Source organism: Dokdonia sp., from assembly GCF_039945015.1.
Classification (GTDB): domain Bacteria; phylum Bacteroidota; class Bacteroidia; order Flavobacteriales; family Flavobacteriaceae; genus Dokdonia.
The window spans coordinates 1-115,343 of sequence record NZ_JBDUXP010000018.1; the positions used below are offsets into that span (position 1 = coordinate 1).

General features: G+C 33.7%; 78 protein-coding genes and 1 tRNA gene (1 of these 79 running past the window's edge). 55 read left to right on the top strand and 24 right to left on the bottom strand.

Annotated elements, in window-relative coordinates; all coding sequences use genetic code 11:
* From ABJD27_RS11790 to ABJD27_RS11815, 6 genes are all read right to left on the bottom strand, one after another.
* Positions 1-4,018 (bottom strand): amino acid adenylation domain-containing protein (locus ABJD27_RS11790; protein ID WP_348202048.1); only part of this gene is annotated, 4,018 nt, incomplete at its 3' end.
* A gap of 273 nt (positions 4,019-4,291) precedes the next feature.
* Positions 4,292-10,768 (bottom strand): amino acid adenylation domain-containing protein, encoded by a 6,477-nt coding sequence (locus ABJD27_RS11795; protein WP_348162387.1) that lies wholly within the window; start codon positions 10,766-10,768, stop codon positions 4,292-4,294.
* Positions 10,765-17,184, bottom strand: a complete 6,420-nt coding sequence (locus ABJD27_RS11800; protein WP_348162389.1) for an amino acid adenylation domain-containing protein — start codon at positions 17,182-17,184, stop codon at positions 10,765-10,767. Before ABJD27_RS11800 ends, ABJD27_RS11795 begins: the two co-directional genes overlap by 4 nt.
* A gap of 185 nt (positions 17,185-17,369) precedes the next feature.
* Positions 17,370-20,675 carry an amino acid adenylation domain-containing protein gene (locus ABJD27_RS11805; protein ID WP_348162391.1) on the bottom strand — a complete coding sequence of 1,102 codons (3,306 nt, stop codon included), beginning with the start codon at positions 20,673-20,675 and terminating at the stop codon, positions 17,370-17,372.
* Positions 20,676-20,840: 165 nt separating this feature from the next.
* A complete protein-coding gene (locus ABJD27_RS11810) occupies positions 20,841-30,167 on the bottom strand; it encodes an amino acid adenylation domain-containing protein (protein WP_348162393.1) in 9,327 nt (3,108 codons plus the stop codon).
* A complete protein-coding gene (locus ABJD27_RS11815) occupies positions 30,167-30,694 on the bottom strand; it encodes a UpxY family transcription antiterminator (protein WP_348162395.1) in 528 nt (175 codons plus the stop codon). Before ABJD27_RS11815 ends, ABJD27_RS11810 begins: the two co-directional genes overlap by 1 nt.
* 1,022 nt (positions 30,695-31,716) lie before the next feature.
* Here ABJD27_RS11815 and ABJD27_RS11820 point away from each other — a divergent pair.
* From ABJD27_RS11820 to ABJD27_RS11830, 3 genes are all read left to right on the top strand, one after another.
* A complete protein-coding gene (locus ABJD27_RS11820; protein WP_348162397.1) occupies positions 31,717-33,456 on the top strand; it encodes a helix-turn-helix domain-containing protein in 1,740 nt (579 codons plus the stop codon).
* A gap of 650 nt (positions 33,457-34,106) precedes the next feature.
* Complete coding sequence (locus ABJD27_RS11825) at positions 34,107-34,298, top strand: hypothetical protein (RefSeq protein WP_348162399.1); 192 nt, start codon at positions 34,107-34,109, stop codon at positions 34,296-34,298.
* 73 nt (positions 34,299-34,371) lie between these two features.
* Complete coding sequence (locus ABJD27_RS11830; RefSeq protein WP_348162401.1) at positions 34,372-36,531, top strand: prolyl oligopeptidase family serine peptidase; 2,160 nt, start codon at positions 34,372-34,374, stop codon at positions 36,529-36,531.
* A gap of 20 nt (positions 36,532-36,551) precedes the next feature.
* On the opposite strand, the gene ABJD27_RS11835 is transcribed toward ABJD27_RS11830, so the two are convergent.
* Complete coding sequence (locus ABJD27_RS11835; RefSeq protein ID WP_348162403.1) at positions 36,552-36,770, bottom strand: heavy-metal-associated domain-containing protein; 219 nt, start codon at positions 36,768-36,770, stop codon at positions 36,552-36,554.
* A gap of 119 nt (positions 36,771-36,889) precedes the next feature.
* On the opposite strand from ABJD27_RS11835, the gene ABJD27_RS11840 reads away from it, so the two are divergent.
* Positions 36,890-37,717: a universal stress protein gene (locus tag ABJD27_RS11840; RefSeq protein WP_348162405.1), complete on the top strand. Its 828-nt coding sequence runs from the start codon at positions 36,890-36,892 to the stop codon at positions 37,715-37,717.
* Positions 37,718-37,745: 28 nt separating this feature from the next.
* On the opposite strand, the gene ABJD27_RS11845 is transcribed toward ABJD27_RS11840, so the two are convergent.
* A complete protein-coding gene (locus ABJD27_RS11845) occupies positions 37,746-38,447 on the bottom strand; it encodes a Crp/Fnr family transcriptional regulator (RefSeq protein ID WP_348162407.1) in 702 nt (233 codons plus the stop codon).
* Between the two features lie 193 nt (positions 38,448-38,640).
* Here ABJD27_RS11845 and ABJD27_RS11850 point away from each other — a divergent pair, with 193 nt between their 5' ends.
* The 9 genes from ABJD27_RS11850 to ABJD27_RS11890 all read left to right on the top strand — a co-directional run bounded on the left by ABJD27_RS11850 (position 38,641) and on the right by ABJD27_RS11890 (position 47,702).
* Positions 38,641-41,067, top strand: a complete 2,427-nt coding sequence (locus ABJD27_RS11850; RefSeq protein ID WP_348162409.1) for a heavy metal translocating P-type ATPase metal-binding domain-containing protein — start codon at positions 38,641-38,643, stop codon at positions 41,065-41,067.
* 124 nt (positions 41,068-41,191) lie between these two features.
* On the top strand, positions 41,192-41,407 hold the full coding sequence (ccoS, locus tag ABJD27_RS11855) for a cbb3-type cytochrome oxidase assembly protein CcoS (protein WP_348162411.1): 216 nt from the start codon (positions 41,192-41,194) through the stop codon (positions 41,405-41,407).
* Between the two features lie 2 nt (positions 41,408-41,409).
* Complete coding sequence (ccoN, locus tag ABJD27_RS11860) at positions 41,410-43,614, top strand: cytochrome-c oxidase, cbb3-type subunit I (protein ID WP_348162413.1); 2,205 nt, start codon at positions 41,410-41,412, stop codon at positions 43,612-43,614.
* Positions 43,615-43,618: 4 nt separating this feature from the next.
* Positions 43,619-43,816 (top strand): CcoQ/FixQ family Cbb3-type cytochrome c oxidase assembly chaperone, encoded by a 198-nt coding sequence (locus tag ABJD27_RS11865; RefSeq protein WP_348162415.1) that lies wholly within the window; start codon positions 43,619-43,621, stop codon positions 43,814-43,816.
* Positions 43,813-44,766, top strand: a complete 954-nt coding sequence (locus tag ABJD27_RS11870; RefSeq protein ID WP_348162416.1) for a cbb3-type cytochrome c oxidase N-terminal domain-containing protein — start codon at positions 43,813-43,815, stop codon at positions 44,764-44,766. Before ABJD27_RS11865 ends, ABJD27_RS11870 begins: the two co-directional genes overlap by 4 nt.
* Positions 44,767-44,856: 90 nt before the next feature.
* Positions 44,857-46,278 carry a cytochrome c oxidase accessory protein CcoG gene (gene ccoG / locus ABJD27_RS11875; protein ID WP_348162418.1) on the top strand — a complete coding sequence of 474 codons (1,422 nt, stop codon included), beginning with the start codon at positions 44,857-44,859 and terminating at the stop codon, positions 46,276-46,278.
* Positions 46,279-46,357: 79 nt separating this feature from the next.
* Complete coding sequence (locus ABJD27_RS11880; RefSeq protein WP_348162420.1) at positions 46,358-46,804, top strand: FixH family protein; 447 nt, start codon at positions 46,358-46,360, stop codon at positions 46,802-46,804.
* Positions 46,804-47,511 carry a sulfite exporter TauE/SafE family protein gene (locus tag ABJD27_RS11885; protein ID WP_348162422.1) on the top strand — a complete coding sequence of 236 codons (708 nt, stop codon included), beginning with the start codon at positions 46,804-46,806 and terminating at the stop codon, positions 47,509-47,511. Before ABJD27_RS11880 ends, ABJD27_RS11885 begins: the two co-directional genes overlap by 1 nt.
* Before the next feature lie 29 nt (positions 47,512-47,540).
* Entirely contained in the window at positions 47,541-47,702 is a 162-nt protein-coding gene (locus tag ABJD27_RS11890) for a hypothetical protein (RefSeq protein WP_348162424.1), read from the top strand.
* Between the two features lie 82 nt (positions 47,703-47,784).
* Here ABJD27_RS11890 and hemN read toward each other — a convergent pair whose 3' ends face one another.
* Both hemN and ABJD27_RS11900 read right to left on the bottom strand, forming a co-directional pair.
* Positions 47,785-49,146, bottom strand: coding sequence for an oxygen-independent coproporphyrinogen III oxidase (gene hemN, locus ABJD27_RS11895; protein WP_348162426.1), 1,362 nt, complete (start codon positions 49,144-49,146; stop codon positions 47,785-47,787).
* 11 nt (positions 49,147-49,157) lie between these two features.
* Entirely contained in the window at positions 49,158-49,448 is a 291-nt protein-coding gene (locus ABJD27_RS11900; protein ID WP_348162428.1) for a hypothetical protein, read from the bottom strand.
* A 195-nt stretch (positions 49,449-49,643) separates the two neighbouring features.
* Between ABJD27_RS11900 and ABJD27_RS11905 the strand changes: the two genes are divergently transcribed.
* The 10 genes from ABJD27_RS11905 (at position 49,644) to argH (ending at position 59,439) form a co-directional block, all read left to right on the top strand.
* Positions 49,644-50,081: a cupin domain-containing protein gene (locus tag ABJD27_RS11905; RefSeq protein ID WP_348162430.1), complete on the top strand. Its 438-nt coding sequence runs from the start codon at positions 49,644-49,646 to the stop codon at positions 50,079-50,081.
* Positions 50,082-50,490: 409 nt separating this feature from the next.
* Positions 50,491-51,108: a GNAT family N-acetyltransferase gene (locus tag ABJD27_RS11910; RefSeq protein ID WP_348162431.1), complete on the top strand. Its 618-nt coding sequence runs from the start codon at positions 50,491-50,493 to the stop codon at positions 51,106-51,108.
* Entirely contained in the window at positions 51,105-52,301 is a 1,197-nt protein-coding gene (locus tag ABJD27_RS11915; RefSeq protein WP_348162432.1) for an argininosuccinate synthase domain-containing protein, read from the top strand. The genes ABJD27_RS11910 and ABJD27_RS11915 overlap by 4 nt, the downstream gene beginning before the upstream one ends.
* Positions 52,298-53,275: an N-acetyl-gamma-glutamyl-phosphate reductase gene (gene argC / locus ABJD27_RS11920; protein ID WP_348162434.1), complete on the top strand. Its 978-nt coding sequence runs from the start codon at positions 52,298-52,300 to the stop codon at positions 53,273-53,275. Before ABJD27_RS11915 ends, argC begins: the two co-directional genes overlap by 4 nt.
* 11 nt (positions 53,276-53,286) lie before the next feature.
* Positions 53,287-54,087, top strand: a complete 801-nt coding sequence (gene proC, locus ABJD27_RS11925; RefSeq protein ID WP_348162436.1) for a pyrroline-5-carboxylate reductase — start codon at positions 53,287-53,289, stop codon at positions 54,085-54,087.
* Positions 54,084-55,208 (top strand): aminotransferase class III-fold pyridoxal phosphate-dependent enzyme, encoded by a 1,125-nt coding sequence (locus ABJD27_RS11930; protein WP_348162438.1) that lies wholly within the window; start codon positions 54,084-54,086, stop codon positions 55,206-55,208. Before proC ends, ABJD27_RS11930 begins: the two co-directional genes overlap by 4 nt.
* A 92-nt stretch (positions 55,209-55,300) precedes the next feature.
* On the top strand, positions 55,301-56,236 hold the full coding sequence (locus ABJD27_RS11935) for an acetylornithine carbamoyltransferase (protein WP_348162440.1): 936 nt from the start codon (positions 55,301-55,303) through the stop codon (positions 56,234-56,236).
* Position 56,237: 1 nt separating this feature from the next.
* Positions 56,238-57,014: an acetylglutamate kinase gene (argB, locus tag ABJD27_RS11940; RefSeq protein WP_348162442.1), complete on the top strand. Its 777-nt coding sequence runs from the start codon at positions 56,238-56,240 to the stop codon at positions 57,012-57,014.
* Positions 57,014-58,081, top strand: coding sequence for a M20 family metallo-hydrolase (locus tag ABJD27_RS11945; protein WP_348162444.1), 1,068 nt, complete (start codon positions 57,014-57,016; stop codon positions 58,079-58,081). The genes argB and ABJD27_RS11945 overlap by 1 nt, the downstream gene beginning before the upstream one ends.
* Positions 58,082-58,155: 74 nt before the next feature.
* Complete coding sequence (gene argH, locus ABJD27_RS11950; protein WP_348162446.1) at positions 58,156-59,439, top strand: argininosuccinate lyase; 1,284 nt, start codon at positions 58,156-58,158, stop codon at positions 59,437-59,439.
* A gap of 14 nt (positions 59,440-59,453) precedes the next feature.
* Here argH and ABJD27_RS11955 read toward each other — a convergent pair whose 3' ends face one another.
* From ABJD27_RS11955 to ABJD27_RS11970, 4 genes are all read right to left on the bottom strand, one after another.
* Complete coding sequence (locus ABJD27_RS11955; protein ID WP_348162448.1) at positions 59,454-60,527, bottom strand: DUF2652 domain-containing protein; 1,074 nt, start codon at positions 60,525-60,527, stop codon at positions 59,454-59,456.
* 6 nt (positions 60,528-60,533) lie between these two features.
* Entirely contained in the window at positions 60,534-61,679 is a 1,146-nt protein-coding gene (locus ABJD27_RS11960) for a Pycsar system effector family protein (RefSeq protein WP_348162450.1), read from the bottom strand.
* Between the two features lie 272 nt (positions 61,680-61,951).
* A complete protein-coding gene (locus tag ABJD27_RS11965; RefSeq protein ID WP_348162452.1) occupies positions 61,952-63,433 on the bottom strand; it encodes a hypothetical protein in 1,482 nt (493 codons plus the stop codon).
* Between the two features lie 282 nt (positions 63,434-63,715).
* Positions 63,716-64,489, bottom strand: a complete 774-nt coding sequence (locus ABJD27_RS11970) for a DUF2272 domain-containing protein (RefSeq protein WP_348162454.1) — start codon at positions 64,487-64,489, stop codon at positions 63,716-63,718.
* A gap of 887 nt (positions 64,490-65,376) precedes the next feature.
* Between ABJD27_RS11970 and ABJD27_RS11975 the strand changes: the two genes are divergently transcribed.
* From ABJD27_RS11975 to ABJD27_RS12035, 13 genes are all read left to right on the top strand, one after another.
* The gene (locus ABJD27_RS11975) at positions 65,377-67,677 is read left to right on the top strand and encodes a chondroitinase-B domain-containing protein (RefSeq protein ID WP_348162456.1); all 2,301 of its coding nucleotides are present in this window, start codon (positions 65,377-65,379) and stop codon (positions 67,675-67,677) included.
* Between the two features lie 27 nt (positions 67,678-67,704).
* Positions 67,705-68,754 (top strand): polysaccharide lyase family 7 protein, encoded by a 1,050-nt coding sequence (locus ABJD27_RS11980; protein ID WP_348162458.1) that lies wholly within the window; start codon positions 67,705-67,707, stop codon positions 68,752-68,754.
* An 87-nt stretch (positions 68,755-68,841) separates the two neighbouring features.
* On the top strand, positions 68,842-70,116 hold the full coding sequence (locus ABJD27_RS11985) for an Nramp family divalent metal transporter (protein ID WP_348162460.1): 1,275 nt from the start codon (positions 68,842-68,844) through the stop codon (positions 70,114-70,116).
* Between the two features lie 64 nt (positions 70,117-70,180).
* Positions 70,181-71,290 carry a polysaccharide lyase family 7 protein gene (locus tag ABJD27_RS11990; protein WP_348162462.1) on the top strand — a complete coding sequence of 370 codons (1,110 nt, stop codon included), beginning with the start codon at positions 70,181-70,183 and terminating at the stop codon, positions 71,288-71,290.
* Positions 71,291-71,310: 20 nt separating this feature from the next.
* Entirely contained in the window at positions 71,311-72,081 is a 771-nt protein-coding gene (gene fabG / locus ABJD27_RS11995) for a 3-oxoacyl-ACP reductase FabG (protein WP_348162464.1), read from the top strand.
* A gap of 212 nt (positions 72,082-72,293) precedes the next feature.
* Positions 72,294-72,641, top strand: a complete 348-nt coding sequence (locus ABJD27_RS12000; protein WP_348162466.1) for a cupin domain-containing protein — start codon at positions 72,294-72,296, stop codon at positions 72,639-72,641.
* A gap of 343 nt (positions 72,642-72,984) precedes the next feature.
* On the top strand, positions 72,985-76,164 hold the full coding sequence (locus tag ABJD27_RS12005; protein WP_348162468.1) for a TonB-dependent receptor: 3,180 nt from the start codon (positions 72,985-72,987) through the stop codon (positions 76,162-76,164).
* A gap of 12 nt (positions 76,165-76,176) precedes the next feature.
* Positions 76,177-77,496, top strand: a complete 1,320-nt coding sequence (locus tag ABJD27_RS12010; RefSeq protein WP_348162470.1) for a RagB/SusD family nutrient uptake outer membrane protein — start codon at positions 76,177-76,179, stop codon at positions 77,494-77,496.
* 237 nt (positions 77,497-77,733) lie between these two features.
* A complete protein-coding gene (locus ABJD27_RS12015) occupies positions 77,734-78,435 on the top strand; it encodes a FadR/GntR family transcriptional regulator (RefSeq protein WP_348162472.1) in 702 nt (233 codons plus the stop codon).
* Between the two features lie 130 nt (positions 78,436-78,565).
* On the top strand, positions 78,566-79,849 hold the full coding sequence (locus ABJD27_RS12020) for an MFS transporter (protein WP_348162474.1): 1,284 nt from the start codon (positions 78,566-78,568) through the stop codon (positions 79,847-79,849).
* A gap of 34 nt (positions 79,850-79,883) precedes the next feature.
* Positions 79,884-80,648, top strand: a complete 765-nt coding sequence (locus ABJD27_RS12025) for an SDR family NAD(P)-dependent oxidoreductase (protein WP_348162476.1) — start codon at positions 79,884-79,886, stop codon at positions 80,646-80,648.
* A gap of 81 nt (positions 80,649-80,729) precedes the next feature.
* Positions 80,730-81,752, top strand: a complete 1,023-nt coding sequence (locus ABJD27_RS12030; protein ID WP_348162478.1) for a sugar kinase — start codon at positions 80,730-80,732, stop codon at positions 81,750-81,752.
* Positions 81,753-81,755: 3 nt separating this feature from the next.
* Positions 81,756-82,427, top strand: coding sequence for a bifunctional 4-hydroxy-2-oxoglutarate aldolase/2-dehydro-3-deoxy-phosphogluconate aldolase (locus ABJD27_RS12035; RefSeq protein WP_348162480.1), 672 nt, complete (start codon positions 81,756-81,758; stop codon positions 82,425-82,427).
* Positions 82,428-82,726: 299 nt separating this feature from the next.
* On the opposite strand, the gene ABJD27_RS12040 is transcribed toward ABJD27_RS12035, so the two are convergent.
* The 3 genes from ABJD27_RS12040 to ABJD27_RS12050 form a co-directional block, all read right to left on the bottom strand.
* A tRNA-Met gene (locus tag ABJD27_RS12040) sits at positions 82,727-82,799 on the bottom strand.
* 166 nt (positions 82,800-82,965) lie between these two features.
* Positions 82,966-83,730: an STAS/SEC14 domain-containing protein gene (locus tag ABJD27_RS12045; protein WP_348162482.1), complete on the bottom strand. Its 765-nt coding sequence runs from the start codon at positions 83,728-83,730 to the stop codon at positions 82,966-82,968.
* Positions 83,731-83,838: 108 nt separating this feature from the next.
* Entirely contained in the window at positions 83,839-85,803 is a 1,965-nt protein-coding gene (locus ABJD27_RS12050; protein ID WP_348162484.1) for a putative porin, read from the bottom strand.
* Between the two features lie 66 nt (positions 85,804-85,869).
* Between ABJD27_RS12050 and ABJD27_RS12055 the strand changes: the two genes are divergently transcribed.
* The 12 genes from ABJD27_RS12055 to ABJD27_RS12110 all read left to right on the top strand — a co-directional run bounded on the left by ABJD27_RS12055 (position 85,870) and on the right by ABJD27_RS12110 (position 99,254).
* Positions 85,870-86,526: a ribonuclease HII gene (locus tag ABJD27_RS12055; protein WP_348162486.1), complete on the top strand. Its 657-nt coding sequence runs from the start codon at positions 85,870-85,872 to the stop codon at positions 86,524-86,526.
* A 57-nt stretch (positions 86,527-86,583) separates the two neighbouring features.
* Positions 86,584-89,058 carry a hypothetical protein gene (locus tag ABJD27_RS12060; RefSeq protein WP_348162487.1) on the top strand — a complete coding sequence of 825 codons (2,475 nt, stop codon included), beginning with the start codon at positions 86,584-86,586 and terminating at the stop codon, positions 89,056-89,058.
* Positions 89,059-89,159: 101 nt separating this feature from the next.
* Entirely contained in the window at positions 89,160-91,922 is a 2,763-nt protein-coding gene (locus ABJD27_RS12065; RefSeq protein ID WP_348162489.1) for a response regulator, read from the top strand.
* Positions 91,923-92,065: 143 nt separating this feature from the next.
* The gene (locus tag ABJD27_RS12070; protein ID WP_348162491.1) at positions 92,066-92,218 is read left to right on the top strand and encodes a hypothetical protein; all 153 of its coding nucleotides are present in this window, start codon (positions 92,066-92,068) and stop codon (positions 92,216-92,218) included.
* Between the two features lie 4 nt (positions 92,219-92,222).
* A complete protein-coding gene (locus ABJD27_RS12075; RefSeq protein WP_348162493.1) occupies positions 92,223-93,413 on the top strand; it encodes a hypothetical protein in 1,191 nt (396 codons plus the stop codon).
* 23 nt (positions 93,414-93,436) lie between these two features.
* Positions 93,437-94,489, top strand: a complete 1,053-nt coding sequence (locus ABJD27_RS12080; RefSeq protein ID WP_348162495.1) for a hypothetical protein — start codon at positions 93,437-93,439, stop codon at positions 94,487-94,489.
* Between the two features lie 26 nt (positions 94,490-94,515).
* Positions 94,516-94,908: a hypothetical protein gene (locus tag ABJD27_RS12085; RefSeq protein ID WP_348162496.1), complete on the top strand. Its 393-nt coding sequence runs from the start codon at positions 94,516-94,518 to the stop codon at positions 94,906-94,908.
* Between the two features lie 5 nt (positions 94,909-94,913).
* On the top strand, positions 94,914-96,179 hold the full coding sequence (locus ABJD27_RS12090; RefSeq protein WP_348162497.1) for an OmpA family protein: 1,266 nt from the start codon (positions 94,914-94,916) through the stop codon (positions 96,177-96,179).
* Between the two features lie 20 nt (positions 96,180-96,199).
* Positions 96,200-97,264, top strand: a complete 1,065-nt coding sequence (locus ABJD27_RS12095; RefSeq protein WP_348162499.1) for a hypothetical protein — start codon at positions 96,200-96,202, stop codon at positions 97,262-97,264.
* A 10-nt stretch (positions 97,265-97,274) separates the two neighbouring features.
* Positions 97,275-97,952, top strand: a complete 678-nt coding sequence (locus tag ABJD27_RS12100; RefSeq protein ID WP_348162501.1) for a hypothetical protein — start codon at positions 97,275-97,277, stop codon at positions 97,950-97,952.
* A 144-nt stretch (positions 97,953-98,096) separates the two neighbouring features.
* Positions 98,097-98,693 carry an outer membrane beta-barrel protein gene (locus ABJD27_RS12105; protein WP_348162503.1) on the top strand — a complete coding sequence of 199 codons (597 nt, stop codon included), beginning with the start codon at positions 98,097-98,099 and terminating at the stop codon, positions 98,691-98,693.
* Between the two features lie 18 nt (positions 98,694-98,711).
* Positions 98,712-99,254, top strand: a complete 543-nt coding sequence (locus tag ABJD27_RS12110; protein WP_348162505.1) for a hypothetical protein — start codon at positions 98,712-98,714, stop codon at positions 99,252-99,254.
* A gap of 78 nt (positions 99,255-99,332) precedes the next feature.
* On the opposite strand, the gene ABJD27_RS12115 is transcribed toward ABJD27_RS12110, so the two are convergent.
* The 4 genes from ABJD27_RS12115 to ABJD27_RS12130 form a co-directional block, all read right to left on the bottom strand.
* Entirely contained in the window at positions 99,333-101,744 is a 2,412-nt protein-coding gene (locus ABJD27_RS12115) for a DUF5686 family protein (protein ID WP_348162507.1), read from the bottom strand.
* Between the two features lie 37 nt (positions 101,745-101,781).
* Positions 101,782-102,483 carry a lipoyl(octanoyl) transferase LipB gene (gene lipB / locus ABJD27_RS12120; protein ID WP_348162509.1) on the bottom strand — a complete coding sequence of 234 codons (702 nt, stop codon included), beginning with the start codon at positions 102,481-102,483 and terminating at the stop codon, positions 101,782-101,784.
* A gap of 77 nt (positions 102,484-102,560) precedes the next feature.
* Complete coding sequence (locus tag ABJD27_RS12125; RefSeq protein WP_348162511.1) at positions 102,561-103,424, bottom strand: hypothetical protein; 864 nt, start codon at positions 103,422-103,424, stop codon at positions 102,561-102,563.
* Position 103,425: 1 nt separating this feature from the next.
* The gene (locus ABJD27_RS12130; protein ID WP_089369478.1) at positions 103,426-103,587 is read right to left on the bottom strand and encodes a YqaE/Pmp3 family membrane protein; all 162 of its coding nucleotides are present in this window, start codon (positions 103,585-103,587) and stop codon (positions 103,426-103,428) included.
* A gap of 111 nt (positions 103,588-103,698) precedes the next feature.
* Here ABJD27_RS12130 and ABJD27_RS12135 point away from each other — a divergent pair, with 111 nt between their 5' ends.
* The 5 genes from ABJD27_RS12135 to ABJD27_RS12155 all read left to right on the top strand — a co-directional run bounded on the left by ABJD27_RS12135 (position 103,699) and on the right by ABJD27_RS12155 (position 111,274).
* Positions 103,699-104,766, top strand: a complete 1,068-nt coding sequence (locus ABJD27_RS12135; protein WP_348162513.1) for a helix-turn-helix transcriptional regulator — start codon at positions 103,699-103,701, stop codon at positions 104,764-104,766.
* A 103-nt stretch (positions 104,767-104,869) separates the two neighbouring features.
* Positions 104,870-105,760 carry a hypothetical protein gene (locus tag ABJD27_RS12140; RefSeq protein ID WP_348162515.1) on the top strand — a complete coding sequence of 297 codons (891 nt, stop codon included), beginning with the start codon at positions 104,870-104,872 and terminating at the stop codon, positions 105,758-105,760.
* 75 nt (positions 105,761-105,835) lie between these two features.
* Positions 105,836-107,527 carry a lysine--tRNA ligase gene (gene lysS, locus ABJD27_RS12145; protein ID WP_348162517.1) on the top strand — a complete coding sequence of 564 codons (1,692 nt, stop codon included), beginning with the start codon at positions 105,836-105,838 and terminating at the stop codon, positions 107,525-107,527.
* 282 nt (positions 107,528-107,809) lie between these two features.
* Entirely contained in the window at positions 107,810-109,435 is a 1,626-nt protein-coding gene (locus tag ABJD27_RS12150; RefSeq protein WP_348162519.1) for an FG-GAP-like repeat-containing protein, read from the top strand.
* Positions 109,436-109,615: 180 nt separating this feature from the next.
* Positions 109,616-111,274: a hypothetical protein gene (locus ABJD27_RS12155; protein WP_348162521.1), complete on the top strand. Its 1,659-nt coding sequence runs from the start codon at positions 109,616-109,618 to the stop codon at positions 111,272-111,274.
* Positions 111,275-111,352: 78 nt separating this feature from the next.
* On the opposite strand, the gene ABJD27_RS12160 is transcribed toward ABJD27_RS12155, so the two are convergent.
* Positions 111,353-111,823 carry a hypothetical protein gene (locus ABJD27_RS12160; protein ID WP_348162523.1) on the bottom strand — a complete coding sequence of 157 codons (471 nt, stop codon included), beginning with the start codon at positions 111,821-111,823 and terminating at the stop codon, positions 111,353-111,355.
* Positions 111,824-112,004: 181 nt separating this feature from the next.
* Between ABJD27_RS12160 and ABJD27_RS12165 the strand changes: the two genes are divergently transcribed.
* The gene (locus ABJD27_RS12165) at positions 112,005-112,391 is read left to right on the top strand and encodes a DUF393 domain-containing protein (protein WP_348162525.1); all 387 of its coding nucleotides are present in this window, start codon (positions 112,005-112,007) and stop codon (positions 112,389-112,391) included.
* A gap of 388 nt (positions 112,392-112,779) precedes the next feature.
* Here ABJD27_RS12165 and yiaA read toward each other — a convergent pair whose 3' ends face one another.
* Both yiaA and ABJD27_RS12175 read right to left on the bottom strand, forming a co-directional pair.
* Positions 112,780-113,235 (bottom strand): inner membrane protein YiaA, encoded by a 456-nt coding sequence (gene yiaA, locus ABJD27_RS12170; protein WP_348162526.1) that lies wholly within the window; start codon positions 113,233-113,235, stop codon positions 112,780-112,782.
* Between the two features lie 34 nt (positions 113,236-113,269).
* Positions 113,270-114,352, bottom strand: a complete 1,083-nt coding sequence (locus tag ABJD27_RS12175; RefSeq protein ID WP_348162528.1) for a hypothetical protein — start codon at positions 114,350-114,352, stop codon at positions 113,270-113,272.
* A 152-nt stretch (positions 114,353-114,504) separates the two neighbouring features.
* Here ABJD27_RS12175 and ABJD27_RS12180 point away from each other — a divergent pair, with 152 nt between their 5' ends.
* Positions 114,505-115,343: the 5' portion of a hypothetical protein gene (locus ABJD27_RS12180; protein WP_348162530.1), read on the top strand. 643 nt of this gene lie beyond the right edge of the window; only the first 839 of its 1,482 coding nucleotides appear in the window; the start codon lies at positions 114,505-114,507; its stop codon lies off the right edge, out of view.

Sequence of the window (115,343 nt, forward strand, 5' to 3'; positions counted from 1 at the left end):
GTCTAGGATAATCTGTAGGTAATCCAGATGGTGCAACTCCTCCTAACTTTGACTCCCAGTAATCTAACTTCTCTGACAAAACATCCCCAGATATCTGAGAACGTTGCCAAACAGAATAATCTGTGTATTGGAAACTAAGTGTTGGTAACACCGCTTCTCTTTCTGATTCATAAGAAGCATATAACTCTTTAAATTCATTAACAATAAGGGATTCTGACCATCCATCGGTTGCGATATGATGACGCACTAATACCAAAATATGCTCTGTGTCTGATACCTCGATAATTGTAGCACGTAACATATAATCTTTTGACAAATCAAAAGGTCTACTTACTTCTTCTGATACAAGATCTTCATAACTATCCTCAGAAGAAACAACGTTTAACTCCCAATAATCTGCAGACTGTACTTCTTGATAGGCAATACCTTCCTTTTCTACATAAATCGTACGTAAAGACTCGTGACGCTCTACAATGGTTTTTAAAGCACGAGATAAATATGTAACATTAAGTGTCCCTTTTAAATTCAATAACGCAGGCATATGATAATGCTCACTTCCTTTTAACTTATCTATAAACCATAAGCGCTCTTGTGCATATGACAATGGAATATCTGTAGGTAATTCTTGCTTAGTTACTAAAGAAAGTATTGAAGTAGCATCCTGATCCTCTATAAAAGAAGCTAATTCTGAAACGGTTGGATTATTAAACACATGGGTTATCGTTACAACCACATTTAATGTATTCTTAATGGCAGATAATAAACGAATTGCTAGTAAAGAATGTCCTCCTAATTCAAAGAAATCATCAGTCACTCCGACCTTCTCTGCATTGAGTAAATCTTGCCAGATCGTAACCAAAGTCTCTTCTATCTCAGTACTCGGAGCTACATATTCATGTTCTCTAATAAAAGTAGGATCTGGTAAAGACTTCCTATCTACTTTTCCATTAGAAGTAAGTGGCATTTCATCTAATGGTATCATGATACCAGGAATCATATAACTAGGAATTTGTTCTTTTAAATAAGCAATAACATTTTCTTTTGTTTTCTCTTCTTTAAGAACTACATAAGCAACTAATTCACTTACTCCATATAAATCTTCTCTAGCAATAACAACTCCTTGATATATAAATGGGCAACTATTTACAACAGTTTCTAACCCTCCTAATTCAATTCTGTATCCTCTAATTTTTACTTGGCTATCTTCTCTTCCTAAGTATTCTATAGTACCATCTTGAAGCCATTTTGCATTATCGCCAGTTCTATATAATTTTCCTTCTCCATATGGGTTATTTACAAATCTATAATCATTGAGTTCTGGACGGTTTATATACCCTCTTGCAACTTGAACACCTCCTATATACAACTCTCCAGAAACGCCTTTAGGTTGTACATTCATTTGTGCATCCAAAATGTAAATTTGAGTGTTTGCTACTGGGACACCTATAGGTACTCTTTTTAAATCAATTGCATTAAAAGGAGCTATCCAACTTGTCACGTCAATTGCAGCTTCTGTAGGACCATATAAATTACTTAATATAACTTCTGGTAATACTTTTTGAAAATCCTCTACTTGACTTATTTTTAAAGCTTCTCCACTACAAACAACATTTTTTAAACTAGCGCAGGTAGTTGTATCTATATCTAGTAAAAATGTGCTTAACATAGAAGGCACAAAATGAATCATTGTTACCTTGTGTGTTGAGATTAACTCTCTAAGGTAATCGCTATCCTTATGACCTTCTGGTTTTGGAATGACTAATTTACAACCCGCTAATAGCGAAAGGAAAAACTCCCATACTGATACATCAAAACAGAACGTAGTTTTCTGTATTAACACATCATCACTTGTTAAATTATAATATTCTTGAGCCCATAATAAACGGTTAACAACACCACCTTGTTCATTCATTACTCCTTTTGGGTTTCCTGTAGAACCCGAAGTATAAATAACGTAAGCAACATTTGAAGGAGCTAGATCTATCTTAAGATTAGCTTCAGATAAATTTTCAAATAACGTACTTTCTGTATCTAGACTAAGTGTTGTAATATTTTCTGGAAAAGCAACTACATTCATACTATTTGTATGTGTAAGTACAACAGTTGCCTTTGTATCTTCTAGTATATAATGTATTCTTTCACTTGGATACTGAGGATCAATAGGAACATATGCTCCTCCTGATTTCATAATCCCTAACATTCCTATAACCATCTCAAAAGAACGCTCCATACAGAGTCCCACTAAAGATTCTTTTGCAACTCCAATATTTCGCAAATAAGTAGCGACTTGATTTGCCTTTGCATTTAATGTACCATACGTCATTTCTACCCCTTCATAAACTAGAGCAACTGCATCTGGATTATTGACAACCTGTGTTTCAATTAAATCTACTAGTGTAATGTCTGTAGGGTAATCTGTTTTTGTAGCATTAAAATCTAGAAGTAATTCTTTCTCTTCTTCCTTACTCACGTATGTTAATTGCTCTATAGGAATTTCTGGACGAGATAATACTTCTTCTAGAACTTGCTTATAGTGTCTCATTAATCCTTCGATCATATGCTGCTCATAAACTTCAGTATTATAAATAACATCAAAAATTAAGTGCTCTCCAGTTTCTTGAAAATTAAGTTGAATATCACACTTTGAAACCGTTTCTCCTTCATCAAAAATAGTATTGATCTCTGATGATGTTATTTTAATATTCTGATTTGTAACTCCTGTATTTTGGAGTGTTAACATTGCATCAAACACACTACTTCTTCCTGCATCTCTTTTAACTTTAAGTTCTTCTACCAAACTATCAAAAGGATACATTTGATGTTCAAAGGACTCTAATGTTTGTTCTTTAATTCGTGTATAGATGGAGGTAAAACTCTCCTGAGCTTGTATTGTATTGCGCAATGCAAGTGTATTAATATAAAAACCTATTTGGTCTGCTAGATCTGCATGATCACGACCAGCTACAGGGCTTCCTATAATGATATCTGTATCAGAAGTATATTTATGAAACAAGATATTAATCGTAGCTAGTAAACTAATAAAAGTACTACTATTATGTTCTTGTGTAAAACGCTCAAGTAGTGCTGTCGTTTCCTTAGAAATATACGTTCTTAAGCTACGTCCTTTATTTGTCTTTACAGAAGGTCTCAATTTTTCTGAAGGAAGATCTAAGACTGGTAATTCTCCAGTAAGACTATCTAACCAATACTTTTTATCCGAGTTTGCTTTAGGCGTTTCTAATTGTAAAGATTGCCAATGCGCATAATCTTTGTATTGAATCTCAAGAGGAGTAAGTACAGGGGGTACCTCATTTACAAATGCTTCATAAAATGTAAATACATCTTTTGATAGTACATTCATAGACCATCCATCGCTTATAATATGATGCATATTATAATAGAAAACATATGTATCGTCTTCAAGTTGTAATAAGCTTACGCGAAATAAAGGTCCCGTTGCCAAATCAAATGGCATAAAAGAATCTTCGTTTATATACTTCTCAACACTAACCTCCTTATTAGTATCGTTTCTAAAATCAAGATATGTCAATGTAAAATCTAATGCATCTACTGGTAGTACATATTGTCTTAAATTACCTTGCCCATCCATGTTAAATGTCGTGCGTAATATTTCATGACGTGCTATTGTAGCTGTCATTGCTTTTTGTAAACATGTGATATCATAACTCCCTTTTAGAGTTGTATGCATTGGCATGTTATACACCACAGAACCTCCGTCAAACTGACTCAAAGTCCAAAGACGTCGTTGTCCTGCAGATACTTCATAACTTTCTGATGTAGGGATAGCCTCAATCACCTCAAAGTTAGACTCCTGACTATTTCTACTCTTTTTAAGTAAAGTAATAAGTGCAGCTTTATTACTTGAAATATTGATTTTATCTTCCTCTGTAAGAGCTGCAGTATCACCTACGACTCTTAAATTTTCCTCTGAGTCGTCTATAAAAATTTGAACGTTTTTATTGGATAACGTTTTAATAATATGTTGAATATTTTTCATTGTATTTTATATTATTTCATCAAAAAATTAATTGTTCGTTTAGCTAGAAACACATTGTTCTTTTATAAAGAAACAAAGGGTATTCAGATATTTTACGAGATCGTTTGTGACACATAATGTATAGTTATGTGTCATTACTGATCTCTATTATTAAGCGGTATAATCTTGATTAAGACCACTACAGTTTCCTCAGATTGAGGGTGCAGTTATTTATAGTAAGGTTACGCTTTCGCGAAAGCGTATAACCTATAATTATTAAAAGATGTATTTATGTTAAAAAACCAATTCTTCTCCTGCAGTCGAAGAGAATACTTGCTGGTTATTTAAGATTTGTATAGACTCTATATAGCTAGATAGGTTTGCAATTGTCGGTTCATTATACATTTCTTTAAGTTCAATTTTGATATTAAAATCTTTTTGAATTTTAGAAATTACCTGAATTGCTTTTAAACTATGTCCACCAAGGGAAAAGAAGCTATTATCTATTCCTATTTTATCTCTTTGTAATACTTCTTGCCATATTGCAACAAGATGCTCTTCCAAATCATTTCTAGGTGCCACATAGACTGCATCTTCATTAAATTGTGCATCATCTATATGTGGAAGTGCTTTTGTATCTACTTTCCCATTTGCAGTTAATGGCATTTTATCTAAATAAATAAAATAAGTAGGTATCATATAGTCGGTTAATGTTTGGCTCAGTTCTTTTTTGAGAACAGAGCGATCTACCTCTATATTGCAAACCACATAGGCCGTAATGTACTGTTCTTCTTGTACTTCTTTTATGACTACGACTGCTTCTTTTACCTCCTCTATTTCCTGTAAGGCGACTTCTATTTCGCCTAACTCTATCCGGTATCCTCGTAGTTTGACTTGAGTATCTTTGCGTCCCATAAATTGAATGTTTCCATCTGGAAGCCAGGTAGCCAAATCTCCTGTTTTGTAAAGCTTTCCTTCATTTACCAATGGATGCGATACAAATTTTTCAAGAGTTAAAGTAGGGCTATTTAAATATCCTCTAGCTAGACTTGCACCAGATAAACAGAGTTCGCCTGTAACTCCGGGCGGTACCAAGTGACCATTCTCATCAAGTATAAAAATATCTACATTCCCTACAGGTTTTCCTATGGGTACTAATCCAGAATCTTGATGAGTTACTTTATAATAGGTACTTACTACAGTATTTTCTGTAGGTCCATAGTTATTATATATTTCAAGTTTCTCATCTACTCCTGTAACAATAAGTGCCTCTCCTCCTACTAGAAGTTTTAAAGGGTGTTGTAATTGTACACTTTCTTGTATCATATCATTATACAATACGGTAGGTAAAAAAGCTTGCGTTATTTTATGAGTGTTAAAAAAAGTGACTAAATCATCTGTTTTTAAACGAATCTCTTCAGGTATAGGATACACACAACCTCCACTTAACAATGTTGGAAATAATTCCCAAGTTGAAGCATCAAAGCCCACTCCAGCATACATAGTACATCTACTTCCTGTTGTAACACCATAGGTTTCTTGATGCCAATGACACAGATTGCTTAAAGCACTATGCTCAACCATAACTCCTTTAGGCTTTCCTGTAGATCCAGATGTATATATTACATACGCCAGATTAGACGTCTGTATTGCTACAGAATCATTACTCGATACGACAGTGTAGTTTTTAAATTGTTCTATAAATTCATCATTTATAGTCACTTTACTAGCCGTATCACTTTGAATAAATGCAATTCGATCTTCAGGATAATTAGTATCGATAGGTACATATGCTGCGCCAGATTTAAGGATTGCAATTAATGAAATTACATACCAGTCACTTCTTTCCAGCTGTACACAAACAAGGTCTTCCAAACCTATTTCATATACTTCTTTTAGATACTGCGATAGTGTATTTGACACTTCACGTAACTGAGCATATGTAATTTGTTTTCCCTCATACACTACTGCATTAGCATCTGGCGTTTTTTGTACTTGTTGCTCAAATAAGTCTACAATAGTTACTTCTGATGGATACTTTATTTTATAATCGTTATATGTATTTATTAACTCAAATTTTTCAGATTCAGATAGATACGTAATCTCTGAAATTAATTGATTAGGTTGTTCTAAAAGAGAACGCCACAATTGCTTATAATGATTCATAAGCCCTTGTATCATATCCTTATCATATACATCTGTATTGTAAGTAATGTCAAATAAAAGACAAGTCCCTACTTCTTGAAAATTAAATTCTAGATCAAATTTAGAAACCGTTTCTCCACAATCTTCAATAGTCAAAATACCATGATCAGGCACTATAGTATCAAGTGTATTTGAACCTGCATTTTGCAAAGAAATCATCACATCAAAAATAGCATTTCGGTCTGTTTGATGTGTAATATCTAAATCGTCTATCAATTTATCAAAAGGATACATCTGATGATTGTATGCTTTTAATGTTTGTTCTTTTACTTTCTTGTAGAAAGAAAGAAAAGATAGCTCTGGAGATACCTCATTTCTTAAAGCTATTGTATTTACATAAAACCCTATTTGATCCAAAAGATCAATATGATTTCTTCCTGCAATTGGTGTTCCTACAATAATGTCTCGTTCTCCTGTGTATTTATAAAGCAACACATTCCAAGCAGATAGTAATGCCATAAATAAGCTTCCTCCATATGCTTGCGTAATACTTTTGATCGCAGTGGTTTCTTCTTTTGAAAAATAAGTTCTAAAGCGATGTCCGTGAGATGACTTGACTACAGGTCTCTTTTTTTGAGATGGTAAATCAAGTATAGGTAACTCCCCTTCAAGTTGTTCTTTCCAGAATGTTTTATCCTCTTGGCTAGCCTTCTGAGTTAATTGTAATTGTTGCCAGTTTGCATAGTCTTTATATTGTATCCTAAGTGGATCTATAGTCGCTATTGTATTATTTTTATAAGCATCATAAAATGCTAATACATCTTTAGATAAAACTTCCATAGACCAACCATCACTTATAATATGGTGCATATTATAATAGAAGATATATGTATCATCTTCTAATTGAAATAAACATACTCGTAATAATGGGCCTTGTTCTAAATCAAAAGCAACATATGAATCTTCACGAATATAGGAAGTAACCTTCTCTTTGGCGTCATCCTCATCTTTAAGATTTACAAAAGAAATCTCAAAATCAAATGCTTCATTAGAAACAATATATTGACGAAGGTCTCCAGAATCATCTATTTTAAAGACTGTCCGTAATACCTCATGACGTTCTATCGTAGCATAAATAGCTTGTTTAAAAACATCTATATCATAACTTCCTTCTAAAACACTATGAAATGGCATATTATACATCGAAGCTCCTGCTTCCAATTGACTTAACGCCCATAATCTACGTTGCCCTGCAGAAAGCACATAACTTACTGCAGTGTCAATGATCGGAATTTCCTGATATTCGGAACGTGTTCCAGCTTCAATAAGAGTAACATGATCTTCTAATATTGAATTTAAGAAAATAGCTTCTAGGCTTAATTTTACTTTAAAAACACTACGATATTCTTCGATTAATCGAGCAGCTTTAAGACTATGCCCTCCTAACTCAAAAAAATCACCTGTAACACCTATGTTCGTTTTTTGTAAAACTGCCTCCCATATACGAACTACTTCTTCTTCTTTACTATTTCTTGGCGCAACATATGTAGACGCATTAGAAAGGTGAGAAATTTCTGGATCTGGAAGTTGTTTTTTATTTACTTTTCCATTTGTAGTTAATGGAAAAGTCTCTAATTGCACAAAATAAGAAGGTAGCATGTAAGTTGCTAAACTTTTTCTGAGTTTATTTCTTATATCAGATGCTTGTAAAGCTATACTAGATACTAGATATGCAACAATCTCTTTTTCTTCATTACTATTTTTTCTTGCAATCACGACAGCATCGTCTACAGCATCTATAGTTAATAGAGCATTTTCTATTTCGCCTAACTCAATACGGTGACCTCTTATTTTTATTTGATCATCTTTTCTTCCAATAAATTCGATGTCACCAGATGATAACCACTTCCCAATATCTCCCGTTTTGTATAAAAGTGATCCTTCGATGAATGGATGCGATACAAACTTAGCTGCTGTTAAATCTGGTCTGTTAAGATAGCCTTCTGCGATACCTTCACCGCCAAGACATATCTCTCCAGGAACTCCAATAGGAACCAAATTATTTTTAGCATCTATTATATAGCTTGTACTGTTTGTGATACAACAACCAATTGGTATTGTTTTATGTTTGTCATTAATCGTATCGATTTCATAAAACGTTGAGAACGTAGTGTTCTCTGTTGGACCATACACATGATGCAAATTCACCAAAGGATGCACATCTTTAAATCTTCTAACATGTTTTACAGAGACTTGTTCGCCTCCAAATAATATATATTGTAGTTGTCCAAGCGCAGGTAATTCTGCCTCGACAATTGTATTAAAAAGAGCTGTTGTAATAAAGAAACAACTAATGCCTTTTGAGATAATTAACTCATTAAATTTTTGAAGATCTAAAAATATATTCTTCTCAGAAATCACCAAAGCGGCCCCATTTAATAAAGGCATAAAGATGTCAAAAGTAGAACCATCAAATGAAAAATTAGAAAGACCTAAAATAGTATCATAAGATGATATTTCTAAATAATTGGTATTCATGACCAATCGTAAGATTGATTTTTGATTTATTATAACTCCTTTAGGTTTCCCTGTAGATCCAGAAGTATACATAATGTATGCCAATGGATTATCTGTTTTTATAACCTTAAAATCTGAAAGATTTATCTCCTCTTTATTTGTAATAAAGTCTTTTAATTCTGTCTTTGTTATACAACATTTACATGATGCATCTTCTTTAATAAAATTTATTTTCTCCTCTGGGAACTCTGGATCTATAGGTACATATATTGCTCCTAATTTTAATACCCCAAATAAAGCGACTACAAACCATTGACTACGATCTAACTGAATTCCTACCGCGTCATTGGGAGCTATTTTATAATTCTTTTTAAGATACTGGGCAAACGTATCTGACAAGTTATTTAACTCTAAATAGGTTAGTTTTTGATCCTCATATACAATAGCTATCGCATCTGGTGTCTCTTGTACACGTTTTTCTAATATTTCGGGTATAGATAATGTACTTGGGTAAGCTGCTGTTGTTTTATTAAAATCAATAAGCAATTGATTTTCCTCTCTTTTAGACATATAAAAAAGTTCCGCAATAGGAGTGTCTAAATTATGCAATAATGTATCCCATAACTGTTGGTAATGTTGTACCATTCTTTTAATACTAGCTTCATCATATACTGCTGTATTATATGTAATATCAAAAGCTAAATAACTTCCAACTTCTGCAAAACTTAATTCTATATCTGACTTAGAGGCTTTTGCACCAAGGTCCTCAATTTCTCCAGTAACAATGCTTGATAAATCATCATCTAAAATCTGAGCTCCTGTATTTTGTAAAGCTAATAAAACATCAAAAACGGCATTTCTACCTACATTTCTTTCAATATCCAGATCTTCAATAATACGATCAAAAGGATACATTTGGTGATTATAAGATGCTAGTGTACGCTCTTTTATTTGCTCATATAACAATCTAAAAGTCGTATCTGGATTTACTGTATTGCGCAATGCAATTGTATTTACATAAAACCCAATCTGATTCAATAGATCAGCATGATCTCTACCTGCTGTAGGGCTTCCTATAATAATATCTTGTTCAGAAGAATATTTATGAAATAATACATTCCAAGCAGCTAATAAACTAATAAATAAACTCCCTCCATTCTCTTTAGAAAAATCTTTAATACCCAATGTTATTTCCTTAGAAAAATAGGTTCTAAATCCGTGTCCTGCATACGTTTTAACAGATGGACGAACGATCTCTGACGGTAAATCTAAGATTGGTAATTCTCCTGATAATGTTTTAGTCCAATACTCCTTAGAGCTAGAACTTGATGTACTTTGTAATTGATCTAATTGCCAATTTGCAAAATCTTTATACTGGATTTTTAATGATTCCAGTGATTTCTCTGTACCATTCATATACTCATTATAATAATTAAGTACATCTTGTGACAATACATTCATAGACCATCCATCACTAATAATATGGTGTAAATTGTAATAAAAAACGTAACGATCATCATCTGTTTGCAATAAACTAGCTCTCAATAAAGGTCCCTCCTCCAGATTAAAAGCTTGATAAGCATCGTTCTTTATATACGTCTGTATTTTCTCTTCCTTATCAGACGTTCCCCTATAATCAATATAATCTACATCAAAAATAAAATCTTCACTTGGGATTATATATTGACGTACTTCTCCTATTTCATTTGTTTTAAATACTGTACGTAATATCTCATGACGTTTTATAACAGCCTTTATAGCTTGCTTAAAATAGGTAATGTCGTAGGTCCCTTCTAACTCTATATCAAAAGGCATATTATAAGCACTAGATCCAGATTCAAATTGGCTTAATGTCCATAATCTGTACTGCCCAGGAGAAAGCATATAACTCTCTGCTTGTGCTACAGGAATTATAGGATCTGTAACTGTACTATCTGTATTTAGCGCGCCTGTCTCTATAAGATAGGTTGTAATACGCTCTTTATTTTCCTTAATCTTTGATAGAAGTTGTGCATCTATTTCTTTTGCTTTCGCGAAAAGCTTTAATTGACCATCAACCACCTCCAAAGCGATTCCAGCCTCTGTTATTTTGTGCAATAAATCAATCATAACGCTATCTCTTTAAGTAATCCTTTTTCCGATTTGATTTGCTCTTGTTTCTCTATAAAATGTATTTGAGATGCTAAGTATTCTATCGTAGGTGATATAAATAAGTTCTTGATATTAATCACCACATTAAACTCTCTATTTACTCTTGAAAGAACTTTAGTCCCTTTGATACTATGTCCTCCTAACTCAAAAAAGTTATCAGTAACACCTATGTTCCCTCTCTCAAGCACTTCTTCCCAAATAGCAACCAATTTTTCTTCAATAGTAGTACGAGGAGCTACATATTCACGTTTAATAATATCTTCAGAACTTACAGATGGTAATGACTTCTTGTCTATCTTACCATTAGGTGTTAAAGGAAACTCATCCAGAAATACATAATAACTCGGTAACATATACGCTGGTAATTCTTGACCTAATGATAAACGAAGTTCTTGTTTATCTATAGCATCCTTACTTACTATATAACTTACAATAGCTAGGTCTTCCTCTACCTTTGCAGTAACAACTACACATTGATCAATAGCATCTTGAGATTGTAACACATGCTCGATCTCTCCTAACTCTATACGATGACCACGTATCTTTACTTGACTATCTTTTCTTCCAATATATTCTATAGTTCCATCCGACAACCATCTTCCTAAATCTCCCGTCCTGTATATCCTCTCCCCTTCTTTAAAAGGATGCATTATAAACTTCTCATCTGTTAATTCTGGTTGATGTAAGTATCCTCTTGATAATCCATCTCCAGAAATACATATCTCTCCAATAACCCCCAAAGGTTGTAATGTTAATGCATCCGATAGTATGTAGAACTGAGTGTTATCGATACCTTTTCCAATAGGAACAGAACGCTCATAAGTACCAACTACTCTATAATAACTACTATAAGTAGTATCTTCTGAAGGCCCATATAGATTACGTAATATAATTCCAGAATCCTTGAAGTAAGCAGCTATCCGCGTAGGGAAAGGCTCTCCTGCTAGATTAATAGCTATTACATTAGAAAAATCGACCTCCTTCTCTATAAGAGCCTGTACAACAGAAGGAACCGTATTTAATAACACCTTAGTATCTACATCTAGATAATCACTTATGGATAATCCATTAGATAATAATCGAAGGCTCTTTCCTATACTTAAAGGATAGAAAAATTCATAAACAGACAAATCAAAACAATGTGAAGTAACCGCATATAAAACTTCAAAATCTGTATCTCCAAACTCTCTCTCTGACCAATGTAGCATAGAACTAGCATTCTTATGCGTGATCATAACTCCTTTTGGTTTACCCGTAGAACCTGAGGTATAAATAATATAAGCAAGATTATGTACGTCAAGCGTAATCTCAGGTAACTCTTTAGATATGGACACTGTATTTGTAAATGAGGATATTACCTCTTGATCTATTGTTACTTTACACTGACTATCCTGCTCTATATAAGCAATACGTTGTGATGGATAGTTAGGATCTATAGGAACATAAGCACAACCAGATTTTAAGACCGCAAGTAATGAGATAAGTAACCACTCATCTCGATCCAACTTTACACCTACTAAATCTTCTACACTTAAATCATAAGTAGATAAAAGATAATGAGCAAACTCATTTGAGAGCTCATCTAGTTCTCTATAAGTATATGTCGTATCTCCAAAAACAAGTGCTGTCACTTCTGGAGTTTTTTCAACTTGTTGTAAAAACAAATCTACAAGAGTCTTTGCTGGATAATCAACCGAAGTAGCATTAAAATTAACTAGTAATTGTGACTCTTCAGATGGAGACAAATAATTTATAGTAGTCAGTTTTTGTGTTGGATTTTGGATTGCTCTCGCTAAAAAAGTATCAAAATGAACACATAATCGCTCTATAAAATCTACCTCATAAATATCTGTATTGTATTCTATATGTAGGGATAATTGACCCTCACCTTCTGAAAAAATAAAACTTAGATCAAACTGACTTACTTTTCTGTGATTCCCTGTATATGGAAGTATTTCTAAACCTTCTAATGACAAAGATGTCGATGAAAATAGATCTTGTTGATTTTGTAATACCACGATAATATCAAATAATGCAGATCGACTTGTATTATGCTGTAAATCTAATGCTTCTACCAAGCTATCAAAAGGATAATCCTGATGCGAATACGCTTGTAATAAGGTATCTTTTTGTATAGCTAATAACTCTTCAAAGCTCGTTGTAGATTCAAAACTTGTCCTGATAGCCAGTGTATGTAAGTACAACCCTATTTGATGCTCCAAATCTGCATGTTCTCTGCCAGCTACAGGAGTCCCTAAAACAATATCTTGTGTTTTTGTATACCTAGAGAGTAAACCATTTACACCAGACATTAATAGCATAAATAAACTCACTTCTTGTTGCTTTGAGAATGCTTGTAATCGATTACTCAAATTCTCTGAAAACTGATACGTTACTGAATCCCCATTATATGTCTTTATCTTAGGTCTAGTTGTAAGAGTAGGCAACTCTAATATTGGTAATTCTCCACTAAAAGTATGTAACCAATACTCTTCAGATATTGAGAGTTTAGCCTGTTGCTCTTCTTTTGCTAACCATTCTGAATAATCTTTATACTGTATAGAAAGTACTGGTAATACAATACGCTTTCCTTTCTGCAAAGCATCATATATCATCATGAACTCTTTGCTTATTACCTCCATAGACCAACCATCACTAATAATATGATGCATATTTAGCACCAATAAACAATGATTTGATGCAAGTTTAATTAGACTAGATGTAATCAGTGGGGCATTACTTAAATCAAAACTATGTGTATAATTAGCATTAATAATAGTAGCGACTCTTGAATCTTGATCTTGGATCTGTATAAGATCATGTATTTGAATAGTTGCTTCAATACTACTAACCGGAAGAATATATTGTCTCACCTCTTCTTGATCATCTTGCTTAAAGCAAGTACGTAAACTCTCGTGTCTTTCTATTAAAACTCTAAAAGCTTCATTAAATAAATCAATATTGATAGCTCCTTTCAATTCATAAACACCTGGAATATTATAAGCGACACTACCTTCTTCAAACTGGCTTAACACCCACAACCTACGTTGCGAAGATGTTAATACATAGCTTTCTTGTTCAATGGCTCTTGGTATCTTTGTATGTACACCTCTCTTCACTTGAGAAGCCATTCCTGAAATAGTAGGATGTAAGAATATATCTTTTACAGAAAGTTCTAATCCTAACTCTTTTTTAATCTTGTTAACGATCAAGATCATTTTAAGACTATGCCCACCTAACTCAAAAAAATTATCTGTAATACCTATTGTATCTACTTTGAGAATTTCTTCACAAATACGTACTAATTGCTTTTGGATTGGTGTTATAGGAGCTACATATTCTCTTTTAAGAATATCTTCTTGAGCAATCGCAGGCAATGCTCTTTTATCAATTTTACCATGAGCTGTTAATGGAATACTATCTAATACTACATAATAACTAGGTATCATATATTCTGGCAACTCAGTACTCAACGTTGCTCGTATTTCTTGTTTATCAAGTTCTTCTTCTCCTGTGATATAGGCTACGAGTATCTTTTCTCCATCAATAGTACGGTCTATAACCACTGCTTGATCTATAGATGCTATACCTATCAAATTGTTTTCTATCTCACCCAGTTCAATTCTATACCCTCTTATTTTTACCTGATCATCTTTTCTTCCTATATATTCTATATTTCCATCTGGCAACCACTTTGCTAAATCTCCTGTTTTATATAGGTTTCCGCTTTCGCGAAAGCGGTTTTCCACAAAACTTTCTGCGGTTAATTCTGGTTTATTAAAGTATCCATTAGAGACACCATCCCCTGCAATACATAATTCTCCTATAACTCCAAGAGGTTGTACTTCTAAAGTATCAGAAAGTATATAAATCTCTGTGTTTGCAATAGGTTTCCCAATAGGTACTGACTGTCCTATAGATTGATTTGAATCATATTTGTATATCGTCGAGCTAATTGTAGTTTCTGTAGGTCCATATTTATTATAAAAATCTACATGAATACTAAGTCGCGCTGCCAGGTCTTTAGGACACGGTTCCCCTCCACAAACAATTCTTCTTATATCTGTACAGCTCTCTAATTTTTCTATTTTACTTATATAACTTGGTGTTGCATGAAAATGAGTAATCTCATTTTCTTTTAAAACTTCTGCAAAATTTGGGGTGTCAATAATCAGATCTTTAGAAACTATAATCAAAGAAGCTCCATGAAGCAATGCTAAAAACACTTGCTCTACTGAGGCATCAAATGCCAAGTTTGAAAACTGTAAGATTCTTTCGGATTTTCCTAAATCGTACGTTTTAGATTGATGTAAAATGTAATTAATTAAAGAGCCATAAGTTACTAATACTCCTTTGGGTTTTCCTGTAGATCCTGATGTATAAATAACATACATCAAGTCTGAAATTTCTGAAGAAACTACCGTAAATTCTTCTAATGATCTTATATCTGACTCCTTAAAAGTAGTTATGAATTCTTCATCAATAGTAAATTTACAATTACTATCTGACGTTATATACGATATTCTTTCCTCTGGATAATGTACATCTATAGGTAGGTATGCATTTCCTGTTTTTAATACTGCAAGTATACTGATGATAAACCATTCGCTTTTTTCTAATTGTATGCTTATTACATTTCCTTTAGAAACAGTATTATTAGAAACAATATAGCTTGCTAGCTGGTTAGACAAGGTATCTAACTCACGATATGTAATTTCTCTTCCTTTACATTGTATTGCTATTTCATCTGGTGTATCACGTACTTGGTTTAAAAACAAATCAACAACTGTTTCCTCTTTTGGATAGGCCGTTTGAGTTGCATTAAAATCAATCAATAGTTGTTGTTTTTCTCTTTCTGAAAGAAAATCTATAGTATTAATTCCTCCTTTTGGATTAGAAATTCCTATTTCTAAGAAGTTCTCAAGATGAACTATAATTTGTTGTATAAAATGTAATGTATAGATATCTGTATTATATCCTAAGTTGAGGTATATTCTTCCATCTACTTCAGAAAAAACAAAGCTTATATCAAACTTACTAAATGTCTTTTCTATATTCTTATATGAAGATATTTCAACGCCATTAAGTGTCAAGCCGTCTAAAGCTAATAACTCTTGTTGATTCTGAAATACAACCAATGCATCAAATAATACAGACCTACTTAGATCTCTCTTTATGTTAAGTTCTTCAACTAGACTATCAAAAGGGTATTCTTGATGGGAGTATGCTTGTAATAAAGTTTCTTTTTGTATTGCTATTAATTCTTCAAAACTTGAAGTCTCTTCAAATCTTGTACGAATAGCCAGTGTGTTTAAATATAATCCTACCTGGTTTTCTAAATCAGCATGCTCTCTTCCTGCTATTGGAGTACCAAGAATAATATCTCTTGTGTTTGCATATCTAGATAATACCCCATTAAGACCAGTCATTAAGACCATAAATAAAGTCACCCCATTTTGCTGAGCATATGCATTAAGCAGCAATGTAAATTCTTTAGAAAATGAATAATCAAAACTAGAACCATTATAGGTTTTAACTTTTGGTCTCATTTTATGAGATGGCAATTCTAGAACTGGTAAATCTCCAGCAAATGTATCTAACCAAAATGTTTTAGATTTTCCTAAAACCGTTTGTCTAGTCTCACTATTTTGCCATTCTGAATAATCCTTATATTGAATAGGCAACTCTGATAATACTACTTCTTGCCCTGTAGATAGTCCATTATAAAGAAGTGCAAATTCTTTATTCAAGATTTCCATAGACCATCCATCTCCAATGATGTGATGCATATTAAACATTAAAATATGTTTCTCATTGGACACCTTTACGATCTCTCCTATAAAAAGAGGCCCTCTTTCTAAATCAAAACGATGTCTTTGAATAACATCAGAATGATTTTTTAAGGCTTGATCTGTCGCATTGCTTAAATCTACAAATTGCAATGCTCCTGTATATTCTTTTAAAGGAACTATATACTGACCTAATTCTCCGTGCTTATCTTCTTTAAATATTGTACGTAAACTCTCATGTCTCTCTATCAGTTTTATAAATGCTAGCGACATCTTCTCTATATTTAATACACCATTAAATTGAAACGCATTAAATATATTATATGCAGTATTACCTGCTTCAAACTGACTTAATGTCCATAGACGTTGTTGAGCAGAAGTAAGCGCATAATACTCTCTCTCTTTTGCTTTAGGAATAGATTCTGAAGAAGAAAGCAATGCAATTAACTCATTCTTTTGAGCTTTAATACTTTCTATAACCTCAGTTGTTAAAACTCCTTTAGGAGCATTAATCTTAAGACTTCCGTCTACAACCTTAAGTCCAATCTTTAACGACTGTAACGTATGTATTAAATTTTCTATCACGATATTAATTTTCAAGTTAATTTGAAACACATAGAATAGTTTCTACGATAACACTCCTCTTCTATACTATTGAATTACAATAGGCAGCAGTAAAACGACATATGAAAATGGCGTAAAAAGCATGATCATATAGTATAACCATGCTTTAAAAAACAATAAATCTCTATGAGAAAAAATGAGAATCTTTATATTGTTATCTCATCAAAACTATCAACATTATCTACTTCTAGTTGGTTTTGAAAAACAATAAATTTTAATTTCTTGGAAACACCAGTAATTTCCTGGGTTTCATATAAGTCTTGAATCGAAAACCTTGTATTGTATGCTTTATTGATTCTATTGACAAGTACTGTTGCTTTTAAACTATTACCTCCTAACTCAAAGAAATTATCGGTAATACCAATCTTTTCTACTCCAAGTACTTCTTCCCATAACTGAGCTAAATCTTCTTCTATCTCATTAGTAGGAGCTACATATTCACGTTTAATAACATCATCTGGACCTACAGATGGCAATGACTTCTTGTCTATCTTACCATTAGGTGTTAAAGGAAACTCATCCAGAAATACATAATAACTCGGTAACATATACTCTGGTAATTCTTGACCTAACGATAAACGAAGTTCTTGTTTATCTATAGCATTCTTACTTACTATATAACTTACAATAACCAAGTCATCTTGTACCGTTGCAGTAACAACTACACATTGATCAATCGTTTCTTGAGATTGTAACACATGCTCAATTTCTCCTAACTCTATACGATGACCACGTATCTTTACTTGACTATCTTTTCTACCTACATATTCTATAGTACCGTTAGGTAACCATTTACCCAAATCTCCAGTCTTATATAAGGTTCCGCTTTCGCGAAAGCGGTTAAAAACAAACTTCTCTTTAGTTAATTCTGGTTGATGTAAATAACCTCTTGATATACCATCACCAGAAATACAAATCTCTCCTATCACACCTAATGGTTGTAATGCTAATGCATCTGATAGTATGTAGAATTGAGTGTTATCGATACCCTTTCCAATTGGGACAGAACGATCATACTCTTTTTCTACTCGATAATAACTACTATATGTTGTGTCTTCTGATGGACCATATAAATTACGTAACGCAATTCCTGAGTCCTTAAAATATGATGTAATACTTGTTGGGAAAGGCTCACCTGCCAGATTAATACCCACTACGTTAGAAAAATGAACCTCTTTTTCTATAAGTGTTTTTAATACAGAAGGAACTGTGTTTATTAAAATATTACTATCTGTATCTATATAATCACTTATGGATAATCCATTATCTAATAATCGTATTGGCTTTCCTATACTTAAAGGATAGAAAAACTCATAAACGGACAAATCAAAACAATGTGAAGTCACTGCATATAATACATCAAATTTAGTATCACTAAACTCAGTGGCAGACCATTGTAACATACGACTCGCATTATGATGGGTAATCATAACTCCTTTTGGTTTTCCTGTAGACCCTGAAGTATAAATGATATACGCAAGATTGTCTGATCCAAAAGTTATCGTCGGTAATTCCTTAGAGATAGACACCGCTTCTTTAAAAGAGGCTAATACATCATCATCAATAGTTACTTTACACTGACTGTCTTGCTCTATATACGCAATACGTTGTGCTGGATATTGGGTATCTAAAGGAACATAAGCACATCCCGCTTTTAGTACAGCAAGTAATGAAATTAATAACCACTCACTACGGTCTAACTTTACGCCTACTAAATCTTCTATCCCTAAATGATAATTAGAGAGTAAGTAATGAGCTAGCTCATTTGAAACCTCATCTAGTTCTTTATATGTAACTGTTTTTTCTCCAAAAACAAGTGCCGTCGCATCGGGTGTCTTAGCAGCTTGTTTTGTAAATAAATCTATAATTGTAGTTTCTGGATAATCAACCGAAGTCGCATTAAAGTCAACTAGTAATTGTGACTCCTCTGTAGGTGTCAAATAATTAATAGTAGCCACCTTAGCTTTTGGTGCTTGAATTGATTTTGATAAAAAGTTATCAAAATGAACCTGTAAACGTTCTATAAAATCTAACTCATAAATATCCGTATTGTATTCTATATGTAAGGATAACTGACCTTTTTTCTCTGAAAAGATAAAACTTAGATCAAACTTACTGAATGACTTTCCTATATTTTGATATGGAGTAATTTCAACACCATTTAAACTTAGTCCTTCAGATACTAATAATCCCTGTTGGTTTTGAAATACAACCAATGCATCAAATAATACAGACCTACTTAAATCTCTCTTTAAATCAAGTTCCTGTACCAAACTATCAAAAGGATATTCTTGATGTGAATAGGCTTGTAATAAGGTGTCTTTTTGTATGGTTAGTAACTCCTCAAAAGTTACTTCTTGTTCAAATGCGGTTCGAATCGCTAGCGTATTTAAATATAATCCTACTTGATTTTCTAAATCACTGTGTTCTCTTCCAGCTACAGGAGTACCTAAAATAATATCTCTAGTATTTGTATATCTAGAGAGTAAACCATTAATACTGGCCATTAACACCATAAATAGGGTAACTCCATTTTGTTGAGCATATAGATTGAGTTGAGAAGTAAACTCTGTAGAGAATTTATAATCTACACTAGAACCGTTATACGTTTTAAGTTTTGGTCTCATGTTATTAGATGGTAATTCCAGAATAGGTAAGTCACCTGAAAAAGTATCTACCCAAAACGCTTTTTCTTTTTCTAACACGGCTTGTCTAGCTTCACTATTTTGCCATTCTGAATAATCCTTATATTGAATAGGTAATTCTGGCAATACCACTTCTTGCCCTATAGATAATCCATTGTATATCGCCATAAATTCTTTACTCAATACACTCATAGACCATCCATCTCCTATAATATGATGCATATTAAGCATCAAAATATGTCTCTCATCAGAAATTTTTACAATCTCTCCTATAAATAATGGCCCTTTCTCTAGATCAAAAGCATGCTTTTGAATAGCATCTGAGTGATCTTTCAACTCTTGACTAGTAACACTACTTAAATCTACAAATTGCAAAGACCCTGTATACGAAGTTACAGGAACAACATACTGACTTAGTACTCCATGCGTATCTTCTTTAAAAACAGTTCTAAGACTTTCATGTCTCTCTACAAGTTGATTAAAAGCTTGAGATAATTTATCAAAATCTATCACCCCGTTAAATTCATAAGGTTCAAAGATGTTGTATGCAGAATTACCCGAATCAAATTGACTCAATGTCCATAATTGTTGTTGAGAAGAAGTAAGCGTATAATAGTCTTTCTTTTCTGTTTTAGGAATAGATTCTGAAGAAGATAATAATGCAATTAGCTCACTCTTATGAGCTTTAATACCCTCAATAATCTCAGGAGTCAATGCGTCTTTAGGAGCATTAATTTTAAGGCTTCCATGTACGACCCTAAGGCCGATTTTTAATGACTCTAACGTATGTATTAAATTTTCTATCACGATATAAGTTTTTAAAGTTAATTTGAAGTGCATGAATAATTTCCAGAATAACACCATCCATTACTCTACTATTGAATCACAATAGACAGCACTTAAAATGGACATAAGAATGGATATAAATAGTACGGTTACAGTGTGTAATCATACTGTCTTAGAAAAGTATAGTTATATAGTTATTTCATTAACACTATCTACCTCTAATTGATTTTGAAAGACAATAAATTTTAATTTCTTAGAAACCCCTATAACCTCCTGGGTTTCATATAAATCTTGAATCGAAAATCTTGTATTATAAGCTTTATTTATTCTGTTTACTAAAACAGTTGCTTTTAAACTATTACCTCCTAACTCAAAAAAGTTGTCTGTAATACCAATTTTTTCTAATCCTAATACGCCTTTCCATATAGCTACCAATCGTTCTTCTATCTCATTGGTTGGAGCTACATATTCCCGTTGAATGATATCTTCTATACTTACAGGTGGTAATCCCTCCTTATCTATCTTACCATTAGGAGTTAATGGCATTTCATCTATAAACACATAATAACTAGGCAACATATAGTCTGGTAATTCTTGACTTAATGACAGTCGTAATTGTTGTTTATCTATAGGAGTCCGACATACCAAATAACTTACAATCACAATATCTTCCTGTATCATTGTTGTTACAACAACGCTTTGGTCAATACCTTCTTGCGATTGTAGCACATGTGCTATCTCTCCTAACTCTATACGATGACCTCTTATCTTTACTTGGCTATCTTTTCTTCCTACATATGCTATAGTACCATCTGGCAACCATTTTCCTAAATCTCCTGTTTTATATAGGTTTCCGCTTTCGCGAAAGCGGTTTTCTACAAATTTCTCTGCCGTTAATTCTGGTTGATATAAGTATCCTCTTGATAATCCATCTCCAGAAATACATATCTCTCCAATAACTCCTATAGGTTGTAATTCTAATGCTTCAGACAATATATAAAACTGTGTATTGTCTATTGGTCTACCTATAGGAACCGAATTCTCATAAGATCCTTCAACCCTATAATAACTACTATACGTAGTATCTTCTGATGGACCATATAAGTTTCTTAATGCAATCCCCGATCCCGCAAAATAATTAGAAATACTTACAGGAAAAGCTTCTCCCGCTAAGTTGATACCCACAGCATTCTCAAAAGACACTTCTTTGTCTATAAGAGTCTGTATCACTGAAGGAACGGTGTTAATTAACACATTCCTATCTGTATCTATATAATCTGCAATGGATAAACCATTTGTTAATAAACGAAGCTGCTTACCTATGCTTAATGGGTAGAAAAACTCATACACCGATAAATCAAAACAGTGAGAGGTTACGCCATAAAAAACATCAAAATCAGTATCACTAAACGCTTTCATTGACCAATGCAACATAGATGAAGCATTCTTATGAGTAATCATCACTCCTTTAGGTTTACCCGTAGATCCTGATGTATAAATAATATACGCCAGATTATCCGAACTAAAAGAGATCTGTGGAAGTGCCGTCGAAATAATATCTGCTTTTCTAAAAGATGATAAAACAGACTCGTCTATTGTGACTTTACAACTACTATCTTGTTCTATATAAGCAATACGTTGTGTTGGATAATTAGGGTCGATAGGAACATATGCACAACCCGCTTTTAAAACAGCAAGTAATGAAATAAGTAACCACTCACTTCGATCTAACTTTACACCAACCAAATCTTCTACCCCTAAGTCATAATTTACTAAAAGGTAATGAGACAACTCATTTGATAGCTCATCTAATTCTCTATATGTAAAACTCTTTCCTTCAGAAACAACAGCAATTGTTTCTGGTGTCTTTGTAGCTTGATTTATAAACAGGTCTACTATCGTAGTATCTGGATATGCAACTGTTGTATCATTAAAATCATATAATAACTGAGACTCTTCTGAAGATCCTAAATAATTAAGAGTTGCTACTCTTTGGCTCGGAGTATTAATACCCTCTAATAAGAAGTTATTAAAATGATAACATAAACGTTCTACAAAATCTGATTCATAAATATCTGTATTGTATTCTATATGTAATGATAATTGATCTCCTTTCTCTGAGAAAATAAAACTCAAATCAAATTGACTAACCTTTCTCTGATATCCTGTATATGGTTTTAAAGTCAACTCATCTATTTCTAAAGTATCTGATCCAAATAAATCTTGTTGATTTTGTAATACAACAAGAACATCAAAAAGAGCAGATCGACTCGTATCCCTACCTAAACCTAACTCTTCTACTAGATTATCAAGTGGATAATCTTGATGAGCGTATGCATTTAACAACGTGTTTTTTTGTATTGCTAGTAACTCTTCAAAACTTGATGTTTCTTTAAAGTTTGTCCTAATAGCTAGTGTATTTAAATACAATCCTATTTGATTTTCTAAATCGGCATGATCTCTACCAGCCACTGGAGTACCTACTATAATATCATTCGTATTTGCATACCTAGATAACAACCCGTTAATCCCAGTCATTAAGACCATAAATAAACTAGCGTCATACTTCTTTGAAAACAATTTTAAACGTGTACTTACCTCTGTAGAAAAATCATATGTTACTGAGTCTCCAACATACGTCTTAATTTTAGGTCTCATTTTATTTGTAGGAAGGTCTAGTACTGGTAAATCTCCACTGAATGTATCTAACCAATACTCCTCTGACACTTTTAATTTAGATATTTGGGTATGACTTCGTACCCAAGAAGCATAATCTTTATATTGTATTGTAAGATTTGGTAAGTCTATATCTTTAGCATGAACCAAATGATCATAAATCATTATAAATTCTTTACTTAATACTTCCATAGACCAACCATCACTAATAATATGATGCATATTAAAAAGCAATACATGTCTATCCTCTGATAATCTTATAAGATCTAAACGCACTAAAGGTGCTTCTCCTAAATCAAACTGATATTTATAGCTATTAGCAACTCTTTTTTCTAAAGCCACTTCTTGATCTTCAACCTCACTATAATCATAGCAATCTATTTCAAAATCGATAGCTAAGGCGTCTACAATAAATTGACGTACCTCTCCTTCATCATTTCGTTTGAAAAAAGTCCTTAAAACTTCATGTCTAGTAATAAGAGCATTAAATGCCTCTGTTAATTTATCTACATTTAGAACTCCTTCTAGTTCAAACGAACCTGGAATATTATACGCTTTATTACCTCCCTCAAACTGACTTAAAATCCATAAACGGTGTTGCGATGATGTTAGTACGTAACTTTCTTGATTTACTACTTTAGGTATTGAAGTAAAAGATGATTCTTCTAGCCTAGATATGATTCCAGAAACTGTAGGGTTTAAAAACACCTCTTTTACACTAATCTCATATCCTAACTGACGAGTAATCTTGTTAACGAGTAATGTCACTTTTAAACTATGTCCTCCTAACTCAAAGAAGTTATCTGTTATTCCTATTGTATCTATTCCTAATACTTCTTCCCAAATAGATACTAATGCTTTCTCTAAAGATGATATAGGAGCACTATATTCTTGCTGTACAATATCATCCACCCCAACTGATGGTAATGATTTCTTATCTATTTTACCATTAGACGTTAGTGGTATTGATTCTAATTGCACATAATAACTAGGCAACATATAATCAGGTAATTGATCACTTAATAATGCTCGCAACCCTTGTTTTTCTATTTGTTCTTCTCCAGTTATATATGATACAATAACTTGATCACCTTCTATATTCTGTACGACAGTAACACATTGATTGATATTATCCTGAGATAATATAGCATGCTCTATCTCTCCTAATTCTATACGATATCCTCTTATTTTTACTTGATCATCTTTACGTCCTAAAAATTCTATAGTACCGTCTGATAACCACCTTGCAACATCTCCAGTTTTATATAACTTGGCGTTTTCTATAAAAGGGTGTGGCACAAACTTTTCAGAGGTCAAATCCTCTCGATTTAAATACCCTCTAGACAAGCCGTCTCCAGAAATGCATAATTCTCCAAAAACTCCAATAGGCTTTAATGACAGCGTATCTGATAAAATATACAGTTCTGTATTCATTAATGGCTTTCCTATAGAAATTATAGTACTTTCTAAATGACTTTTATCAATCTTACACATAGTAGAACTAATAGTCGTTTCTGTAGGTCCATACTCATTATAAAAATCAGTAACCTCAACCATTTTTTCTGCCAGACTTCTTGAACAAACTTCTCCTCCAGCAATTACCCTTCTTAAAGCTTTACAAGATGCCAGATCATTTAAATGTTCTAAATAACTTGGCGTAGCATGTAAGTGTGTTACTGAATATTCTTGTAATACTTTTGTTAAATCAGCAGGATCGACAATACGATCTTTCGATACTCCAACGAGTGTTGCTCCATTCAATAAGGTTAAAAAGATTTGCTCCATAGAAGCATCAAAAGCTGGGTTTGAAAATTGCAAAACACGTTCTGAGCTACCAAAATCAAAAGCTTCAGTTTGATTTGTAATATAATTTACTAAACTCTTATGTTCTATCATCACCCCTTTAGGCTTCCCTGTTGAACCAGATGTATAAATAACATACATCAGGTTACTTGAATTTATAGAGATTGTAGGTAATGTACTTTCATAATCATCTCGAGTAGACATAAAGTCAATTAATAGATGCTCATCAATGGTAACTTTGCAATTACTATCTTCTTCTATATATGTTATTCTTTGCTGTGGATCATTAGGATCTATAGGAACATACACTCCTCCAGTTTTTAAGATGGCTAATAATGAGATATACACCCACTCACTACGATCTAACTTTACAGTTATTAAGTCTTCTACTTCAACATTAAAATTGTTTAATAAATAATGGGCCAGTTGATTTGAAGCATCGTCTAATTCTTTATAAGTGAAATTTCTATCTTCAAATACCAAAGCAACTGCATCTGGTGTTTTTGCAACTTGCTCCCCAAACATATGTACAGCTGTCTTATCTAAACTATACGCTACTTTTGTAGCATTAAAATCCTGTAACAGGATCTCTTTTTCTGTTTCAGGTATATAATCTAAAGAAGTTAAAGATTGAGAAGGATTTTCTATAAGTGCATCAAGAACGTTAAGATATACTAATAACATACGCTCCATAGTAGCGTCCATAAAGATATCTGCATTATAATCCCACTCTACAGAAATTCTTCTGTCTCGTTTATTATCTGTTATAAAATCAGTTTGCTCATATATCGTATTTACTACAACACTAATATCAAACTGTGATGCTTTATTATGTCCTTTTATAATTTCTATTTCTGCATCCAGTAAAGACATACTCTGTACTGGAACATTAATAAAACTAAACATATATTGAAATAAGGGATGTAAATCCAAACCTCTTTCTGGATTTATTCTTTCTACAACTTTATCAAAAGGGGTATCCTCATAAGCATATGCATCAAGACACGTTTCTTTTACTTCCTGAAGAACGTCTAATAAGCTATCATCATTAGAAAATGTTGTTCTTAAAGCGATTGTATTTACAATCATTCCCAAAACTTCTTGAAACTCCTTATGACGTCTATTTGCAACTGCAGTTCCTATACATACATCTGTCTGATTACTAAATTTATATAAAGCAATTTTAAACGCTGTAATCATTGTAATAAACAATGATACATTCTGCTTCTCAGAAAATCGTCTTAATCTTTCAGAAAAATCTAGTGTAAACACATGGCCCACAGTACCGGCTTTCTTTGCCGAAGTTTCTGGTCTTTCATAATCTAATGGCACGAGTAATTCATTAGAAAATCCTTCAAATTTGTTTTCCCAAAAATCTAATTTCTCGTTAAGCACGCTTTCGCGAAAGCTATCTTTTTCCCAATAAGCATAATCTTTAAAAGTAACTTCTGGTTTCTTTACCTCAAAATCTGGGTCTCTTTTAAGCTCATTATAAATATCTACAAAATCTCTAAATAAAATTCCTTGCGTCCATCCATCTAATATTAAATGATGTTCACAAAATATAAGAACACTCTCTTCACTTGAAAATTTTAATAACTCTACTCTAAAAAGAGGGCCTTCTTCTATTTGAAAAGCAACACGTTCTATTCTTTCTAGACAATCAGCAATCACTTTTTCCTTATTTGCTTCTTTTACATGTGTACAATCAGTAACAGGAATAGTATATGAATATGGCGATAATATCTTTTGATAAGGCGCTCCATCTAGATTTACAAAAACAGTTCTTAGAATCTCATGCTTCTCTATAAGTTTTGAAAATGTTTTTTCAAGCATTTTAACCGCTACAAAACCATTTAATTTTATAGCTCTAGATACATGATATGATGTATCTGTATTATCCAATTGATTTAAAAACCACAACCTATCCTGAGCATAAGATAATGGGTATAATTCCTGGTTAGGAGCTATAATGTTCTGTATTTCTTTCTTATCTAAAGAAGGAACTAATTCACTTATCTCTTTAATTGTAGGAGATTTATAGAAATCTCTTAATGACAGTTCTACACCTTTTTGATCTCTTAAACTACTTATAAATTGATTGGCAAGTAATGAATGTCCACCTAATTCAAAGAAGCTCACATTAACATCTACCTCATCTAGTTTTAATAACTCTTGCCAGATAATCGCAATCTCTTTTTCTTCTACTGTTGATGGTAGTTGAACAGCTTCTTTAATGTTTATAGTTTTTGGCTTTGGTAAGCTCTTTATATCTATTTTTCCATTAGGAAGTAAAGGAATAGCATCTATAATTACAAAATGAGTAGGAATCATAAATTCTGGTAAACATTCTTTTAACTCAACGACGAGCGAAGAAATATTTATAAATGATTCGTTTGCCACTAGATAAGCAATTAAAATAGGCATTTCTTTCACCTCATCAATACACACATAACTGTCTATCACATATGCATTTGCTTGTTGTATTGCCTGTTCTATTTCTCCTACCTCTATTCTATATCCTTTATAACTTAACTGACTATCTTTTCTTCCATAAAAAACCAAATTATTATCTACGTCCCACTTTCCTAAATCTCCTGTCTTATAAACACGTTCTCCATTAATATGTATAAAAGCATTCTCAGTTAATTCTTTTTTATTTAAGTAAGAAACAGCTAGACCTATTCCTGAAAGTCCAATCTCTCCGATGGCTCCTTTAGGTAATATTCTAGTTCCATCTAGAAGATACACTCCTCTATTTGTAATAGGTTTTCCTATAGGAAGCGTACTATCTATTTTGCTCACCTTGTGATACGTAGCACATACAGTACTTTCTGTAGGTCCATAAGTATTATAAACATTATAAGTATCTATAAGTTGGTCTACTTGATGTGGTTTTAAAACATCTCCTCCACTAATAAGTGTCTTAAAGTCTAAACGATAGTTCTTATGATTGTCATTAAAATATTGTAAAACAAAAGGATTGGTACTTAATAAAGTAACTCCAAATTGCTCACATTCTCTAAATAACTCATTAAAATCTTTAGTATCATTTGCAATCACTAAGTTTCCTCCTACCGATAGAATAGGAAAAATTTCTTCTATAGATGTATCAAAAGCTGTAGAAGCCTGTTGTAATACAATATCTTCTTCCGTAAGGTTAAAATAATCACTAAACGTCAAAATATAATCATATAACGAACTATGATTAATGACAACACCTTTAGGGGCTCCTGTAGAGCCAGAAGTATATATAATATATGCCTCATCATTAATCTCTAACTGAACAGGAGTATAATCCTCAAATGATATATATTCTTCTATAATAGTATCTATATTACATTCTCTCTCTTCTGCAATCGTACTAGAAAATGAATCTGTTAAGATCAAATCTAATTGCGCATCTTGTATTATATATTGTTTTCTTTCATCCGGATATGTATCATCGATAGGAACATAGACAGCTCCTGCCTTTAAAGTAGCTAGAATTCCTACGATACTTTTTTCAGATCTTGAAAGCATGACACCTACTTTATCTCCTTTTGTAACTCCTTTTACTTGTAGATATGAAGCTACTGTATTTGCATAAGCTTCGAGAGTTTCATATGTCAATGAGTTGGTTTGATAAGATACTGCTGTTTTAGAAGGGTAATTCATGAGAGCCTCATTCCATAAATGTAAAAATGTATCTTCTGGTCTTTTTATTACAGATCCTATTGAGATGGATTGTACCTCTTGTAATTGCTTTTTATTAGAAATCTCAATATCTGCTATAGCAGTATCTTTAGTATCCTTTAATTGTGTTAGTACTTTTCTAAAAGATTGAATAAGTTGATTTGCTTCAAATCTTGAAACATATTTTTCATTTATATCAAATCTAAAACTAAGTTGACCATTCATATCTTCAAAGACATGTATAGAAATTGGATCTTCTTCACTATCATTAGATAATGGATATATTCCAGCAGTATTTCCTGCAAACTCAGATTCATATTGCATACGCTCATATGACAATCTAACATCATAAAGTTTTGAAGCTTCTTGAGATATATTTCTTAGTATATCTGCTTGTTGAAAACGTTGATGTCTATAGCACATAAAAAGTGTGCTTTTTATTTCTTTTATAAAATCACTTAAAGAAGTTGTTGTCTCTAAAATAAGTTTTAAAGGAAGTAGGCTAATAAATGGTCCAAAAGTGCGTTTCTCAACAGCATTCTTTCTATTTAAAATAGGCATCCCTAAATTAACTTCACTCCTATTATAGAATTTTGATAATACAATAGAAAAGCATCCTAATAGCAAATGAAAAATACCTAATCTTTCGGTTTTTGCAAACTCCCATAATGCTGCATTCTCTTTTTCAGTGAGTGCTATTTCTATATTGCAATGATTTGTTGATTTATTAGTACCTGTATAAATTAAAGATGGTAATTCTGCATAACGCTCTAACCAAAAATCCTTATCATTAGAAAAATCATCCGAAGCCCTATAGGCATTTTCAGATGCAATAAAAGCTTCATAAGATTTTGTATTCTTTTCTATACACGCATCGTCATAAACAACATCAGTACTTAGTTGCTCATAAATTCTTTTTACTTTAGTATATAATAACTGAAATGAAAAACCATCAGATATTATATGATGTAATTTTGAATACCATATATAAGATTGAGGTGATATTTTAATAAGCCACATTTTATATAACTGTGTATCATTCTTTACATCAAAAGGCACAATAAAATCATCTTCTATTGCCTTAATAGCTTTTGATTTATCTGATTCTTCTATATATGTTAATGCTATATCAGTATTTACTTCTTGAAGAGTATATACCGGAAATCCGCTTTTATCTTCAAAAACAAAAGAAAAAATATCATTCTCCTTGGTCAAGATATCAAATGCTGCTCTAAAACGATCAACATCAATACTTCCATTTATAAATGCGTAGCCACCAATATTATATTTTGGCGACTCACTCTCAAGCATCTGATCTAGCCAGATATACTTCTGTACGTTTGTGACATTATTTTTCATCAGATTGCTTTTGATAATTTAGACAAATAGTGAGAAGGCAATGTTGCTGTAATGTTTTGATTTATAGAATCTATACGAACAACAATCTTATTATTATTATTCACATTTAAAATTTCACATTCCATTCCTGTAAATGCTCCATATTGAATCATTACTAATTCCCCTTTTTCTAATAGTTCAGTGCTATTCTGAATATCTTCTATACCATCAGAATCTAGTAGAAATTTAATTTTTTGGATTTCACTTTCTCTAATAGTGGCATATACAGATCCACATTTAATAAAAGTACAAGCTCCATTTATTGAAGATGCATTATAAAAGTCTTTTGCATTTTCAATCATAACAAATACATATGATGGAAAAAGTGGAACATCTATCACTTTCTTTCTATCACTCCAGGTACGAACTGTTTTTACTAGTGGTAAAAACGATTGTAGACCAGCTTCCTTTAGTAAACCATCTACTTTATGCTCATGGCGTGACTTAACATAAAGAACATGCCAACCTATTTTTAGAAGTTTTCCCATAACTATTATTTTTAAAGGTTTAAAGGATAAATGAATGATTCTTATAAAAAAAACACAGCTTCGCTTCCTTGACTCACATCTCGTTAATTCTTAAAGGAAATTATGTTTTATAAAATTTGATCTCTTCTATATAGTAGTAAGTAAGTAACTATACGAACACTCTTCTTATATATTCAAAGTGTTATTTAATAATGACGTTTATTAAGCATCATCGTATTAAGATTCAAAATTTCAAGTATTTATAATAAGTCTGCAACAGTCTGCTTCATTTATTATTTGATACAAACATATATCTAACAAGTCTTCAAAACAAGTAAACACTGTCCGTTTTCAGGAAAGTTCACCCGTATTTCGCGGAAAACAGATGCTTACAAATTAAACGTAAATAACTGATTATCAATATTTTAAAATTAATTTTTTAAAATATTAGCAAATACACATATTGAAAGTTGTTATCAATAGTAATGATTTGTAAATCCGTTAAAATTTTACTTTTTTTAGTTAAAATGAAGGTTCTTGAAGTTTCAAAAAAATGAGAAATAGTATCTATAATAAATTATAGATTATTAACAAAGAAGATATCTATCAATATTATTGTATATCTATGCTTTTAGTATGCAATAATATTGATAGAAAAATGTATATGCGTATGTCTAATAGAGATTATATATCTCAATATGGGTAACAAATACGATTTATAACCACATTACTATATAAAGGAGATAATAATACTTTACTATATAACAAACATATACCTATATTTATACAATGTAACTGCTTGATTATTAAAATGAATTTATATAAAACAAGCTATATATTGTGTTCATTTATATAAATAAACATAACTTTAAAAATTATTTTTTTTCATTTATAGGAAAAATAAACATATAATATAGGTGTAATACTATTTTTATTTCTAAATAAAACAGTATTATGCTGATTTTAAAATATTTAAAAATTACATAAAAACAGAAAACGTTATTAGTAGCGTTTATAAAACGATAAACTGGTCGCATATAAATATGATAAGACTTAAAACTATTATAACTTTCTTACTAATCATATCTGGTTACACACCTATATATTCTCAAAATCCCTCTAAAGAGGATGTGCAACTTCTTACTCAAAAAAAGTATGAAGAACTCTCTGAAAATTTTCTTCAATTCGAAAATGAAACTTTAAAAGCGATTCCCTATGCTAATGCATTCCTTCTAAAAGCCAAACAAGAAGATGATGTTATTAAAAAAGCTGAAGGATATTATATGGTGGCTAAAGTTTCTGAGTATAAAGATGCTTTGTTATATGCAGATTCTATTATTACAATTACAAAGGACAAGGAAGATTTTGAATACCCAGCAAAAGCACATTTATTAAAAGCAAGTATTTTAGGATCTCAAAGTAATTTTCAAGAATCTATGGATGAGTTGGCAAAAGCTAATAAGCATGCTAATGATAATGACAATATAGATCAACAATACCAAATAAAATATTTCATTGCTTTACTCAAAAATAATTTAGGACTACATGAAGAAAGTCTTGAGATTTTGAAAAACGTTGTAACGTATTATGAATCTAAATACTCAGAAAACAAAGAGGATCAAAATAAAAATGACTATATAAAATCACTATATGCATACGGAAATGCTTTTAACATCTTGCAGAAATATGACTCCGTACAAAAATTTAACAATAAAGCAATACGATTAAGTTTAAAATCTAAAGATAGTAGCCTTTATAATAAATTACTTTTCTCTTCTGCTATTGTTCATTACAATAGAGAAGAATATCAATCTAGTCTTGATAGTATTAGAAAATTACAAAAATTTAACGCAAAGAAAAAAATTGAATTTGGGACTAAGACTAGAATAAACTTTTTCTTAGGAAGAGTATTTTCTAAACAAAAGAAAATAGACTCTGCCCTTTATTATCTTGTAAAAGTAGACTCCGCAGCTTTTAAAGACAAGTATTACTTCCCATCTTTAAGGGAAAATTATGAGTTATTAATTAAATATCACAAAGAGACAAAAGATATAAAGCAACAATTATTTTATATAAATAGACTCCTTGTAGTGGATAGTATTTTAGATAACGATGTAAAATATTTATCTCATCAAATAAATGAAGAATACTCTAAACCTAATTTAATTTTAGAGAAACAAGAAATTATAGAAGCATTAGAAAAAAATAATATCACCACAATAATAATATTAGTCATCCTATCTATCTTTGTTATGTTACTAATCATAGTAATTGTTAGGAATAATAAAAAACAAAAAATATACAAAAAACGTTTTCAAGAATTAGTAGAAAACAAGAAAACTCCAAATACAACTCCTGTAAAAGGGAAAGAAGCTTTTACTGAAAAAGAGCCTAAAGAAATTGGCATCTCAGAAATAATTGTAACAGATATATTAAAGAACCTAAAGAAGTTTGAAGAAAACAAAGATTTTCTTCAACCAAATATTTCTGTTTCTAGTTTATCAAAACGTTTTAAAACAAATTCAAAGTACTTTTCTAAAGTAATTAATGTTCACAAAGACAAAAGCTTTAGTAATTATATAAATGAATTACGTATAAATTATGTTGTAGAAGAATTAAAAATCAATTCAAAATTTAGAAGATATACCATAAGAGCTATTGCAAATGAAATTGGTTTCAACACTACAGAAGCTTTTTCTAAATCTTTTTATAAAACTACAGGTATATATCCATCATTCTTTATGAAGCAACTTGAAAAACAAGAATCTTCAAAAAAGAATTAGTAAAAGAAACGTATAGAATCTTCTAATACTCCAAATTACTAAATTAGACAATCCTGATACTATCATTTAAGGGAGTTAAAACTGATACCTCTAATTAAGAAAAATCAGAGAACTCAATCTACAGAAAATACAGCCAGGAATAATTAACTATATAAAACACCTTTTCTTTCTATATAGTATTAACATCTCATCATTATAAATTATAATGCTTGATCAAAGATGTTATTCTTCATTTTCATTATACAAATAAAGATCAGCTTCACTTAAGTATTTTTTCGCTTAAAGCGAAAAGACATAATACATTAATCCATATTTCTCTATGCTCAAAACTCACACTTTATCATCTATAAGGTTTCAAAAAAACGTAATTAGCACCTAAAATTCAACTATGATATTATACTCATCATATAATATTCTTCTGATTTATCTTATAAAATCATGAATAGTTCATCTTTTTCTTAATAGATGCCCTATAAAGCAAGGATTTTCAAATAATATATAATAAACTGATAATCAGAATATTATGACACCGTTTTCATGAAAACAGACATCTGTATTCCTGAAACCACTTGGACACCGCTCAAAAGACACCTTAATTCTTACAGATGACTAGTAGTTTAGCACTGTCATTAATCGTAAAAATTATAACAATGAAAACATTTAAAAAAACCAACGTACTTAGTCTTGAAAAATTTCAAATCGCTAAACTAAACAACATTAATAGTATTAGAGGTGGAGCCGCAAACAATGCAAACAATGTTAACAATACCGAAGAAGAAGGAGAAAGTGAAGACACAATTACAATTACTACTACTTGGCAAGTAAATCCGATTGGAGGATAATACCTCAAAAGTGAATTACAAATAATAAAAGGAAGAATACATAACGTATTCTTCCTTTTAAAAAAGCAATTTTATGAGACATATCTATCTATATACATTTATATTAAATATTGTGATTACAGTAACTATGAATGCACAAAATAGGAATATGTTACCTCCAAAAATTGTTATTGATCAATACCACGGGCAAAATATTGAAGATCCATATAGATATGTAGAAGATTTATCAAACCCAGAGGTAAAAAATTGGTTAACTACTCAAAACGAAGTAGCTCAATCTTTCTTAAATAACATTGAAAAAAGACAATCTCTTATTAATAAGCAAATAGAACTTGATACAAGAGATGAGTTTGTTATATCCAAACTTAAAATTTCTCGAGATGAATATCATTTTTATTTAAAAAGACTTCCTCACGAAAATGTAGCTAAGCTATATTATAAAACTTCATTTACTAATGAAGAGCACTTATTATATGACCCTACTATATTTAAACCCTCTGAAAAGAAAAAATTTGTTATAAACTATTTTCAACCAGATTGGAAAAACTCAAATATAGCTATTAGTCTAACTGAAAAAGGGAAAGAAATTTCTCAAATGATTATTTTAAATATTCAAACAAAAAAAATCTATCCTGAAATATTAGATAAAACTTGGCCATCTGATATGAAAGGAATTAACTGGTTGCCTGACAATTCAGGATTCACATACGTTCATTTCCCCAATGTGAACGATCCTTCTAAAAATTTCTTGTTAAATAGTGTCTCTTTACTACATCGTATTGGAGAAAGTCAAGCATTAGATACACCCATCTTCTCTAGAGCCCTATGTACTTCACTTAATATTAAAGAAAAAGACTTCCCCATTACATCTATTGAAAATCAATCTAGTAAATATTTAATAGGTGCAATTGCTGGTGCAGAATCATATTACGACACCTACTATTCATCTATTAAGACTATAGAATCTAATAGTTGGACACTATTATTCTCAAAACAAGAATTAATTAAAAGTTATACAATCATAGGAGATTCTATTATATTTAAAACAGCTTATAATGCACCTAACTTTAAAATAGGAATTACATCAATACAAAATCCAGATTTTAAAACAGCTAGAATAATCATTCCTGAAAAAAAAGATCAAGTAATTACAGATTTTGCAATCACATCAGAAGGCCTCTATTATATAACTAATAAAAATGGGGTGCAAGCAAAATTATACAAACACACACCACAAAAGGATGAAGAAATTGTACTTCCAAAAGCATATGGAACTATAGAAATTCATTCTCTAGGAAATACATATCATAAATTTTGGATAACAGCAAAAGGCTGGACCACAGATACTATGCGATATGAATATAGTCAGGACACACTTGTACTTAGAAATATAAATAATACCGTAAATTCAAATATATTAAAAGATATAGTTATCGAAGAAATAGAAGTAACTGGTCATGACGGACAGCAAATTCCATTATCTATATTCTACCATAAGGATATGGTTAAAAATGGAAAAAATAGAGTTCTAATGGACGGATATGGCTCATATGGCATCTCTATGAAACTCTCTATGCGTATTCATAGGACATTATGGCTATTGGAAGGTGGTATATATGCAATTGCTCATGTAAGAGGTGGTGGAGAAAAAGGGATCAATTGGCATAAAGGTGGCTACAAAGCTTCTAAACCAAATACTTGGAAAGATTTTATTTCCTGTGCAGAGTATCTTATCTCAGACCAATATACATCTTCAAAAAAACTCGCTATACTAAGCGGAAGTGCTGGAGGTATATTAATAGGTCGTGCCATCACAGAACGACCTGATCTATTTGCAGCAGCCATCATTGAATTTGGTACTGTAAATATGCTCCGTTTTGAAACACATAATAATGGTGCCAATAATACTAAAGAATTTGGGAGTGTAAAAGACCCAGAAGAGTTTAAATCGTTATTAGAAATGGATGCCTACCATCATATTGAAAAAAACGAAAAATACCCTGCTGTTTTTCTGACTGCTGGGTTAAATGACCCTAGAGTTCCTGCATGGTTCTCAGCAAAATTCATAGCAAAACTACAAGCTTATGATGAGTCAAACAATCCAAAACTACTTCTAGTCGACCCTGAATCCGGACATGGAATAGATGATACAAAAACAAAGATTTTTGAACGTTATGCAAACATCGTCGCATTTGCTTTTAAACAAACTGGACATCCAGATTATCAATTTTAATCTTCATTATTTAATTCACGTTACAATCTATTAGGATCACTAGTTATAGGATATCCCATCTCCTTAAGATCCATCCGTAAGCCTTCTAATGTATTATGTGTTTTATAATCAAAACTAACACGACTCTTTGATACATCAATTATTACATTTGAAATCCCAGCTGTCTTATTAAGTCGTATTGCAACTGCATGTTTACAACCATCGCATCTTAAATTCTGTATGGTTACTGTTGTTCTCATTCTATATTTTTTAGGATATAAACTTATAGGATACCTAAAAAACAACAGATGACTTTTATCACCTTTTTAAGAAAACATAGCGCTTACTTTTGAGCTATAAACTTCTTAAAATTATTCTTATGAAAACAATCATCGTACCTATAGACTTTTCAAAATATTCTGAAAATGCATTAAAAGTTGCTGCACAACTAGCTAGAAAAAAACAAGCAAAAATTGTTGCCGTTCATATGATGGGATTAAGTGATGCAAATCTTATTAAAGAAGATAATACAATGGAAGGGTTATTCTTTATAAAACTCACACAAAAGCGTTTTGAAGAATTTCTTAACAAAGATTATTTAGAAGGAATTATTGTACATCAAACTGTTAAGAATTATAAAATATTTAGTGAGTTAGATGATGTTGCAAAAGAGCATAAAGCAGATCTCATTGTGATGGGATCACACGGTAGTAGCGGAATCCAAGAAGTATTTGTAGGTTCTAATACAGAAAAAGTGGTACGGACTGCTAGTGTTCCTGTACTTGTTATAAAAAACGAAACCGACTTTACAATGACAAAAGCAATTTTTGCTTGTGATTATAAATTAGAAAGTCTTGATGTGTTTAAAAAAGCAATGCATCTTTTTAATCTATTAGGAATAGAAACAAATTTAGTCTACATAAATCTCCCAGGAGAAAACTATAAAAGCACACAACAAATAGATCAACAAATTGTAGATTTTTTAGTACATCTGGATCTAGCGTATAAAATAATTCCTGAAGATATTACAATCTATGGAGATTACTCAGTAGAGCAAGGAATCTTTAATTATGCAAAAAAAATAAAAGCAGGTATTATTGGGATTCCAACACATGGCCGTAGAGGTTTGGCTCATTTCTTTTCAGGAAGTATAAGCGAAGATATTGTAAACCATTCTGAACTTCCTGTCATTACTTTTAAAATGTAGGTATACGCTTTCGCGAAAGCGTAAAAAACTATAAGCCTTCTATCAAACGGTAGAGGGCTTTACCATCTTCTATCTTAATACGCTTACCATCGGTGGTAATCCATCCTTCTTTTTTAAAAATAGTAAGTGTTCGTATACAAGCTTCTTTTGCAGTTCCTACCACATTTGCAATATCTTCACGTGTAAGTGTCATTGCTATATAGCCATCCCTATCGGTTCCAAAGTTTTTTTCTAGATATCTTAATGTCTCAGCGATACGCTGTTTTACCGTTTTTTGAGCCATATTAACAATCACATCATCTGCAAACTTTAAATCATTTGCCATATGTACTAAAATGGCTTTTGTAAATTCGACATTATTACTAATGTTGTCGGTAAGGTGATTTTTAGGAATATAACACACCTCCATATCATTAAGAGCCACAGCACTTAGATTGGTCTTTTCTTCAGTAATAACAGATCGTTGTCCAAGGACTTCTCCTTTGGTTGCAATTTTTACAATTTGATCTTTCCCATTATCACTCATCTTGGATAATTTGGAGACCCCATTACGTACACAAAATACACCATTAAGTTTCTCACCCTCTTGAAAAAGTGCATCTCCTTTCTTTACAGACTTCATGACTTTACTATCCGAAATCCGCTTTAATTCTTCTTTACTTAGGGCTTTAAGTGCATTTAATTGTCGTATGATACAATTCTCGCACCTACCCTCTTGATGATCATCCATTATTCCAAAATAATTATATAAAGATACTCGAAGTAAAAATCAAAGACAAGGATTTTATACGATGTAATATGTAGCTATAAATCATAACGTCACTTATTTCTGCATGATGACAAAAGTCATCTTTTAAGAGTCCATCTTTCTTCAAATTTGCACTAGGTATAATAAGACAAACGTCTGAGCAAATTTAATAACTATGTCTACTTGTTTCCATTGTGGTGATGAGTGCAGGAAAACTGTAATCACGTATGATGACAAATCATTTTGTTGTTATGGATGTAAAACAGTTTTTGATATTCTTAATGATAATGATCTATCTTATTATTATGATTTAGAACGCACGCCAGGAATCACACCCAATACAACCGAAGATACATTTAAGTTCTTAGAAAATGAGCAAATTGTAGCAACGCTTCTCGATTTTGACGAACAAGAAACACAAGTCGTGTCATTACTCATCCCATCGATACATTGTAGTTCTTGTATTTGGGTTCTCGAAAACTTAAATAAACTAAATCCTGCTGTAAAAACGGCTCGAGTAAATTTCTCAAAGAAAACAGTAAGTATTACCTATTCTTCAAAGTCATTTGCACTTCAAGATCTAGTGATTCTACTTTCCAGAATAGGATATGAACCATATATATCATTAGAAGATGCCTCAGAGAAAAAATCTACTATTGATAGAAGTTTGCTCTATAAATTAGGCGTAGCAGGTTTTGCTTTTGGAAACATTATGTTCCTTTCATTTCCAGAATATTTTGAAGTACATGGATTTTGGCTAGAAAAATTTAAGCCTATTTTTAGGTGGCTTATGTTTGTATTTGCCGTACCTGTCGTTTTATATTCTGGTCGTGACTATTTTATTTCTGCTTATAAAGGATTACGTTCTAAAATCTTAAATATAGATGTTCCTATTGCTATTGGTATTTCTGTATTATTCATACGCTCTACCATAGAAATTGCTATGGATTGGGGAACAGGATTCTTTGATAGTATGGCAGGATTGGTCTTCTTTTTATTATTAGGGAAGTTTTTTCAGCAAAAGACCTATGCTTTTTTATCTTTTGAGCGTGATTATAAATCCTATTTTCCTATTGCAGTAACTCGCTTATTACACAAGAATGAGGTTTCTAATTCCGCTTTCGCGAAAGCAAAAAAAGAAGAACAAGCACAAGTATATGAACTTAAAAAAGGAGATCGTATCCTCATAAGAAATGGCGAGTTATTACCCGTAGACGCTATTCTCATAAAAGGACAAGCCATCATAGATTACAGTTTTGTTACTGGTGAAGCTGTTCCTGTCATAAAAAAATCTGGCGACTACTTATTTGCAGGGGGACGTCAGCAAGCTACTCCTATAGAAGTAGAGGTTTTAAAACCTGTTGAACAAAGTTATTTAACTCAGTTATGGTCTAATGAAATCTTCTCAAAAAATAAGCAAAGTACTTTTGAATCTCTTACAGATAGCATCAGTAAACGATTTACGATAAGTCTTTTAATCATTGCAATTGTTGCTACCACAATTTGGTTATTTATCGATTCATCGGTTGCTCTTCACGTATTTACAGCGGTACTCATCGTTGCTTGTCCTTGTGCCATAGCACTAGCAGCACCATTTACATTAGGAAACTTAGTTCGCATTTTTGGTCGCCATAAGCTATACATAAAAGATAGCTCAGTCATTGAGAAATTAGCACATATTGACATTGTTGTTTTTGATAAAACAGGTACACTTACCTCTAGTATAAAAAATACAATTACATATGAAGGTATCACACTAACAGAAGATGAAAAATCATTATTAACCAGCACAGTAAGAGCTTCTAATCACCCTTTGAGTCGGTCTCTTTACGACATTCTAGAGAAGAACAATATCCAGACTCTAGATGATTTTAAAGAAGAAGTAGGACAAGGAATTACAGGAGTCATAAACAATCATACTATCAAAATAGGCTCTTATGGTTTTGTAGACACATCTCAAAAAAAAATAAACCAAATCCATCATAGAACGACCGTACATGTAAGTACTGATAATATTTACAAAGGGTGTTATGTCTTTTACAATGAATATCGCGATGGTGTAAAAGAAGTTTTTGATCAATTAAAAACAACAACAAAACTGGTTATTCTTTCTGGTGATAATGACGGAGAGAAAGAATATTTGACACAGTTACTTCCTAAAAAAACAATCCTTCTTTTTAATCAAAAACCAGAAGACAAACTTACGTATATCAAGCACCAACAAGAATTAGGGCAACAGGTATTAATGATAGGTGATGGATTAAACGATGCGGGAGCCTTAGCTCAAAGTGATGTGGGTATTGCTATATCAGAAAATGTAAACGTATTCTCCCCTGCTTGCGATGGAATTTTGGATGCATCTAGGTTTAAGGATATCACTCAGTTTTTATTACTCTCAAAAAAAGGAATTCGAGTTATAAAACACGCTTTTATATTCTCATTATTCTACAATTTAATTGGTCTAGGGTTTGCTCTTACAGGGAACTTAGCGCCTGTAGTAGCAGCTATCTTAATGCCTCTTAGCTCTATAAGCATTGTCGTATTTACTACATCAATCACCTATCTATTAGGAAGAAAACTTAACACATCAAATCATACATAACATATGCAAAATATTCACAATCCGCTTTCGCGAAAGCGAACTCAAAATATATTTCTGAAAGCTGACAAAAGTCATCTTTTTCGAGCATTGTCCCCCGTAATTTTACATCATAATTCAGGTAGGTATGAGTATTATTTATATGCTTTTGGCAATTAGTATTGTTGTAGCACTTGTCTTTTTTGTAGCATTCATTTTTTCAGTAAAAAAAGGACAATATGATGACACATATACGCCTTCTGTGAGAATGCTTTTTGAGGATGAAATTGTCAAAGAGAAAACAGATCTACCCGAAAATAAAACAACAAAAAAACCAATCAAATTAAAAGATCAACCTAAGTAACTATGGAAGTACAACAATTTTATTACGATAATAAGATCGTACGCAAATTCATTGTAGCAACAATGTTTTGGGGCATTATAGGAATGAGTATTGGATTACTACTTGCCTTTATGTTTTTATTCCCAAATCTTACGGAAGACATTTCTTGGCTTAGTTTTGGTCGTTTACGCCCATTACATACCAATGCCGTTATCTTCGCTTTTGTAGGAAATGCCATTTTTGCAGGAGTATACTATTCTACACAGCGATTACTTAAAGCTCGTATGTGGAAAGATTGGTTAAGTAATCTTAACTTTTGGGGATGGCAAGCCATTATTGTAGGTGCTGCAATCACACTTCCATTAGGGTTTACAACTTCAAAAGAATATGCAGAATTAGAGTGGCCTTTTGATATTGCTATCACATTGATTTGGGTAGCATTTGGAGCCAACTTAATAGGGACCATTCTCAAACGTCGCCAGCGTCATTTATATGTAGCGATTTGGTTTTACCTAGGCACCTTTGTCACTGTTGCAGTATTACATATTGTAAATAGTATGGAGGTTCCCGTAAGTGCTTTAAAAAGTTATTCTATGTACGCAGGTGTACAAGACGCACTTGTACAATGGTGGTATGGCCACAATGCGGTGGCATTTTTCTTAACCACTCCTTTCTTAGGACTGATGTATTATTTTGTTCCTAAAGCGGCTAATAGACCTGTATATTCTTATAGACTTTCTATAGTACACTTCTGGTCATTAATTTTTATTTATATCTGGGCAGGACCACATCACTTATTATATTCAGCATTACCAGATTGGGCACAAAACTTAGGTGTAGCCTTTTCTATAATGCTTATTGCACCATCTTGGGGTGGGATGATTAATGGCTTACTCACCCTTCGTGGTGCCTGGGATAAAGTACGTACAGACCCAGTACTTAAGTTTATGGTTGTCGCCATTACTGGATATGGTATGGCCACTTTTGAAGGCCCCTTATTATCTCTTAAAAATGTAAATGCCATTGCACATTTTAGCGATTGGGTGATTGCGCACGTTCACGTAGGTGCCCTAGCTTGGAATGGATTCTTAACCTTTGGAATGGTTTACTGGATGGTTCCTAAACTATTTAAAACCAAACTCTGGTCTACCAAACTGGCAAATGCTCATTTCTGGATAGGAACATTAGGAATCATATTATATGCATTACCTATGTATGTTGCTGGGTTTGTACAAGCATCTATGTGGAAACAATTTAACCCAGACGGAACACTTACCTATGGAAATTTCTTAGAAACTGTAAGTGAGATTGTTCCTATGTACTGGATGCGTGCTATAGGAGGTAGTATGTTTATTATAGGTGCTTTAATAGGAGTATATAATATCATTATGACTGCTCGTGCTGGACAAAAAGTAACCGATGAACTTGCAGAAGCAGCTCCTCTACAAAAAGTAACAAAAAAACGTACTACAAAAGAAGGATACCATACCTGGTTAGAGAGACGACCTGTTAAGTTAACCATCTTTGCAACCATTGCGATTTTGATAGGTGGCATGGTACAAATCATTCCATCATTGATGGTAGATGATTATGTTCCTGTAATATCAAGTGTAAAGCCTTATACCCCTCTCGAATTAGAAGGTCGAGATATTTATATACGAGAGAGCTGTGTTTCTTGTCACTCACAAATGATTCGTCCTTTTAGAAGTGAAGTAGAACGTTATGGTGAGTACTCCAAAGCAGGAGAATATGTATATGATCATCCATTCCTTTGGGGAAGTAAACGTACAGGACCAGATCTTATGCGCATCGGAGGGAAATATAGTGACAACTGGCACCTAAATCATTTCTATGACCCTCAAAGTACTTCATCAGGATCTATAATGCCTTCTTACAAATGGATCATTAGGAATAAACTAGACCGAGGAAATACTCAAGATAAAATGGAAGCTATGCTTTCTCTCGGAGTTCCTTATACAAAAGAAGATATAGAACGTGCGTATGAATGGATGGATACACAAGCTACTCTAATAGAAAAGAATCTTTATAACGATCCTGATTTTGCAAAGACCTATGAAGCAGATAAAAAGTACGCCCTAGAAAATGGAGAAGATTTTATAGAAATGAAAGATCGTGAAGTAGTTGCTTTAATTGCCTACCTACAACGATTAGGAACAGATATTAAAGTAAAAAATCCTGACAACACTACCCTTAACATAAACGAATAAAGCTATGCTCAAATTTATAAAAGGAAACTTAGAAAATATAGAAGGAGTTGAGATCTACCCGATCATCTCGTTATTGATCTTCTTCATCTTCTTTACAGCACTTTTTTGGTGGGTGTTTACCACAAAAAAGGCACACATCAAAGCCGTAAGTAACATCCCTTTAGAAGATGATACGATCATTCAAAAAGACATACAATTATGAGAACAATAGCATCATTTTTAAGAATACTCGGGTTTTCAATTTTTGGTTACTTCTTCCTAGATTATGTAGGAACTACTGGAGATACATCTATCTTCTTAGAAAAGCCTTGGATGTGGATTCTATTTGGAGTGATTATGCTCTTTTATATCGCCGCCGAAATATGCGTGGCAGCACTTAAGAGCATACTTTACAAAACATTATCTCCTGAAGCAAAAGCGAGATATGATAAAAACATCGCTACAGAAAAAGAAAACCAATTCAAATGGCTTAAAGAAAAATACAAAAAATCTTTAGATAGTAAAGCTCTTGCAGAAGAACATGAGATAATACTCGATCATAATTATGATGGGATTAAAGAGTTAGATAACAATCTACCGCCGTGGTGGGTATATATGTTCTATGGTACCATTGTATTTGCTGTTATTTACTTAGTCCGTTTTGAAGTGCTTAATGATTATAGTCAAGTAGAAGAGTATGAAATTGCTGTAGCCCAAGCGCAATTAGAAATTGAAGAATGGAAAAAAACAGCCAAGAATCTTGTAGATATAAATACGGTAACCTTCCTTACTGATGCATCTGATTTAAAAGCAGGCCAATCTATTTTTAATGATAATTGTGTTGCCTGTCATAAATCTGATGGTGGGGGTGGTATAGGTCCTAATCTTACAGATCCAAATTGGATTTTGGGCGGAGGCATCAAAAATGTATTTAGTACCATTTCTGAAGGAGGTCGTGATGGAAAAGGGATGATTTCTTGGAAAACAGAACTCAAGCCTGCAGAGATGGCACAAGTAGCTAGTTATGTATTAACCCTTCAAGGCACCACGCCCGCAGAACCTAAAGCACCTGAAGGAGACATTTGGATAGATCCAGATATGCCAACAGAAGCTACACCAGAAACTCAAGAAATCACTATAGATACTACAGCTATAAAAACAATCAATGAATAAATAATCATTTGCTCCTACCTGCCAATAGGCAGGTTCACAAAAGTGAAGTTTATACTGAGCTAGTCGAAGTACGAAAGCATAATTAGACACATGGCAGAACAAGGTCAAGACAATTTTAGAGATACCATCGGAACATTGAACGAAGAAGGGAATCGCGCTTGGGTATTTCCTAAAAAACCCGACGGAAAATGGTATACCTATCGTAAATATGTAAGTTATATATTGCTAGCATTTTTACTATCTGCTCCATTTATAAAAATAAATGGAAACCAGTTTTTAATGTTTAATGTACTGGAACGTCGTTTCAATATTTTCGGATTTCCATTTTGGCCTCAAGACTTTCATCTATTTGTTATTATGATGCTTATAGGCGTAGTTTTTGTCATCCTATTTACTGTTGCTTTTGGTCGTTTATTTTGTGGTTGGGTCTGTCCTCAGACTATATTTATGGAGATGGTATTTCGTCGTATTGAATATTGGATAGATGGAGACAGAGGAAAACAAATTCGTCTTTCCAAGATGCCTTGGAATGCAGAGAAGATAAAAAAAAGAGTCCTTAAGTGGAGTATCTTTTTTATCATTTCATTTCTCATAGCAAATGTCTTTCTAGCATATCTCATAGGTAGCGATCAGTTACTACGCTATATCGTTGATGGTCCCTCTAAGCATCAAAGTACCTTAATCTCACTTCTCATTTTTACAGGGGTATTCTATTTTGTTTTTGCTTGGTTTAGAGAACAGGTATGTATCATTGCTTGTCCTTATGGTAGACTACAAGGAGTATTACTAGACAACAAATCTATTGTAGTTGCCTATGATCATAAACGTGGAGAAAAAGAAGCAGGACGTGCTAAGTTTAAAAAAAATGAAGATAGACCATCATCGGGTAAAGGAGATTGCATCGATTGTTTTCAATGTGTAAACGTATGCCCTACGGGTATAGACATTCGTAATGGAACACAACTAGAATGTATAAACTGTACCGCTTGTATCGATGTTTGTGATCAAATGATGGAAAATGTAAATCTTCCTAAAGGATTGATCCGATATACTAGTGAAGATAATATTGAAAAAAAGAAAAAATTCACCTTTTCTCCGCGATTAAAAGGATATGTCGCTGTGTTAGGGATTCTCACAGCTGTCCTTATTGGAATGCTCTTTTTACGTAATGATATCGAAGCTCGTATCCTACGTTTACCAGGGCAATTATATGAACATAAAACAGATAACATCATCAGTAACGTATACACGTTTAAACTCGTAAATAAAACAATAGATGACATAAACAATGTCCATTTTGAACTTTTGTCTCATAAGGGAATCATTAAACTGGTCTCTCACGACGATTTTAAAATAGAAGGTCAAGGACTTGCAGAAGGCACCTTATTTATAGAAATAAATGCGAGCGCACTTAATGGTGATAAAGATAGATTAGAAATAGGGGTTTATAGCGGAGACGATTTAATAGAAACCACGACCACTGCCTTTTTAGGGCCTAGAAGTTATAAATAGAAGTACGCTTTCGCGAAAGCGTATAAAATAAGAAGAGGTTTAATTAATAAAAGCCCCGTTTATACGGGCATCAAGTCATATGAAATGGAATTGGGGAAAAGGTATTGTTGTAGGGATGATCGCTTTTATGAGCTTTATACTCTATATGGTGATTACAATGAGTACAGACAAGAAATATCATCACGACCTAGTTACCGAATCTTATTATGCCAAAGAAATGGCATACCAAACTGAAATTGATGCCGAAACAAATACAAATAGTCTCAAAGAAAAAATAGAAGGCAAAAAAACAAAAGAAGGATGGTTACTATCATTTCCTTCAGAATTAGATCCTGCTAAAATAACAGGAAATGTGTTCCTATATCGACCGTCTAACCAGAAACTGGATTTTGACTTTCCATTAGTCCTTTCTGGATCAAATTTGCTCATACCTGACAAACAGATGGTAGACGGTCGTTGGAACATTACTATAGCATTTGAATACAACAGTAAAGAATATCTCTATAAAAAACCAATCGTTTATTAATGATTTACACAGCACTTATATTTGGGTTATTAGGAAGTTTTCACTGTGTAGGCATGTGTGGTCCTATTGCTTTTTTATTACCCTTAGATCGTACAAATTCAACCAAGAAAGTACTACAGTTAGTAAGCTATCACTTAGGACGTATTCTCATGTATGCCATCCTTGGATTAATTTTTGGGATTGTAGGAAAAAGTCTTAATCTATTTGGATTACAACAACAATTATCTATAAGCATCGGTATACTTATGATCATAAGTGTGCTCATCCCTACTAAGCTTTTTAATCGTTATAATTTTTCTAAGCCTATTTATAAAGCTGTTGCTAGACTAAAAAGTGAGCTAGGTACTGCTTTAAAAAAGAGAACGCCAGGGACTTTTTTTACCATAGGATACCTTAATGGTATGTTGCCATGTGGCTTAGTGTATATTGCTATTTTTGGAGCGCTTGCTACTGGAGGCATTTTAAAAGGAAGCATATATATGGCCGTTTTTGGACTAGGAACAATCCCTTTAATGACAATAGCAATCTACCTAGGAAATTTCTTAACTAACACTATAAAACAACGCATTTTAAAAGCAATTCCAATAGTTGTCGTAATTATAGGAATGCTCTTTATAGTAAGAGGTTTAGGGCTTGGCATTCCATATATCTCACCTTCAGAAATGGTCACTGTTCAACAAGTTTCGGCAAATCATAGTTGTCACTAATCATACTAAACTAATTTAAATCCTATCATATGAAACATTTAATAATACCATTGGTTAATTGGGGAATAGGAACTATTCTTATTGGAGTATTTGCCTTCGTTTGTATTATCATCGCTCTTATTGTATATAATATGATACAGAGTGATAAAAAAGACACTAAGGCTCGAGAGTTCACTCGAGATCAAAATTAGATACTTGAAATCTCTTAACAAGAAAAAAGGAAAGCATAAAGCTTTCCTTTTTTTTTTACATAACAACAACTAAATTTTATGATTATACAGTCATAGAAAACAATTGTGTTTCTGGTTTTTTTCGCTGTAAGCGCATATCAAAAGGCAAGCAAATATTACGTACAAATGGACGCCCTTTCTCTGTTACAACAATCTTTTTAGAACCTATTTCAATAAGACCATCTTTTTCAAGTTCTTTCAATTTTACAAGCACTTCTGGAAGTTCCGGAAAGAATAATGAATCATCATTCCATGAAGTTTCAAAGGAGCACATTAAATGAAGGATATGCTTACGAATGATTACATCTTCGGGCGTAAGGATGTGCCCTCTATATATGGGTAAAATCCCGTCATGAACGAGCTGTTGATATTCTTCTAGATTCTTTACATTTTGGGCAAAGCTATACCAACTATCACTTATAGCAGAAACGCCTAGACCTATCATTACCTGCGTTTTACTAGCAGTATATCCCATGAAATTTCTATGGATACTCCTTGCTCGTTGTGCTCTATAAAGGGTATCTGTTTTTAAGGCAAAATGATCCATTCCTATTTCTACATATCCAGCTTTTACAAGCATTTTCTTTCCTATCTCATATTGCAAACGTTTTTGATCTGCCGTTGGAAGATCTATATCTTTAAAGCCTCGTTGTCCATTTCCTTTCATCCACGGCACGTGTGCATAGCTATAGAATGCGATACGATCTGGACATAATGTAATTGTCTTATTAATGGTATTAATAACATCATCTTGTGTTTGAAATGGAAGTCCATAAATAATGTCATGCCCTACAGATTCATACCCCGTTACTCTAGCATCTATTGTTGCTCTTTGCACATTCTCATATGGTTGCACACGATTAATTGCCTTTTGCACAGTCCCGTTATAGTCTTGTACACCATAACACACACTCTTAAAACCATTCTCAGCAAGTGTCGTGAGATGCTCTTTTGTTGTATTATTAGGGTGTCCTTCAAAACTGAGTTCGCAATCTTCCGTTTTCTTAGCAATTGTAAAAATGCCAGATAATAATCTATCTAGATGTTTTGGAGAAAAAAATGTAGGCGTACCTCCCCCTAAATGGAGTTGTTTTATTCTTGGTTTTTCGTCAAACAGCGCATAATACAAAGCAAATTCTTTAATGACTGATTGTATATAAGGAATCTCAACATCGTGATTTTTTGTAATCCTTTTATTGCATCCACAAAATGTACACATACGTTCACAAAATGGCAAGTGAATATATAAGCTTATACCCTCGCTAGTATTGCTTTCGCGAAAGCTATCCAACAATGTTTTCTTCCACATTTTTAAAGAGAACTGATCTTGGTCCCAATACGGCACAGTCGGATAACTTGTATATCGTGGTCCAGCCACATTGTATTTTGAAATAAGTGTACACATAGTATTCTATTTTAAAATAGCGTTCCAACTAAGATGGTAAGGATACTTACCAATACACTTGTGATTAGAAGATTAAGTACCAGTTTAGGCTTCTGCACTGTCAAAATAGAGGCGTTGTGTGCGCTACAAGCAGCTACTACAAAGAAAATTTGTATCATTTGAGCAAAACCATTGCCTTGCATCATCGTTGTCATAACAGCAACAGACCCTAAACAAGTAGATAAAATAATAGCGAGTGCAGAGTATCCTATAAAGTTCTCGTGCCAATCTGTACTAATTTTTGCATATAGTGTGTTCATCATTGTATTGTTTTAATTATACTTCAAAACTAGTATATGACACACAGGGAAAAGATGACTTTTATCACCTTTGAAAAACAAACTATGTATAGTTAGAACACATTACTACAAATTCAGATTCTTATAGTTACAAATCATTTTGCAGATCACTGTAAATCAATTAGATTTACTAATCAAAACAAATTTAAGCGAGTACTTATGAAGGTATATAATTTCTGGCGTCCAATAGTAATTAGTCTTATCATTCTTCTGCTATTTTCATGTAAGTCAAAGAACGAAACAAAACCCACAATTACTACTTTACTTGAGACATCAGAAAGTTGGAATGGGAACCAACTTCCAAACTATCTAAAAGGAAAACCAGAAGTTACCATCCTAAAAGTTGTAATACCCTCCAAAACAAAACTAGCAATTCACAAACATTCTGTAATTAATGCTGCAGTTGTTCTAAAAGGTGAATTATCCGTCATAACTGAACAGAAAGATACATTACATATAAAAACGGGCGATGCGTTTACAGAAGTAGTAGATACTTGGCATTATGGAATAAATAATGGGAATGTCCCTGCTGAGTTAATTGTATTCTATGCAGGCGTAGAAGGTGTTCCTAATACCACTGCAAAACAAGTAGAATAAAGCAACGAGTTACTTAAAAGCTACTATTTTAATTCATGTGTTGCAGTTATTTCATTAAAAAACAAAGATTAAATAATGTCTAGTTCAAAAAAAAATCTACATTTGTACTATGATTACTTCAAAAAATAAAACACGTATAGTATATATCGCACCCCCCGTGCGACGCCGACGCTAATTTCTTTTAGCTTGCCGCATACTATTATTACGTTTTTATTTTTTTACTGTGTACCATATAAATTTCAAATCATACGACCATCAAATAGCTATTTCTCAAAATAGCAAGCATGTTGTACGCCCCTTTTTCTTCCGCCGCCCGTAAGGGTATTTTTCTATGTATAGAACTTAGGTGAGTCCGGTTCTCTTTTCAAAACTCAATACAATACATTTTTAACTTTTTAAATCAACAACAATGGAAATCATTATTGCTGATCAAACGCATAGCATATATGCACAAATTATATGTGATACCATAAAAGAAGCTGCTCAGGTACGAGGAACTGGTATTGCTAGACGGAAACCAGAATACATCATTTCAAAAATGGAAAAAGGAAATGCTGTGATTGCTCTTGATGGGCAAACGTTTGCCGGCTTTTGTTATATAGAAACTTGGAGTCACGGGAAGTTTGTTGCAAACTCTGGTCTGATTGTACACCCTATTTATAGAGGACAAGGACTAGCAAAAGAAATCAAAAAGCACGTTTTTGAGCATTCAAGAACCAAGTTTCCAGATGCAAAGATATTTAGTATCACAACTGGTCTTGCTGTTATGAAATTAAATAGTCACTTAGGCTATACCCCTGTTACCTTTTCTGAACTCACAAAAGACCAAACGTTTTGGGATGGATGTAAAACATGCAAAAATCATGACGTTTTACAGCGCACTGAACAATCTATGTGTCTTTGTACAGGAATGTTATATGATCCCAATATCAAACAAGAAAAAACACCAAAAGAGATCACTAGCAAAACTTTTACTAGGCTAAAAAGCATCAAACAATCGCTTTTTTTAAAAAATAAAAAGAAATGAATACATCAAAAAAAATAGTGCTTGCCTACAGTGGTGGATTAGACACTTCATATTGCGCAGTACATTTATCAAAAGATAAAGAATTTGAAGTACATGCCGTAAGCGTAAATACAGGAGGCTTTACCTCAGAAGAAATTCAAACAATAAAAAATACTGCCTATACACTAGGAGTAACTAGTTATAAGAGCATACAAGCAGTTACTTCTTTCTATCAAAAAGTAGTAAAGTATTTAATCTTCGGTAATGTATTAAAAAACAACACCTATCCTTTGTCTGTAAGCGCAGAGCGTATCATACAAGCCATCAAAGTCATTGAATATGCAAAAAGTATTGATGCAAAATACATAGCTCACGGAAGTACAGGTGCAGGAAATGATCAAGTTCGTTTTGATATGATTTTTCAAATACTTGCACCAGATATTAAAATCATAACACCCATAAGAGATCAACAACTTTCTAGACAGGAAGAGATTGATTATTTAAAATCACACGGTATAGAAATGCCTTGGGAAAAAGCAAAATATTCTATTAACAAAGGGCTTTGGGGAACAAGTGTAGGAGGTGAAGAAACCTTAACTTCAGAAAAAGGATTACCAGAATATGCGTTCCCTTCACAACTAACAAAAGAAGGAAAAGAGAGCATTATCCTAACCTTTGAAAAAGGAGAACTAACAGCCATCAATGGGGAAAAGCAATCCCCAGAAAAGAACATAGAAGCTTTACATACCATAGCATCACCCTATGCTATAGGGAGGGATATTCATGTAGGTGATACAATTGTAGGTATAAAAGGACGTGTTGGTTTTGAAGCTTCGGCGGCGCTCATTAGCATTAAAGCGCATCATTTATTAGAAAAACATACTCTTACCAAATGGCAATTACAGCATAAAGAATATATAGCAAGTTTCTACGGCATGCATTTACATGAAGGGCAATATCTAGATCCAGTCATGAGAGATATGGAAGCTTTTTTATCTAGTAGTCAAGAAAAAGTTTCTGGTGATGTCATTGTGACATTACAACCCTATCATTTCTCCTTAGAAGGTGTTATTTCTAAAAATGATTTAATGAGTACTGAGTTTGGGAGCTATGGTGAAATGAATACACAGTGGACTGCAGCAGAAGCCAAAGGGTTTATAAAGATTAATGGAAATCAAAATAAGATCTACCAACAAATACACACAACATCATGATAAAGGCAGGAATCATAGGAGGAGCTGGATACACCGCAGGAGAGCTGATAAGAATACTATTGCATCATCCAAAAACCAGTATTAATTTTATTTTCAGCACTTCAAATGCAGGAAATAAAGTATATAAAGTTCATCAAGACTTAATAGGATCTACAGAGCTAAGTTTTACAGATACGATCAATCCTAATGTAGATGTTGTATTCCTATGTTTAGGACATGGGAATTCTAAAAAATTCTTAAGTGAACATTCATTTTCTAAGAATACCAAAATCATTGATTTAAGTAACGATTTTAGACTCTCTAAAGATCACTTATTTCAAGGAAAGTCTTTTGTCTATGGGTTACCTGAGGTATTTAAAAAAGATATTAAGGAAGCGCAATACATTGCAAATCCTGGTTGTTTTGCAACTGCTATTCAGCTAGCATTAATGCCTTTAGCAGCCAACAATCTCATAACATCAGATATTCACGTAAATGCAGTTACTGGGGCTACAGGAGCTGGAGTCTCCCTTTCTAAGTCTACACATTTTACTTGGAGAGATAACAACTTCTCTCATTACAAATCATTCACGCATCAACACTTAGGAGAAATTTATCAAACAGTCCATCTGTTACAAAATGATTTTAATGTTGAGATCAATTTCATTCCTAATAGAGGGAACTTTTCAAGAGGAATTTTCGCGACAGCGTACACACATTTTAAAGGAACGATAGAAGAAGCGATCACATTATATAAAATGTATTATAAAGATGCTCCCTTTACAGTGGTATCTGATGAAGAAATTCATTTAAAACAAGTCGTAAACACGAATAAGTGCCTCCTTCATCTACAGAAGCACAATAACAAATTATTAATCACAAGTAGTATAGACAATCTATTAAAAGGAGCTTCGGGACAAGCTGTTCAGAATATGAATTTGGCTTTTGATCTTATCCAAACTGATGGTCTACACTTAAAAGGATCCAATTTTTAAAACGAACACACATGAAAATAGCCATTATAGGAGCAGGGAATTTAGGGAAATCTATTGCAAAAGGATTAGTTACAAATCAAATACTGACTACCCTATATCTTACAAAAAGGAATACTACAGATCTCAAAGAATTTGAGGATTACAAAAATGTCATCATCACTCAAGACAATTCGCTAGCAATTCAAAATGCTGATATTTTAGTATTTGCTGTTCAGCCAACTCAGATAAATCAGATTCTGAGAAATACACAACCGTTATTAACAAAAAAACAAGTAATCATCTCAACGATTACTGGGTTTTCTATCGCTAGTATCGAAGAAATTATTGGACAGCAACAATCTATTATCAGGGCCATGCCTAATACAGCTATTGCTGTTGGAAAATCTATGACATGCCTCTGTAGTAATACCCTTGGAGAACAACGCATTGAAACTGCCGAAACTATTTTTAATCAACTAGGGCACACCTTACAGATACCAGAACCTCAAATGCAAGCAGCTACTGTTATTTGTGCTAGTGGTATTGCATTTTGGATGCGTCTCATTAGAGCCACAACACAAGCGGCAATCCAATTAGGATTTGACGCAAAAGAAGCGCAACAACTTGCCATGTATACAAGTGAAGGAGCCGCTAGTTTATTAATACAAAACAAACAACATCCAGAACAAGAAATAGACAAGGTGACGACTCCTAAAGGATGTACTATCGAAGGATTGAATGAGATGGAACATAAAGGGTTGAGTTCTTCTCTCATTCAAGGTATGGTTGCTTCCTATAATAAAATTAATACAATAAAAAAGGAACAGTTATGAGTTTATTTAATGTATATCCGTTATTTGATATTACGCCCGCTTTCGCGAAAGATGTATTTGTATATGACACAAATAATGTCAAATATCTTGATTTATATGGAGGTCATGCGGTCATTTCTATTGGTCACTCACATCCTCATTATATCCAACGTATTAGTGAGCAATTACAGAAGATAGGGTTTTATAGTAATGCTATTCAAAATCCATTACAGAGTGCTTTGGCGACTAAACTTTGCAAACTCTCAAGTTGTAAGGATTATCAATTGTTTCTTTGTAATTCTGGTGCAGAGGCAAATGAAAATGCATTAAAACTAGCCTCTTTCTATACAGGTAAAAAGAAAGTACTTGCCTTTAAAAATGGTTTTCACGGAAGAACCTCTGCTGCTGTTGCGGCAACAGATAATCCAAAAATAATTGCACCTATCAACGCTCAACAAGAAGTTGATTTGGTAACATTGGGTGACATTCACGCTGTCGAAGATATTCTAAAACAAAACAAAACCTGCGCTGTTATTATCGAATGCATTCAAGGAGTTGGTGGTCTTGATGAAATGCCTACGGCGTTTTATAAAGCTGTCGCAAAACTTTGTAAGCAACATAATACCTTATTAATTACAGATGAAGTACAATCTGGTTTTGGAAGAACCGGTGATTTCTTTGCTTTTCAAAATCACGAGATAACACCAGACATCATTTCTATGGCAAAAGGAATGGGAAATGGATTTCCTATAGGTGGTATTTTAATTCACCCTGATCTAAAAGCATCTTTTGGAATGTTGGGCACCACCTTTGGAGGTAATCATCTAGCATGTGTTGCATCACTCTCGGTACTAGAAATTATAGAAAGGCAGCATCTTATGCAACACACAAAAGAGTTATCCACCTACTTTATAGAAAAAGCACAAACTCTCTCAAAGCTTACAAAGGTTAAAGGACGAGGGCTTATGCTAGGTTTAGAATTTGACTTTTCTATTGTGGAGTTACGTAAAACACTTTTATACAAACATCACATATTTACTGGAAATTCTAAAAACCCAAACCTATTAAGAATCCTTCCTCCATTAACTATACAGAAGGAGCATATTGATCAGTTTATAGATGCTTTACAACAAGAATTATGAAAGCCCATAATGGGCATTTAATAGACAAAAGTCAATACCAACCGATATAATTAAATCATTCATGAACAGGTTGGCAAAACAATTTAAATACAATGAAAAAATTTACAACCATATACGATATAGAAAATATACCCGAAATCATTCAAGAGGCTATTGCTTTAAAAACAGATCCTTTCCAATATGAAACGATAGGAAAACATAAAACGCTAGTGATGCTATTCTTCAACGCTAGTTTGCGTACTAGATTAAGTACCGAAAAAGCTGCTAAAAATTTAGGAATGGAAGTCATGATTCTTGACATAAACAGTACTTGGAATATAGAATTTAAAGATGGTACTATCATGAATCTACATAGTGCTGAACATATAAAAGAAGCTGCCCAAGTGATTTCTCAGTATGCAGATATGATCGCAGTAAGAGCTTTTCCGAGTTTAAAAAACAAAGCAGAAGATGAATCTGAATATATCATGAATAGCTTTATGAAGTATGCCACGGTGCCTATTATTAATATGGAAAGTGCTACAGCACATCCCTTACAAGCACTTACAGACGCTATTACCATTTCTGAATTAACAGACAAGAAGAAACCCAAAGTAGTCTTGTCTTGGGCTCCGCATCCTAAAGCACTTCCTCATGCAGTGGCAAACTCGTTTATAAAAATGATGCAATCTATAGAAGTAGATTTTTCGATTGTGCATCCTAAAGGATATGCACTAAATCCTGAAGTCACAAAAGACATTCCTATTTCTCATCACCAAGTAGAAGCATTAAAAAATGCTGATGTTGTCTATGTAAAAAACTGGAGTAGTTATAATCAATACGGACAGGTGTTACACGAAGATTCTAACTGGATGATCACCAAAGAAAAGACAGGAAACGCTTCTTGTATGCATTGCCTTCCTGTGCGTAGAAATGTTGTGATAGAAGATGCTGTTTTAGATAGTAAGAATTCAGTAGTAATACAACAAGCAAACAACAGGACTTATGCTGCTCAGATTGTATTAAAAAAATTATTAGAAAATCAATAATATGGAGACACTTAAAGTTATAAAAATAGGTGGTCAGATCATTAATGATCCTAAAAAATTATCTTCTTTTCTAGAAAATTTTGCAACATTAAAGGGTCCTAAAATATTAGTCCATGGCGGCGGAAAACTAGCAACATCTCTTGCAAAACAAATGAACATAACGGTTACTATGAAAGAAGGAAGACGCGTTACAGATGCAAAAACCTTGGACATTATTACCATGGCCTATGCTGGTAAAATAAACAAAAACATAGTGGCAACCCTTCAAGCAAATTATTGCAATGCTATTGGATTTTCTGGAGCAGATGGAAATACGATTGTTTCTAAAAAACGACCTGTCAAAGAAATAGATTATGGCTTCGTAGGCGATATAAAAAAAGTACATACTGAAACTCTAAACCTTCTCATACATCTGAACATCGTTCCTGTTTTTTGTGCTATAACTCATGATACCCAAGGACAATTATTAAACACAAATGCAGATACCATTGCTTCAGAATTAGCTATTGCATTTTCAGATAATTTTCAAGTCGAATTGTATTACTGTTTTGAGAAAAGCGGTGTTTTAAAATCAATTCAAGATGAAACTTCAGTGATTAAAACAATCACCACAAAAGATTACAAAACATATATAGATCAAGGAATTATTACAGATGGCATGATTCCTAAATTAGACAATTGTTTTTACGCCATCAAGAATAAGGTACGCCAAATATACATCGGTATGCCAGATATGATATTTGATACAACAATTCCACACACTTCAATACAAAAATAATGACACTAGAAAATCTAACAATTGCTGCCATTGAGCTTCTCAAAAAATTGATTGAGACATCTTCATTTTCGGGAGAAGAAGATGCTACCGCTACGCTTATCTCAGAATGGTTTATAACACATAACATTCCATATAAAAAGGTGAATAATAACATTTATGCGACTACTAAAAGCTTTCGCGAAAGCAAACCAACCCTATTACTAAATTCACATCATGATACCGTAAAGCCCAATAAAGGATACACAAAAAATCCTTTTAAGGCTATTATTGAAGAGGGTAAGTTATACGGTCTTGGCAGTAATGATGCTGGCGGTGCGTTGGTTTCTTTACTGGCTACATTTACTCATTATTATCATCAAGAAAATTTACAATACAATCTAGTCTTTGTAGCCTCGGCAGAAGAAGAAAATAGTGGCCCACATGGATTACACAGCATCTTAGATACTATTCCAAAAATAGATGTTGCCATTGTAGGAGAACCAACATTAATGCAGCTCGCTATTGCCGAAAAAGGGCTTGTCGTTTTTGATGCTATTGTAAAAGGAACTCCAAGTCATGCGGCACATCCTAACACTGATAATGCCATTTACAATACAATTCCTGTCTTAGAATGGTTTAAGAATTATACGTTCAAAAAAACCTCGAAGGCATTAGGAGATGTAAAAATGACGGTCACACAGATCGATGCAGGAATACAACACAATGCGGTTCCTGCAGAAGTAAAATTGGTTGTTGATGTACGTGTAAACGATGCATATTCTAATCAGGATATCTGTGATATTTTAGAAAAAGAAAGTCCATGTACGAGTATCACTCCGCGTGGTTTACTATTAAATGCATCGTCTATATCATCTGAGCATGACTTGGTAAAAGCAGGTATTGCAATAGGAAGAGGAACATACGGTTCTCCTACCCTATCTGATCAAGCAGTATTGTCTTGCCCATCTTTAAAATTGGGGCCTGGAGACAGCACACGTTCACATACTGCAGATGAATTTATATATATATCCGAAATTGAAGAGGGTATCCGTCTGTACATTGAAATATTAAAACAAGTCATTATATAATTAATACTGAGTACGCTTTCGCGAAAGCGTATAAAACACAATTCAAATAGTCATAATACACTTAAAACAATAGTATGAAACTTTGGGATAAAGGGTTTACGATAGACCAACAAATAGAACAATTTACTGTAGGAAATGATAGAGAGATCGATATGCACATCGCCATATATGATGTACAAGCATCGCTTGCTCACGCGGAGATGCTTGCAGCAATTGGAATCATTTCTTCAGAAGAATTACAGCAATTAGACAAAGGATTAAAAGGAATAGCATTGCAAATAGAGGAAGGCACGTTTATCATAGAATCTCAGTTTGAGGATGTGCATTCTAAGATCGAATATGAACTCACTAAAGAATATGGAGAAGTAGGTAAAAAAATTCATACTGCACGTTCAAGAAACGATCAAGTGCTCGTGGCATTACAACTATTTTACAAGGACCATTTAAAACAGGTGATTACAAAAACCAATACATTATTTGACACTTTTTTACAGCTAGCCGAGACACATAAAAAAACTATTTTACCAGGATATACTCATTTACAAGTAGCGATGCCTTCTTCTTTTGGGTTATGGTTTTCTGCCTATGCAGAGCTATTGGTAGATGATGTTTATATGCTCCAAGCTGCCTTAAAAACTGTCGATCAAAATCCGTTAGGATCGGCTGCAGGTTATGGGAGTTCGTTTCCTATAGATAGAAATTTTACAACTGTAGCATTAGGGTTTTCTACACTTAAATATAATGTAGTTGCAGCACAATTAAGTAGAGGGAAAAATGAAAGAACTGTTGCCAGTGCTTTAGGTGGACTATGTAATACTTTAGGAAGATTTGCCATGGATATTTGCTTGTATATGAGTCAGAATTTTGGATTCATTTCTTTTCCTGATAAACTCACTACTGGGAGTAGTATCATGCCACATAAAAAGAATCCCGATGTGTTTGAACTCATAAGAGGAAAGTGCAATAGAATTCAGGCTTTACATACAGAAATGCTTCTCATCACCAATAATTTACCTAGTGGATATCACAGAGATTTTCAATTATTAAAAGAGCATAGTATTACTGCTTTTCAAGAAGTGATAGAGGTTTTAGATATCTTCAATTATGCGATCAAACAAATTATTATAAAGGACATTGATTTAAAAGATGAGAAGTATCAATATTTATATACGGTAGATAGCATTAATACGCTTGTTATGGAGGGTCATTCCTTTAGAGATGCGTATCAACAAATAGGCTCTCAAGTACAATCTGGGACGTATACTCCAGAGCAGGCAAAAGAGCATACTCATATAGGGAGTCTTGGCAATTTATGTCTGGATAAGATTAAGGAGAAGTTTGATCTAGCGTTGGGCTAGAGTATAATTTTACATTAATTAGTTAGATTTAAAGTTTCTTTTGCTAAATGAAATATGCTTTCATGCCAACCCTTTTTTATATGTTGAAGTACTTCTTGTTTTTTAATATCAGGTAGCTCTTCAAATTCTAAAAATACTTCAATGTCTAACTGTGTACTATTATTATCAATGGGTATTGCAGTCAAGTAATACGTGTAACGTTTGAGGTTTTCAATGTCTGTAGTTCTCTCCCCAATGTCTGTAGTTCTCTCCCCATAGATTAACTGTGTATTATTCTGTGAATCCCCCAATGTTTCTACTTTAAAAATGTCCGATCCAGAAATACACTTATGTGTCGTTCCTACCCTATTTAAACGGAACGCATCATAATCTAATCTATCAACAAGTTTGTACCAAGATGTTCGAACACTAAAATCACTTATAAACTGATACACCAGATGTACATCTTTAGAAATTATAATTTGTTCGTTTATTTGTGGTGAAAAACCTGGTTTTACAATAGTACGTTCAACATTGTTTTTTTTAGATTGCAATGTTTTAAAGTAATAATGTGATGTCCCAAAATCATACAAATCGGCCTTTTCTTCAAAACCAAATTCAAGAATAGACTCATCATAAAAATCAATGGTCTCCTTAGATATCAACAAGTATTGGTTAGATGGGATACTGTTTTTTAAGAATCTATGAATCTTGATTACATCTCCTCCATAGGGTTTTACGATATCCTTAACTCTTATATATGATATTTCTCCATAGTGAATAATAAATTTAACTTTTAGATCATGAGCACTAATACAAGCACCACAATTACAAATACGATTGGTATTATACAGATCTAAATGTGTAGAAAAAGCATCTAGCATGTCTGTTGATTGTTCAATCAGATCATTAAAGGATGGCATTGTTTCTGTAAACATAAAGAGTGCATCTCCTTCTATTTCTACTAATTTTAAATCAATCGTATTTGCATCTATTAATAATTCTAATAGCTCAGAGATAATATGTTTGCTATGTTCTATTTCAGTATGTGTCACAAAATTTGTAAACCCACTGATATCGGGCATAAAATATAGTGCGTAATTTTTCATCGTAAATTATATTGAAATTTTAAACATTAATGCAAATGCTGCAATCGAGATCAATAATCCCACTAAAAAAATATTATAGGTAATCCGTAGGATGTTATATTTTTTGTGTAGTACTTTTCCAAGAAAGTACAGGTCCTTAATCATTGAGTCATATAAATATTCCTTATCATTCATCATTTCATGCATTCCCCAAGTAAAATCTTTTAGCGAGACACTATGGAAGTTCCCGAAGAATAATAGGTTTACCGTTCTATTCTTAATATCCTCCTTCGTAAAAAAACCTTGTGTCACTTTTGGTCTTGTTGAAAGGATTGAAAAAATCATAGCAATAATGCTAAATCCAATTAAAACAATTGTCGGGAAAATAAGATGACCATTTGTAGGGTTATCTAATTTTGGGACTAAAATTGATAATGCAACAGAAATAATAATGGCATTTACAGAGAGTAATATATTAGCCTTAGCATCTGCTATATCACTTAGTTTCATGTGATTTTTCAAGGAGACTCTAAAGGCTGTTTCAATTCCTTTTTCTGGTTTTTCGTTCCTTTCACTAGACACATCAATCTTATCTTTTTCTTTTAGAAGTTTAAATATTGTTTTCTCTTTAAGCTCTTGCCAATTGTCTTTAGCATATTCTGTATAGAACCGATGCCTATTTAAAAAAGTTAACGTGGTTTCTATCCATGTTTTATGAGCTATCGTAATTTGTTGTTCAGCTTCTAGCTCTCTACGAAGTAAGTCTGAATATCCTATAAAATCTTTATGTGTAATATGCCCACAGTCTGAATCTTTTATAATTTTCTCCAGCAATGTAGTAGGTTCTACCCCTAATTTTGTAGAAAGAATCGTCGCTTTTACTTTATCAATAAATTCTTGATCGACTACAAGAGTTTCCAAAAAATCAATACAAATCTCGACACTTTTTTCTTCGTGATCTTTTGGTGAAATAATATATCCTGTATCATGAAAGAATCCAGCAACTTTTAGAATTGATTTATCTTCTTCATTTAATTCTAAATGATTGGCTAAATTTTCGGCAAATTTTACTACCCGAAGCGTGTGATCATAATTATGATATAGTAATATTTCCTTTTTTGAAGAAAAAAACTTAAAAACATAACTTTCAACTTCAGATATTAAATCAATCATATTTAAATGTTGCATTTTTTAAACAAATTATCTATTTGACAATATTGAATATTTATAACACAACAAGCAGGACATTCTTCTAAATACTCAAATTTGATGCATTTAATTTCTGAATTACTTTTACATAGGCTACGATTGAAAAGTTCTTTAATATCATAGTAAGAAATGTTATGCGCTACGTACATAGAACAAAAAAGGCTTCACATTACTGTGAAGCCTTTTTTTATTACATCAATACGAATTAAAGGTATTGGTATTTATTAAAACATTGATTATTCTTGAGTTCTTAATTGTTTCATGAAAGCTTTAAGCTTATTAGCTTCAATTTCTGTAGGAGTTTGTTCGTCTACAATAAGAGAAACATTACCACTAAATACGTGACTTAAATACAAAGGAGATCGTATAGCATCACCTCCTGTATCTGGAGCTCCACGATGACAGCTGAAACAATTTAGTAGCTTTGATGCATCCGTAATTTTATCTGTAGTTGTTTGATACGTTTGTGTAAACGTCTCCATCGTAACATTTGCAGAAGCTAATGACCCTCTAGCCATAGATCCCGGTGTTGCATCTTTAATATGTCTATATAATTTTACAATAGTATCTGCTTGTTGAGTTGGTGTTAAACCATCCATATTTAACCAAATAGCACCATCATATTGGTAATTTTGCCAAACATCATTTTCGCTTTTTAAGGCAGCAGAAACACACATATTAAGGCTGTCTATCTTATTATAGTTGTCTGGCTCTGGTTGACTTGTTTTCACATAATCATTAGGACCCGTTACAGCTACACCATACTTAAACAATCCAAATGCTTGATCTGCTTTGACTGCACTTCCAGATTGCCATCTTATTCCATCAACACCAGTCACACTTCCTTCTTTAAAAATAAGCGTGTTCGTATCTGAACTTGCTGTATTAGAAGGTATATCAAATACTGGTGCTAAAGAATTATGCTCAAACGTTGCCCAGATAAATTCTGGGTGATTAATCACAACGCCTACTACGTGCATTCCTAGTAATGCAACTTCTTCTTTTACGACTGTTCCATCTTTTTGCGTCACAGCTGCCATGGTAGTATAGTAATTCTTTTCTGCGATATCCTTACTTGGTAACGCCGTTATTGGAACCCAAGAAACTTTGGTTTCTAATGAACTTACTGGAAAGGTTGCTGTATTATTTTTAGATAACGTACCATTCTTTATACTATCTACATATTTTGTAATAGCTGTTTCTAGTATAGAATTAATATGTATAGAATAATAAACGGTATCCGAAGTTTTACCATCTGCGCTATATTCTGGAGTTGTTTGTAAAACGGCATCTAGTCCAGCTTGATGAATACTAGATAATGCAACAGAAGTTCCAGAAGGAATTGTTACAGGCTCCATCTGATTGGTAACTTGTTTTAAAGAATCTAAGAATAGCGGTCTCCCATTTGCTTCAGGTTTTGTTAGCCATAAAAACTTTTGGAATGACCACTGTTGAAACATACAGTTGGTTGTACTTGTTGTATCAAAAGGGCTTCCTTTTCCTTCTTCAGGTCCTGGTGTTTGTGAATGTGGAAACCAGTTTTTTTCGCAATCACAAGGCGTAGATCCCGTAGATGTGGCTACAGCTAGATCACTATAGGTTTCGAGTTTTGCTTCCGGTGTTGCTTTTTCTTGTTTTTTTTGATCGCAAGCACTCAAAAAAAGTGTAATAACTCCTAGAGTTAATAAACTTTTTAAAATGATAGATTTAGATTTCATTGATTTGTGGGATTAATGGTTAGAGTTTCATTTTCAATGTGTTACAAAATTAACAAAATTTTCACAATGCCAAATACGTAGAACTACTTGGTTTTTAAAAAGGAAATTTGGTAAAGATATTTTTAGATAACACCAAAATTCAGATACAATAAAACTTATATAGGGAGTGAAGTCTATGATTAGATTAAGCAAGTATTATACCTATCTCAATCTTCGTTTCTTAATCCCACACACTCTTACTCAATCACAATATCGTAATCGCGGCATAAGTCAAACATCTAATTATCGATTGTTTCTCAAGACGGCATAGACTTTTCCATTGCCTTCCAAAAAGCCATTAGAGTTTATTGCATAATTCGTTTTCGAAACGCTATGGCGTACATTACCACCAATGGTCACAACATGATCCTTTGCGATTCTAACAACGATATCACAGTGACTCTTGAAAGCATCATTGTTCAAGGCAAAATCATATGTAGCTCCAGAACCTGCTCTGCTTCTGCAGACCATATCACCTAGTTGTGGCTTATGTTCATTAATCCGAAAGCCCCAGTAGGGACCGTCAACATTCTCATTTCTTCGTCTAATAGCTTGGTGTGCATACTTTGAATGCGCAGCAGCGAACTTAAAACCACTATACCCTCTTGCAGTCTTAACACAAAACGAGATAAATGCTGCCGACCACGGAACGTCGCGATCTTTGCCATCCAAATTGAGCGGAATCGCCTGCCAGAACTCTCCCACAAAATTGAAATGTGGTGAGTGATGTTCTTTTGCATTACCCTTATCAAAACGAAGCCATTGTTTCACGCATTCACGCATGAGTCGTTCTTTTGCAGGTGATACTTGGTCACGTAATACATTCTTGGACACGAAGACGTCTCGCTGTTCACCATCTAAGGTAACTGAGCATGGAAGCCATCGATCACCTACTTGTTCCCCAGTGACCACAACAGGGTCAGATTGATTTAAGACACCAACAATATTGTTCCCAAATCTAGGTGTACCTCTAACGTTTGCGATAAACATTCGTGAATCAATTGCTTTGTCATTCATAATTCCTATGTCTTATGGTTAGTCTGCTATGCTCGCCCTAGATTGTTCTTGTCTATATCAAATGATATATGCTAGTTGAGAATTGTAATATTCATCTCAACTACTACATAACATATTCTTAAATATATTAAAAATAAATATAACATGCTTAATTCCAAATAATTAATAACACACACTTAGTATTTGAAGCTATTTAATATCTAAAATTTTGAATTTTATTTTTAGCAAAAAAATGAAATCCATATTAGAAATTAAAAAAGCAGCAACTAATAATGGTTAAAGATTACTTCGAAGAAAAAAATAAAATGGATCATTATAAAATCTAAAAAACCTAAGATCAATACATGCAGATCTCAAGGATCAAAAAAGCCCTCACAGAAATGTGAAGGCTTGATTTCTTTAATAGCGGGAACTGGACTCGAACCAGTGACCTTCGGGTTATGAGTTTAAACAAACATTTTTTTATTATTAATCAGAATACTGAATTAAGGGTTTATTATATCTATTGGGATGCTACTACACGCAATAGTGTGTAAGACCCTACCTATAGTAATATTTCGGTTTATTTTATCAGAAAACAAAAATAATAGATAAGACACTAATAGATGTAATCTTCTTAAAATATAAATTATACCTAAATTATTGTGAGTGTCAAAATTATATATATATTTGAACAAATAAATTGGTAAACCAGTTTGGAAAACCAATTTATCTACTTAAATATAATGCTCTTGAAGTTATAGATTCAGTATGTAAAATACTGTAAATGAGCCTACTTTTAAAGAACTTCCCTGCAATTATATTTGTGAATTTGAATATTATAATGTTGTATTTAGGCATTTATTTTTTGCTTTCGCTAAAACGTATAATTATTAATTAATTCTTTTATGACTCGATATCTTCTCTTTTTTTGCTCATTGATTTTATTAGGATCCTGTACTAAATCAGATCCTATCAATGTCAAGATCGTCACAACGGAAAACGAACTTCAAGAAGCCATCAAGAATATAAACGTTGGTGATGAGATTGTACTTAAAGACGGTATATGGAAAGACGTCGCCATCCAATTTTATGGAGAGGGAACCAAAGATAACCCCATAATACTTCGCGCAGAAACACCTGGAAAAGTAATATTAGAAGGAAATTCTTCTCTTAAATTAGGAGGGAAATATCTTGAAGTAAGTGGCCTTCATTTTAAAAATGGTTTTACAACAGAAGAGGCTGTTATTCGTTTTATGATAGATAGTGATAGAATTGCTTATCACTCACGAGTGACAGATTGTGTCATTCAAGATTTTACAAATCCAGATAGAGACAGCAAGAATTTGTGGATAGAACTCTGGGGACAACACAATAGTTTTGATCATAACTATATTACAGGAAAAACAAATCAAGGCCCCACCTTACGTGTTTCCTTAAAGGGGAATGAAAATGTAAATACCTATCATCAGATAAAAAATAATCATTTTGGACCACGCCCAAGAAAAGGAGGGCCACGCGCCGAAACTATGCAAATAGGAAGTAGTTTCACTTCTATGACTCCAGGATTTGTAAATGTTGAGCATAATTATTTTGAACGTTGCAATGGTGAGGTAGAGATTATCTCGAGTAAATCTAATTATAATACGTTTAAGAATAATGTATTCTTCGAGTCTGAAGGCTCTCTCGTACTTCGTCACGGCAATTATGCAACGATAGATGGAAACGTATTTATAGGAAATGATAATTCAGAATTTATTGGAGGGATTCGAGTAATTAATACGGGGCATTGGATCGTAAATAACTACTTCTACAATTTAAAAGGAAACGAATTTCGCGCTCCACTTGCAGTGATGAACGGTATACCTAAATCTCCTCTTAATCGTTACAATCAAGTAACAGATGTAGTGGTAGCACACAATTCATTTATTAATACAAAAACGCCATGGCATTTTGGTGTAGGGGCAAACCTTAGTCAGGCCGAAGTACTTCCTGCTTCAGAAATTCGATCTGCAAGAGCTGAGCGTATGATAATGGCAAACAATTTGGTGTATACAGATAACGCTTTCGCGAAAACAGTTAAGACGTACGACTCTATTACAGGTGTATTATTCAAGAACAATATCATTAATGTCCAGAATAAAAGTGAATACCAAACGGATGGTCTTATTACTAAAGATATGAAGCTTTCAACTATAGCCGAAATATTCCAAACACCACAAAACCTCAATGCAGAAATTTATAAAGGTTTTGACTTTAATCGCATAGAAGAAGACCTCTTTAATAATAAGCGTACAGATAAAAATGAGATAGGTGCCATTACAAAATCAATAGAAAATGGCACAGAGTTGCTAGATATATCTAATTATGGTACCTCGTGGTTCAACACAAATCCACCAGAAACAACTCCAAAGACAATCAAAGTTTCAAATACTTCGGAACTTACTAAAGCGATTGCAGAAAGCACTAATGGTGATACTATTGAATTAAACGGGGGTGATTATGAGATTAATGAAACATACGCTTTCGCGAAAGCGGTAACCCTTCAATCCTCCACAAGTGAAAAACCTGTACTTATTTTTAAAAACACAGACAAAGGATTTGAACTCCAACCACGTGCTAAACTGAAAATCAAAAACATAATTCTTAAGGGAGAAGTAAATACAGATGCTTTTGCCACGCTTGATAAGAATATGGGGCAGTCGTATGAGCTTTGGCTTGATCAGGTAGAAATTGATGGATTTAAGAGTGTATTAGAAACAAGCAAAGCTTCGTTTGCCGATACGATTTCAATTAAAAATAGTGTCATTCAAAACACATTACGAGGCATCCAACTCAATAAAGAAACGAATGACAAAGGAGATTATAACGCAGCATTTGTTTTTATAGAAGACTCTCAATTTAATAATGTGAAAATGGACGTACTCGATTATTACCGTGGTGGTTATGACGAATCTACTATAGGTGGGAGCTTAGTTGTTAGTGGTAATACATTTACCAATTGTGGCGCTAAAGAATCAAGTAATATACTTCTCAAAACTAGAGGTATTGTACATGTAAGGTTAGAGAATAATAGCTTTAAGAATAACCCAGTAAAAACCATTGCAGTGCTATGGGGAGAAAAAGGACAAAAACCTTTGAATAATACGGTTGTAAAGTCTGGTGAAATTAAAGTGGTACAGAATTTAAAATTAAAATTAGTGTATTAATAGTATGTAAAGAAAATCAATTTAAAAATGAAAAAAGCATTATTTATATTAGGTACATTGTTAGCAATTGTTGCGTGTAAGAATGATTCTAAAAAAACCTCAGAATCAACGATTCAAAGTGAAAGCGAAGATGTAACAAAATACCCAAGCGATGTTATTTCATTTATGGATGAATGGAAAATTCTCTTAGGAGATGGTACGCATACTGATACATTGATGAATTATGAGAAAAAAGGTTTTTTTTATGTTTCAAATGATGGTAAGACAGATTGGGTAGTATATAAAACACCTAATTCTGGCATTACTTCACGAACTTCAAGTAATACAAGAACAGAATTAGGACAACTCAAACATTGGACTCCTAAAACAGGAGGCAAACTAACAGGGACATTAAAAGTGCAACATGTATCTACTTCTGGTGATGCCAGGGTTGCTGCTTCATATTCTGTAGTTATTGGTCAAATTCATAGTGATGAAGGACATGAAAATGAGCCTTTAAAAATCTATTATAAAAAATTTCCTGGCCACAAAAAAGGATCCGTGTTTTGGAATTATGAAATCAATACTGAAGGGGATAACTCAGAAAGATGGGATTTCTCTACTGCTGTTTGGGGGTATGATATGTCTGTTTTAGGATCAAATCCAAACACGTATCCCGAAGAGCCTACCGATGGTATTGAGTTAGGTGAAGTGTTCAATTATACAGTAAATGTGTATAAAGGTATTATGTATCTCACTTTTATAAGTGATAATCATGAAACTAAAACATTTACAAAAAATTTGATTTCATCCGAATATACTAATGACTCAGATATTCCAGAACAAATTAGAAGATTATATGCTGTCATAGATCGGGATGGTACAGAACAGCCAAATGCATACGCTGAGGAATTACAATATTTTAAACAAGGCGCATATAACCAAACCAATGGGAAAGATCCAGAAACGAATATGATCTGGAGTACTGGTGCAGAAATTTACAATGGAGATATAGAAAAGCAGTATGCAAATGGAAGCTACACAGAAGTTTGGTTTAAAGAAGCTACGGTAGGCGTAGGTGTATCGCCAGATAAATAGAACTATACAGATTTGACATTTTAGAATTATTATAATTCAGATAGTAATGATCACGCTTTCGCGAAAGCGTAAAAAACAACTATAAATATGGAAGTCAACACACCTAAAATATCGCTATTTAAAAAGATTATAGCGTTAATACTAGGCTTTGGGCCTGGTATTTTTGCTATTGGTTATACCATTGGAACAGGTAGTGTTACATCGATGATTGTCGCTGGCAGCAAGTTTAATATGCAATTATTATGGGTGCTTTTATTGAGTTGTCTTTTCTCTGGTGTGTTAATGTTTGCTTACGGAAATTATGCATTACTAACAGGCAATACCGCACTTTACGGATTTAAAAAGCATTTAAAGTATGGTAAAGTTTTAGCCATATTAATAATTATTGGGGTCACCTTTGGGCAATGGAATTCACTTATGGGAATTTTAGGAATTTCCTCCAATATTATTTTTGAAATCTTAGCATTAAATTTTGAAGGATTAAGTGCGTATGAGTATGAAACTGTTTTAACAATAGCTATTGTAATAATCGTCACCTTTTATTTGTTGATGCTTGTTGGTAAATATACTTTCTTTGAAAAAATACTAATCATATTTGTAACCCTAATGGGGTTTTCATTCTTACTTTCATTACTTTTTGTACAACCCCTTTCAATAGATGTAGTTAAGGGATTGGCACCTACAATACCTGATGTTCCCGGTGGAAAAATGTTAGTAGCAGCCTTTGTGGGTACGACTATGGCAGCAGCTACATTTTTGTCTCGCCCTTTGTTTGTAAAAGGAAAAGGATGGACAATTAAGAATTTGAAACAACAAAAAAGAGATGCCATTACAGCAGCTATTTTAATATTTGTGATAAGTGCAACGATAATGGCTGTAGCAGCAGGCGCATTATTTTATCAAGGCAAAGAAGTGACACATGTGTTAGATATGGCAAATACCTTAGAGCCAGTTGCAGGTAAATGGGCAGTTACTATTTTCTTCTTTGGAGCATTAAGTGCGGGGTTATCATCTATTTTTCCTTGTTTATTAATCGCACCTTTATTAATAGCTGATTACCAATCAGGAACATTAGACACCAATTCCCGTCAGTTTAGAGTTATTACAGCTATTGCTTGTTTAGTGGCTTTAATCGGGCCAGCTTTTGGTGCAAATCCTATTGAAATTCAAATTTTATCTCAGGTATTTAATGTGTTTGTTCTACCAATTGTAGTACTAGGTATTATTCTTATGTTAAGCAGTAAAAAAGTAATGAAAGAGTATAAAACTAGTTTAGGTGTTTATATTGGAATGTATGCTGCACTATTCTTTTCATTAGTGATTTCTTATAACGGTATAATAGCACTTTTAGAATATTTCTAATAATTAATTGATATCAAAAAAAACCAAGATATTTATTTAGCAACTGAAGTTAAACAATAAAACAATGAATAAAAAAATCATCATATCAGGAGCAACGTTCTTATTCCTCAGTATTTCCCTAATACTTACTAGCTGTACTAATACGGCTAAAAAAACGAACACTTCGACTTCACTTAGTACAAGTGAAGTCGAAGTGCAAAAAACTGTTTACGCAAGTGATGTCATTCCATTTTTCGATCATTGGAAATTAATTTTAGGTGACGGTTCAAATGCTGGTGTTGTAAATAATTTTGAAAACAAAGATTTCTTCTATACTGCAAATGATGGCAGTAATAATTGGGTAGTTTATAAAGCACCCAACTCAGGAGATACTCATGGCACTTCAAACAATACAAGAACGGAACTAGCTCAAGCAAAAAAATGGTCTCCTTTAACAGACGCTAAATTAACAGCAACACTTAAAGTAACAAATGTATCATCTACTGGTGACGCCCGAGTAGCAGCTTCATATTCTGTAGTTGTAGGTCAGATTCATAGTGCAGATGGGCATGAGAATGAACCACTTAAAATATTTTACAAAAAATTCCCTGGTCATACAAAAGGGTCTATTTTTTGGAATTATGAAATTAATACGCTAGGTGATGATAATTCTGGAAGATGGGACTATTCATCAGCAGTTTGGGGCAATAATTTTTCTGTTGTTGGCACCGATGAAAACACCTACCCGGAAGAACCTATAGATGGTATTGCTTTAGGTGAAGAATTTAGTTATGAAATTGAAGTTAAGGATGGTATTATGAACTTGAAATTTATTAGTGAAGGACATGAAACTAAATCGTTTACAAAAAACTTAATCGAATCAGAATACACAACCACTACCAATATACCTAAGCAAACACAAAATTTATTTGTGCCAATTGGTCAAGACGGTGTAGAACGTAAAAATGCGTACGCTAGTGAAGGTCTCTTTTTCAAGCTTGGTTCTTATAATCAAACCAATGGAAAATCTCCCGAAGTAAATAAAGTATGGTGTTCTGGTGCAGAAACGCATGGAGGTGATATTCAAAAGCAATATGAAGACGGAAACTATGCTGAAGTTTGGTTTAAAACAGCAAGTATCTATGTAAGTGATGCTGCCGTGTCCAATGATGGTTATTTTATTAAAAATGATTAGTTCAATTAATTTAGAATACCATGAATAACAATGATAAATTAGTTACTAAAAATGTCCTTATAACTGCTGGTGCCCAAGGAATTGGCGAATCAATTACTAGGCATTTTATTGATAGCGGAGCCAATGTTGCTATCCATTATTTTTCTAGTACTGAGATGGCAAATCAATTGATGGAATATGCAATAAGCAAAGGACAAAAAGCGGTTATTATACCTGGTGACTTAACAAACGAAGCCGATGCAAATACAATAGTCGAAAAAACAATAGAATCGTTTGGAGGACTGGATATCCTGATCAACAACGCAGGTTCACTTGTTGCACGTAAAATGCTAAACGAGATGGAAACTGAATTCTGGCACAAAGTAATGGATATCAATCTCACATCTATGATGTTTGTGATACGTGCTGCATCTCCTCATTTAGCAAAAAATGAGAATAGTAGTATTATTAACTTGGCATCACTCGCTGGACGAAAAGGAGGGCATCCAGGATCGTTAGCTTATGCTACCAGCAAAGGGGCAATTCTAACACTAACTCGGGCACTATCTACAGAATTGGGGCCTCAAGGTATTCGAGTCAACGCTGTTGCTCCGGGTCTTATTCTTGGTACATCGTTTCACAATACCCATACAACAAAAGAATCAGCAGATGCAACAACGGCTAGTATTCCGATAGGACGAGCAGGTAACGCAGCCGATGTAGCGCGTGCAGTTTTATACTTGGCTTCTGAATACGACGGCTTTATTACTGGTGCAACCCTTGATATCAATGGCGGAGTTTATAATATGTAGCTTGTTGTTAAATTGTATATGATAGATAGTTAAAAACATTTTAGGCCACATTAATGCTCCAGAAGATTATATGGCTATCGAGAGGGTAATACAGCTAGGTGATTATAGTAATAAATACCACTTTCGTGAAAGCAAATAAAACATAACCCTTTCAGGTAAAAATTATGCTTAGAAAGGAAATTATACATTAAAACAAATCAAAAACTAAGTATATGAAATCATTTGGAACAAGTAAAGAATTTATATTCGGCGATGATATCGAATGGGAAATTGTGGGAGAAGGTCTCAAACGTAAAATTATGGGGTATGATGATAAGATTATGCTGGTAAAAGTAGACTTTCAAGTTGGAGCAATTGGAGTAATGCATCAGCATTATCATTCACAAGTTACTTATGTCGAAAGTGGTGAATACGAATTAACCATTGGAAATGAGACAAAAACGGTTCGTGGTGGCGATTCTTTCTATATACCACCAAACGTGATGCATGGGGCAATTTGTACTAAAGCTGGGATACTTATTGATGTTTTTAGTCCAATTCGTGAAGATTTCATGGAATAAACTCGACAGAATACTTTTCCTAATATTACTAATAGTGCAGTAATTCGTATAGGGATTTAAGGTGTTTTTAATAAAAATCTTAAAATTTTAACACTATAATTTGCATTAACAAATATTTATTATCATATTTGGTAAACCAATCTGGTTAACCACTTTGGCAAACCAATAAAAAAGGACAGCTTCGACACTGTCCTTCTAATTAACTTCTGGTAGGAAGTACAAATAAGCTCAAAGAACTTATTTTGTTGTAAAAATAGTAAATCGTTTACAGAAACTACAACATTTAATTTTTTTTGAGAATTATTTTAAAAAAACAAATTAATTCAATCTTAAATTATTAATTATGAATGTAAAAACTAAGTTTTCCTTAGTATTCTTCTTTCTGTTTGGGGCTATGCTTTTTGCTCAAAACAGTTATGAGTTAACTGGAAATGTTACATCTGGCACTGATGGCATTGCCATACCTGGTGTAAATGTAATAATTGAAAGTACTCAGACGGGTACTACAACAGATTTTGAAGGTAACTATCAAATTACAGTATCTACAGGAGATATTCTCCAATTTTCTTATGTAGGTTTTGCAACTCAGACAATCACTATTACAGGGCAACCTACTTTAAATGTAGTACTTGCAATAGACAATACACTAGATGAAGTAGTGGTAGTTGGGTACGGTACTCGAAAAAAGAGTCATTTAACAGGTGCTATTGCTAAAGTAGGAGGAGAAGAAGTTGCTGCAATTCAAGCAAATCGTGTGGATGATGCATTAGCAGGTAAACTAGCAGGTGTATTGATTAAAAATCAAAATGGAGAACCTGGGGCAGCTCCAACAATTCTAATTAGAGGATCTGCATCTGTTAACGGTAATTCAAGTCCGTTAATTGTTGTGGATGGATATCCAATTTCAGGAGATTTAGGAACTATTAACCCAAACGATATTCAAAGCATAGAAGTGTTAAAAGATGGTGCTTCTGCTGCTATTTATGGTTCTAGAGGAGCAAATGGAGTTGTTTTGGTTACAACTAAAAAAGGAAAACAAGGAAAAACTAGTTTTAGTTACAACACATACTTTAGTACATCAAATAAGTACGAAAGAGACAATCTACTAATGAATGCTGGAGAATGGGCTAATACTATAGAGTCTAATATTGCCAATGGAAGTTGGGATGTTTCCGAAGTAGACCCAGCTTTATTGGATTATAGAATAAATGCCTTTAGAAATTCGCCAGGAGCTATAAGTCCAGAAGAATGGCTTTTTCAAACTGGTAATACGATAAGCAATAACTTCAGTATGACTGGAGGTAATGAAGACGTAAGATATTTTGCTTCGTTAGGTCATTTAGATACCGAGGGAGTTGCAATTACTCAGGAATTTGAAAGATATAATGTACGTTTGAGTATCGATGCTAAATTGGGGGAAAAGTTCAAGACAGGAATGAGTTTTAATGGATTCTATTCCGATAGAGCACTACTCGCTCATGATCAAAGAGATCTTTTGAGAGCATATGGAGTCCACCCTATTTTTCATACAGAAGAGTCTATTGCATTTGTTCAACAACTCAATAATGAAGCAGTAGCTTTGGGACTTGCACCATTTGATGATGGTTATAGAGGAGGTGATGCCCCTTTTAATAATAGCATCTTTACATTACAACCAGGTGATACGGCGCAAGACTGGCACTATGGAAGATCTGGAAATGGTATTGGAGGATCTGGAGATGCAGGTCCTGCAACAAAACTTAATAACCAGGAACGGACACAAAGAACCTATTTTGGTAATTTTAATTCGTACTTACAATATAGTATCATAGATGGGCTAAATATAAGAACCGTACTTGGGGCAGACCTTGAAGATACTCAACAATATCGTTATAGAGGACTTGAGGCAGATTCTAGAGCACGTAGCACTCAAACTAACTTAAATCAAACAGATTTAAAAAGAAGTTCAGTATTAAGTGAGACTACATTAAATTATGCAAAAGTATTTGGTAAGCATGACCTCGCTGCAGTAGTAGGACTTGAATTTCAAAATTTCTATAGAAGAGGGATTGCTGTAAATGGGACAAATGTACCCTTTGGAGAAATTATTAATTTTAATCTATTAGACCCTGCTGACATCACTACAACAGAAAGGGACGAGACTATTACTAGAAGAAGTGTCTTTGGAAGAATTAACTATGCCTATGACGATCGCTTTTTGTTATCAGTATCTGTGAGAAGAGATGGTGATTCTCGCTTTGGCGAAAATAATAGATATGAAACATTCCCAGCACTTTCTTTTGGATGGAACATACACAACGAATCATGGTATAGCTCGGATTTATTAAACTTATTAAAACTAAGGTTTAGCACCGGTTCTTTAGGATCTACCTCTGATTTAGGAGCCTACAATTCATTGAGTCTTTTAAATCCTCAAGCTACAATTTTTGGTACTGGATTTTTAATTCCATCAGATATAGCAAACCCAGATTTAACTTGGCAAACCACTACAGAGAGAAACTATGGTAGTGATTTAGGTTTCCTAAACAACCGTATTAGAGTAGGTGTAGATTACTATACATCAGATATTGAAGATATCTTAATTAATCAGAGCGTATCAGAAGTTTTTGGTACCCCTTCAATAAGACTAAATGCTGGTGATGTGAGAAGTTCTGGATTTGAACTTGAGCTATCTGCAAATGTTATACAAAAACAAGATTTTACTTTGACTGTAGGAGGTAACTTATCTACAGTAAACACAGAGATTACAGCACTTAATGATGGTTCACTTGAATTGCCTCGACAAATTTATGGACAGAGCGGTAGAGGTCCCATCTTTAGAAATTATGTAGGTGGAGAAATAGGTGAGATGTGGGGATTAGAAAGCGAAGGACTTGTTGAATCTATACACATAGCAGATCCAACGAGAACTTTAGGAGCCGATAGTGGTGAAGTTTATGTGGTAGATCAAAATGGTGATGGTGTAATAGATGCAACAAGAACTGTTGAAGAAGGTGGAGATTTAGTTAAAATAGGACAAAATACACCAGATTTTTACTGGGGTTTTAATACTTCAATGAAATATAAAGATTTTGACTTGTCTATGCAATGGCAAGGATCTCATGGAGCAGAAGTCTTTAATGTAGATCCACTTTACTGGCAATCTCAGTTTGGTGGAAGATTACGAGATAGTTTTGATGCTAATGATGATGGAATTGCCGATGCAAGTGGGCGTCATTATACGAGAGCAAGAGATCAAACATCTTCTGCAATACAAGATGCATCTTATGTAGCGTTAAGAAATCTGACTATAGGATATGAGTTTGATCAAGGTTTGACTGGTAAAGTAGGTTTAACATCAGCGAGATTATATCTTGCAGCTACTAACTTGTTATATTTCTGGTCAAGTGAGTACACCTCTTTTAATCCTGAAGGAATAGAGACAACAAATTCTGGTTATGCAGGTCCTGTTACAAATGGGGTACAAGTAGGAGCAAGTCCAATTGTTAGAAGCTTTTCACTTGGTTTAAATGTTAATTTTTAAAATAAAGAAAAAATGAAAAAAATATATTTATTACTAGGACTATTGGTGTTAACAATAGCATGTGAGGATACAGATTTGGATCAATTCCCACCAAATATTGCTAGTTCAGGATCTTTGACAGATTTTGCTGGAGTTTTAAATGCAGCATATTTCTATCAACTAGGGGCTGTTACGCCTATAGCAGTGATGGGTGATTTTAGAGCAGATAATGCGTTTATGGAAGAAGAACCATTCCCTGCATTTGATAGGTTCAATAGTGATTTAACAGATATGGAAGATCAATTTTTCGGACCTTTATATACGGCTTTATATAGATCAATAATAAGTGCGAATAATGTCATTATAAATTCTACAGACATGACTCAAGTAGGAGAAGCTAAGTTTTTAAGAGCATTATCTTACTTTAAACTAGTGCAAGTATTTGGTGATGTTCCTGTCACTCTATTTGTACCAGACATAGGAGACATTTCTACTTTTGATTTAACAAGACAGCCTGCCGATGATATTTATAATAATGTGATCATTCCTGATTTGATAGATGCAGTAGCTACTTTAGATAATGGTAGTATATCAAGCGGTAGAGCATCTCAAATAGCTGCGCAGGGCTTATTGGGTAGAGTATATATGCATAGAGGTAATTTTGGTAATGCAGAATCACATCTTGCAGCTGTTGTAAATGGAGCTGCTGCTGCAGGGATTAGTTTGCAAGACAACTTTGCTGATATTTTTGGAGAGGCAAATGATTTGAATTCAGAAATCATTTTTGCTACCCAAGTATCAAGTTCTATAGTAGATGAATATGGTTTTTCTGAATTTTGGTCTTGGTCTGGTGGTCTTGACACAAAATCTCTTACGCCATTAGATCTGTCTTTAGTTGCTGCTTTTGATGCAAGCCCTGGAGACTTAAGAAGAGCGACAACTATTAATGAGGAAACTTTGGCTTCTCCAAAATTCCCTCAAACAGGAGGCCCTGATCACGATTGGATAGAACTGAGATTAGCAGATGTTATTTTATTATATGCAGAAGCATTAAATGAAAACGGTTCTTCACCAGAGAATGTACTTGATCTTTTAGACCCTATACGAACTAGAGCTGGATTAGCTGCTTTGGATCATACAGTCCTTAATACTCAGCCTTTAGTTAGACAAGCTATTGCCGATGAAAGAAGGCTAGAGTTAGCTTTTGAAGGACAAAGATGGTTTGATTTGGTTAGAACGGGTACTGCTCAATCAGTATTAAATTTTACAGATGCAAACTATTTAGTAGCCCCTATTCCAATCTCAGAAATCCTTGTAAGTGATGGAGTGATTACTCAGAATCCGGGATACTAATAAACTAAAAACAGGCTTTGATGTTTCATTTGATGAAAAACGTACCGTTAACACATATTGATTAGCCTGTTCTTAAGTGTTTTAATTCTTACTGGCTTAATTCTTAGCCAGTAAGAATTATTTAAAAGACGTAAAAGCTTTATGGGACAAAAAAGTATTTGATAAACATTACTGTTCTATGAGTTTTATTTAACTTAGAGTGTCCATTTTGGATAACCAATTATTGAAAAAAAGTTTATGAAAGTAGAAATTCTTAATCTAAATGGAAACTACTCGATTCAAAAGCAGGTCATTGCAAAGATCGGAGACTTGATTAATCACAAGAACCTAGAACCGGGAGATAAATTACCTTCGGAACGAATGCTTTCGGAAAAATTTAAGGTTACAAGGGGGATTATTCGTGAGGCTATTCAGAAATTGGAATTTTATGGACTACTAAAATCAATACCACAAAGTGGAACATTTGTGGCAAATATTGGTGTTATCGCTCTTAACGGGATGATAGATGACATCTTAACACTTGAAGCTCCAGATTTTAAATCACTTGTGGAAACTAGAATTTTATTAGAGCTTAAAACTGCCCGTCTTGCTGCATTGAGGAGAACAGATGATGACCTTAAAAAAATGCAAGAAGCACTCACTGCGTATACAGATAAAGTACTCAATGGTGAAGATGCTATGCAAGAAGATTTACTGTTTCATCTAGCCATAGCAAGGGCTTCAGGAAATAGTACAATGAACAATTTTATGTTAATTATCACTCCAGAGATAATTACAAATTTTGAAAAATATCATGTCTGTGATTCTGGAATGGCACAATCAGGAATCGAGGAACATAGAAGGATTTATGAAGCTATAGAAGAACAAGATCCTCAAAAAGCAAAGGCGATGATGAAAAAACATTTTAAGGCATTATATCAATATTGTTATAATATTTAAAACAATGATGAGTACGCTTTCGCGAAAGCGTATCCCCCGCAAAACATATAAAAATATCAATAGCTATTCTCATATGGCTTAGGTGGTTTATGTCTTTTTTGACTAAAAACTAAGTAAAAAATAAAGATTTATGAAACTAAAAGGATTACGGTGGTGGATTATAAGCCTAATTTTTATTGCTACAGTCATTAATTATGTTGATAGGACCGCTTTTGCATTATTGTGGCCGCAGATGGGTGAGGATCTAGGAATGGATAATTCTGATTATGCTTTAATGCTTAATATATTCTTGATCACGTATGCAGCAAGTAAATTTTTATCAGGTAGACTTTACGATCAAATAGGTACTCGATTAGGTTTTGTTGTATCCATTATAGTATGGTCTACGGCAGCGGCTTTTCATGCTTTAGCAAGAGGAGTAATATCGCTATCTATAGTCCGTGGACTATTAGGTCTTGGAGAGGCTGGACTTTGGCCTGGTGCAGTAAAAAGTAATGGCGAGTGGTTTCCAGTAAAACAAAGGGCATTAGCACAAGGTATTTTTAATGCAGGGGCTTCCATTGGTAATGTGGTAGCACCCGTTATCATAGTATATCTATATGCACAATTTGGATGGAAGTCTACATATTTAATATTAGGAGCCTTAGGATTACTTTGGATTATCCCATGGTTTATTATAAATAAATCAAAACCAAAAAGTCATCCTTGGATTACAGAAGAAGAAAGAACTTTATTACTTAATGATAGAATAAAGAACAATAATGTTGAGGTAGAAGGAGCAAAAAGCTTAAGTGTTGGGAAAATATTAAGTTTCAAACAATCTTGGGGGGTGTTATTATGCAGATTTTTCATAGAGCCGATATGGTGGTTCTTTGCTGGATGGATGCCTATATACCTCAATAGTAAATTCGGGCTAAGCATCGAAGAAATTGGTAAAACAATGTGGATCTCTTATCTAATGGCTGCAGCTGGCGGTATACTTGGAGGGTTATTTACAGAAGCAATCATAAAACGAATTTCTGTAGATATAGGTAGGAAAGTAAGCATCGCTTTAGGAAGTTTTTTAATTATAATAGGTTTTGTCTCTATTATATTATTTGTGGATGACTCTAACTACATGACATTTATTTACCTAGCAGGATTAGCACTTTTTGGTTTTCAATTTGCCATAGGAAATATTCAAACCTTATCTAGTGATTTATTTAGAGGTCCATCTGTAGGAACTTTAGCTGGACTCGCTGGAACTGTAGCGGCATTTTCGCCTATAATAATGAATTGGTTTATTGGAAGAATAACAGTGGGAGGGTCTTATACACCAGCATTTATAGCTATTACGGTGTCAGTGGTACTAGCGGTAGTATCTATTTTATTATTAATTAGAAAAGTGAAGTTAGTAGTAAATACAGAAAATTAATCCTATTCAAAAACGATTTAAAAATTAAAGAACAATGAGTAATAATAAAGGAAAAATAGCCATAATAACTGGAGCTACAGGAGGCATTGGTTTCGCAGTTGCCAAAAGATTAGGTCAGGATGGATATACTGTAATTTTAAATGGTATTGATGACGATGCAGGAGCAAAAAGAGTAGAAGAGTTAAGAACAGAAGGAATTACTGCCGAATATTACGGATTCGATGTAACAAAAGAAGAGGATGTAACCTCTAATATAAAAGCAATCGGAGAAAAATATGGTAAAATTGATGTCCTAGTTAATAATGCTGGCGGCTTAGGTGGAAGATCTAGGTTTGAAGAGATGACAACTGAATTCTATCGCTTTGTAATGGCACTCAATCTTGATTCTGTATTCTTTGCTTCAAGAGCAGCAATACCTTTTCTTAAAGGTGGAGAACATCCTTCTATCATTAATTATACGTCTAATGCTGGGTGGAACGCTGGAGGTCCTGGAGCAGGAATCTACGGAACATCAAAAGCCGCTGTACATACTATAACAAGAGCATTAGCAAAAGATCTTGCCGAATATGGCATTCGAGTAAATGCAGTCTCTCCTGGTACTATTGACACAGATTTTCATAAACAAATCAAAGAAACAAAACCAGAAGTTTTTGCATCTTGGGCTAATAATATTATGTTGGGTCGCTTAGGTCAACCTGAAGATGTAGCCTCTGTGGTTTCATTCTTAGCAAGTAGTGATGCCGCCTTCTTAACAGCAGAAACCATTCAAGTAGGTGGTGGACAAGCTTTGGGAATTTAAAAATTATGATTTTATTGCTGAGTAATTTAATTTTGACTTAACTGGCTTTTTAGAAAAAAGGTTAGTTGTAAAATATTATAAATGGGTAAAGTAGTCACCTTTGGAGAAATTATGTTACGCCTCTCAACAGAGCGTTTCTTAAGGTTTTCCCAAGCCAAAACATTTGGCGCGACGTATGGTGGTGGAGAGTTTAATGTGGCTGTTTCTCTAAGTAATCTAGGAGTTTCAACAGATTTTGTCACGCGACTTCCTAACAATGAAATAGGTGATACAGCACTTCAAGAGATCAATAAACTTGGTGTTGGTAGTAGACATATTTTAAGAGGAGGTGACAGACTTGGAATTTATTTTTTAGAAACTGGAGCTGGTACTAGAGCAAGTAATGTTGTTTATGATCGTGCTGGTAGTTCTATGGCAACCCTTACTAAGGACTCTTTTGATTGGGAAACCATTTTTGAAGGAGCAAGTTGGTTCCATTGGAGTGGAATCACACCAGCTATTTCAGAACAGGCAGCTTTAGAATGTTTGAAAGCTGTAAAAGTGGCAAAACAAATGGGATTGACCATTTCTACAGATTTGAATTACCGTTCTAAATTATGGAAATGGGGAAAAGAACCTAAGGAGGTGATGCCAGAATTACTTACCTATAGTCATTTGATTTTAGGCGATATTGATACGGCATATTTTATGCTCGGCGAAAATAAAGTTCAACCCAATTATCAAGATGAGAAATCACTTCCAATGCTTTATGATAAACTATTTACGCGCTGTCCAGATCTTAAAAAGGTTGCGACTACGTTGCGATATTCGGTAAGTGCATCGCATCAACGTATCGGTGGACTATTATATAATGGGGAGCAGATTTTTAAAGCTCATATTCAGGAAGTAACACCCGTAGTAGATCGTGTAGGAAGTGGAGATGCCTTTATGGGTGGTCTTGCTTTTGGACTCATTGATTCACCGCTAGATATGCAACGAGCTATTGACATTGCAGTGGCGTCTTGCTGTCTTAAACATACGATTTATGGTGATTATAACCTTGTATCCTTACAGGATATAGAACGTTTTATGGACGGAGACCAAACCGGTAAAGTATCTAGATAACTTATGGCAAGATTTACAAGAATAGAAGTAGCACAAGCAATGAAAGAAACGGGAATCGTACCGTTATTTTATAATGAATCTTTAGATGTCGGAAAACAAATTTTAAGAGCTTGCTATAATGGAGGTGCACGAGTGATTGAATTTACGAGTCGCGGAGAGAATGCTCATAAAGTTTTTGATGCGTTGTGCGCTTTCGCGAAAGCAGAATTACCTCAACTTATATTAGGTGTAGGTTCCATTACAGATGGTGCCGCTGCATCACTTTATATGCAATTAGGAGCCAACTTTATTGTGACACCTGTTCTTAGAGAAGATATTGCAGTAGTCTGTAACAGAAGAAAAATTTTATGGTCACCTGGTTGTGGCTCATTAACCGAAATTGCCAGAGCAGAAGAATTAGGTTGTGAGATTGTAAAGTTATTCCCTGGAGGAATTTATGGGGCACAGTTTGTAAAAGCCATAAAAGGACCATGTCCATGGACTTCGATAATGCCTACAGGTGGAGTTTCACCTACTAGAGAAAGTTTAGAAGAATGGTTTAATGCTGGTGTTACATGCGTTGGAATGGGATCAAAACTTATTGCCCCAGATGCTAATGGAAACTGGGACTATAAGATTATAGAAGATAAAACAAAACATGCCATCGCTCTTGTAAGATCTATAAGAAACGAATAAGCATATAAGATATTTAAAAGAGCATTCAAAAATTTGAATTAGTTTGCTTACTAAATTGAATGCATAACAAGGGGTATCAAAAAAAGATACCCTTTGTTTGTATATGTAGATTTCTTTATAGCTATTACAGAAGCGCGAGAAACGTAGATTTCTTCTTATATAGACTCTCAATTATTTTTACATAATCTTAAAATCCCACAAGTTTTAGACTTGATCCATAATCATTATCTGTGATACTTATGTTGTACTTACTCCATAAAAAAAGCCCTCACATTTCTGTAAAGGCTTGATTTTTCTAGTAGCGGGAACTGGACTCGAACCAGTGACCTTCGGGTTATGAGCCCGACGAGCTGCCTACTGCTCTATCCCGCGATATATGTTTCCAATAACACTTTTCTTGATTAGGCCATCAGTACTGCGCTATCGGACGGCAAATATACAATGGTTTTTTGAGTTAGGGCAATTTTTTTTATAAAATTTACAGATAAAATTAAAAAAAACATGACCCTATAAAAACTTCGATATATATTTCTAAATATTAGACACTTACTTCAGCTATCCAAGAGATAGCAGCTATTCGATCTTTAATTGGAAAGTACTGTAATCTAGCTCCTATTAATGCATTATCAATAACCGCAAGTGCATGAATCCATTTTCTATCAGTCACCAAAGCAATTTTATCAAAACGGCTTGCATATTCTAACGGAAATAATGCCCCTATAGTCGCAGCACTTAATGAAAAATTCTCAATGTTGCCATCTTCTAAGTATAAGCTAATCTTATCATGTGTCTTAAACTTTTCTAAAATATGAGATCGAAGATTTAAAATAGCTGCTTTATCCATAATCCCTTCTATAACATAACCTATGATATTATCAGCAAAACTAAAATCTTTTAACATAACATCTATGGGAGACAATTTATAAGAATTAATATATAAATTAGAATTGACTCCTGAAACCCATTGCATAGCATCAACACGTTCTTCCGAAGTATAATTACGTACATCACCACTTATGAATTGATTATTTATAGCCGATAACAAATGTATCCAAGATCTATCTGTTACCATAGCTACTTTATCAAATCGCTTATGATGTTGCAAAGGGAAAATAATCCCTACAATGACAGAGTATAATGTAAAATATTCTACCCCCCTATCTTCTAGGTAAATATTAATACGATTGTGAATTTCTAACTTTTGTTCAATCTGATCCTGCAATGCTTCAATAGTTTGTGCATCCATGGGGCCGTCAAACACATACGCAATCGTATTATCTGCTAAATCGTAATCTAAAACCATAGCTAATAAAACTTAAAATAAATAAATAAATTGTTAGCTAGCTAACAAAAAAGTGTATTCTCAAAAAAAACACGATCAGTAGCAATCGAGTTATTAAGTCGTACTTTTTTATAAAAAGAAGTTCCACACAATTCCAAATCGAACATTAAAGTCTCGATATGGGTATCCAGGAGCACTAAAAAAACTATTATCTGAAAAGCCACTATTGAGGTGTTCGGCTTTAAAGAAAATTCGAGTCTGGCGTACTTTCATGTTTACAAAAAAGTCTATCAAAGGAAACCCTCCTATTTCTTGTCCATTTTGCACATAAAATTCAGCCAAAATAGGGTCATATGCATTTAAATTATATTCTGTAAAATACTGTACAGTAACTCCTGTTTGAATAAGCAACGCCTTTTTAAACAATCTATCTGTAAAATATAGACTTCCTCGTGTTAGAATATCTGGTGTATTAAGAATTCTTTCTGCTCCACTTACATTTTGAAAAGTAATTGTCGCATCAAGACCAAACTTCCCTACTGTAACTTCTCTATTTGCCGTTACTTTAAGGTGATTAATCGTTTCGCTTGTTTGAAAAGAAGTGACAAGCCCACTATCTTCAGAGGTTCCAAAATAAGCATAATCTGTTATTGTACTTGCCGATGCATCCAGATTAATCCATTTTTTTGCTTCTAAACGTGCAGAAAGCGTATTTGTTTTTACATTCTCATAGGTAAGCGCATTATGCCAATTATAATTAATATAATTACTCTGATATAATAGATGATTATAAGCCGCAGGACTAGAATTGCTTAATATGCTCGCAGAAAACACTTTATCTGGAGCAATATCATAAGAAGCTTTTCCATATATATTATATCCATCAAAATCGCCTACAACATTTACTTGCGCATTTCCTTCTAGATTAATTTTTCCAATTTTATTTTTATAGCTTCCTCCTACAGCAACACTAGTTCCTTGCAATCTATTAGGAATTCGTTCTGCTCCATCGCCATCGGGAGCATCTTGAATAAGCACAGACTTATATCCATAATCATAATAAGTCGTATTTGCTTGAAATTTAATCTCTCCTAATGTCTTATCATTATATACAGCGTACAGCTCATTATACGTCTCTTCATTGTCTGTTCTATCTCTAAAATTAGACGCTTGGAAAGCTTCTCCAAAAATACTATTTGCAGCATCTTGTCTAAATTCATAAAACTTATTTTCACTATTAAATACATGTCCTATCTTAAGTGCATAATCTGTTAGACTATCCTTTTTTGAAAGCAGTTTATAATGATGATTGATATATACACGAGTACCATCAAGAATATTCTCAGCATCCTCAAAGTTTACTTGAAGTGTAGACCGGTCATCAAACTGACCATCATTACTAGTAAACTGCTCAATCGCTTGTTCTTGCAATCCACCATTTTCTTGATTTAATAAATCTTGAGCTACCCAATGTGCTTTGATATGATATCTGTTATTCTTGGTTCTATAATTTCCAGCCGCTCTGAAATTTCCAGTACTTGTAAGTGCATTTTGGTATTTTCCTAAACTACGCAACCCTTTATAAGCTATAGAAAAGTTAAGCCTTGGCGATGTATTAATAGTAAAAAAAGCATCTAGTTGTTGTCCTTGTTCAAACGCACTTCTATAATACAACTCTGTAAAAGGAGTTGGTAAATAATAATATTTAATATCATCAACGCCTAGGTAATTAAAATGCCTTGCTTGAGCGACACTGTTAGGAAGTGTAGATTGTTTATCAAAGTCATACACTAATGTATTATAGGTTTGTCCTGTATTTGCAAAAGGAAGTAATCCATAACGGTCCTTTCGTAAATAGTTAAACTTATAGTCCTTTGCAATAGTAAGTGAAGTATCTACTGTAATCGTATCATTCTTAATAGATATAATTTTATAGTCCTCTACAGGAGGTCTCACAAAATCTGCGACCTTATTATTACTTATAGTACCTTGCGCACTTCCTCTAGTTCCGACATCTTGTCTTCCTAGCGTAGGAAACTGAGCATATACAGAAGAGGTAACTATTAAAAAAAATAAAACGACAAATGCCTTCATATATAATTTTGAAGAGCCAAAGTTAATTTTTTTACTCGTAATCACGTATTTTACAACTCTAAAACCATGTTAAAGCTTAAATTTCATACCAATCTGATAGAATGTGGCACAGATGAAGCGGGTCGCGGATGCCTTGCTGGACCTGTTACTGCGGCGGCGGTCATATTGCCAGATTCCTTTATAAATGAAACACTTACAGACTCAAAACAACTCTCAGAACGCAAGCGAGAACTCCTCAAACCTATTATAGAGCAAGAAGCCATAGCGTATGGATTTACGCATATTATGATGGAAGAAATAGATGAGATTAATATTTTGAATGCTTCTATTTTAGGAATGCATCGTAGTATTGATAGCATGATATATACGCTTTCGCGAAAGCGTACTCCACAACATATCCTAGTAGACGGCAATAGATTTAAACCATATCCCAACATTCCGCACACCTGCGTCATTAAAGGAGACGGAAAATACCTCCCAATTGCAGCAGCATCTGTAATTGCAAAAACAGAACGAGATCATTTTATGGAGCGTATTCATGAAGAATACCCTATGTATAACTGGAAAAAAAATAAGGGATACCCTACCAAGGAACATCGCGAAGCCATTAGAAAATATGGCATTACAAAGTATCACCGCAAAAGTTTTAAACTACTTCCCGAGCAATACGAATTAGATTTTAAAGGTTTTTCTCTTGTTAAAAACCCCGTAGATAACTCGTAAAGCTTTAAGTAATTCCTCTTGTTCAAGTGCTTACATTTGAGTAATTGTTATAGCTGTATGAAACGTCTTTTTTTAATTGCCATTGTATTTATTTTTATTGCCTGTGAGCAAGACCAAAATACAACCACATCGGCTCTTACAAAGTATATTCCGCGTAAGGCTAGTGTTATTGTAAAAACAGATAATCTCAAGGGATTACTATCTGCACTTAAAAACAATGATATCATTGAAGCATTTAAAAACACACGCTATCAAGACTTTTTATCAAGCAGTCTTCCTTTATTAAAAAGCATAAATACCAAAGACGAAGTTCTTGTTTGTTATACCAAAATAGGTGGCGACGTTTATGACATTAGTATTCTTACTAAGATCAATGAGACTCTCTTTACTCCAGACTCTACAAAGGTAACTCAGACAAAACTGAGTGGTTCCACTCCAGCAATAACAAAAATAGAATCTGCTGAGACTACATTTTACACCTTAAAAATAGAAGATGTCTTTATTGCAAGTACTTCGCAACTACTACTAGAAAACACGCTTAGAGAACAAGAAGGAAATCTTATCACAGAAGATGCCGATTTTAATAAAGCATATCAAGCAGCTAGCAATGCCACAGCTAGTATTTTATTAAAAGGAAATGAAGCAGATCAAGTCTGGTCTACGATATATCCTAAAGCCAAGAATCATCCATTACGCAATGCATTTTCTTGGTCGTTGGGAGATCTAGATGTATCTCATAATGATATTAAAATAAGTGGTGTCACCTTGGTTAAAGATTCTACAGACCAACGGCTTACTTTATTTAAAAATACCAACCCCTCTGCAAACACGATAGATCAAATAACCCCAATTAGTGCACAAAGTGTAACATCTATCACCTATGGCGATTGGGCTACATACAAGAACAATCTAGCCGATTTTAATAAAGTAGACCCTTCTAAGTTTCACTTAAAAGAAGAGGCCTTATTAAGCACGTATAACGAGATAGGATCTATACAACTAGATGGAGGCAGTGTTATTGTTGCTCACTCATTAGACATTACACTTACAGATGATGCCATTGCTTCTCAAAAAGAGCAAGAAACTTCATATAGACAAATCCCTATATATCGTTTTAAAGAAAAAACAATCTTTACAAAAGCATATCAACCACTTATTGATTTTCCATCAGTAAGCTTATATTGTGTATTAGATGGTTTTTATGTTTTTGCAGAGCGTCAAGATCTTTTAGAAATCATTATCGCAAATTATCAAAACAAAGCCACCTTAATTGAATCTACTGCGTATAAAAACACAAAATCTCAATTAAGTAATGCGTCCAGTTTTCTTACCATAACAAACACTCAGAAAATTCCATATGAAAATCTTGTTTCTGAAAGTGATGCAGCGACTTTTAAAAAGACACAGACCGATCAATATCCATTTGCAGCTTTACAACTTATTCAGGACACCCATTTTATGCATCTTAATGCTGTCATTAATAAAAATGAAAACCTGCAACAAGATGGTGCCATTACTCAAATAGCTAGTACAAAAATTGAAACAGCGATTTCTGGTTCGCCTCAACTTGTAAAGAATCATCGTACCAAAGGTACTGATGTACTTATACAAGATGAAGCAAACATGCTATACCTCATTAGCAATAAAGGGAAGTTATTATGGCAAAAAGAATTAGATGGTGTCATTCTAGGAAAAGTACAACAAGTAGATTTATATCGAAATGGAAGATTACAACTCGCCTTTGTAACGCCTCATACATTTTATATTCTCGATCGTAATGGCAATGAAGTAAAACCATTTTCTATGCGTTTTGATGATACAATCACACAACCTCTTTCTGTTTTTGATTATGAGAACAATCGCAAGTATCGTTTTATAGTTACACAAGGCAACCAGATACAAATGTTTGATAAAGAGGCAAAAATTGTAAAAGGCTTTGAATTTACCAAAACAGACAGCGAAGTCATTTTTCCTCCTAAGCATATACAAATAGGCAATAAAGATTATATCGTAATATCAGAAAACAGTGGCAAACTTCATATTTTGAGTCGTACAGGAAAATCGCGTATTACTATAAAAGAGAGTATCAAATTTGGAGACACCCCTATATATAAAGATGGGAATACATTTGTCACTTACGATATAAATGGAGGTAAGATTATTATCAATACGAGTGGGAAAACGACACGAACTCAAACGGATCTTACAACAAGTACGATTGTTCAAAAGACAGGAAAAACAACAGCTTCGTTACTAGAAAACAAACTTACGATCAATGCAAAAACCATAGAACTAGACTATGGAACCTATACAACCCCACAAATCTTCAAAATAGGAAAGCAAACACTGATCTCGACCACAGATATAGAATCTAGTCAAGTGTTTTGTTTTGATGACAAAGGCAATGCATTAGACAACTTCCCAGTCTATGGAATAAGTGCAGCACATTTTGATTATTTAGAGCGCAACAAGAATCTAGGGTTTGTAACACAAGGAGATGCTAATACATTATTGATTTATCAAGTTAATTAATAGAAATGTAACACACATCTGTTACATATGTGATACTAGTAAGTAGTTGATATTTTTATAATTGCGTACATTTATAACACTCTCACCAATCCTATCTCACTATGCGAATAATAATCCCATTGTTTGTGTTTTTCATTATTATTCCTTCTGTAAATGCTCAAGACAGGAAAGAAATAGATTCCCTTCATTCTATCATCTCAAATTCTAAAAATGATAGTGTCATTGCGCACAATTATTTTGTGATTGGCAAAAAGTATCGACGAGTAACAAAAGCAGACAGTGCAATGTTATATGCTGAAAAGGCACTCTCGCATTCCCTAAGGTATGGCGAACCTGAAAGCACTGGAACTATTTATACATTTATGGGAGCTATAGAATACTATCGTTGGAATATGGGAGATGCGATGAATTACTATCAGAAAGCAGATTCAACATTCACAAAACATAATATTAAAAACAGATACTTATTTATTGCATATGCAGACCGCGCAGAGCTATTTAGACGTTCTAAAAGCTCAAAAAATGAAAAAGATGTGTATGCAAAAGCAATGATTTATTATAAAAAAGCACTTGCTGTAGCACGTGATTTAAATGACTCTATAGATATAAGCCGTACACTTATGAGAATGGGTAGTGTACAGAGCAGCCTTGGTAATTTTAACGAGACTAAGGAATACTTTAATGAAGTAGATAGCCTTTATTTAAAATATGTGTATCTAGGTAATTACCATATGCAATACGCTCACCTCTACCTAAAAATGGGAGATACTATTAATTCTGTTAAGCATTATAAACTTTCATTTGATGTAAAAAATAGGAGTAAAAGTAATTTTACACGCGCAGCTGGGCAAAAAGAATACGCATATGCACTTTTCCTTTCTAAAAAATACACCCAAAGTATTGCCTTAGGCAAACAAAGTGCTGATTATTTTTCGGCTTTAGATCCTCCTGATTATGGACGTCTATCTGGTCTCTATAAAAGTCTAGCAAATACGAATCTGGCAATAAATAACCACAAAGAAGCTTATAAATATCTTGCTTTAAGCGAGGAAATGAGTGATAGTCTAACTTCCATAAGCAAGAAAAAAGAAGGTGTAGAACTCGAAACCAAATACCAAACCGAAAAAAAAGAACAAGAAATTGCGTTACTTCAAGCCAAAAATGAAACGGCAGAAGCTCAAAAGAAAAACCAGCGAAGCCTTTTATTAGGTGGTCTTGCGCTTACCTCCATTACTGGACTCTTTCTTTTTCTTGGCTTTAGAAATCGCAAAAAAACAAATAATAAGTTACGGGAGTTAGACACTATGAAATCTAGCTTCTTTGAAAATATCTCTCATGAGTTCAGAACGCCATTATCACTCATTGCTGGCCCTGTAGAACAACAACTTCAAAAACCAGGTATTGATGTTTCTGAAAAGAAAAATTTAACCATTGCAAAACGCAACACCAAACGTTTATTAACGCTCGTAGATCAATTACTTGATCTTTCAAAACTAGAAGCGGGTCACTTTAAGCTCAAAGTACAACAAGGAGATCTGTCAATTTTCTTAAAATCCCTTACGAGTACTTTTGAGTATCTAGCACACGAAAACAATCAGGCCTATACAGTCCAAATTAATATCCCAGAAAATTCTTATTATTTTGATGCCGATGCTTTAGAAAAGATAATCACAAATCTTATCAGTAATGCACTAAAGTATAGTCCTGATGGAGAATCTATATCCATTACTGGAATTATACAACATCAAGAATTACAGTTCATTGTTAAAAATACGGGTGCGCCACTATCAGAAGAAGCATTGCAGACAATCTTTAATCGTTTTGCACGTACCGATGAGCAAACAACGGGTACAGGCATAGGACTCGCGCTTTCAAGGGAGTTGGCCACATTACATAAAGGAACGATCACAGTCCAAAGCGACGATTCTTGGACATCATTTACAACCACGTTACCTGTGACAGAAACAGCATTCTCTACTAATGAAAAAGCAACGGGTACGGTGAATACTTCCGCTTTCGAGAACCTGCTTAGCCCGCAGGCAGGAGCAGATACAACCTCCTTACAAGAACAAATCATAATAGAAGAGCCCGATATCTTTTCAAAAGACAACAATCCGATACTTCTTATTGTAGATGACAATACAGATTTAAGAACCTATGTGAGTTCGCTATTTGAAGACACCTATACCATACATACTGCACAAGATGGAAGCGAAGGTTTTGAAATCGCATCTTCTATAGTTCCTGATCTTATCATTACAGATCTTATGATGCCAAAAGATGATGGAATCACACTTACAAAGAATTGTAAAACAACAGAAGCTACATCTCATATTCCTATTGTGATGCTCACTGCAAAAGCGGGAGATGAAAATAGACTCACAGGTTTAGAAAACGGAGCAGACGCCTACATCACAAAACCGTTTAACACAGAGATTCTTAAAACCACTACGTATAATTTATTAGAAACTCGTAAAAAACTACAAGAACGCTTTAGTCAGGAAGTGGTGTTAATTCCTAAAGACATGGCTATAAATAGTGCCGATGAACGTTTTCTTGATAATCTTAAAGAAATTGTAGATACACAAATCATAGAATCTGACTTTACGACAGAATCATTTTCAAAGGCATTAGGTATGAGTCGTATGCAATTGCACAGAAAATTAAAAGCACTCACGGGACTTTCGGCGACAGAGTTTATACGAAGTCAGCGCTTAAAACTGGCAGCACAATTGCTTAAAAAATCTGATATAAATGTATCACAAGTAGGATATGCTGTTGGATTTAATAACCATTCTTATTTCACAAAATGCTTTAAAGAACACTACGGCGTTTCCCCCTCTGACTACGCAAAAAATTCATAAACACCCTTTTCTCATAGGGGGCTAATACCCCATTATCACTAGCCTGTTACATACGTGACAGGCTTTGTTACATCTGTGCTAATTTTCAGCACTGTTCTAAAATAATTTTGTCTCAAAGTTAGTCGCCCATTCCTTAAAAGCATATGAATAAGAAGTCTAAAAAACTTAAAGGCAAACTCCCTCCAATGCCTAGTCATGAGATTTACCTTAATGTAAATGCTCTTCAGGAAGGAGAATATGAATTAAAAATTATGGATAAAAATAAAGTCATTAAGAAAACAACCTTTATAAAATAATCTTATGAAAACACATATTTTAATACTCTTATGTCTGTGTCTATTTCATCTTTCATGTAGTAATGATGATGATCGTACTCAAGAAGTTATTGAAACAGAGTTGATACAAGCAACAGCATCTATTGCTTCGTACAGCACTGTTGTAACTATAGATCTAGAATCTGGAAATACTATTACCACACAGAACGATCAACTTATAACAAACCTAACCTACGAAGATTCTTTTATAGGTCTTTTTCCTGGTCGCCTTGTAAGAAGTACAACAACTGATCTTGCTGGTGAGCAGATTTGGGAGATTTCTCCTGGCATAGAAACAGGTTTCGATCTAAATTTTGATTCGTCACAATTAGTTATTCATGGCGATATCTTATACCTAACCTTTAGAGCGACAGATCCAGGTCTTCCTGCACCAAACTATATCATTATGGCAATAAATGCGATAAATGGTGATACGATTTGGACAGAAAGTCAATTAGATAATCAATTTAAACGTATTGCCATTCTTAACGATCGCATTATTACTGTAGAAGGACCACAAGGTTTTGAAGCTATAGTTAGCCGTAATCTATCGAATGGTAGCATACTTCATACCTGGAATCTTGGAGAACGGATCTCTCATCTTGTTGCTGGAACTAATGAAGTACTAGTTATGTCTTGGAGTAGTGCCGTATATAGCATTCAAGATGATCTTACCCTCAACTGGACTTTTTCTACTTCTGGCAGTAATGTACAACGAGGAACGATTATAGGAAATCAATTCCTTTTCCATTCAAGAGATGAAAATATCTATGCAGTCCATTTACAAACTGGTGATCTCAACTGGTCGCAAGCATTTCCTGATCTATTTATTCGACAGTTTTTTAATGACGGTACTAGTATATGGTCAGTGACTCAAGATTTTAATACAAATACATATAACATTAATGAGCTGGATAGTTCTACCGGAGCTATTGACTCTAATTTTAATGTTCCACTTCCTATCGCAATTGATGATATAGACGAGATCGAAATACTTCCTTTTAGTGACTATGTACTCATTCTTACAGGGCGTTCTGCTGGCAACACGATTACAGATTTTTATAACTATAAAACACAAGAAATGATTTGGCAAAACGAAGTCAGCTTAAATAACATTTTTACTATAAAAGCCAATATCCTTTTAGGAGATAACAGATACGCCCCCACTTCTTTTTAATAACACTTCAAAACTAAACTATCATGAAAACAATCACTTCAATAAAAAAATACCTTTTACTATGTATGCTTGGAACATTCTTAATAGGCTGTTCTAGTGACGATGAACCTGTAGTCATCGCAGACGAAACACCAGAAGAAGAAACTACAGATCCTGAAGAGTCTAATGACACAAACTTAGATCTCACCTTTACACTCCATACACAACAAGATCAAATAGGTGATTTTGCTTTTCATAAAATGGCTGTCTTTAATGAAAGCGTACACTCTTATTATGGCTCAGGTCAAGGAGCTACAACAGAGATGCCTTATAATCTAGGGGTATGGCACAGTGACAATGGCGTGGCATGGTATTCTGACTCTTCTTTTGGAAGCGAACGCAGAGGGCATACTGTCACAGAATATAATGGAGACCTATTTCTTATAGGAGGTGCAGATAACGATGATAATGAACTAGAAGAAGTATGGGTAAGCAACGATGGTTTTTTCTGGACACTTGGATCAGATCTTCTTCCTTTTGGCTCTGTATCATTTCATAACACCGTAGCTTTTAATGATCAACTCTACTTGATTACAGATAATTATGAAGATGGCGATGGTACTCAAATGATGGCTATATACAGATCTGATGATGGGTTTAATTGGGACCTCATCGCTACCGATGTATTTCCTGTGCGAACTGCCGCAGAAACTGTCGTTTTCAACAATAAAATTTACCTCATAGGTGGAACTAATGACACTAATTTTCTAAATGATATCTGGACTACAGAAGATGGCATTACTTGGACGCAAGTAACCACAATAGGAGCACAATTTGACCCAATAGTCTTTCATTCCCTAAACACCTATGATAATGCTTTATGGCTTATTGGAGGCTGGAGTAGCACCGATCAATACAATAATCATATTTGGTATTCTCAGGACGGCATCAATTGGATACAATACGATGGAGAAGTTCCTTTTGATGGGTTGTATGCACATGATACACTTCTATATGGAGATGAGCTTTGGGTTTTTGGAGGTGTTCAAGAAGACGGACTCTCAGGAGCTATAGGATCTATAAAAATCAACGATTAACTCAAACACATTCTAACTAACATATTATGAAAACAAAAATTTATATAACAATGGTCATGATGATGGGGGTGTTCGCTTTCGCGAAAGCGCAAACTACCTCAACAAAAGAGAAATCTAAAACGCAAAACAATCTTCCCGCAGATGGAAATCTACTAGATCAACAAGCTCAAGTATTAGGGGACATTTTTGGGGATTTAGGAGGAATGAAGGAAATGCAAGGAATAGAAGGCTATATGGATCTTCTTAATAAAAGTGATATAAACCCAGAACTCAAACAAAAATTGACCGAGCAATATAAGCTCATTGCACTAAGTGATGATCCAAAAAAGAAGAAAGAGATGGAGCTCAAACTAACCAAAATGTTGCAAAAAGCATTGAAGGAAGGTCAAGAAAAAGACGCATTAAAAACCAAAGGGTAATAGTTATGAGAACACTACAAATTATTCTAGTATTCTGCTTCCTTATATGCAGTACTGGAGCAAAGGCGCAGCTTTTAGAAAAACTAGGAAAAGTGGCTGAAAAAGCAGCCGAACGAACCATAGAGAAGAGAGTAGAAAAAGAAGCTTCTAAAAAAACAGACCAAGCACTTGACAGCGTTTTTACTAAAAAGAAGAAAAAGAAAAAACGCAAAAAGAAGAATAAAAATGAAAAAGATTCTTCTTCTGATGAGTCGTCTACAAATCCAACGTATACCGTAAAGCGAAGCGCCGATTTTACGCCTGGTAATATCATCCTTTTTGATGATCAATTTACCAAAGACAACCCCGGAGATTTCCCCGTGCAATGGGATACCAATGGTAGTGGCGAGATCGCTATGATTAACGACCAGAAATGGATGCGATTAGGTGGCAACTCTAAGTACATCCCCATGCTTAAAGAAACACTTCCTGAAAATTATACGATAGAATTTGATTTGTTTACCAATGGATTAGATAAAAAAACAAGTTCTCAAGCTTTTCTAACCTTACTGATTGAAGATAATACTGGCTTTACACGTCCAAAAGATTGGTGTATGACAGAACTTTCTGTTTGTCAGTTTATAGGAAATCTAGGGGTTGTAGAAAAAGTAGCAAATGGCAAACGTCAACTCCGTAATCAGATAGGGAAAGATTATAGAGATGCTATTAATGGCAAGTCACATATTGCAATTGCTGTAAACAAAACCCGTATGCGCGTATGGTTAAATGAAAATAAACTGATAGACATACCGAGACTCATTCCTCAAAATGCTGATGTTTTTAAACTCGCTGTGAGAGGTTTGAGAGATCCTGATGGAATCGATGAGGTTTATATTTCTAATTTCAGAATGGCAAAAACAGGTGAAGACAATCGCAGTAAACTAATCACAGAAGGAAGGTTAACGACCAATAGTATTCTTTTCGAATCGGCGAGTGCTACACTTAAGGATAGTTCTTTTTCTACCATACGAGAGATCGCTAGTGTTCTAGAAGAAAATCCTACGGTAAAAATTAAGATTATAGGTCATACGGATTCCGATGGACCGGAAGATGATAATCGTACGCTTTCGCGAAAGCGTGCAGACGCCGTAAAAAAAATGATGACGACTGCCTATGGAATTGATAGTTCAAGAATCACTACCGATGGGATGGGAGCAAGTCAACCTGTAGCTTCTAATGCTACCAATGAAGGTAAAGCTCTTAATCGTAGAGTAGAATTCATAAAACTTTAAAATATTCAAAACTAACTAACATGAAAACACTTTTAAAAATCACAGGAATATTTGTCTTATTACTCACTCTTGGATGTGGCGGTAACGACGATGATGGAGGGACTACTCCTCCCGAAGTCACTGCATCTATCGTAGGTGACTGGCAACGCAACTCAGGAAGTCTTCTAGGAAATCAGTGGGACTACCTTTTAATAAATCAAAATAATACCTTAAATCTCTTTGATCAAGATGACAATGGTTTTAGAGATGAAAATACAGGCAATTATACCTTAACAGATAATCAAGTAACAATAGATGTCTCTTATTTTGGCAACTCACTTATCAATTATACAGTAACCGACACTACATTAGAGCTTCAAGAGAGTAGCGGAAACATAAGCACTTATACTCGTGTAACTAATGCCCCATCTAGTGATACTTGGATTCAAAAGCTGACCATATTATCTCAAGGTGATGCCCCTTGGAATGAAGACGCAGACATTGCCTTTAACGGATCACATATTTTATTAGGCAATGGGAGTGAAGCAGACAATATTGGGCTCATTAATCCTGAAACTTTCTTGCTTGATGGTGAAATCATCACCTCCCAAACTGCTTTTGCTGTAGAGGTTGAGAAATTAGATCTGCCAGATAAATACATTTTTCAATCAAGTAATGGATCGATGCAATTTAAAGCCTATTTTGAAGATTCAAATACAGAGGCATTTACTTCTATAGATCTTGGCTCTTGGATTTATGGATTAGCCTCCATTAACTCTGACCAAATATGGGCATCTAGTGGAAATGAGCAATCTTTATATTTGCTAAACTACATGAATTCTGGTGTTGATCAAACCATAGAACAAACAGTAACATTAGACCGAACTCCATACGGAATGGACTATCAAGATGGGTTTCTATATATCTGCTCACGTGGTAATATTTACAAATGCGATGTTTCTTCATCTTTTGAAGTTCTTGAAACGATAACTGTAGAGGGTTATAGAGCTTTCGGCATCGCCTTTGACGGGACAAACTTCTGGATCAATGCATCTTCTAATGATGGCGGCCCTAACCAGCTTATCAAAACTAGTTTAACGCTCTAAAAACAACAATATGAGAACACTCATCATCATTATCGTTTTTTGTATCACAGCACCATTACTCGCACAAAGCAATTGCAGTAAATATTATGCTTCAAAACCCGGAAGAAAACTCATTCATAAAGTTTTTGACAAAAGGGAACGTCATAGTATGACGACAGAGTATAATGTAGAAAGTGTCACTTCTTCTGGGATACAAGTAAACTTTAATCTTTGGGACAAACGTGGAGAACATATCACGGGAGGCAAGTTAGAATTGGGTTGTGAGAACAGAACAACATACCTAGCTCCAGAATCTATCATGACTGATTTATTAAGTCAATATGAAGATATGGAATACACGGTTACCACTACAGATAGACTTGCTATCCCTAATAATTTAGAGATTGGACAAACCTTACCCGATGCAAGTGCTTCCATCAATCTAAATGCACAGATTTTGGCAATAAACTTTGATATTGTGTTATCTAATAGAAAAGTAATACGTAAGGAACAAGTAGAAACTCCTGCGGGTACTTTTGACTGTTATGTAATTACGTATGACAATGAGTTAAAAGGGAGAATAGCTTCAAGAAATTATCAATGTACAGATTGGATTGCCGAAGGTATAGGTATGGTAAAACAAGAAACCTATAAAGAAAATGGCAGACTTATGAGTCGGTCGTTATTAAACGAAGTCACCGATTTTTAATATTATTTAAAAAAGCCTTAGCCCAATAATATAAGGTAGGTGTTATTACAGTAAGATCTATCTCTCACTAATGTATTGTTGGGCTTTAAGAATATACGCTTTCGCGAAAGCGTATAAAACCAATTAACTAAATCAACATATATTATGAAAACAATATTATATACCTGCTTGTTATTGATCACAACTATATCAATGCAAGCACAAGACGTTTTTAATCAAACTGCAGAAGGCAACTGGCTAGCTAATGGAACTGCACGTATATTCAGTACATCTTCTAAAGCAAAACTAGACGGTAACACCAATAAAATAGGATCTACTTTTGAGGTTCAGGCTGGACCAAAAGTCGGATATTTTATTATAGATGATCTAGCTATTGGGCTTGAAGTATTTGTTTCACTTACCTCTACTAATCTTGAAGGAGTCTCTGACAATGTAAATACAAACGCATTATTTGTAGGTCCTTTTGCTAGGTATTATGTGTATCAGGGTTTCTTTGGAGAAGCTACTGTAGGAATTGGGGGAAGCAAAACAACCACTAACATTATTGGGGAACAAAAAAGCAACATTTTTGGGTGGCGTCTTACTGGAGGATACAATATCGCTTTGGGTAATCATATTTCTTTAGAACCCACTATCAATTATTCTTGGGAAAATCAAAAACCAAAGGATGCAGGTGATTTTACACCAAGCACCGTTATAAGTTCATTCTTTGTAGGTATTGGTTTTACTGCATTTCTATAATCTTACAAAAAATACACGATGAAAACATTTTTAAAATATACGCTCATAGCACTTATTTCATATAGCATCACAAGTTGTGACACTGACGTGCCAGATACAGATACGATTGATCCAACCTTCTCCTTGAAAATTACAGGAGATGGTTTTGACAGAACTTTTACACAAGATGATGATTTTGCCAACTTACAACTCAATCTTCGTGCGGGAGCTTCTTATGATTTTATACTAGCCGGTGTTGATAACGGCGGGGTGAGGCAAATACAATTTCAATATTCACCAATTGCGGTATCTATCAACACGGCTATTCCTTCACCTTGGACAGAAAACAATAATGGTTTTACATCTACCATTCGATTTAATGGAGATCGTAACAATGCGATTACAGCACAAATTCTCTCTGGAACTTTTACACCTATGCTTATGAGTGAAACTATACTATCTGAGACTTTTTATATTCGTGTAGAAGATTTTGGAGGAGAGAGCGGCCCTCCTTTTAATATCACAGACGCTGTTCTGGATATTGTGATCGCAGATCATCCTACAGTCGTTATTGATTTTTAAAATCTATTCTTCATGAAAAGAGGAAGAAATGTTCTGTACTGATGACAGAAGGGGTTTATTAATTAACTGCAATAAATTTTAATTAAAAGAAAAACTAAGGTTAAACTTAAAGGCAAAATTATCCTTAAACTGATTTTCTTCATAAAAACCATAATTATAAAATCCTCCTACGCCAAATCCTAAATAGCCTATATCTAAGAAATTTAATTTTATAATATTTCTTAGTTCTAATCCGCTTTCTATATACCATCTATCCATGGCTTGAAAAGAAATACGTTCTTGTTGTTCAGGATTTTCTAGATCTCCTATACCCATATTATGATGTATTATAATATTAGGTTCTAACCAAGTACTTTTAAAAAGCAACCTTCCAAAATCATGAGATGTAAATATACGTACATACCGATCTGACAAAAATGTATATAGAGGCATCGTTTGGAAGGTGTTTTTTGAAATCACAGAAATCTCCTCATCAAAACTCCCTTGCCCTGTAAAAAGCAAGCCATATGGTAACGTTGTATCTATATACCCACCTTCTATCTTATAGGTAGTCTTTCCAAGATTCTTCGTATAGAAAGAATGATTGATTGCTACTTGTATTTTATTATATCCAAAATCTCCTCCTAAAAAACCTTGTATTCCTCTTGTATATGCAAGTTGTAATACTGGATATGGTGTCGCTACAGAAAAACGATTGTTAAATGATTTTACAAATTGCTCCTTAAAAGCATACCGCATTTTTACAGACATCGTAGACTGTTTATAATCATTTACAACAACTTCTCCATTAATAAACTGTGACGTATATTGAGGTGCTATTTCCTGTTGACTTAACGCTATCTCTGTCGTTAGATAGTCAAGGCTCCGGAATATGACTCCTAGTTGGTGCGTTTTTACTAGATCAAAATTGAACCTCAAAAATCTTCGGGCTTCAAACTCATTATCATTTTTAGAAACGCTTCCATAAGAGCCCGCTTCTATAAGATCATTTTCATAACTATACTTGATTTTAAAATCATTATGATCTGCAAAAGCATAGGATATGTGTCCGCCATATTTTACAATTTCATCTCCAGAACCATATCCTACAAAACCGCCTAATCGCAATTTATCATGTAGACTGTCATTAGATTCTAATCCAAAACCAACTCTCGCTTCTTCAAATTTGTTGAAATCGATAAGTTTATCTAGTGGTAGATCAAAATAATTAAAAGGAATTTTATTGGTAACTAGCCCTTCTGAGATTTTTGAAATCTTATCAAATTTATATTTCTCACCTATACTATCTATGACTCTATAGGTGCGTTGTTCATTTTCATTTAAAGGTCTGATGCGCTTTGTTTCCCAAAATGCTAAATCTCTTGTTCCTGCATCTTTATCTATTGTCACAACTTCTAACGGAAATTCCTTTTTAGTATATAAAGAACCAATCGTAATATCTTTTATATAACTCCTCCCCTCCATAACCAAAATATTATTCTCTTGTAATACTTCAGGCATGCGTAATTTATAATTTAACTCTTCAGGAAACCAATATGTATCATTTATTAAATTGTATTTCTGTTCAATAACAATCTCTATTTTACTATTCTCGTAGGGAGCCGCAGTTACATGTTGTACTGCATATCCTTTTGTATTGACATGTATAATTCCTTTTAACCCTTCAAAATTTTTAGATGGTTTGGGTTGATAAGAAACAATATGAATAGTATCTTGATCTTTAACAATCGTTTCTTCTAAGGTATAATTATACTTCTTTAAACTACCAGAAGTAATAGGAGATAAATAGTTTATATCAAATAACGTGATCTCATCTTTATAAAAGGAAAATGGCTGCGTATTGGTTGCTAGGGAAGCAAATAATGGATTTTTAAATCCAGAAACTTTAGTTGCAATGACATGTTCATGGCTCAAATCTGGATATAAGAACTTTCGTTCGGTAGCGCTTTCCATCATAAAAAGGCTAGCTCCTTTTAAAATATCACTCTTTAAAGTATCTAATTCCTTGTCTTTTGCTCTTATATCAAAAACCGTTTTATTATAGCTTGTATAATTAAACGATTGAAGATTTTCAGGATTATTTATAGCTCTATTTTCAATTACTTTTTCAACAATTGCTAGTGCCGGATTTACTCCAGATATAAGAAAAACTTCTTCTAATGAATTTTCTTCTGTTTCTAAAGAAATGATCAGTTCGTCTTTTTTATTAACCTGAACAATTTTTGTTTTATATCCTACATAACTACATCGTATTTGAGTAATTACTTCAGTACCAGAATAGGTAAAAAAACCATCGATATTGGTTACAACTCCAAGTTGTTTTTCTGTATTTATAATAACTGTGGCAAAAGGAAGTGGTTGGCCAGAAGTGGCATCTACTATCTTCCCGTGGATCTGTTGTTGTCCATATAGATTAATGAAACAGAAGCAGCAAAGAAATATGTGTATCCAAAGTGTATTTTTAGAGATACTATAATCGCGTTTTGACATGAACAATACAAAACTGTTTTCTCTACAAAATATTGTATTACCCTAGAAAAGAGGCTTCAAAGAGTGTTTTAAAATGTTTCAGCAATTTACTTTTCACTTCCTCTTCATCTACAGTAGTTTTTCCTAATTCGACATTAAGAGATGTCACTGCTTTTCCTTTAATACCACAAGGAATCATCAGATCAAAATATCCTAAATCTGAGTTTACATTTAATGCAAAACCATGCATGGTTACCCAGCGACTTGCTCGTACGCCCATCGCACATATTTTTCGTGCAAACGGAGTTCCTACATCAAACCAAACGCCTGTTTCCCCAGGAGATCTTTCGGCGGTAAGGCCATATTCTGCTAGTGTAAGAATAACCATTTCTTCAAGAAGTCTAAGGTACTTATGTATATCTGTAAAGAAGTTTTCAAGATCCAAAATAGGATATCCTACAATCTGACCGGGTCCATGGTATGTGATATCACCACCTCTATTGATTTTATAAAATGTAGCACCCTTTGCTGCTAGTTCGCTTTCGCTGACAAGCAAGTTATCAAAATCCCCACTCTTCCCTAATGTAAATACATGAGGATGCTCTACAAGTAAAAAATAATTAGGTGTTTCTAGCCCTGCCTCTTCTCTTCTATTCTTGATTTTTATATCTATAATCTCTTTGAAGAGTACCTCTTGATAATCCCAAGTTTCTTTATAATCTCGGTTACCTAAATCCTGAAGTTCAATTGTCTTATTCACATAACAAAGATACGGAGAAACAAAAATCCTTCTTAGCAATGCTAAGAAGGATTTTATGTTAAAATATATAGTGTGTTCTAGTCCTCCAGGATCACTTCAAAGTTTTCAAGAACCTTTGTTTTCTCTTCTAAGATATCACTCCATGGCACTACAAATGTGACTGTTTTTCCATCTTCAGAAATCACAGCACCTTCAGGAGAAACCGATACAACTTTACGAGGGAATACATATTCTAGCTTCATGGTAGAGTTAGAAAGTTCTTCTGTAAATTGTGACATCATTCCTTTCATCATAGCATCTTCTTGACTATCAGTATTGTCTTCTGCCAGATTCTCTTTTAACTTTTTAAGATCAAGGCGTGTTTCTTCTGAAAGCACTCCTTCATCTTCTAAATGCTCACTTAGTGTTTTAGGATCAGTACGTCTAAATGTATTATTTTCAAAAGTATAGACCACTTTATCTATAGACATTAAATCTCCTCCTGGACCTGCTGCTTGTTGACCTCCTTGTGATTCACTTTTTGCTTGATCAAGAACTTGATCCATTTCATAAGCAACTCGTTCTAACTCACTAAACGTTTTAAAATCTTTAGAAATATCCATTTTAAATTCGCCGGTACTCTCATCCATTTTCATGGCCATTGTAAAATCTTTAAGCATTTCCATTCGTGCTCGATCTTCTGCTGGTAATCCAGCAATACTGTCTTTGTAATCCCTCAATACATCTGAAAAAACAATAACAGTATCCATTTTTGTCTTTTCCTTTTCAGGATTAGAGTTCCCAGCTCCCATGCTATTTGCAATTGCCATCATAGAAGACAGGTCAAAAGAACTTTCATAGTGACCTCCCATATCATCATTAAAAACAATACGTTCTTGTACATTACAACTCACTAAAACAAAGACTAACAAACTAAGTAGTCCAATTATTTTTTTTGTCATTTTAATTATTTTTTGGGTTATTTAGTATAACTAGTGCGGCTATAACGCCAGGCACCCAGCCACAAAGCCAAAGTAAGAAAACTATTAATACCGATCCACATCCTCTTCCAATTACTGAAAGCGGTGGAAAAAAAATGGCCAAAAGTACACGCCAGAAACTCATAAGATTTAATTTTGATTTGATTGATGTACCTTATATGTCTATAACTGCCTGATATTGTTACATTCTTTGAATTAAGTAACCAATATTTTTATATTAGCATTTTAAATCTTTATGAACTACAAGATTCTCCTTTTAAATATACTAATTTATAGCTTCTCATGGGGATGTTTTAGTCAGTATGAATTTTCTGGCAACATAGATCTACAAAATTGGGAAGGAGAAATATATCTTTCTATCGTACAGGATTATCGTAAAATATCTGGGATATATCCAGAGCAAATCATAAACAAAACATCTCCTGATGAGTTTGGGTATTTTAAATTTTCTGGAAATAATCTTTCTTTAAAAAACAATATCTATCGTATTCATATAGACAGTTGTCCAGAAGAAGTAAAAGGAATTGCTCATTTTACGGGGCGTTGTTTAAATAGTAAAGAAGTTCTTTTTATAGCAAACAATACAGACACCATTGCGCTTCCCATCACATTTGATCAAGAAATATTTTGCACCGTATCTTCCAACAATGAGAAGTCTAGTGCTTTTATTAAGATAGATTCTTTAAAAGAAGTAATGAGTTTTGATTTTGGCTCATACAGAAGTCAGGCAAATTGGGATCTGAATGCAAAAAAATGGTTTAAAAAATTTAAAGAATACGGACAACAACTTGATGAACCTCTAGCTGAGTTATATACATATGCATTTCTTTCTGATCGCACGACAGATATATATACTTACTATCTAAAAGACTTAAATACTACAGATTATTACAAACAACTTCTTTCTAGATTAAAAGAAACGTATCCTGAGGAATCTTATACAAAGCAATATGAAAATGAGATCTCGGCAGATTACTACCTAATAAATGAACCTAAAGAAAGTTCATGGTCTACTTGGCATTATATATTGATCGTATTATTATTACTATCGCTTCTTGCAAATGCATATTTACTTTATACTAAGGAGAAAAAACATACATCCTCTCAAAGTATCGCAAACACACCATTGACCAATCAAGAACAAAAAATTTTAGATTTAATTCTCGATAACAAAACGAATAAAGAGATCGCTTCCGAAATTTTCGTGAGTGTAAGCACTGTAAAAACACATATAAACAGCATCTATAAAAAGCTACACGTATCAAGTAGAGATCAAGTAAAATCTCTTCACAAAACAGCTTAAATTAAATTTCCACCTGGGGTCTAGTCCCTCTTCCCACCCACCATTTCTTTATCATACCCGCTTTTAGTTTCAATTTTAGATCCTAATTCAAATATTGAAACAAATGAAGAAGTGTATTACATTACTAATGATAATCACCGTATGGTACTCTACTGGATTCTCTCAATCCTTTAATCACGAAGAAAAACAAAACAAGGCTTCTCTCCTCTTAGGGAAAATAAATAAAGAAGCCCTTAGTAAGGCTCCTTATGCAGATTGGTTCACCAAAGGGTATGATCAATACATTCCAGATGCAGGCGTTATCAACACATTACAAGAACAGCTATCTTCTTATACTATAACAGCTTTTATGGGTACTTGGTGTGGTGATAGCAAACGAGAGACTCCTCGATTATATAAAATACTTGATGCTTCTCAATTCCCATTAGATAGACTTACTCTTATAGCCGTAGCCAGAAATGCAGAGGCCTATAAACAAAGTCCAGGTGGCGAGCATGAAGGCATGAATATTCATAGAGTTCCTACTATTATCATATCCAAAAATGGTAAAGAAGTAAACCGTATTGTAGAATCCCCTGTTGTAAGTTTAGAACAAGACATTCTAGATATTATTGAAAACAATTACACCCCCAATCACCATATCGTAACATTAACAAATAACCTTCTTGTAGATCTTGGGGCTGAAAAATTGATTAAAAAATCAAAGAAAAATTTAAAGGAACTTCAAAAACATGCTCAAAAAACGAGTCAACTCAACACGTATGCAAGTGTACTTTTCTATGCTGGGCAAACAGAAGAGGCCATTGCTGTACTTCAATTAAACATCCTACTCTATCCAGAAGAAATGAGTACTTACTCCAGTCTTGCTAGTAAATATGCAAAACTTGATAAATCAAGTGAAGCTCTGGAGAGCTACCAAAAAGCCCTAGTACTACAGCCAGACAACAAAAAAATCCAAGCTGCTATAAACACACTTAAAGAGAATATTAAATAGAACAAATTCCTACTGATAATAAGATTGAATTTTAATCACGTAACGAGTATCTTTGCACGCTTAAAACAATAGTGTATGGCACTCTCAGAACAAGAACAAGTACGTCGTGATAAATTATCACGCTTACGCGAAATGGGCATCGACCCATATCCCGCTCCTTTATATCCAGTTAATAATACATCTACCAAGATAAAACAGGACTATGAAGAAGGGAAGAAGGTGATCATCGCAGGAAGATTGATGTCTAGACGTATACAAGGTTCTGCCTCATTTGCAGAGTTACAGGATGCAGAAGGACGCGTACAAGTATATTTCAATCGCGATGAAATTTGTACTGGAGAGGATAAGTCAAAATATAATGACATCTACAAAAAACTACTTGACATAGGAGATTTTGTAGGTATTGAAGGAGAACTGTTTACTACCAAGGTAGGAGAAAAAACAGTGATGGTAAAAGATTTTACATTATTGAGCAAATCATTACGCCCATTACCACAACCTAGAGTTGGTGAGGATGGAAAGATATATGATGAGTTTAATGATCCTGAATTACGATACCGTCAGCGTTATGTAGATCTTGTTGTAAATCCAAAAGTAAAAGACACCTTTGTAAAACGCACGCAAATCACATCGGTTATACGTGATTTTTATAATGAGATGGGATTCTTAGAAGTAGAAACCCCTATCCTACAACCTATTCCTGGCGGCGCATCTGCACGCCCATTTATGACACATCACAATGCATTAGATATTCCTTTATACCTACGTATTGCAAATGAGTTATACTTAAAACGATTAATCGTAGGAGGTTTTGACGGCGTATATGAGTTTGCAAAAGATTTCCGTAATGAAGGAATGGATCGCACGCATAATCCAGAATTTACAGTGATGGAAATGTATGCTGCTTATAAGGATTATGAGTGGATGATGGATACCACAGAAAAGTTACTTGAGAAAGTAGCTTTAAAACTTCATGGTACTCCAGAAGTGCCTTTCGGCGAAAACACAATTAGCTATAAAGCTCCTTATAAGCGTATCGGAATTCTGGATGCTATTAAGGAACATACTGGTTATGATTTATATCAAAAATCTGAAGAAGAGATTCGTGATGCAGCAAAAGCATTAGGACTTGAGGTAGATGAAACCATGGGAATCGGAAAACTCGTAGATGAGATTTTTGGAGAAAAATGTGAACATTTATATATCCAGCCTACATTCATTATAGACTATCCGGTAGAGATGAGTCCGCTGACTAAAAAGCACAGAAGTAAAGAAGGACTTACAGAACGCTTCGAACTTATGGTTAATGGTAAAGAACTTGCCAATGCTTATACAGAACTTAACGATCCTATCGATCAACGTGAACGTTTTGAAGATCAATTAAAGCTTTCTGAAAAAGGAGATGATGAAGCGATGTTTATAGATCAAGACTTCTTACGCGCCTTAGAATATGGAATGCCTCCTACCTCTGGAATAGGAATTGGAATTGATCGTCTAGCCATGTTTATGACTAATAATCAGTCAATACAGGAAGTGTTATTCTTCCCACAGATGAAACCAGAAAAGAAAGCACTAGAGCTTAACGATAACGAGAAAGCAATCTATGAAGTTCTCAAAAAAGAGCAATCAATAGAACTTGGTGCACTTAAAACAGCCTCTGGACTAAGTAACAAAGGTTGGGACAAAGGTATCAAAGGCCTTACAAAACTAGGCGTTGCCAAAGTAACCAAAGATGACGCTGGATTAACAGTGACTTTGGAGGGTTAAACACCAGAAAGAATAAAAATCATTACATAAAGCCTGTTTTTTAAAAGCAGGCTTTTTTTATTGTAGTATACGCTTTCGCGAAAGCGTTATAAAACCAAATGAATAAGGTATATTTTTTAGTGTTTTTACCAATAGATACTTAAATAGCATATTCTCTTTCCTTTTTAACAAAAAAGAATAACATTTCCTTAAAATACTAGCCAATACTTCCCGCTATGCTTACAATTTTAATAATTCGATTGGATTTTCATTAGATTTACTGGAAACTACAAAAATTGAATTATGAAAAAAATTACACTTTTAGCCTTGGCTTTATGTGCTATATGCTACGCCAAAGCACAAGACGTCACGTTTACTTCACAAAATATAGGAGGGTCAAGCAACGAAATTGGAGTCGTAGATCTTAATGGAGATTACCTAGATGATGTTATAAGTCCTACGCAATCTAACCTAGCCATTTATCATCAAACAGACACAGGACTTGTCCTTTCAAATATTTCTATAAGTGCTTCTAATGGACCAGATTGGTCTCTTAGTGTTGCCGATTATGATGACAATGGTATCAATGACATTATGTTTGGAGGTAATAATGGTGTAAGCTTTATAAAAGCAAATAGTGATGGAACATCATTTTCTCAAGACGACCAGAGTAGTATATTTATCTTTTCTCAACGCACTAATTTTATTGACATTAACAATGATGGGGATTTAGACGCTTTTGTATGTCACGATGTAGAGCCAAATGTTTATTTCCTTAATGATGGAAGTGGCAGTTTCTTAAACGAAATTCAAGGAGGTTTAGGAGATACGCCAACGGGACATAACTATGGATCAATATGGTTTGATTATGACAATGATGGAGATTCAGATCTTTATATATCTAAATGTGTTTTTGGTTCTGGTAATCCTTCAGATTCTAGACGTTCTAATCAATTACATCGCAACAATGGAGATGGCACGTATACAGAGGTTGGAGCTGCTGCAGGAATTGATACTAAGACACAATCTTGGTCTAGTGCTGTAGGAGATTTTGACAATGATGGAGATATGGATATCATCGCTGCCGATGAGCATTTTAATGAAATAGGGACTATATTTTACCAAAATAATGGGGATGGAACTTTTACAGATATCACTAGTGGTTCTGGATTTGAAAATCTAGATGGAGCTAGAGAAATTGTCACTTTTGATTTTAACAATGATGGATACTTAGATATCTACTCTCAATTACAAACCACATTATTATTAAATAATGGGGATATGACATTCTCTGCAAATTCACAACAGATTTCTGGTGGTGGCGCTGTAGGTGACCTTAACAATGATGGCTTTTTAGATGTATACTCTAATGGTTCTGTTCGTATGAATGATGGTAATTCTAACAACTGGCTTAAATTAAATCTTGAAGGCATCCAGAGTAATAATAATGGTATTGGAGCGCTCATTACTATAGAAGGTGGTTTTGGAATTAAGACGCGTAACGTACGAAGTGGGGAAGGATTTGCAAATATGCATTCATTAAATCCTCATTTTGGACTTGGAGACTTTGATGTTATAGATACTGTAACTATAGAATGGCCTTCTGGAATTACAGATCAGCTCATAGACATTGAAGTAAATCAAACTATTTATGTAGAAGAAGGTAGTTCACCTTTAAGTATACAAGAGAATGAACGTACTGTTTTTAATCTATATCCTATACCAGCAAATGATATTCTAAACATTGCACCAACCAATGGGGCTATCATTAAAAGTGAAGGTGTCATTTATGATTTACTAGGAAAAGTAACACCAATAACGATTACAAACAATACTGTAAATGTAAGTAATCTAGCTACTGGTGTTTATATTATAGAAGTTACAACTGCAGATAACAAAAAAGAGCAAAAGAAATTTACAAAACTATAAACGGCCCTTTTTTTAAGAAAAATACAAGATTTCAAAAAGCCGCTACTTTATAAAGTAGTGGCTTTTTGAGTTTATAAAATATTCTATATCAAAACATTAATTCAGGTATAAACACTCGTTTTTACAAAAAGGTTTCTCGTTATTTTTGGAAATTAACCATTAACCAAAACCATTATTCCCATGAAAAAAGCGTACCTACTTTCAATAGGGCTACTAGTGCTATTACTTTGCACTGCCTGCCCTGGACCTGACAACAAAGAATCAGGAGGCAAATCTACAAAAGCACAAACCTATAAAATTAGTATTGACTCTCTCCCAACCACAAATGCTCCTGCATTACAATCGTTTGCCCATGCAACTGCTGGTGCTGATTGGTTATTATTTGCTGGGAGAACAAACAAGGATGCTAAAATTGGTGGATTACATAATCTAAATGCAAATTACTCTAGTACTTCTTTTATTCCAAAATCTTATAATCAAAATATTTACACTTATAATCTAGCTGAAGACAAGGTATCAAGTATTAACTATGCATCATTTCTGGATGATCTAAAAGCAAACTTATGTAAAGATTCATCTTCTGAGATGTGTCAATCATTATCTAAAGGAGATTATGACTTCACCTCTATTTTTGTAAACTCAAATCCATTAGTAACTCAAGATGATAATGGATATATGTATGTCATAGGAGGATACGGCCCAAAGAATTTTGAATATTTTAAAGAAACGCCTAATTGGAAAAAAGACACAACTAAAGCAGACAAAAATAGACAACAATACATTACCTATAATCAAGTAGCAAGATTACATATAGCTTCTATGATCAAACTCGCAAAGAAACAAACACTTACTGATGAAGAGTGGGCAGATGTTTTTAGGTATGGAACTAGCAAAGAGCTAATAAGTACAGGTGCCGAAGTATTTGTAAAAACTGGTTCTTTCAGTCATGTTAGAGTTGGACCTGATGGCAAAAAAGTACTTAAAGATTCAACAAATATTACATTGTATGCTGCTGGCGGTCATAATTTTGGTAGTGGTCAAAAATATCTAGATGCTGTATATCCATTTACAGTAACTTCTGGAGGCAAATCAACAACATTAGGAATAAGTGTAAGTGCACCTATATCCGATGTATCTGACCCTACCGATCCAGCATCTGATAACATCTCTATTTTTCGTCGTAGAGATGGACCTGTAGTACCTTCTATGTATTACAACAAAACATATAAAAAGATGGAACAAAGTTTAACATTTTATGGCGGTGTATTTAAACCGGGAAGCGATGATGATTTACAAGCATGGAATGATGCTATTTATGTACATCCAGATTGGGCAACAGGAAATAAACTATATACATACGATACTACATATGATCAAAAAAATCATAATGTATATGCCTGTGGAAACTTTGTTGGGTTTGACAATGATACAAAGCTTTTACATACTTTTTTATTTGGTGGTATAGGTGATGGAGCAATAGCGCCTCCTGGTCATTTATCAGGATTTACCAACACTGGACTCCACATTACTATGAATGTAGAGCAACAACCTATGCAAAGTAAAATTACAGATACACTTCAACATGTATTTGGAGATACATCAAATTTTTATGGCGCCGAATCTATTTTAATAAAAAGCAGCAATAGTATTGCGTATAAAATAGGTTCTGATGATACTGAAATTATTGACCTTAACACGACACTTAAGAATAAGAGTAAAGTAGTTATAGGTCATATTTATGGAGGCATAGAAGCATATGTTGCAAATCCAGGTACTTATGGAAAAGACTATTCTGCAGCTTCTAATAAAGTATGGCAAATTACACTTACAAAAGAGTAGTATACTTCTCTTTTAAATAAGTAAAGCCTTCTATTGTAATAAATAGAAGGCTTTACTTATTTACGTTGAGATTAAAATTTATTTCTTTTTAGCTCCTACATATTCATTTTCTGTCCAGATTCCTTGTTGAACAATTTCTCCAGAAGCATCAAACTGTTTTCCTTTTCCATTTTTCTTATCATGCTTCCATTTCCCGCTCCACTTTGAATTATCTAGTTGGATCATAGATCCTTTTCCATGACGTAAGCTATTTTTAAAAGAGCCTTCATATCGAGTCCCATCTGACCAAGTATATGTTCCTCTTCCCGAAATAACAGAACCAGCGAGATTACCAGAATATTTTGCCCCATCAAACCACACAATAACCCCTTTTACAAGATTTCCTCCAGCAACTTCTACATCAAAACTAGCACCTTGTAATGTGAATTTATGCCATCCATCTGGTAATTGTCCAATATCAGGACTAAAAGGAATTGCATTTACTTCTTGTGCTTGGGCATTAAACATAATGGCCATCATAAAACCAACTATAAAGAGTATCTTTTTCATATATATTATTTTTGCGTATTAGTCATTTACCACAATAAGTCGATATTAACTTCCGAGTACTTACAAAATGAAACAGAAATTTTCAGATATAACTTCATATCTGCTTTTTTAACTCTCATATAGTAATGATTTTACAAGAACAACGACACACTCTCTATAACTCACTTATCACAAAACAGTTATGGAAACTAATAATCACAAAGACATTATCATATTTGATGGAGAATGTAATTTATGTAATGGCGTAATAGGCTGGCTAATGAAGTTTGCCCCTACTTCAACTTTTGAATTTACACCTTTTCAATCACCTAAAGGGCAACAATTATTAAAGCATTACAATAGACCTACAGATCAATTGGACACTGTTATCCTTATAGATGACACTGGAGTCCATACACATTCTGATGGTTTTTTAAAAATCGTTGCTGAAATCCCGAAATGGAAACGAGCTGCAGCATTATTTGCTTTTATACCTAGAATGCTTAGAGATTATGTATATAAAACTGCTTCCCGAAATCGTTTAAAATGGTTTGGCACTTCTAATAGCTGTACTATTAATTTTGGGTAATCATATTATATAAAACAAAGAGCGATAGTATCTAGCACTATCGCTCTTTATTTATAAAAGGACATCACTCCCATTACTGTTATCTTTTGAGGAAGATAACACATATTGTTCCTAATTAATATTAAGGAAGTGATGTCAAGCTAAACAAATTAATATCATATTATCATAATCACCTACAGCAGTACTACTTTTTAACTTTATACTACAAAACTACCTACAGATGAGTGTTCACGATATATTGTGTAATTATATTAGCCTATATCTCTTAGGGATTATTAATGTACAATAGCATTTTATAGTCTAAGTAAAACCCGATAGCATTTTACTTACTATCGAGTTTTAAGCATCACACAACAAAACGCAAAACGATCGTTTTACCTTTTATTGTCTACTTTTCTTTCCTTTCTAAAAACTTAGTATCTCTTGTATTTTTTTGTACCGCAATCGCTGCAAACAAGCTCAAAAAGAAAGAAATCCCATAAAAGCCTTTCTCACTTAAATCCAAATCTGCATTCCATAACCCTACAACAAGAAGCAGCATAGAAGCTATGGTCACAAACCAACTTACTCCATAATAGATATCTGTCACAGGAATACCTTCCAACTTATCTCTTACTGTCTTCTGTACAGATATTACTGAGAATAGCCCAAATAATAATACCGTAAAATAATATCCTTTTTCATTAAGATCCATCGTCGCGTTCCACAGCCCGACACAAAAGGAAACCATTCCTATTAATAGTGACGCCCAAGAAGCAGAGATAAATGCTGCTGTAGGTTGGTTATTAAAAGCTTCTTTTACTTTTACCTTCTTTTCTGTTTGAATTTTTACTTGATTTTCCATTGTTGTATGTTTTAGTGTTAGTGTGTTTAAAAAATTATTTTTCCATAATATGATCCCCGCAAGAATAGCAATGTGGTAAGTGTGCATAATTTGTAGTATCGCACGATTTACATTCTTTAAAAAGTTGTAATCCGCAATGGCGACAATAGGTTGTTACTTTTAGGGTGCCCGATCGGTTTTTACCTTTGCCACTTTGATAAATCTCATTGATTAAATAATCTTTACCGCAACTAGGGCACATATGATTTTCTAATGCTTTTTCTGCAACTTCATCATTTATTTTCTTTGACCGTTCTACAGAAGACAGCTGTAACTCTTCTTTTTTTCTTCTTACAAAAGAGGTAAGATGTTTAATGGCATAAATTCCTAAAACCACAGAGAGTATAATTCCTATAGCATACCTCACATACCCCCCATAACTAGGCAGATATGGTATTAATCCTATAAAAAAAGCATAGAATGCAAAGAATACAAATCCTCTAAATAATGGCCAGTAAGCATGCTTACGTCTTTTTAATAACATCCAGAGACCCAATAGCAATACTGGAATTACAAACAGTAAACGACTTATAAATACCTTAAAATCATACGACCTCTCTGCATCAATATATAATTGGTTTGCTTTAGACCTCTCCTTAGAAATGGCGCTTACATGCTTATTCTTTTCTAATTGTAGGGCATCTATAGCTGATTGTAAAACGAGTTGTTCTGATTTTAACTCTTTAAGCGAAAAACGAATTGAGTCCATGATATAATTGCGTCTTTCTACCTCGTGATTTATTGTTGAGGATTGTGTTGCTTTACGAGTAGATATCCAAGTTTTAAATGAAGCTTGCTCTTGATCTAGTGTATTCTGTGCAAGATCAAGAGACAATTGCAGTTCTTCTTTAATCTCCTCTTGTCCATTTATTGAATCTAGAATACTTCTTTTTAAAATTTTATATTTTTTTGCTTCAGTTTTAGCTTCAAAATCTTCGATGTATGGTCTTTGCGCTTCACTATCTATATCCCAAATAATTCTATTTGCCATCCCTATTAAAAAAATAGCCAGAAGAATACTGATTACATAATGAATAAACGTTGTGGTTCGAGTAAGTTTTTTATTATTAAATTCCATGAGCTATTAGTTATAATGACAAGGCAAATATGCAATAGACATTTAAATCTTAAAATCAAACATTCAACAAATACTTACGATATATTATCAAATAAATGATATCAATAGCTTATATTTACTATTATTGTTTACAATAACACTTACGATATTATATGGTGCTTTTTGAAATCATTAATTCCCTTTCTACAGAAGATTATGATACATTCAAATCCTATGTCCGCTATAAAAACAAGCGTTCAGACACCAAAAACATCAGTCTCCTTAAGATATTAAGACAGTCACATCTCCCAAAAGACATAGACATAACACTCTACGGAAAACCTTCTAAAAATGCGTATCACGCATTATGCAAACGACTTCATGATAGTTTGATAGATTTTATTGCCCATCGCAGTTTTGAAACAGAAACCACAGAAGAATTTGAGGTTTTAAAATTAATCCTTGCAGCACGCATATTATATGAACAAGATGTCATAAAACCTGCTCAAAAAACACTTCAAAAAGCAGTCTTAAAAGCAACATCAAATGATTTATACAGTCTACTAGGAGAGATTTATCACACACAAATACAATATGCACACCTTCATGATCAGGTAAACTTAGAGTTACTTATGAAAGCATTTTACACAAACCAAAATCATCACAAGCATCAAGAGAATTTAAACCTCGCATATGCGTATATCAAAAATAGGATTACACAAACCAATAACACGGTAACAGAAGACGTAAACCAATTACTAGAAGATGCGTTTCAAAAATTCAATATTAGTATTCATGAATCACTCACATTCAAATCGCTTTACCAATTATTAGAAATCACAAATACGGTGGCTCGTTTAGAAAATAATTATTTTGATGCACTTCCGTTTTTCGAACATATTTACAAGGAGATATATAACAAAAAAGCACCTTCCAACAAGTATTTGTATTACCAGATCCATTTACTCTATTTTATGGCAAACGCTTATTTTAGAAATAGACAATTTGAAAC

Coding starts and splice junctions, on each gene's coding strand:
- ABJD27_RS12100 (WP_348162501.1), top strand. CDS start 97,275: ATGAGAACACTCATCATCATTATCGTTTTTTGTATCACAGCACCATTA.
- ccoS (WP_348162411.1), top strand. CDS start 41,192: ATGAGTATTATTTATATGCTTTTGGCAATTAGTATTGTTGTAGCACTT.
- ccoG (WP_348162418.1), top strand. CDS start 44,857: ATGGCAGAACAAGGTCAAGACAATTTTAGAGATACCATCGGAACATTG.
- ABJD27_RS12065 (WP_348162489.1), top strand. CDS start 89,160: ATGCGAATAATAATCCCATTGTTTGTGTTTTTCATTATTATTCCTTCT.
- ABJD27_RS11825 (WP_348162399.1), top strand. CDS start 34,107: ATGAAAACATTTAAAAAAACCAACGTACTTAGTCTTGAAAAATTTCAA.
- ABJD27_RS11945 (WP_348162444.1), top strand. CDS start 57,014: ATGACACTAGAAAATCTAACAATTGCTGCCATTGAGCTTCTCAAAAAA.
- ABJD27_RS11880 (WP_348162420.1), top strand. CDS start 46,358: ATGAAATGGAATTGGGGAAAAGGTATTGTTGTAGGGATGATCGCTTTT.
- ABJD27_RS12010 (WP_348162470.1), top strand. CDS start 76,177: ATGAAAAAAATATATTTATTACTAGGACTATTGGTGTTAACAATAGCA.
- ABJD27_RS11975 (WP_348162456.1), top strand. CDS start 65,377: ATGACTCGATATCTTCTCTTTTTTTGCTCATTGATTTTATTAGGATCC.
- ABJD27_RS11905 (WP_348162430.1), top strand. CDS start 49,644: ATGAAGGTATATAATTTCTGGCGTCCAATAGTAATTAGTCTTATCATT.
- ABJD27_RS12110 (WP_348162505.1), top strand. CDS start 98,712: ATGAAAACATTTTTAAAATATACGCTCATAGCACTTATTTCATATAGC.
- ABJD27_RS12140 (WP_348162515.1), top strand. CDS start 104,870: ATGAAGAAGTGTATTACATTACTAATGATAATCACCGTATGGTACTCT.
- ABJD27_RS11835 (WP_348162403.1), bottom strand. CDS start 36,770: ATGAGAACAACAGTAACCATACAGAATTTAAGATGCGATGGTTGTAAA.
- ABJD27_RS11840 (WP_348162405.1), top strand. CDS start 36,890: ATGAAAACAATCATCGTACCTATAGACTTTTCAAAATATTCTGAAAAT.
- ABJD27_RS12130 (WP_089369478.1), bottom strand. CDS start 103,587: ATGAGTTTCTGGCGTGTACTTTTGGCCATTTTTTTTCCACCGCTTTCA.
- ABJD27_RS11960 (WP_348162450.1), bottom strand. CDS start 61,679: ATGATTGATTTAATATCTGAAGTTGAAAGTTATGTTTTTAAGTTTTTT.
- ABJD27_RS12070 (WP_348162491.1), top strand. CDS start 92,066: ATGAATAAGAAGTCTAAAAAACTTAAAGGCAAACTCCCTCCAATGCCT.
- ABJD27_RS12175 (WP_348162528.1), bottom strand. CDS start 114,352: ATGGAATTTAATAATAAAAAACTTACTCGAACCACAACGTTTATTCAT.
- ABJD27_RS12080 (WP_348162495.1), top strand. CDS start 93,437: ATGAAAACAATCACTTCAATAAAAAAATACCTTTTACTATGTATGCTT.
- ABJD27_RS11865 (WP_348162415.1), top strand. CDS start 43,619: ATGCTCAAATTTATAAAAGGAAACTTAGAAAATATAGAAGGAGTTGAG.
- ABJD27_RS11915 (WP_348162432.1), top strand. CDS start 51,105: ATGAATACATCAAAAAAAATAGTGCTTGCCTACAGTGGTGGATTAGAC.
- ABJD27_RS12150 (WP_348162519.1), top strand. CDS start 107,810: ATGAAAAAAATTACACTTTTAGCCTTGGCTTTATGTGCTATATGCTAC.
- ABJD27_RS11970 (WP_348162454.1), bottom strand. CDS start 64,489: ATGAATGACAAAGCAATTGATTCACGAATGTTTATCGCAAACGTTAGA.
- ABJD27_RS12155 (WP_348162521.1), top strand. CDS start 109,616: ATGAAAAAAGCGTACCTACTTTCAATAGGGCTACTAGTGCTATTACTT.
- ABJD27_RS11980 (WP_348162458.1), top strand. CDS start 67,705: ATGAAAAAAGCATTATTTATATTAGGTACATTGTTAGCAATTGTTGCG.
- ABJD27_RS11885 (WP_348162422.1), top strand. CDS start 46,804: ATGATTTACACAGCACTTATATTTGGGTTATTAGGAAGTTTTCACTGT.
- ABJD27_RS12105 (WP_348162503.1), top strand. CDS start 98,097: ATGAAAACAATATTATATACCTGCTTGTTATTGATCACAACTATATCA.
- ccoN (WP_348162413.1), top strand. CDS start 41,410: ATGGAAGTACAACAATTTTATTACGATAATAAGATCGTACGCAAATTC.
- ABJD27_RS11990 (WP_348162462.1), top strand. CDS start 70,181: ATGAATAAAAAAATCATCATATCAGGAGCAACGTTCTTATTCCTCAGT.
- ABJD27_RS12135 (WP_348162513.1), top strand. CDS start 103,699: ATGAACTACAAGATTCTCCTTTTAAATATACTAATTTATAGCTTCTCA.
- argH (WP_348162446.1), top strand. CDS start 58,156: ATGAAACTTTGGGATAAAGGGTTTACGATAGACCAACAAATAGAACAA.
- hemN (WP_348162426.1), bottom strand. CDS start 49,146: ATGTGTACACTTATTTCAAAATACAATGTGGCTGGACCACGATATACA.
- lysS (WP_348162517.1), top strand. CDS start 105,836: ATGGCACTCTCAGAACAAGAACAAGTACGTCGTGATAAATTATCACGC.
- ABJD27_RS11935 (WP_348162440.1), top strand. CDS start 55,301: ATGAAAAAATTTACAACCATATACGATATAGAAAATATACCCGAAATC.
- yiaA (WP_348162526.1), bottom strand. CDS start 113,235: ATGGAAAATCAAGTAAAAATTCAAACAGAAAAGAAGGTAAAAGTAAAA.
- ABJD27_RS12125 (WP_348162511.1), bottom strand. CDS start 103,424: ATGACAAAAAAAATAATTGGACTACTTAGTTTGTTAGTCTTTGTTTTA.
- ABJD27_RS12085 (WP_348162496.1), top strand. CDS start 94,516: ATGAAAACAAAAATTTATATAACAATGGTCATGATGATGGGGGTGTTC.
- ABJD27_RS12095 (WP_348162499.1), top strand. CDS start 96,200: ATGAAAACACTTTTAAAAATCACAGGAATATTTGTCTTATTACTCACT.
- ABJD27_RS12030 (WP_348162478.1), top strand. CDS start 80,730: ATGGGTAAAGTAGTCACCTTTGGAGAAATTATGTTACGCCTCTCAACA.
- ABJD27_RS12055 (WP_348162486.1), top strand. CDS start 85,870: ATGTTAAAGCTTAAATTTCATACCAATCTGATAGAATGTGGCACAGAT.
- ABJD27_RS11830 (WP_348162401.1), top strand. CDS start 34,372: ATGAGACATATCTATCTATATACATTTATATTAAATATTGTGATTACA.
- ABJD27_RS12035 (WP_348162480.1), top strand. CDS start 81,756: ATGGCAAGATTTACAAGAATAGAAGTAGCACAAGCAATGAAAGAAACG.
- ABJD27_RS12000 (WP_348162466.1), top strand. CDS start 72,294: ATGAAATCATTTGGAACAAGTAAAGAATTTATATTCGGCGATGATATC.
- ABJD27_RS12160 (WP_348162523.1), bottom strand. CDS start 111,823: ATGAAAAAGATACTCTTTATAGTTGGTTTTATGATGGCCATTATGTTT.
- argC (WP_348162434.1), top strand. CDS start 52,298: ATGATAAAGGCAGGAATCATAGGAGGAGCTGGATACACCGCAGGAGAG.
- ABJD27_RS12050 (WP_348162484.1), bottom strand. CDS start 85,803: ATGAAGGCATTTGTCGTTTTATTTTTTTTAATAGTTACCTCTTCTGTA.
- ABJD27_RS11890 (WP_348162424.1), top strand. CDS start 47,541: ATGAAACATTTAATAATACCATTGGTTAATTGGGGAATAGGAACTATT.
- ABJD27_RS11810 (WP_348162393.1), bottom strand. CDS start 30,167: ATGAAAAATAATGTCACAAACGTACAGAAGTATATCTGGCTAGATCAG.
- ABJD27_RS12045 (WP_348162482.1), bottom strand. CDS start 83,730: ATGGTTTTAGATTACGATTTAGCAGATAATACGATTGCGTATGTGTTT.
- ABJD27_RS11815 (WP_348162395.1), bottom strand. CDS start 30,694: ATGGGAAAACTTCTAAAAATAGGTTGGCATGTTCTTTATGTTAAGTCA.
- ABJD27_RS11870 (WP_348162416.1), top strand. CDS start 43,813: ATGAGAACAATAGCATCATTTTTAAGAATACTCGGGTTTTCAATTTTT.
- argB (WP_348162442.1), top strand. CDS start 56,238: ATGGAGACACTTAAAGTTATAAAAATAGGTGGTCAGATCATTAATGAT.
- ABJD27_RS11930 (WP_348162438.1), top strand. CDS start 54,084: ATGAGTTTATTTAATGTATATCCGTTATTTGATATTACGCCCGCTTTC.
- ABJD27_RS11955 (WP_348162448.1), bottom strand. CDS start 60,527: ATGAAAAATTACGCACTATATTTTATGCCCGATATCAGTGGGTTTACA.
- ABJD27_RS12165 (WP_348162525.1), top strand. CDS start 112,005: ATGGAAACTAATAATCACAAAGACATTATCATATTTGATGGAGAATGT.
- ABJD27_RS12090 (WP_348162497.1), top strand. CDS start 94,914: ATGAGAACACTACAAATTATTCTAGTATTCTGCTTCCTTATATGCAGT.
- proC (WP_348162436.1), top strand. CDS start 53,287: ATGAAAATAGCCATTATAGGAGCAGGGAATTTAGGGAAATCTATTGCA.
- ABJD27_RS12115 (WP_348162507.1), bottom strand. CDS start 101,744: ATGTCAAAACGCGATTATAGTATCTCTAAAAATACACTTTGGATACAC.
- fabG (WP_348162464.1), top strand. CDS start 71,311: ATGAATAACAATGATAAATTAGTTACTAAAAATGTCCTTATAACTGCT.
- ABJD27_RS11985 (WP_348162460.1), top strand. CDS start 68,842: ATGGAAGTCAACACACCTAAAATATCGCTATTTAAAAAGATTATAGCG.
- ABJD27_RS12005 (WP_348162468.1), top strand. CDS start 72,985: ATGAATGTAAAAACTAAGTTTTCCTTAGTATTCTTCTTTCTGTTTGGG.
- ABJD27_RS11900 (WP_348162428.1), bottom strand. CDS start 49,448: ATGATGAACACACTATATGCAAAAATTAGTACAGATTGGCACGAGAAC.
- ABJD27_RS12075 (WP_348162493.1), top strand. CDS start 92,223: ATGAAAACACATATTTTAATACTCTTATGTCTGTGTCTATTTCATCTT.
- ABJD27_RS11795 (WP_348162387.1), bottom strand. CDS start 10,768: ATGATTGATTTATTGCACAAAATAACAGAGGCTGGAATCGCTTTGGAG.
- ABJD27_RS11910 (WP_348162431.1), top strand. CDS start 50,491: ATGGAAATCATTATTGCTGATCAAACGCATAGCATATATGCACAAATT.
- ABJD27_RS12015 (WP_348162472.1), top strand. CDS start 77,734: ATGAAAGTAGAAATTCTTAATCTAAATGGAAACTACTCGATTCAAAAG.
- ABJD27_RS12020 (WP_348162474.1), top strand. CDS start 78,566: ATGAAACTAAAAGGATTACGGTGGTGGATTATAAGCCTAATTTTTATT.
- ABJD27_RS11850 (WP_348162409.1), top strand. CDS start 38,641: ATGTCTACTTGTTTCCATTGTGGTGATGAGTGCAGGAAAACTGTAATC.
- ABJD27_RS11845 (WP_348162407.1), bottom strand. CDS start 38,447: ATGGATGATCATCAAGAGGGTAGGTGCGAGAATTGTATCATACGACAA.
- ABJD27_RS12025 (WP_348162476.1), top strand. CDS start 79,884: ATGAGTAATAATAAAGGAAAAATAGCCATAATAACTGGAGCTACAGGA.
- ABJD27_RS11820 (WP_348162397.1), top strand. CDS start 31,717: ATGATAAGACTTAAAACTATTATAACTTTCTTACTAATCATATCTGGT.
- ABJD27_RS11965 (WP_348162452.1), bottom strand. CDS start 63,433: ATGAAATCTAAATCTATCATTTTAAAAAGTTTATTAACTCTAGGAGTT.
- ABJD27_RS12060 (WP_348162487.1), top strand. CDS start 86,584: ATGAAACGTCTTTTTTTAATTGCCATTGTATTTATTTTTATTGCCTGT.